At 61.9% G+C, this 110,963-nt stretch carries 100 protein-coding genes, 3 tRNA genes, 2 rRNA genes and 1 other RNA gene; 74 read left to right on the plus strand and 32 right to left on the minus strand.

What is annotated here, in order from left to right:
* The 5 genes from OJHNALOF_RS10840 to OJHNALOF_RS10860 form a co-directional block, all read left to right on the plus strand.
* Positions 1-539: ribosomal RNA gene (locus tag OJHNALOF_RS10840) — 23S ribosomal RNA — on the plus strand; the annotation flags it as partial.
* An 88-nt stretch (positions 540-627) separates the two neighbouring features.
* Positions 628-742: ribosomal RNA gene (gene rrf / locus OJHNALOF_RS10845) — 5S ribosomal RNA — on the plus strand.
* A gap of 488 nt (positions 743-1,230) precedes the next feature.
* Positions 1,231-2,667, plus strand: coding sequence for a nucleobase:cation symporter-2 family protein (locus OJHNALOF_RS10850; RefSeq protein WP_165662048.1), 1,437 nt, complete (start codon positions 1,231-1,233; stop codon positions 2,665-2,667).
* 123 nt (positions 2,668-2,790) lie between these two features.
* A complete protein-coding gene (locus tag OJHNALOF_RS10855) occupies positions 2,791-4,137 on the plus strand; it encodes an 8-oxoguanine deaminase (protein WP_165662049.1) in 1,347 nt (448 codons plus the stop codon).
* 117 nt (positions 4,138-4,254) lie between these two features.
* Positions 4,255-4,959 carry a phosphatase PAP2 family protein gene (locus OJHNALOF_RS10860; RefSeq protein WP_165662050.1) on the plus strand — a complete coding sequence of 235 codons (705 nt, stop codon included), beginning with the start codon at positions 4,255-4,257 and terminating at the stop codon, positions 4,957-4,959.
* A 30-nt stretch (positions 4,960-4,989) separates the two neighbouring features.
* Here OJHNALOF_RS10860 and OJHNALOF_RS10865 read toward each other — a convergent pair whose 3' ends face one another.
* Positions 4,990-6,165, minus strand: a complete 1,176-nt coding sequence (locus tag OJHNALOF_RS10865; protein ID WP_165662051.1) for a CinA family nicotinamide mononucleotide deamidase-related protein — start codon at positions 6,163-6,165, stop codon at positions 4,990-4,992.
* Between the two features lie 141 nt (positions 6,166-6,306).
* Here OJHNALOF_RS10865 and metA point away from each other — a divergent pair, with 141 nt between their 5' ends.
* Positions 6,307-7,260 carry a homoserine O-succinyltransferase gene (metA, locus tag OJHNALOF_RS10870; protein ID WP_094201473.1) on the plus strand — a complete coding sequence of 318 codons (954 nt, stop codon included), beginning with the start codon at positions 6,307-6,309 and terminating at the stop codon, positions 7,258-7,260.
* Between the two features lie 31 nt (positions 7,261-7,291).
* On the opposite strand, the gene OJHNALOF_RS10875 is transcribed toward metA, so the two are convergent.
* Positions 7,292-8,581, minus strand: a complete 1,290-nt coding sequence (locus OJHNALOF_RS10875) for a sodium:proton antiporter (RefSeq protein WP_165662052.1) — start codon at positions 8,579-8,581, stop codon at positions 7,292-7,294.
* A 244-nt stretch (positions 8,582-8,825) separates the two neighbouring features.
* Between OJHNALOF_RS10875 and metH the strand changes: the two genes are divergently transcribed.
* Both metH and OJHNALOF_RS10885 read left to right on the plus strand, forming a co-directional pair.
* Positions 8,826-12,506 (plus strand): methionine synthase, encoded by a 3,681-nt coding sequence (metH, locus tag OJHNALOF_RS10880; protein WP_165662053.1) that lies wholly within the window; start codon positions 8,826-8,828, stop codon positions 12,504-12,506.
* A gap of 228 nt (positions 12,507-12,734) precedes the next feature.
* Positions 12,735-13,952, plus strand: a complete 1,218-nt coding sequence (locus OJHNALOF_RS10885) for a D-alanyl-D-alanine carboxypeptidase (RefSeq protein ID WP_165662054.1) — start codon at positions 12,735-12,737, stop codon at positions 13,950-13,952.
* Between the two features lie 492 nt (positions 13,953-14,444).
* On the opposite strand, the gene OJHNALOF_RS10890 is transcribed toward OJHNALOF_RS10885, so the two are convergent.
* Positions 14,445-14,897, minus strand: coding sequence for a methylated-DNA--[protein]-cysteine S-methyltransferase (locus tag OJHNALOF_RS10890; protein WP_165662055.1), 453 nt, complete (start codon positions 14,895-14,897; stop codon positions 14,445-14,447).
* 123 nt (positions 14,898-15,020) lie between these two features.
* Positions 15,021-15,374, minus strand: coding sequence for a YqfO family protein (locus OJHNALOF_RS10895; RefSeq protein WP_240919714.1), 354 nt, complete (start codon positions 15,372-15,374; stop codon positions 15,021-15,023).
* Positions 15,375-15,451: 77 nt separating this feature from the next.
* Between OJHNALOF_RS10895 and OJHNALOF_RS10900 the strand changes: the two genes are divergently transcribed.
* From OJHNALOF_RS10900 to OJHNALOF_RS10925, 6 genes are read left to right on the plus strand one after another with little or no spacing between them, the layout of a single operon-like run.
* Positions 15,452-17,110: a chloride channel protein gene (locus tag OJHNALOF_RS10900; RefSeq protein ID WP_094201468.1), complete on the plus strand. Its 1,659-nt coding sequence runs from the start codon at positions 15,452-15,454 to the stop codon at positions 17,108-17,110.
* A complete protein-coding gene (locus OJHNALOF_RS10905) occupies positions 17,107-18,222 on the plus strand; it encodes an ABC transporter permease (RefSeq protein ID WP_165662056.1) in 1,116 nt (371 codons plus the stop codon). Before OJHNALOF_RS10900 ends, OJHNALOF_RS10905 begins: the two co-directional genes overlap by 4 nt.
* Entirely contained in the window at positions 18,219-18,998 is a 780-nt protein-coding gene (locus tag OJHNALOF_RS10910; protein ID WP_165662057.1) for an ATP-binding cassette domain-containing protein, read from the plus strand. Before OJHNALOF_RS10905 ends, OJHNALOF_RS10910 begins: the two co-directional genes overlap by 4 nt.
* 3 nt (positions 18,999-19,001) lie before the next feature.
* Entirely contained in the window at positions 19,002-19,916 is a 915-nt protein-coding gene (locus tag OJHNALOF_RS10915) for an MlaD family protein (RefSeq protein ID WP_165662058.1), read from the plus strand.
* Positions 19,913-20,518 carry an ABC-type transport auxiliary lipoprotein family protein gene (locus OJHNALOF_RS10920; RefSeq protein WP_094201464.1) on the plus strand — a complete coding sequence of 202 codons (606 nt, stop codon included), beginning with the start codon at positions 19,913-19,915 and terminating at the stop codon, positions 20,516-20,518. Before OJHNALOF_RS10915 ends, OJHNALOF_RS10920 begins: the two co-directional genes overlap by 4 nt.
* Positions 20,515-21,324, plus strand: a complete 810-nt coding sequence (locus OJHNALOF_RS10925) for a glutaminyl-peptide cyclotransferase (RefSeq protein ID WP_165662059.1) — start codon at positions 20,515-20,517, stop codon at positions 21,322-21,324. The genes OJHNALOF_RS10920 and OJHNALOF_RS10925 overlap by 4 nt, the downstream gene beginning before the upstream one ends.
* On the opposite strand, the gene OJHNALOF_RS10930 is transcribed toward OJHNALOF_RS10925, so the two are convergent.
* Both OJHNALOF_RS10930 and uvrA read right to left on the minus strand, forming a co-directional pair.
* Positions 21,264-22,991 carry a PglL family O-oligosaccharyltransferase gene (locus tag OJHNALOF_RS10930; protein WP_165662060.1) on the minus strand — a complete coding sequence of 576 codons (1,728 nt, stop codon included), beginning with the start codon at positions 22,989-22,991 and terminating at the stop codon, positions 21,264-21,266. The genes OJHNALOF_RS10925 and OJHNALOF_RS10930 overlap by 61 nt on opposite strands.
* Before the next feature lie 18 nt (positions 22,992-23,009).
* The gene (gene uvrA, locus OJHNALOF_RS10935; RefSeq protein WP_165662089.1) at positions 23,010-25,838 is read right to left on the minus strand and encodes an excinuclease ABC subunit UvrA; all 2,829 of its coding nucleotides are present in this window, start codon (positions 25,836-25,838) and stop codon (positions 23,010-23,012) included.
* Between the two features lie 149 nt (positions 25,839-25,987).
* Here uvrA and OJHNALOF_RS10940 point away from each other — a divergent pair, with 149 nt between their 5' ends.
* The 3 genes from OJHNALOF_RS10940 (at position 25,988) to OJHNALOF_RS10950 (ending at position 30,030) form a co-directional block, all read left to right on the plus strand.
* Complete coding sequence (locus OJHNALOF_RS10940) at positions 25,988-27,361, plus strand: MFS transporter (protein WP_165662061.1); 1,374 nt, start codon at positions 25,988-25,990, stop codon at positions 27,359-27,361.
* Between the two features lie 14 nt (positions 27,362-27,375).
* On the plus strand, positions 27,376-27,957 hold the full coding sequence (locus OJHNALOF_RS10945) for a single-stranded DNA-binding protein (protein WP_094201460.1): 582 nt from the start codon (positions 27,376-27,378) through the stop codon (positions 27,955-27,957).
* A gap of 162 nt (positions 27,958-28,119) precedes the next feature.
* Positions 28,120-30,030 carry an EAL domain-containing protein gene (locus OJHNALOF_RS10950; RefSeq protein ID WP_165662062.1) on the plus strand — a complete coding sequence of 637 codons (1,911 nt, stop codon included), beginning with the start codon at positions 28,120-28,122 and terminating at the stop codon, positions 30,028-30,030.
* Here OJHNALOF_RS10950 and OJHNALOF_RS10955 read toward each other — a convergent pair.
* On the minus strand, positions 29,994-30,929 hold the full coding sequence (locus OJHNALOF_RS10955) for a 1-aminocyclopropane-1-carboxylate deaminase/D-cysteine desulfhydrase (protein WP_240919715.1): 936 nt from the start codon (positions 30,927-30,929) through the stop codon (positions 29,994-29,996). The two genes, OJHNALOF_RS10950 and OJHNALOF_RS10955, sit on opposite strands and share 37 nt — an antisense overlap.
* A 176-nt stretch (positions 30,930-31,105) precedes the next feature.
* Here OJHNALOF_RS10955 and OJHNALOF_RS10960 point away from each other — a divergent pair, with 176 nt between their 5' ends.
* From OJHNALOF_RS10960 to tldD, 8 genes are all read left to right on the plus strand, one after another.
* Positions 31,106-32,149 (plus strand): rod shape-determining protein, encoded by a 1,044-nt coding sequence (locus tag OJHNALOF_RS10960; RefSeq protein ID WP_094201458.1) that lies wholly within the window; start codon positions 31,106-31,108, stop codon positions 32,147-32,149.
* A 34-nt stretch (positions 32,150-32,183) separates the two neighbouring features.
* A complete protein-coding gene (mreC, locus tag OJHNALOF_RS10965; protein WP_094201485.1) occupies positions 32,184-33,056 on the plus strand; it encodes a rod shape-determining protein MreC in 873 nt (290 codons plus the stop codon).
* Complete coding sequence (gene mreD / locus OJHNALOF_RS10970; RefSeq protein ID WP_165662063.1) at positions 33,053-33,541, plus strand: rod shape-determining protein MreD; 489 nt, start codon at positions 33,053-33,055, stop codon at positions 33,539-33,541. Before mreC ends, mreD begins: the two co-directional genes overlap by 4 nt.
* Positions 33,542-33,550: 9 nt before the next feature.
* Positions 33,551-34,126, plus strand: coding sequence for a nucleoside triphosphate pyrophosphatase (locus tag OJHNALOF_RS10975; protein WP_165662064.1), 576 nt, complete (start codon positions 33,551-33,553; stop codon positions 34,124-34,126).
* A gap of 71 nt (positions 34,127-34,197) precedes the next feature.
* Positions 34,198-35,667: a ribonuclease G gene (gene rng, locus OJHNALOF_RS10980; RefSeq protein WP_094201455.1), complete on the plus strand. Its 1,470-nt coding sequence runs from the start codon at positions 34,198-34,200 to the stop codon at positions 35,665-35,667.
* Entirely contained in the window at positions 35,667-39,410 is a 3,744-nt protein-coding gene (locus OJHNALOF_RS10985; protein WP_165662065.1) for a YhdP family protein, read from the plus strand. Before rng ends, OJHNALOF_RS10985 begins: the two co-directional genes overlap by 1 nt.
* A gap of 3 nt (positions 39,411-39,413) precedes the next feature.
* Complete coding sequence (locus OJHNALOF_RS10990) at positions 39,414-40,241, plus strand: carbon-nitrogen hydrolase family protein (RefSeq protein ID WP_165662066.1); 828 nt, start codon at positions 39,414-39,416, stop codon at positions 40,239-40,241.
* Complete coding sequence (tldD, locus tag OJHNALOF_RS10995; RefSeq protein ID WP_094201452.1) at positions 40,238-41,683, plus strand: metalloprotease TldD; 1,446 nt, start codon at positions 40,238-40,240, stop codon at positions 41,681-41,683. The genes OJHNALOF_RS10990 and tldD overlap by 4 nt, the downstream gene beginning before the upstream one ends.
* A 62-nt stretch (positions 41,684-41,745) precedes the next feature.
* Here the strand turns inward: tldD and yjgA are convergent, their stop codons facing one another.
* Positions 41,746-42,267, minus strand: coding sequence for a ribosome biogenesis factor YjgA (gene yjgA, locus OJHNALOF_RS11000; protein ID WP_094201451.1), 522 nt, complete (start codon positions 42,265-42,267; stop codon positions 41,746-41,748).
* Positions 42,268-42,370: 103 nt separating this feature from the next.
* Between yjgA and pmbA the strand changes: the two genes are divergently transcribed.
* Positions 42,371-43,711 carry a metalloprotease PmbA gene (gene pmbA / locus OJHNALOF_RS11005; RefSeq protein WP_165662067.1) on the plus strand — a complete coding sequence of 447 codons (1,341 nt, stop codon included), beginning with the start codon at positions 42,371-42,373 and terminating at the stop codon, positions 43,709-43,711.
* A gap of 83 nt (positions 43,712-43,794) precedes the next feature.
* On the opposite strand, the gene mgtE is transcribed toward pmbA, so the two are convergent.
* The 11 genes from mgtE to OJHNALOF_RS11060 are packed head-to-tail and all read right to left on the minus strand — an operon-like array spanning position 43,795 to position 51,843.
* On the minus strand, positions 43,795-45,156 hold the full coding sequence (gene mgtE, locus OJHNALOF_RS11010; RefSeq protein ID WP_165662068.1) for a magnesium transporter: 1,362 nt from the start codon (positions 45,154-45,156) through the stop codon (positions 43,795-43,797).
* A gap of 18 nt (positions 45,157-45,174) precedes the next feature.
* Positions 45,175-45,450, minus strand: a complete 276-nt coding sequence (locus OJHNALOF_RS11015) for an HPr family phosphocarrier protein (RefSeq protein ID WP_094201448.1) — start codon at positions 45,448-45,450, stop codon at positions 45,175-45,177.
* On the minus strand, positions 45,437-46,303 hold the full coding sequence (gene rapZ, locus OJHNALOF_RS11020) for an RNase adapter RapZ (protein WP_094201447.1): 867 nt from the start codon (positions 46,301-46,303) through the stop codon (positions 45,437-45,439). Before rapZ ends, OJHNALOF_RS11015 begins: the two co-directional genes overlap by 14 nt.
* A gap of 10 nt (positions 46,304-46,313) precedes the next feature.
* Positions 46,314-46,760, minus strand: coding sequence for a PTS IIA-like nitrogen regulatory protein PtsN (gene ptsN / locus OJHNALOF_RS11025; RefSeq protein ID WP_094201446.1), 447 nt, complete (start codon positions 46,758-46,760; stop codon positions 46,314-46,316).
* A 2-nt stretch (positions 46,761-46,762) separates the two neighbouring features.
* A complete protein-coding gene (gene hpf / locus OJHNALOF_RS11030; RefSeq protein WP_094201445.1) occupies positions 46,763-47,050 on the minus strand; it encodes a ribosome hibernation promoting factor in 288 nt (95 codons plus the stop codon).
* A gap of 24 nt (positions 47,051-47,074) precedes the next feature.
* Complete coding sequence (locus OJHNALOF_RS11035) at positions 47,075-48,511, minus strand: RNA polymerase factor sigma-54 (RefSeq protein ID WP_165662069.1); 1,437 nt, start codon at positions 48,509-48,511, stop codon at positions 47,075-47,077.
* 43 nt (positions 48,512-48,554) lie between these two features.
* The gene (gene lptB / locus OJHNALOF_RS11040) at positions 48,555-49,280 is read right to left on the minus strand and encodes an LPS export ABC transporter ATP-binding protein (RefSeq protein ID WP_094201443.1); all 726 of its coding nucleotides are present in this window, start codon (positions 49,278-49,280) and stop codon (positions 48,555-48,557) included.
* A 2-nt stretch (positions 49,281-49,282) separates the two neighbouring features.
* Positions 49,283-49,804 (minus strand): lipopolysaccharide transport periplasmic protein LptA, encoded by a 522-nt coding sequence (lptA, locus tag OJHNALOF_RS11045; protein ID WP_094201442.1) that lies wholly within the window; start codon positions 49,802-49,804, stop codon positions 49,283-49,285.
* Complete coding sequence (lptC, locus tag OJHNALOF_RS11050; protein ID WP_094201441.1) at positions 49,773-50,321, minus strand: LPS export ABC transporter periplasmic protein LptC; 549 nt, start codon at positions 50,319-50,321, stop codon at positions 49,773-49,775. Before lptC ends, lptA begins: the two co-directional genes overlap by 32 nt.
* Positions 50,318-50,872, minus strand: a complete 555-nt coding sequence (kdsC, locus tag OJHNALOF_RS11055; RefSeq protein ID WP_206063683.1) for a 3-deoxy-manno-octulosonate-8-phosphatase KdsC — start codon at positions 50,870-50,872, stop codon at positions 50,318-50,320. Before kdsC ends, lptC begins: the two co-directional genes overlap by 4 nt.
* Positions 50,869-51,843, minus strand: coding sequence for a KpsF/GutQ family sugar-phosphate isomerase (locus OJHNALOF_RS11060; protein WP_094201439.1), 975 nt, complete (start codon positions 51,841-51,843; stop codon positions 50,869-50,871). The genes kdsC and OJHNALOF_RS11060 overlap by 4 nt, the downstream gene beginning before the upstream one ends.
* A 178-nt stretch (positions 51,844-52,021) precedes the next feature.
* On the opposite strand from OJHNALOF_RS11060, the gene mlaF reads away from it, so the two are divergent.
* The 7 genes from mlaF to murA are packed head-to-tail and all read left to right on the plus strand — an operon-like array spanning position 52,022 to position 56,528.
* Positions 52,022-52,822, plus strand: a complete 801-nt coding sequence (mlaF, locus tag OJHNALOF_RS11065; RefSeq protein ID WP_094201438.1) for a phospholipid ABC transporter ATP-binding protein MlaF — start codon at positions 52,022-52,024, stop codon at positions 52,820-52,822.
* The gene (gene mlaE, locus OJHNALOF_RS11070; protein ID WP_094201437.1) at positions 52,812-53,591 is read left to right on the plus strand and encodes a lipid asymmetry maintenance ABC transporter permease subunit MlaE; all 780 of its coding nucleotides are present in this window, start codon (positions 52,812-52,814) and stop codon (positions 53,589-53,591) included. Before mlaF ends, mlaE begins: the two co-directional genes overlap by 11 nt.
* Before the next feature lie 6 nt (positions 53,592-53,597).
* Complete coding sequence (gene mlaD, locus OJHNALOF_RS11075) at positions 53,598-54,071, plus strand: outer membrane lipid asymmetry maintenance protein MlaD (RefSeq protein ID WP_094201436.1); 474 nt, start codon at positions 53,598-53,600, stop codon at positions 54,069-54,071.
* 22 nt (positions 54,072-54,093) lie between these two features.
* Positions 54,094-54,729, plus strand: a complete 636-nt coding sequence (gene mlaC, locus OJHNALOF_RS11080; RefSeq protein WP_370462319.1) for a phospholipid-binding protein MlaC — start codon at positions 54,094-54,096, stop codon at positions 54,727-54,729.
* Positions 54,726-55,010, plus strand: a complete 285-nt coding sequence (locus OJHNALOF_RS11085) for a lipid asymmetry maintenance protein MlaB (RefSeq protein WP_094201435.1) — start codon at positions 54,726-54,728, stop codon at positions 55,008-55,010. The genes mlaC and OJHNALOF_RS11085 overlap by 4 nt, the downstream gene beginning before the upstream one ends.
* A complete protein-coding gene (locus OJHNALOF_RS11090) occupies positions 54,997-55,257 on the plus strand; it encodes a BolA family protein (protein WP_094201434.1) in 261 nt (86 codons plus the stop codon). Before OJHNALOF_RS11085 ends, OJHNALOF_RS11090 begins: the two co-directional genes overlap by 14 nt.
* Positions 55,258-55,268: 11 nt before the next feature.
* Complete coding sequence (gene murA / locus OJHNALOF_RS11095; protein WP_094201433.1) at positions 55,269-56,528, plus strand: UDP-N-acetylglucosamine 1-carboxyvinyltransferase; 1,260 nt, start codon at positions 55,269-55,271, stop codon at positions 56,526-56,528.
* A gap of 121 nt (positions 56,529-56,649) precedes the next feature.
* On the opposite strand, the gene degS is transcribed toward murA, so the two are convergent.
* On the minus strand, positions 56,650-57,747 hold the full coding sequence (gene degS / locus OJHNALOF_RS11100; RefSeq protein WP_094201432.1) for an outer membrane-stress sensor serine endopeptidase DegS: 1,098 nt from the start codon (positions 57,745-57,747) through the stop codon (positions 56,650-56,652).
* A 94-nt stretch (positions 57,748-57,841) separates the two neighbouring features.
* Positions 57,842-59,194 (minus strand): Do family serine endopeptidase, encoded by a 1,353-nt coding sequence (locus OJHNALOF_RS11105; protein ID WP_094201431.1) that lies wholly within the window; start codon positions 59,192-59,194, stop codon positions 57,842-57,844.
* Positions 59,195-59,404: 210 nt separating this feature from the next.
* Here OJHNALOF_RS11105 and zapE point away from each other — a divergent pair, with 210 nt between their 5' ends.
* The 8 genes from zapE (at position 59,405) to OJHNALOF_RS11145 (ending at position 65,607) form a co-directional block, all read left to right on the plus strand.
* Positions 59,405-60,505 carry a cell division protein ZapE gene (gene zapE, locus OJHNALOF_RS11110; RefSeq protein WP_165662071.1) on the plus strand — a complete coding sequence of 367 codons (1,101 nt, stop codon included), beginning with the start codon at positions 59,405-59,407 and terminating at the stop codon, positions 60,503-60,505.
* A 254-nt stretch (positions 60,506-60,759) separates the two neighbouring features.
* Positions 60,760-61,188, plus strand: a complete 429-nt coding sequence (rplM, locus tag OJHNALOF_RS11115; protein WP_094201429.1) for a 50S ribosomal protein L13 — start codon at positions 60,760-60,762, stop codon at positions 61,186-61,188.
* A gap of 15 nt (positions 61,189-61,203) precedes the next feature.
* Positions 61,204-61,596 (plus strand): 30S ribosomal protein S9, encoded by a 393-nt coding sequence (gene rpsI / locus OJHNALOF_RS11120; protein WP_094201428.1) that lies wholly within the window; start codon positions 61,204-61,206, stop codon positions 61,594-61,596.
* Positions 61,597-61,892: 296 nt separating this feature from the next.
* On the plus strand, positions 61,893-62,483 hold the full coding sequence (gene petA, locus OJHNALOF_RS11125; RefSeq protein ID WP_094201427.1) for a ubiquinol-cytochrome c reductase iron-sulfur subunit: 591 nt from the start codon (positions 61,893-61,895) through the stop codon (positions 62,481-62,483).
* Positions 62,484-62,487: 4 nt separating this feature from the next.
* Positions 62,488-63,705, plus strand: a complete 1,218-nt coding sequence (locus tag OJHNALOF_RS11130) for a cytochrome bc complex cytochrome b subunit (RefSeq protein ID WP_094201426.1) — start codon at positions 62,488-62,490, stop codon at positions 63,703-63,705.
* The gene (locus tag OJHNALOF_RS11135) at positions 63,702-64,436 is read left to right on the plus strand and encodes a cytochrome c1 (protein WP_094201425.1); all 735 of its coding nucleotides are present in this window, start codon (positions 63,702-63,704) and stop codon (positions 64,434-64,436) included. The genes OJHNALOF_RS11130 and OJHNALOF_RS11135 overlap by 4 nt, the downstream gene beginning before the upstream one ends.
* A 95-nt stretch (positions 64,437-64,531) precedes the next feature.
* The gene (gene sspA / locus OJHNALOF_RS11140; protein ID WP_094201424.1) at positions 64,532-65,161 is read left to right on the plus strand and encodes a stringent starvation protein SspA; all 630 of its coding nucleotides are present in this window, start codon (positions 64,532-64,534) and stop codon (positions 65,159-65,161) included.
* 11 nt (positions 65,162-65,172) lie between these two features.
* Entirely contained in the window at positions 65,173-65,607 is a 435-nt protein-coding gene (locus OJHNALOF_RS11145) for a ClpXP protease specificity-enhancing factor (protein WP_206063684.1), read from the plus strand.
* Between the two features lie 47 nt (positions 65,608-65,654).
* Here OJHNALOF_RS11145 and dolP read toward each other — a convergent pair whose 3' ends face one another.
* Genes dolP through OJHNALOF_RS11165 form a run of 4 tightly spaced genes read right to left on the minus strand, consistent with a single transcriptional unit; the run spans position 65,655 to position 68,977 of the window.
* Positions 65,655-66,233 (minus strand): division/outer membrane stress-associated lipid-binding lipoprotein, encoded by a 579-nt coding sequence (dolP, locus tag OJHNALOF_RS11150; protein ID WP_165662072.1) that lies wholly within the window; start codon positions 66,231-66,233, stop codon positions 65,655-65,657.
* Positions 66,230-66,826 carry an SIS domain-containing protein gene (locus OJHNALOF_RS11155; RefSeq protein ID WP_165662073.1) on the minus strand — a complete coding sequence of 199 codons (597 nt, stop codon included), beginning with the start codon at positions 66,824-66,826 and terminating at the stop codon, positions 66,230-66,232. The genes dolP and OJHNALOF_RS11155 overlap by 4 nt, the downstream gene beginning before the upstream one ends.
* An 8-nt stretch (positions 66,827-66,834) precedes the next feature.
* The gene (locus OJHNALOF_RS11160; protein ID WP_094201421.1) at positions 66,835-67,203 is read right to left on the minus strand and encodes a YraN family protein; all 369 of its coding nucleotides are present in this window, start codon (positions 67,201-67,203) and stop codon (positions 66,835-66,837) included.
* Positions 67,172-68,977 carry a penicillin-binding protein activator gene (locus tag OJHNALOF_RS11165; protein ID WP_240919716.1) on the minus strand — a complete coding sequence of 602 codons (1,806 nt, stop codon included), beginning with the start codon at positions 68,975-68,977 and terminating at the stop codon, positions 67,172-67,174. The genes OJHNALOF_RS11160 and OJHNALOF_RS11165 overlap by 32 nt, the downstream gene beginning before the upstream one ends.
* A gap of 84 nt (positions 68,978-69,061) precedes the next feature.
* Here OJHNALOF_RS11165 and rsmI point away from each other — a divergent pair, with 84 nt between their 5' ends.
* The 26 genes from rsmI to osmB all read left to right on the plus strand — a co-directional run bounded on the left by rsmI (position 69,062) and on the right by osmB (position 98,222).
* A complete protein-coding gene (rsmI, locus tag OJHNALOF_RS11170) occupies positions 69,062-69,901 on the plus strand; it encodes a 16S rRNA (cytidine(1402)-2'-O)-methyltransferase (RefSeq protein ID WP_094201419.1) in 840 nt (279 codons plus the stop codon).
* 52 nt (positions 69,902-69,953) lie between these two features.
* Positions 69,954-70,337, plus strand: an RNA gene (gene rnpB / locus OJHNALOF_RS11175) — RNase P RNA component class A.
* 259 nt (positions 70,338-70,596) lie between these two features.
* Entirely contained in the window at positions 70,597-71,055 is a 459-nt protein-coding gene (mraZ, locus tag OJHNALOF_RS11180; protein WP_094201418.1) for a division/cell wall cluster transcriptional repressor MraZ, read from the plus strand.
* A gap of 2 nt (positions 71,056-71,057) precedes the next feature.
* Complete coding sequence (gene rsmH, locus OJHNALOF_RS11185) at positions 71,058-72,002, plus strand: 16S rRNA (cytosine(1402)-N(4))-methyltransferase RsmH (protein WP_165662074.1); 945 nt, start codon at positions 71,058-71,060, stop codon at positions 72,000-72,002.
* On the plus strand, positions 72,002-72,313 hold the full coding sequence (ftsL, locus tag OJHNALOF_RS11190; protein WP_094201416.1) for a cell division protein FtsL: 312 nt from the start codon (positions 72,002-72,004) through the stop codon (positions 72,311-72,313). Before rsmH ends, ftsL begins: the two co-directional genes overlap by 1 nt.
* The gene (locus OJHNALOF_RS11195; RefSeq protein ID WP_094201415.1) at positions 72,310-74,058 is read left to right on the plus strand and encodes a penicillin-binding transpeptidase domain-containing protein; all 1,749 of its coding nucleotides are present in this window, start codon (positions 72,310-72,312) and stop codon (positions 74,056-74,058) included. The genes ftsL and OJHNALOF_RS11195 overlap by 4 nt, the downstream gene beginning before the upstream one ends.
* Positions 74,042-75,514 carry a UDP-N-acetylmuramoyl-L-alanyl-D-glutamate--2,6-diaminopimelate ligase gene (gene murE / locus OJHNALOF_RS11200; protein WP_240919717.1) on the plus strand — a complete coding sequence of 491 codons (1,473 nt, stop codon included), beginning with the start codon at positions 74,042-74,044 and terminating at the stop codon, positions 75,512-75,514. The genes OJHNALOF_RS11195 and murE overlap by 17 nt, the downstream gene beginning before the upstream one ends.
* A complete protein-coding gene (murF, locus tag OJHNALOF_RS11205) occupies positions 75,511-76,851 on the plus strand; it encodes a UDP-N-acetylmuramoyl-tripeptide--D-alanyl-D-alanine ligase (protein ID WP_165662076.1) in 1,341 nt (446 codons plus the stop codon). Before murE ends, murF begins: the two co-directional genes overlap by 4 nt.
* Entirely contained in the window at positions 76,845-77,927 is a 1,083-nt protein-coding gene (gene mraY / locus OJHNALOF_RS11210) for a phospho-N-acetylmuramoyl-pentapeptide-transferase (protein ID WP_094201412.1), read from the plus strand. Before murF ends, mraY begins: the two co-directional genes overlap by 7 nt.
* Positions 77,928-77,931: 4 nt before the next feature.
* Complete coding sequence (murD, locus tag OJHNALOF_RS11215; RefSeq protein ID WP_165662077.1) at positions 77,932-79,230, plus strand: UDP-N-acetylmuramoyl-L-alanine--D-glutamate ligase; 1,299 nt, start codon at positions 77,932-77,934, stop codon at positions 79,228-79,230.
* A complete protein-coding gene (gene ftsW / locus OJHNALOF_RS11220) occupies positions 79,227-80,402 on the plus strand; it encodes a cell division protein FtsW (protein ID WP_094201410.1) in 1,176 nt (391 codons plus the stop codon). The genes murD and ftsW overlap by 4 nt, the downstream gene beginning before the upstream one ends.
* Positions 80,399-81,466: an undecaprenyldiphospho-muramoylpentapeptide beta-N-acetylglucosaminyltransferase gene (gene murG / locus OJHNALOF_RS11225; protein ID WP_165662078.1), complete on the plus strand. Its 1,068-nt coding sequence runs from the start codon at positions 80,399-80,401 to the stop codon at positions 81,464-81,466. The genes ftsW and murG overlap by 4 nt, the downstream gene beginning before the upstream one ends.
* 13 nt (positions 81,467-81,479) lie before the next feature.
* Positions 81,480-82,937 (plus strand): UDP-N-acetylmuramate--L-alanine ligase, encoded by a 1,458-nt coding sequence (gene murC, locus OJHNALOF_RS11230; protein ID WP_094201408.1) that lies wholly within the window; start codon positions 81,480-81,482, stop codon positions 82,935-82,937.
* Positions 82,934-83,854: a D-alanine--D-alanine ligase gene (locus OJHNALOF_RS11235; RefSeq protein ID WP_240919718.1), complete on the plus strand. Its 921-nt coding sequence runs from the start codon at positions 82,934-82,936 to the stop codon at positions 83,852-83,854. Before murC ends, OJHNALOF_RS11235 begins: the two co-directional genes overlap by 4 nt.
* Position 83,855: 1 nt before the next feature.
* Positions 83,856-84,626, plus strand: a complete 771-nt coding sequence (locus OJHNALOF_RS11240) for a cell division protein FtsQ/DivIB (RefSeq protein ID WP_094201406.1) — start codon at positions 83,856-83,858, stop codon at positions 84,624-84,626.
* Complete coding sequence (ftsA, locus tag OJHNALOF_RS11245; protein WP_094201405.1) at positions 84,586-85,842, plus strand: cell division protein FtsA; 1,257 nt, start codon at positions 84,586-84,588, stop codon at positions 85,840-85,842. The genes OJHNALOF_RS11240 and ftsA overlap by 41 nt, the downstream gene beginning before the upstream one ends.
* A 47-nt stretch (positions 85,843-85,889) precedes the next feature.
* On the plus strand, positions 85,890-87,026 hold the full coding sequence (ftsZ, locus tag OJHNALOF_RS11250; protein WP_094201404.1) for a cell division protein FtsZ: 1,137 nt from the start codon (positions 85,890-85,892) through the stop codon (positions 87,024-87,026).
* 107 nt (positions 87,027-87,133) lie between these two features.
* Positions 87,134-88,057, plus strand: coding sequence for a UDP-3-O-acyl-N-acetylglucosamine deacetylase (gene lpxC / locus OJHNALOF_RS11255; protein WP_094201403.1), 924 nt, complete (start codon positions 87,134-87,136; stop codon positions 88,055-88,057).
* 409 nt (positions 88,058-88,466) lie between these two features.
* Positions 88,467-91,199 (plus strand): preprotein translocase subunit SecA, encoded by a 2,733-nt coding sequence (secA, locus tag OJHNALOF_RS11260; protein WP_165662079.1) that lies wholly within the window; start codon positions 88,467-88,469, stop codon positions 91,197-91,199.
* Between the two features lie 231 nt (positions 91,200-91,430).
* Complete coding sequence (locus OJHNALOF_RS11265) at positions 91,431-92,126, plus strand: chemotaxis protein (protein WP_165662080.1); 696 nt, start codon at positions 91,431-91,433, stop codon at positions 92,124-92,126.
* Positions 92,127-92,274: 148 nt separating this feature from the next.
* Positions 92,275-93,933, plus strand: coding sequence for a methyl-accepting chemotaxis protein (locus OJHNALOF_RS11270; RefSeq protein WP_240919719.1), 1,659 nt, complete (start codon positions 92,275-92,277; stop codon positions 93,931-93,933).
* Between the two features lie 86 nt (positions 93,934-94,019).
* On the plus strand, positions 94,020-94,769 hold the full coding sequence (locus tag OJHNALOF_RS11275) for a 1-acylglycerol-3-phosphate O-acyltransferase (RefSeq protein WP_165662082.1): 750 nt from the start codon (positions 94,020-94,022) through the stop codon (positions 94,767-94,769).
* Positions 94,766-95,119 (plus strand): ribonuclease E inhibitor RraB, encoded by a 354-nt coding sequence (gene rraB, locus OJHNALOF_RS11280; RefSeq protein ID WP_094201396.1) that lies wholly within the window; start codon positions 94,766-94,768, stop codon positions 95,117-95,119. Before OJHNALOF_RS11275 ends, rraB begins: the two co-directional genes overlap by 4 nt.
* A 69-nt stretch (positions 95,120-95,188) precedes the next feature.
* The gene (locus OJHNALOF_RS11285) at positions 95,189-97,453 is read left to right on the plus strand and encodes a DUF6351 family protein (RefSeq protein WP_165662083.1); all 2,265 of its coding nucleotides are present in this window, start codon (positions 95,189-95,191) and stop codon (positions 97,451-97,453) included.
* Between the two features lie 29 nt (positions 97,454-97,482).
* Complete coding sequence (locus OJHNALOF_RS11290; RefSeq protein WP_094201394.1) at positions 97,483-97,884, plus strand: hypothetical protein; 402 nt, start codon at positions 97,483-97,485, stop codon at positions 97,882-97,884.
* Positions 97,885-97,994: 110 nt separating this feature from the next.
* Positions 97,995-98,222: an osmotically-inducible lipoprotein OsmB gene (gene osmB, locus OJHNALOF_RS11295; RefSeq protein ID WP_094201393.1), complete on the plus strand. Its 228-nt coding sequence runs from the start codon at positions 97,995-97,997 to the stop codon at positions 98,220-98,222.
* Between the two features lie 29 nt (positions 98,223-98,251).
* On the opposite strand, the gene OJHNALOF_RS11300 is transcribed toward osmB, so the two are convergent.
* Positions 98,252-98,731 (minus strand): CAP domain-containing protein, encoded by a 480-nt coding sequence (locus OJHNALOF_RS11300; RefSeq protein ID WP_240919720.1) that lies wholly within the window; start codon positions 98,729-98,731, stop codon positions 98,252-98,254.
* A 223-nt stretch (positions 98,732-98,954) separates the two neighbouring features.
* On the opposite strand from OJHNALOF_RS11300, the gene OJHNALOF_RS11305 reads away from it, so the two are divergent.
* Positions 98,955-100,253, plus strand: coding sequence for a PAS domain-containing methyl-accepting chemotaxis protein (locus OJHNALOF_RS11305; protein WP_094201392.1), 1,299 nt, complete (start codon positions 98,955-98,957; stop codon positions 100,251-100,253).
* Positions 100,254-100,328: 75 nt separating this feature from the next.
* On the opposite strand, the gene OJHNALOF_RS11310 is transcribed toward OJHNALOF_RS11305, so the two are convergent.
* Genes OJHNALOF_RS11310 through pepA form a run of 3 tightly spaced genes read right to left on the minus strand, consistent with a single transcriptional unit; the run spans position 100,329 to position 105,142 of the window.
* Positions 100,329-103,181: a valine--tRNA ligase gene (locus tag OJHNALOF_RS11310; RefSeq protein ID WP_165662084.1), complete on the minus strand. Its 2,853-nt coding sequence runs from the start codon at positions 103,179-103,181 to the stop codon at positions 100,329-100,331.
* 4 nt (positions 103,182-103,185) lie between these two features.
* Positions 103,186-103,629, minus strand: a complete 444-nt coding sequence (locus OJHNALOF_RS11315) for a DNA polymerase III subunit chi (protein WP_165662085.1) — start codon at positions 103,627-103,629, stop codon at positions 103,186-103,188.
* Position 103,630: 1 nt separating this feature from the next.
* A complete protein-coding gene (pepA, locus tag OJHNALOF_RS11320; protein ID WP_094201389.1) occupies positions 103,631-105,142 on the minus strand; it encodes a leucyl aminopeptidase in 1,512 nt (503 codons plus the stop codon).
* A gap of 160 nt (positions 105,143-105,302) precedes the next feature.
* Here pepA and lptF point away from each other — a divergent pair, with 160 nt between their 5' ends.
* Positions 105,303-106,412, plus strand: a complete 1,110-nt coding sequence (gene lptF, locus OJHNALOF_RS11325) for an LPS export ABC transporter permease LptF (protein WP_370462318.1) — start codon at positions 105,303-105,305, stop codon at positions 106,410-106,412.
* Positions 106,412-107,482 (plus strand): LPS export ABC transporter permease LptG, encoded by a 1,071-nt coding sequence (gene lptG / locus OJHNALOF_RS11330; protein ID WP_165662086.1) that lies wholly within the window; start codon positions 106,412-106,414, stop codon positions 107,480-107,482. The genes lptF and lptG overlap by 1 nt, the downstream gene beginning before the upstream one ends.
* 72 nt (positions 107,483-107,554) lie before the next feature.
* On the opposite strand, the gene OJHNALOF_RS11335 is transcribed toward lptG, so the two are convergent.
* A complete protein-coding gene (locus OJHNALOF_RS11335) occupies positions 107,555-108,046 on the minus strand; it encodes an RDD family protein (protein ID WP_094201387.1) in 492 nt (163 codons plus the stop codon).
* 175 nt (positions 108,047-108,221) lie between these two features.
* On the opposite strand from OJHNALOF_RS11335, the gene OJHNALOF_RS11340 reads away from it, so the two are divergent.
* The 4 genes from OJHNALOF_RS11340 to OJHNALOF_RS11355 all read left to right on the plus strand — a co-directional run bounded on the left by OJHNALOF_RS11340 (position 108,222) and on the right by OJHNALOF_RS11355 (position 110,624).
* Positions 108,222-108,306 (plus strand) — tRNA-Leu (locus tag OJHNALOF_RS11340).
* A 132-nt stretch (positions 108,307-108,438) separates the two neighbouring features.
* A complete protein-coding gene (locus OJHNALOF_RS11345; RefSeq protein ID WP_165662087.1) occupies positions 108,439-108,918 on the plus strand; it encodes a pyrimidine dimer DNA glycosylase/endonuclease V in 480 nt (159 codons plus the stop codon).
* 102 nt (positions 108,919-109,020) lie between these two features.
* Positions 109,021-110,361 (plus strand): 23S rRNA (uracil(1939)-C(5))-methyltransferase RlmD, encoded by a 1,341-nt coding sequence (rlmD, locus tag OJHNALOF_RS11350; RefSeq protein WP_165662088.1) that lies wholly within the window; start codon positions 109,021-109,023, stop codon positions 110,359-110,361.
* A 56-nt stretch (positions 110,362-110,417) separates the two neighbouring features.
* Complete coding sequence (locus OJHNALOF_RS11355; RefSeq protein ID WP_094201384.1) at positions 110,418-110,624, plus strand: hypothetical protein; 207 nt, start codon at positions 110,418-110,420, stop codon at positions 110,622-110,624.
* Positions 110,625-110,718: 94 nt separating this feature from the next.
* On the opposite strand, the gene OJHNALOF_RS11360 is transcribed toward OJHNALOF_RS11355, so the two are convergent.
* A tRNA-Leu gene (locus OJHNALOF_RS11360) sits at positions 110,719-110,804 on the minus strand.
* Between the two features lie 71 nt (positions 110,805-110,875).
* A tRNA-Leu gene (locus OJHNALOF_RS11365) sits at positions 110,876-110,961 on the minus strand.
* Between the last annotated feature and the right edge of the window lie 2 nt (positions 110,962-110,963).

Raw genomic sequence — 110,963 nt, forward strand, 5'->3', positions numbered from 1 at the left:
AGCAGGTGCGAAAGCAGGTCATAGTGATCCGGTGGTTCTGAATGGAAGGGCCATCGCTCAACGGATAAAAGGTACTCCGGGGATAACAGGCTGATACCGCCCAAGAGTTCATATCGACGGCGGTGTTTGGCACCTCGATGTCGGCTCATCACATCCTGGGGCTGAAGTCGGTCCCAAGGGTATGGCTGTTCGCCATTTAAAGTGGTACGCGAGCTGGGTTCAGAACGTCGTGAGACAGTTCGGTCCCTATCTGCCGTGGGCGTTGGATGATTGAGAGGGGCTGCTCCTAGTACGAGAGGACCGGAGTGGACGAACCTCTGGTGTTCGGGTTGTCACGCCAGTGGCACTGCCCGGTAGCTAAGTTCGGAATCGATAACCGCTGAAAGCATCTAAGCGGGAAGCGAGCCTCGAGATGAGTCATCCCTAGGTACTTGATGCCTCTAAAGGGCCGTCCGAGACCAGGACGTTGATAGGCAGGGTGTGGAAGCGCTGTGAGGCGTGCAGCTAACCTGTACTAATGACCCGTGCGGCTTAACCATACAACACCCAAGAAGTGTGAGAGACTTGCGGTCTCGAGACTACAAACAGCATTCATCATAAAGTTTTTTTCCGAATTAAGTTTTTATGCCTGGCGGCCATAGCGTTGTGGAACCACCTGACTCCATGCCGAACTCAGCAGTGAAACGCACCCGCGCCGATGATAGTGTGGCAGCTGCCATGTGAAAGTAGGTCACTGCCAGGCACCCAATACCGAAAAGCCCGATACGAAAGTGTCGGGCTTTTTTCGTTTTCTGAGCCTGCACTTTTCGTCCTGACAGCCGCCGCAGGCGCGGTTTTAACGCCGGGCTGGTGTTGCATCCGTCATTCAATCTCCATTTAGCTCTACACTGCCTTATAGCATGGTGCTAGCGAGGGAGGCTCACCGCAGCGCCAGCTGGATAGGTTGTGTACACTTTTTGCTGTTATCTGTTCTTTTTTGTGGGTCATCAGTATTTACGAATAAGGTAGATGTAGATCACATTGATTCCAATTTTGTGTACAAAGATTTCACAATGGTATAACACGCATGTTTTTTTTGCGGTATCATCTAACTGACTCCGCACTATGGCACCAGCCTTGAAGTGGAGCATGGAGGGTAGTGCCACCGTCTCGACAGGATGTTGGCCAATAATAAAATGGCGGCCCACTGTAAGGCCCGCTCATTGGCAACGATTAACAAAGGGATCTGTTATGACCCAGGATGCAAAAACCGCACAAGGCAAAAATCTTGATTTGCTGTATTCACTGCACGACAAGCCCGGCTTTTTGCCGTCCGTGTTTGCAGCCTTGCAGCATGTACTGGCAAGTCTGGTTGGTGTGATCACTCCCACCCTGATTGTGGGGGGAGCACTCGGACTGGGTGAGCACGTTCCTTATCTGATCAGCATGGCGTTGATGGTCTCCGGTGTGGGTACCTTTATTCAATGTCGGCGCGTCGGCCCCATTGGTGCCGGGATGCTGTGCCTGCAGGGCACCAGCTTTGCCTTCCTGACCGCCGTGCTTTCCGCCGGCTTTATCGTCAAAAGTCGCGGTGGTACGCCGGAAGATATTCTGGCTACCATCTTTGGCGTCAGCTTCTGCGCCGCCTTTATTGAAATCTTTTTGAGCCGTTTTGTGCACAAGCTGCAGAAGGTGATCACGCCTGTGGTAACCGGCACCATCATCATCCTTATCGGTATTCCGCTGATCAAGGTGGCCATGACTGACATCGGTGGCGGCTTTGGCGCGCTGAATACGGACAGTTTTGGTTCTCTCGACAACCTGCTGCTGGCCGGTATCGTGCTGGTGAGCGTGATTCTGCTGAACCGCTCCAGAAACCCCATGATTCGGCTGGCGGCCGTGGTAATCGGCCTGGCCCTGGGCATGCTGGCCGCCTTCTTGATGGGCCGCCTGGACTTCTCTCACATCGCCAGCCTGCCGCTGATCTCCATACCGGTGCCGTTCAAGTTCGGCTTCCAGTTTGACCTGGCCGCCTTTATTCCGCTGGCCATTCTGTTCTGCGTCAGCGCCATGGAAACCACGGGTGACCTGACCGCCAACTCTACCATTTCCCGCGAGCCGGTGAAGGGGCCGGTATACATCAACCGCATTCGTGGTGGCGTACTGGGGGATGGTGTCAACTCCATGATTGCCGCTGTGTTCAACAGCATGCCGTCTACCACTTTCAGTCAGAATAACGGCGTTATCGCCCTGACCGGTGTGGCCAGCCGTTTTGTGGGGATCTATATCGCCGCCATTCTGTTTATCATGGGCTTGTTCCCCATCATTGGCGGCGTGCTGCAGACCATGCCCAAGCCGGTGCTGGGCGGTGCGACCCTGATCATGTTCGGTACCGTGGCCGTGGCCGGTATTCGCGTGCTGTCCCAGGCTAACCTGGATCGCCGCAACATGATGATTATCGCCATTTCCGTGGGCATGGGTATCGGTGTTTCCGCCGTGCCAAACGTGCTGCAGGCCCTGCCGGACACCGTGGAGAACATTCTGAAGTCTCCGGTGGCCATGGGTGCCATTACCGCCATCCTGCTGAGTCTGATTCTGCCCGAAGGCCCTGCCGAGGAAGAGGAAGCCGAGGTGAAGTCCGACGAGCAGGCTGGTGAAGGTAAAAAAAAATTAGGTGAGGTTGGTTAACACTCACTATCGAATTGAGGCCTGATTTGTCTCAATCCCCTGGCGTACCTTCCCGGATTGTGCGTCAGGGGTTTCCACATCCGGGGGATGCCAACTTTCCAGCAATATGGAGTAGAAAGTCTGATGCAAAACCCCAACAACACACTCTGGATTAAATCTCCCCTTGCGACGCTCGATTCGGCCTGTGCCGGTGGCGTGGTGATCAGCGGCGACACCATTGTCGAGCTGGTGCCCGAGGGGAAAACACCGCAGCATGCCATTGATCAAATCTTTGATGCCGGCGAGCACGTGCTGCTGCCAGGCCTGATCAATGCCCATCACCATTTCTACCAGACCCTGACCCGTGCCCATCCGGTGGCGCTGAACAAGGAGCTGTTTTCCTGGCTAACTTCGCTCTACCCGGTATGGGCGAAGCTGCAGCCGGAAATGGTGGAAGCGTCCACTCAAATTGCCCTGGCCGAGCTGCTGCTGTCGGGCTGCACCACCGCCAATGATCATCACTACCTGTTTCCGCAAGGGCTGGAGCAGGCCATCGATATTCAGGTGGAGCAATCCCGCCGTCTCGGCGTGCGAGTGCACCTTACTCGGGGCTCCATGAGCCTGGGGCAGGATCAGGGTGGCTTGCCGCCCCAATCCACGGTGCAGACCGAGGACGCGATACTGGCCGACAGCGAACGCCTGATAAACCGCTACCATGAGCATGCCGACGGCGCCATGGTGCGAGTGGCACTGGCTCCCTGTTCTCCCTTTTCGGTCAGTAGTGAGCTGATGAAGGCCTCGGCCGAACTGGCCGAACGGCATGATGTGCAACTGCACACACACCTGGCCGAAACCCACGATGAAACCGAGTTCTGTGAGCGCATGTTCGGTATGCGTCCGGTGGACTACCTGGAGTCGGTGGGCTGGCTTAATAATCGTACCTGGCTGGCTCACGGCATTCATTTCAACGAGGAAGAAATCGCGCGGTTGGGCAAGGCCGGAGTAGGTATCTCTCACTGCCCGTCGTCGAACATGCTGCTGGCCTCGGGAATGTGTCCGACCCTGGATCTGGAAGCGGCCGGTTGCCCGGTGGGCCTTGGCGTTGATGGCTCGGCGTCCAATGACGGTTCCAACATGATACTGGAAGTGCGGCAAGCCTTGCTGCTGCAGCGGTTGCGTTATGGCGCCAGGCGCATTACCCACCAGAAGGTGATTGACTGGGCGACCCGTGGCTCGGCTGCCTGTTTGGGTCGCCATGACATTGGCGAGATTGCCGTGGGCAAACAGGCCGATCTGGCCCTGTTCCGGCTGAATGACATTCAGTTTGCCGGAGCCGGCGACCCGTTGGCGGCGCTGGTGTTGTGTGGTGCCCAGCGGGCCGACAGGGTGATGGTGGCTGGCCGCTGGCGAGTAACCGATGGCACCATTGAGGGCCTGGATATAGAGGCCCTCAAGGCACGGCAGCGTGAGCTGGCGGCGCAGTTGCGTTGAATGCGTCAGGGTAATAAAAGAGAGTGCTGCGGCACTCTTTTTTATTACCTTATGGTTTCAAAGGATTTTTTCGGTGCTTTCTGGTATAAAGTCAGTTTTTGCAAAATGGTTTTCGGAATGCGATGGGATCTTAAAGGTTGGCTTGGCCTGCAATTACTGGCGGGTCTGCTGCTGATCACCTGGTGGCAGGGATACTGGCAGGAACTGGATGAAAGTGTGTTTTGGTGGCTCAACGGCCGCCTAGTGACGCAGCCTGGCTTTGCCGAGTTGGTAGCCTTCGTCAATCAGCGCTGGATTGACGGTGCGGTGGCGCTGTTGATGGCGTTGTTCGTGTTTCGGCACGCTTGGCTGGCATCGGGCAGAGAGCGGGCGCGTATCTGCTGCTTGCTGTTGATCATGGCTGGTTGCTTCTCGCTGCAGGCGGCGGCGGGCAAGGCGCTGCCCATTGAACGGCCGAGTCCAACCAAGGTATTTGAGCAGGCGGAACGGATCAGTGAGTTGGTGCCCCATATCAAGGCCAAGGACGCTTCGGGAGACTCCTTTCCCAGTGATCACGGCATTGGCTTCGCCACCTTTTTGCTGTTTGCCCTCTATCGCTTTCCGCGTCGTTACCTTTACGCTGTGGTTCCCTTGGTGCTGGCCCTGGCCATGCCAAGGGTCATGTCCGGGGCCCACTGGCTCACCGACTTTCTCTGTGGCTCCATCCCCCTGGCGTTGATCACCGCCGCCTGGCTGTTCCACACGCCGCTGGCCCACTGGCTGACCGAAACCCTGGTGGCCCCGGCTGAGAAATTGCTGCGGCGCTGGCAACTTCAGGGGTAAACCACAAGGGCGGTCAGGCCGCCCTTGTGGTTACCGTGGCAGGCTAACCTGCTCGCTGCGAGGCAGAATGTCATAGTCGATGATCACCGGCAGCCCTTGCTGGTGGCGGCGCAGCATGTCAAAGGCGGCAAAGGCCAGCAGCCGGCGACGCATCAGCGGATCGCGAAAGTGCATTTTCAGGGTTTGTGCCTCGCAGCCCTGCTCGGTCAGCAGCGCCAGCGGAATGCCCTGAGGACCCTCGGCACCGATGGCCAGGGTAATGGTCCGACCCGAGCCTTTCAGCCACTGTGCCAGGTCATCGGCGCTATCGGGCAGCCCGGCCAGGTAATGTCCTTCAAATTCGGCAGTGAGGGTGTGCAGGGTGTCGGTCAGGCGGCCGCCGCTGGCGTCTTCAAATATCACCAGATCCCGGTTGTGCAGTTGTGCCGCCAGGGCATCGAATGTCAGCTCGTCACGGGCCACCAGGTGGCTGCCCACCTGCTCCAGCAACTGGGTCTCGGCCTGGGCGATGGCCTCGTGGTCATCGGTATCGATAATCAGCTTCAGCTCTATGGTGGGGGCATTGGCGCGATACCCAAGAGTAATCCCCTTCGGCCAGGGCAGGCTGTCGAGTCGGTCGCTCAGGCCCGACTCCGACAGCCCGAACAAAAAGTAGCGTTGTACCTGGCTGCGGCCCTGCTGACCCAGTCGGCTGCGCAATCGCGGCAGAATTTCCTCGTCCATCATTTTCTTCAGTTCGGACGGCACTCCGGGCGTAAAGAAAAACAACGCCCGGTTGTGTTGCACCGCAAAGCCGCAGGCGGTGCCGATGGGATTGTCCACCAGCTCGGCGCCCTCGGGCAGCATGGCCTGCTTGATATTGCTTTCCGGCATGATGCGGTTTCGGCTGTTGTATTTCTCCTGCATCACCTCAAGCCAGTGCTGGTTCAGGGCCAACGACACGCCGGCGGCCTCGGCCATGGCCTCGGCGCTGATGTCGTCCGAGGTCGGTCCCAGGCCGCCATTGACGATCACGATATCGGCGTGGTGGCTGCGCTGTTCGAACAGCTCCACCAGATCGGCCTTGTCATCGCCTACGGTAAAACGCCGGCGCACCTGCCAGCCTTGCTCTAGCAGCCGCTGTGACAGCCAGCCGGCATTGGTGTCGGTTATCAGGCCGGTGAGCACTTCGTCGCCGGTGCTGACCAGTTCAATCACGGGGTCCATATGCAAATCCTTGAAGAAAAACGCCCAAATTCTAACGTATCTTGCCGGCGCAACACAGCTAGCTGGTGACAAGCGGCGGCCCTTATTGTAGATTTCTAGATGTCTAGACTTTTCTACCGATGCAGTACATGGAGTAAGCACATGCCCATCAGAATTCCGGATCGCCTGCCGGCGGCCAATGTCCTGAGCCGAGAAAATATCTTCGTGATGACGGAGACGCGCGCGGTCAATCAGGATATACGACCGATGCGGGTGCTGCTGCTCAACCTGATGCCGAAGAAGATTGAAACCGAGAATCAGTTGCTGCGCATGCTGTCGAACTCGCCGCTGCAAATCGGAGTGGATCTGCTGCGCATCGACAACCGGCCATCAAAGAATACGCCGCAGTCACACCTGGAACATTTTTACTTCGATTTCGAGCAGATCAAGGATCAGTTCTACGACGGTTTGATCATTACCGGCGCGCCTCTGGGGCTGACCGACTTCTGCGATGTGGTGTACTGGGACAAGATTGAACAGGTCGTGGAGTGGTCCAAGAGCCATGTGACCTCTACCTTGTTCCTGTGCTGGGCGGCCCAGGCCGGCCTGAAAATTCTCTACGGCCTCGATAAACGCACTCGTCTGGAAAAGCTTTCCGGTGTATATGAACACCAGAACATGGGGCAGTTCGAGCCCCTGGTACGCGGCTTTGATGATGTGTTTCTGGCTCCCCATTCCCGCTATGCGGACTTTCCGCTGGATCTGATTCGTGAGAAAACCAACCTCAAGGTGCTGGCCGGCTCAGAACGGGTGGGCATGTACCTGGCGGTCAGTCCGGATCGCCGTCAGGTGTTCGTGACCGGCCACCCGGAATACGATCCGGATACCCTGCATCAGGAATACATGCGGGATCTGTCCGTGGGCATTGAGCCCAACATGCCGGTGAACTACTACCCGGAAAACAACCCGGACAATGCACCCCGGGCTACCTGGCGCAGCCACGGTCACCTGTTGTTTTCCAACTGGCTCAACTACCACGTTTATCAGCTGACCCCCTACGATCTGAAGACCCTGAGCGCCGCCGGCGATACCCTGACCAAAGACTGGGAAGACTGAACATCAAAAAGGGGCATCAGCCCCTTTATTGTTAATCGATGGGAAAGCCGGCTTTTTCGGCGGCCTTGGCCTTGTTGATCATCGGCGTGATGGTCATGCCCTGCACGATAATCGAGAACAGCACGATGGCGTAGGTCATCATCAGGATCAGATCCCTCAGCTCCACCTGCCCGTCACTGCCCAGCTTGATCCCCGCCGGAATTGACAGCGCCATGGCCAGTGACAGGCCGCCACGCAAGCCGCCCCAGGTCAGAATGCGTACCGAGTATCTGTTGTAGCTGCGCACCCGACGAAAGCCGATATAAGGTATTGCTACACTGGCAAAGCGGCCGGCCAGTACCAGGGGCACCGACAGCACCATCAGGATCCAGGCCTGCCAGTGAAAGTCCACCAGCAGCATGGCCAGGCCGATCAGCAGGAACAACAGGGCATTGAGGAACTCGTCCAGCAGGTGCCAGAAATGATCCAGGTATTTCTGGCTCTGCTCCGAAAAGCCGGTGTAGCGGGTCCAGTTGCCGACGATAATGCCCGCCACCACCATGGCCAGGGCACCAGAAACGCCGAGAATGTTGGCCATGGCAAAGCCGGCGGTGGGCACGCACAGGGTCATCAGCAGCTCCATGGAGCCGTCGTCGGTGGCGCTGATCATGATGTGGCTCATCAGCCCCAGCAGGGCACCAAAGATAATGCCGCCCACGGCTTCGTGGGTGAACAGGGTCATGACCGAGCCGACGCTTGCCTCGTTGCCGTTAAAGGCCACCGCAAAAATGGTGAGGAAGGCCACCAGGCCGATGCCGTCGTTGAACAACGACTCCCCCTCAACCTGAATGGCGATCTGCTCCGGCGCACCCAGCTTCTTGACGATGGCCAGCACTGCTATGGGGTCGGTGGGGGAAATCAGGGTGCCAAACAGCAGGCAGTAGATAAAGGGCAGGGGAATGGCCGCCATATAGGCCAGCAGCCAGAGGCCGCCGGCCACCACCAGGGTGGAGATCAGCACGCCCACGATCACCAGCACCGAAATTTCCCATTTCTGACTCTTCAGCGCCGGCAGGTTAATGCCCAGGCCGCCGGCAAACAACAAAAAGCCGAGAATGCCCTGTAGCAGAAAGGAGCCGAAATCGACGGTCTTGACCACCTCTACCGCATGTTGTTGCAGCTCTGGCCAGGTGGTCTTGCCGAGAATAAGCATTAAAATGGAGATGGCGAGGGCGCCGGAGGTAATGGCGATGGTGGTCTGGATTTTCATGATGTACTGATTGACGAAGGCAATGGTGATCGCCATGGCCGCCAAAAAGCACAGGGTGTAGTAAACGCTCATGTAAGGGCACTTCCGAAAGGTTATTTTATTATTTGCAAGCTGAAATGACCGAATGTGTTCCGGTCGTACATAGTTTGCCCTATTGGCCTCGGCATCACTAGTGGAAATGCGGTGAAAACGGTCATTTTCATGGGTTGCTTCACACCACAGGTTTCCGGACATGCAGATGGCCGGATTTCCGATTGCGCAAAGTGTGATAGCATGGATGCTGCATACAGGAATCAGGTTGTAACAGGAGTCAGCAGTGTCCCGATCCCCCGTGTTTTCTCAGCTCGAACAGGCCCTGGCCAAACGCATTTTGATCATCGACGGGGGCATGGGCACCATGATCCAGTCCTACCGGCTGGACGAGGCCGCCTACCGGGGCGAGCGCTTTGCCGACTGGGCCAGCGATCTCAAGGGCAACAACGATCTGCTGGTGCTCACCCAGCCCGAGATCATCGCGCAAATTCACAGCGATTATTTCGCCGCCGGCGCCGACATTGTCGAGACCAACACCTTTAACGCCACCACCATCGCCATGGCCGATTACGCCATGGAAAGCCTGGCGGCGGAGATCAACCTGGAGGCGGCGCGCCTGGCGCGCCGGGTGGCCGACGACTGGACCGCCAAAGAGCCGCACAAGCCGCGTTTTGTGGCCGGGGTGCTGGGCCCGACCAACCGCACTGCCTCGATTTCGCCGGACGTGAACGATCCCGGCTATCGCAACATCAGCTTTGATCAGCTGGTCGAGGCCTATACCCAGGCCACCGAGGCGCTGATCGACGGCGGCGCCGATCTGCTGATGATCGAAACCATCTTTGATACCCTCAACGCCAAGGCGGCGGTGTTTGCCATTGAAGGGGTGTTTGATGCACGCGGCGTGCGCCTGCCGGTGATGATTTCCGGCACCATCACCGACGCCTCAGGCCGTACCCTGACCGGCCAGACCACGGAAGCCTTTTACCACTCCCTGCGTCACGCCCAGCCCATTTCTTTTGGCCTGAACTGTGCCCTGGGGCCGGACGAGCTGCGCCAGTATGTGGCCGAGTTGTCGCGCATCAGCGAAACCTATGTGTCCGCCCACCCCAACGCCGGCCTGCCCAACGCCTTTGGCGAATACGATCTGGAAGCCGAGGAAATGGCCGGTCACATTCGCGAATGGGCCGAAAGCGGCTTCCTTAACCTGGTGGGCGGCTGCTGCGGCTCTACCCCGGAACACATTCGTGCCATGGCCGAGGCGGTGGAAGGCCTGGCCCCGCGTAAACTGCCCGAGCTGCCGGTGGCCTGCCGGCTGTCCGGTCTGGAGCCGGTGCTGATCACACCGGAAAGCATGTTCGTCAACGTGGGCGAACGCACCAACGTCACCGGTTCGGCCAAGTTCAAGCGGCTGATCAAGGAAGAGCAATACGACGAGGCGCTGGAAGTGGCGCTGCAACAGGTGGAAAACGGCGCCCAGATTATCGACATCAACATGGATGAGGGCATGCTCGACGCCGAGGCCTGCATGACCCGCTTCCTCAACCTGATTGCCGGTGAGCCCGATATCTCCCGGGTGCCCATCATGATCGACTCCTCCAAGTGGGAGGTGATCGAGGCCGGCCTCAAGTGCATTCAGGGCAAGGGTATCGTCAACTCCATCTCCCTGAAGGAAGGGGAAGACAAGTTTATCGAGCAGGCGAAACTGGTGCGTCGTTACGGTGCCGCCGTAATCGTGATGGCCTTTGACGAGGTGGGCCAGGCCGATACTCGGGAGCGCAAGTTCGAGATCTGTCAGCGCGCCTACCGAGTACTGGTCGACAAGGTTGGCTTTCCGCCGGAAGACATCATCTTTGACCCCAATATTTTCGCCGTGGCCACCGGCATCGATGAGCACAACAACTATGCCGTCGACTTTATCGAGGCGGTCAAGGACATCAAGGACAACCTGCCCCATGCCATGATCTCCGGCGGTGTATCCAACGTGTCGTTCTCGTTCAGGGGCAACGAGCCGGTGCGGGAAGCCATTCACGCCGTGTTCCTCTATCACGCCATTCGCAACGGCATGGACATGGGCATTGTCAACGCCGGCCAGCTCGCCATCTATGAAGATATCGATCCCGAGCTCAAGGCCAGCGTGGAAGCCGTGGTGCTCAACCAGAATGACGATGCCACCGAAACCCTGCTGGCGCTGGCCGAGCGCTACCGTGGCAGTGGCGGTACGGCCAACGACGCCCGGGATCTGGAATGGCGCAGCTGGCCGGTGAACAAGCGGCTGGAGCACGCCCTGGTCAAGGGCCTGACCGACTTTATCGAGGAAGATACCGAAGAGGCCCGCCAGCAGGCGGAGCGCCCGCTGGAGGTGATCGAAGGCCCGCTGATGGACGGCATGAACGTGGTCGGTGATCTGTTCGGCGAGGGTAAGATGTTTCTGCCCCAGGTGGTGAAATCGGCCCGAGTGATGAAACGGGCGGTGGCCTACCTCAACCCCTATATCGAGGCTACCAAGGCGGTGGGCCAGAGCAACGGCAAGATCGTGATGGCCACGGTCAAGGGCGACGTGCACGACATCGGCAAGAACATCGTCGGCGTGGTGTTGCAGTGCAACAACTTCGAGGTGGTGGATCTTGGCGTCATGGTACCCTGCGAGACCATTCTCAAGACCGCCCGGGAGACCAAGGCCGACATGATCGGCCTGTCGGGCCTGATCACGCCGTCACTGGATGAAATGGTGCACGTGGCCAAGGAAATGCAGCGCCAGGGCTTTACGATTCCGCTGCTGATCGGCGGCGCCACCACCTCCAAGGCCCATACCGCGGTCAAGATAGAGCAGAATTACGACGAGCCGGTGGTCTATGTATCCAACGCATCCCGGGCCGTGGGCGTGGTACAGAGCCTGCTCAGCGAAACCAACAAGCCGGCCTTTGTGGAGCGGCTCAACCACGAATACGAGGTGGTACGGGATCAGCATGCCCGCAAGAAACCCCGAACCAAACCGGTGACCCTGGCCGAGGCCAGGGCCAACCCGGTGGCCATCGACTGGGACGCCTACACCCCGCCGGTACCCGCCAAGCCGGGTATTCACGAGTTTCACGACGTGCCCATCTCGGTGCTGCGGGAATTCATCGACTGGACTCCCTTCTTTCTCACCTGGTCGCTGGCGGGCAAGTACCCGCGCATACTTGAAGACGAGGTGGTGGGCGAGGAAGCCAAGCGCCTGTTTGCCGACGCCAACGCCATGCTCGATATCCTGGAAGCCGAGGGCGAGCTGCGGTGTGCCGGGGTGATCGGCCTGTTCCCCGCCAACAGCGTGGGCGACGACGTGGAGATCTACACCGACGAGAGCCGCTCCACCGTACTGCACACCCTGCGCTTTTTGCGTCAGCAGACCGAGAAGAAGGACGGTTTCCCCAACTACTGCCTGGCCGACTATGTGGCGCCCAAGGGCAGCCAGCCCGACTATATCGGTGGCTTTGCGGTGACCGGCGGCATTGGCGAAGACGACATCGTCAAGCGCTACAAGGACGCCCAGGACGACTACAACGCCATTATGGCCAGTGCCGTGGCCGACCGTCTGGCGGAAGCCTTTGCCGAATACATGCACCTGTTGGTGCGCCGGGAATACTGGGGCTATGCGCCGGATGAGGACCTCGATAACGAGGCGCTCATTCGCGAAAAATATCAGGGCATTCGTCCGGCACCGGGCTACCCCGCCTGCCCCGAGCACACCGAAAAGGGCACCCTGTGGCAGTGGCTGGGCGTGGAAAAGCGCATCGGCATGAAGCTGACCGAGTCCTACGCCATGTGGCCGGGGGCGGCAGTATCGGGCTTTTACTTCTCCTATCCGGACACCCGCTACTTTGCGGTGGCGCGCATTCAGGAAGATCAGTTGCTGGATTATGCCGAACGCAAGGGCATGACCCGTGAAGAGGCCGAAAAATGGCTGGCTCCCAACCTGAGTGATTGAGTAAAAAAGGCGCCATCGGCGCCTTTTTCGATAAAAAGACGTGTTTTACGGCCAGCTTCCGGTATGGCGCATGTATGCTTAAAGGTATGGAAGGATCCATGCCGTTTGTTGCCAAACGCATCCGCTTGGTCGGCCGTCTGTCGTGACAGTGCAGCGGGGGGCTGGACAGGCATCACGCCTTGGCGTAGCTTCTTGCGGCTTTGTTCAATCTTCGGGAGGTGTTTCCCCATGTTTGCCCTGACCCGCAAGGGAAAAACCATCATAGTGCTGCTGGGGATACTGTTCTCCCTGATCGGGCCGGCCCAGGCCAACCCGCGTTATGCGGCCATCGTGATTGACGCGGAAAACGGCGCCGTGCTGCATGCGGCCAACGCCGATGCCAGCCGCTATCCGGCGTCCCTGACCAAGATGATGACCCTTTACCTGCTGTTTGAGGCCATGGAGCAGGGACGCATGAGCCTGAATACCGCCATGCCGGTGTCGGCCCACGCCGCCTCCATGCCCCAGACCAATATCTCCCTGCGAAAAGGCGATCAACTGCGGGTGCGGGACGCCATTCCGGCGCTGATCGTGCGCTCTGCCAACGACGTGGCGGTGGTGGTGGCCGAGGCCCTGGCCGGCAGTGAAAGCGGCTTCGCCCGGCGCATGACCGCCAAGGCCCGGGAGCTGAAGATGTACAACACCACCTTTCGCAATGCCTCCGGCCTGCCCGACAATCAGCAGATTTCCACCGCCCGGGATCTGGCCACCCTGTCATTGCGGCTGATGAAGGACTACCCGGCCTATTACCACTATTTTTCCACCTCTTCGTTTACCTACCAGGGACGCACCTATCGCAGCCATAATCGCATGGTGCAGAATTCCCCCGGGGTGGATGGCATGAAGACCGGTTATATTCGCGCGTCGGGCTTTAATGTAGCGACCTCGGCGCTGCGGGAGGACCGTCGTGTGGTGGCCGTGGTGATGGGGGGCAAGACCGCCCAGTCCCGGGATCAGCACATGGTCTCGTTGATCGATCGCAGCATTGGACGGGCCACGCAGGTTGCGCGGGTGTCCGCCGCGGGCGCCCCGGCCGCCGAACGGCTGGTGGTCAGCACCCGCACCGTGCGCCAGACCGTGCGCCAGGCCCTACAAACCCAGGCGCCGCAAACCCCGGCCCCGGCCCCGGCCGTAGTGGCAGTGCAGCCGGTATCGCTGACCGACAATTCCGGCTGGGCGGTGCAGATTGGCTCGTTTCGAGTGCCCGAGCAGGCCCGGGACAGGGCGTCTGATGCGGCGCGTCGGCTGGGGGATCTGGCCCAGGCTCAGGCGGCGGTGACCGAGGTGGAAATCAGCAACCGCAAGCTGTTTCGCGCCCGCCTGATCGGCCTGGAGGAGAACCAGGCCAAAAGCGCCTGCCAGCGCCTGTCTCGCCAAGGCATGGACTGCCTGGTGGTGCGCCTCTAGCCTGCCCGGATGGCAAAACGAAAAAAGGGGCAACATTGCTGTTGCCCCTTTTTCGGTCGTCCTGACGGCTCAGTTCCATGAACCCTGTGGCTCCCTGCCATGTCCCTGACTGCATTTCACTCCGTGAAATCTTCCCCTTCCCGATCCATCGGGGTGTCCTGGTCGCTCCTGACCGCGCATCGTCCTGATCCGCTTCACATCTTCAACCCTGAAGGTGTCCTTGGCCGCTTTCCTGCGGTGTCCTTTTGCCGTTCCTGGCGGGCCCGTCGTCCTGACTGGCCTTGCTGCGTCCTAGCGAGAGCAATAATAACCCGAGGGCGTTCTGGCTCAAGTCGGCGGTATTAGCTGTCCCGAGTATCAGAATGGGTTAAAATTTGTCAAGTGATTGATTTTGTTATGAAGTTAATGTTGTTGGGTGACAAAGGCGCGAGCACAACGACGTATTGTCTGCCCGCAGCTTGAGAGATCTCGCACAGAAGGACGGGGTTATTGTCAGGCATTGGCCTCAAGGGCCAGCAGCCAGCGTTTGCGTTCCAGACCGCCGGCATAGCCGGTCAGACGACCGTCGGCACCGATCACGCGGTGGCAGGGAATGATGATGGCGATGGGATTGCGGCCATTGGCGGCACCCACGGCCCGCACCGCCCTGGGATTGCCGATGGCGCCGGCAATGTCGCCATAACTGCGTCGCTCGCCCCAGGGAATATGCTGCAGGGCGTGCCATACCTGCTGCTGGAAGGGGGTTCCACTAGGCGCCAGGGGCAGGCTGAAGCGGTGCAGCCTGCCGGCGAAATAGGCGTTCAGCTGGTCGCAGGTTTCTTGCAGCAGGGGAGACGTCGGTGCCAGGGTCGTAGTGTCGCCGGTCATAAAGCTCAGACCGGTGATGACGTCGTCGGTGGCGTCGATACGCAGCGGGCCGCAGGGGCCGGGCAAAATGCAGTGCATTGAAAAAACCTCGACTCGAAATAGGGGAACAATTATTGGAGCCCCACAACGGAAAATAGTTGCGCCGTCCCGAAGCGTTTGGGACGCATCGCCCGTTTTCGTCGTCCAGCGCAGGGCGGCTGTTCAGAGTCCGGTCAGGGGCCAGACGTCGTAGGCCGGCTCTTCGTAGGGATGGGCCTTGCGCAGGGCATTCACGGCGTCGCGGATCAGGTGATCCTCGCACACCAGTTCGATGCGCAGCTCGTTTACCCGCTCCAGCTTGCCGGCCTCGCCGAGAAAGGGACTGGCTCCTGCCAGCGGACGAAATTGACCCTGGCCTGGAGTTTCAAAGCAGCACTGATCGTAGTCGCCGATTTTGCCGGCGCCGGTGGCAAACACCGCTCGCTTGACGGCTTCGGCATGGGTCTCGGGCACGAAAAACACCAGCTTGTACATGATGGCTTGTCCGTTCTGCTCAAAGTCTGTGAAATGTACCATAAATCCTTGCTGCAAAAGTGGTTTGTTCGCACACTGGGGGCAATAATGAAGCCTTCCGAAGCCAACGGAATTCACCCATGAGCCAACCCAACAAGGTGCTGCAACGCCTACTGTTACCCCGGGCCGGCAGCCTGTTGCCGCTGGTGCTGCTGGGCGTGCTGACCGGCGTGATTGCCAGCCTGGTGATGATGAGCTTTCTCGTCCTGCTCAATGGCGTGCTCGGCAGCCTGAACGGTGACAACCTCGAAGATTTTGAGTCTCTGGCCTGGTACTGGCAGCTGGGGTTGCCCCTGGCTGGCAGCCTGCTGCTGATCCTGCTCTACCGGCTGACGCCACCGGCGTCCTGGTCGGTGGGACTGGCTTATGTGCTTGAGCGGTTGCAGTTCGGCCAGGGCCGGATTCCGGCGGCCACCATCGGCTTTCAGTTTGTGGCGGCATTGATCGCCCTTGGCTCGGGGCACAGCGTGGGGCGGGAAGGGCCCACGGTACACCTGGGGGCGGGCATTGCCAGCCAAATTGGCCAGCTTAGCGGGCGGCCGCCCAGCCAGCTGCGGCTGTTGCTGGGGTGTGGTACTGCGGCGGCGATCTCGGCGGCCTTCAACACGCCGCTGGCAGGGGTGTTGTTCGCCATGGAGGTGGTGCTGATGGAATATAGCCTGCTCGGTTTCGCCCCCATTATCGCCGCCGCCATTACCGCTTCGGCCTTGACCGGCGCCCTGCTGGGGGAGCATGCGGTGCTGGCGCCGGTCAGCCTGTCGCTGGCGTCCTACCAGGACATTCCCGGCCTGTTGCTGACCGGGCTCTGGGTGGGCCTGCTGGCGGCGCTGTTTCAGCGGCTGGTGCTGGTGTTCGTGCGGTTACCGCTCAAGGCTCGAGCCCTTCGCCTGCTGCTGGCCGGGGCCGTTACCGGCGCGTTGGCGCTGGCCGCACCCCAGGTGCTGGGCTCCGGCTATGACACCATCAATGCCGCCCTCGGTAATCAGCTGCCCTGGCTGTTGCTGCTGGGCATACTCGGGGCCAAGCTGCTGGCGACGGCGGCGGCCATTGGCCTGGGTGTACCCGGCGGCCAGATTGCCCCTACCCTGATGCTGGGGGCGTGTGCCGGCGGGGTGGCCGGGGCATTGCTCCCCGGCACGTCCGATCCGGCCCTCTATGCCCTGCTGGGCATGGCGGCCATGATGAGTGCCGTGTTGCACGCGCCGCTGGCCGCCATTGCCACCGTACTGGAACTGTCCCTCAGCGCCGAGGCCATGCTGCCGGCCATGGTGGTGGTGCTGGGCGCTAACCTGTTGTGTCAACACGGTTTTCATCTGCCATCCCTGGTGATCACCCAGTTGCGGGTGCGAGGGCAGGAGCTGCAGACCCACCCCCTTCGTACCGCCCTGGCCCAGCGCTATCTGTCGGAGCTGGCTGACCTCAGCCTGGTAGAGTGGAACGGCGAGGGCCCTTTGCCCCGCACCGAGGCCCATGCCCTGGTGGTGCACCGGGATCAGCAGTATTACCTGCTTAAGCCGGCTCAGCTTGAACGAAATATCACCCCGGAAAGCCTTGAGTCTCTGCTGACGCCCGCCCGCCGGCTGCAGTTGCTGGAGCGGGACATGTCGTTACTGCAGGCGCTGCGCACCCTGTCGGGGGAGGACGGGGCCGGCTTTCTGGTGCCGGTGCGCCGGGGCCGGGGGCTGGTCACTCGAGGCCGGCTGGTACGCATGCTCACCGAAGAAGGAGGCCTGTATTGAACGAGGGTAACCCCGAGGGGGAGTGGAGCCTGCGTGAGGGACGGCTGAGCCTGAGTGGTGATTGGACCCTGGCGCATCACGCCTGCCTGCATGCTCGATTGGCGAGCCTGCCGGCGCAAGAGGTCAGGGCTCTGGACGGCAGTAAGCTGAATCGGCTCGATACCGCCGGTGCCGGCCTGCTGTGGCAGCGCTTGGGTAAGACGCTGGCATCGTTGACGCGGGACGCCACCGGCCTGAACGACGGGCAGCGGGCGCTGTTGCTGGCGGTGGCCGGGAGCATGAGCGAGCGAGAGCCGGCACCATTGGTCGAGGCGCACTGGAGCGATAGCCTGGCCCGGCTGGGCGAATATATGCATTCGGGCTGGCAGCAAGGGCGCCGGCTACTGGGTTTTGCCGGTCTGACCCTGAGCACCGGACTGGTATTGGTGTTTCGCCCGGGGCAATGGCGCCTCACGGCGCTGGTGGCACAAATGCAGCAGTGTGGCCTCAACGCCGTACCCATTGTGGCTCTGCTCACTTTTCTGGTGGGGGCCGTGGTGGCCTTTCTCGGCGCCACCGTGCTGGCCAGCTTCGGCGCCACCATCTATACGGTGGATCTGGTGGCCTACAGCTTTATGCGCGAGTTTGGGGTGCTGTTGACCGCCATTTTGCTGGCCGGTCGTACCGCCAGCGCTTTTACCGCCCAGTTGGGGGCGATGAAGGTCAACCAGGAGCTGGATGCCCTGCGCGCCCAGGGGCTGGATCCCATCGCCTTGCTGGTGTTGCCCAGGCTGCTGGCCCTGTTGCTGACTCTGCCGCTGCTGACCTTTATCGCCATCATCAGCGGCCTGTTCGGCGGTGCCCTGGTGGGCTTGTTGTCACTGGATATTTCCCTGGCGCACTACCTGGCCATCGTGCAGGAAGTGCCGGTGCGCCATTTGCTGGTAGGGCTGGGCAAGGCTCCGTTATTTGCGATGCTGATTGCCCTGATCGGCTGCCTGGAAGGATTCAAGGTTGCGGGCAGCGCCCAGTCGGTGGGCGAGCACACCACCTCCAGCGTGGTGCAGTCGATCTTTGTGGTGATCCTGCTGGATGCCATTGCCGCCCTGTTTCTGATGGAGATGGGCTGGTGAGCGGGGCCATTATTCAGGTGCGAGGGCTGCGCAACTGCTTTGGTGCCCAGGTGGTGCATGATCGCCTGGATCTGAATGTGATCGAGGGAGAGATTCTTGGACTGGTGGGTGGTTCCGGCAGCGGCAAGTCGGTGCTGTTGCACTCCATTATTGGCCTGCACCGGCCCGACGCCGGTGAGGTGCGCCTGTGGCAGCAGGATTTGCTGACCCTGCCAACGGCACAGCGTCGCGCACTTGAGCGGCGCATGGGAGTGCTGTTTCAGAACGGCGCCCTGTTTTCCTCGCTGACGGTGCTGGAGAATATCGCCCTGCCGCTGGTGGAGCATGCCGGCCTGAACCGGCGGCAAGCCGGTGCGCTGGCGGACATCAAGCTGGCTCTGGCCGGGCTGCCGGCACTGGCGGGGGCACGCTATCCCTCGAGCCTGTCCGGTGGCATGGTCAAGCGGGCGGCCCTGGCCCGGGCGCTGGCGCTGGATCCGCAGATCCTGTTTCTGGATGAGCCTACCGCCGGGCTGGATCCGGTATCGGCGGCGGCCTTTGATCGTTTGCTGCTGACCCTGCGTGATGCCCTGGGCCTGACCGTGGTGCTGGTTACGCACGATCTCGATACCCTGTACGCCTGCTGCGATCGGGTCGCGGTGCTGGGACAAAAGCGGGTACAGGCGGTGGGCACCCTTGCCGAGGTGGCAGCCACCGATGACGCCTGGATTCGGGATTATTTTCACGGCCCGCGGGGCCGAGCGGCCCGGCAGGCCGTGCACGGCAACGAGGAGTAGAACATGGAAACCCGAGCCCATCATGTGCTGATCGGCCTGTTTACCCTGCTGGCGGCGACCGCCGCCCTGGGCTTTGTACTCTGGCTGGCAAAGGTCGGTGACGACCGTGAGCTGCGCCGCTACGACATTGTATTCAGTGAGCCGGTGTCCGGGCTGTCGGTGGGCAGCGCGGTACAATACAGTGGTATTCGTGTGGGCGAGGTGGAAAGCCTGACCCTGAATCCGGACGATCCGCGCCAGGTGCGGGCGCGGGTGCGCATTGCCGCCGATGCTCCGGTCAAGGCTGACACTCGGGCCCGGCTGGCCCTGGCCAATATTACCGGGGCCGCCAATATCGCCCTCAGCCACGGCTCGCCCGACAGCCCCCTGCTGGCCAATGGCCGCAATGACATACCGGTTATTCGGGCCGAGCCGTCCCCCCTGAGCCGGTTGCGGGTCGGCAGCGAAGAACTGATGGTCAGCCTGACCACCCTGTTCGACAATGCCAATCGCCTGCTCACCCCACAGAACGCCGCCCATGTCGGTCGTATTCTGGCCAGCCTGGATTCGGCCAGCGCCTCCCTGGCGCAACAGCAGGATACCCTGGGAGAAGGGCTTGCTGCCTTTACCTCTGTGGCTGTTCGGCTCGACACCGTGCTGGCACGGCTCGATCGGCAGCTGGCTCGTCATGGCGAGCCCCTGCTGGCCGATTCCGCCGCGACGGCGGCCAGCCTGCGGCGACTGAGCGAGCGGCTGGGTCGGTTGCTCACACAGCAGCAGGGGCTGGAAGCGGGCGTGCGGAGCCTGGCTGAGCTGGAGCCGGCGCTGCGGGAGTTGCGGCGTACCCTGAGGGTGCTGGGAGATGTTGCCTTGCAGCTGGAGCAGGATCCCGCCACGACCCTGCTGGATCGTCACGAGATGGAGGAATTTGAACCGTGAGCAAATCTCTGGTGGTGCTGATCCTGTTGCTGGGGCTGGCGGGCTGCTCTGTGCTGCCTTCGGCCGAACCGGTCAGCCGGTACCGATTGCCGCCGGCCACCCTGACAGCGGCGGGGCAGGACGTGCTGTTCGATGGTCTGCGCCTGGCCCGTCCCCAGGCCACCGGTGTACTGAATGGCAACCGGCTACTGGTGCTGACCGAGCACCAGTCTTACCAGGCTTATGGCGGTGCCCGCTGGTCGGCCTCCCTGCCACAATTGTGGCAGGACTGGTTGCTGGATGCCCTGGGGCGGGACGGCCGCATTGGCGGCCTCAGCCGAGAAGACGAAGGCATTCACGGCGAGTGGGAACTGGCCGGCACCCTGCGGGCCTTTGAACTGGATCTGAGCGCAGGCCGGGCTGAGGTGGTGATTCGCTTCGATGCCCGGCTGCTGCGTGCCGCCGACAGACGCATTGTGGCCGCGCGGCGGTTCGAACAACGGGAAGCTCCTCATGGCCTGAGCGCGGATGCGGTCGTGATGGCTCATGGCCGTGCCGCCAGCCGGCTGGCGCAGGAGCTGGCGACCTGGTTGCTGGCCGCGGGCGAGGCAGGGGGGCCATGAGTCGGCACGGCTGGTGGTTGGGTATTCTACTCTGGCTGAGTCTGCCCGCGGTGGCGGTGGAACGGCTGACGGTGCGCGTGCTGGAAACCCTGCCCCACGATATCAACGCCTTTACTCAGGGGCTGGAGTGGCACGATGGCCGGCTGTTCGAGAGCACCGGCCTTTACGGCCAGTCCAGCCTGCGTTGGCTAGAGGGTGACAGCGGTGAGCCGGGACGGCGAATCATGCTCGCCGACAGCCTGTTTGGTGAGGGTCTGGCGCGGGTGGAGGACCGGCTGGTGCAGCTGACCTGGCGCGAAGGACTGGCGCTGGTGTGGCAGTTGCCGGAGCTGCGTCTGCTCAAGGCCTTTTCCTTCCAGGGGGAAGGCTGGGGCCTGTGCTTTGACGGCGACAGCCTGTGGATGAGTGACGGCAGCGCCACGCTGCAGCGGCGTGATCCGGCGGACTTTACCCTGCAACAACGGCTGAACGTTCGGCTGGGCGGGGTGCCTCAAGGGCGGCTCAATGATCTGGCCTGTGTCGGCCGGCACATTTACGCCAACGTCTGGAAACAGGCTCGCATACTGCGCATTCGCAAGGACAGCGGCGAGGTCGATGCCGTGATCGATGCCTCGGCCTTGCTGCCCCTCAGCCAGCGGGTCAGCCATCACGAGGCGGTGCTCAACGGCATTGCCCATGATCCGCTTAGCGGTGATTTTTACCTCACCGGCAAGTGGTGGCCGCGGCTGTTCCGGGTGCGTTTTGTTCAGGCGCCGGGGGCACCGGATGCCGGAAACAGTGCCACGCCTGCGCTCAGCGCCCGCTGAATGTTGTTTCGTTCAAATCGCGTTTCCCTCGGGTAGTAGCGCCGGGCCTGTTGCCGCAGCCGCTCGGCGTCCTCGAGACGCTCCAGGCGGTGCAGCGCCAGCACCATGTTGTGGTATACGCTGATGCGGGGCGTGCGGCGCACGAATTCCCGGCCCCAGTCCAGATACTCCCGCAGCGCCTCGTCGTTTTGCTGCGCCGTGGCGAGGGCAAGCCGCAGCGACATGGCGTTGAACTCCAGCCGGGTCAGCCAGGCCAGGGGGTTGAGGGCCGACTGCAGCAGCGCCGGCTCCTTGCCGCCGCCCCGTTCATACTGAGTAATGGCGCTGGCGGTCTGCAGCCCGGTGGCCATAAAGGGCACCACTAGCGCCGGGATCAGCAGGGCGGCGAAGCGGGCCGGCAGCCGGTGGCGGTAGGGCGTCTCGACTGGTGGCTGCAGCCGTTGATCGATCCAGTACAGCAGCACCAGCAGGGTGAGCCAGTGGGCCAGGGAATGGTAGAAGGGGTATTCGGTCTGGCTGTGCAGGGCCATGGGCCACACCAAAGCCGCCAGCGCCAGTGCCCGCCGCCAGGGGGCCCGGCACAGCAGCCGCACAAAGGCCAGCGCGATTCCAATGATGGCCAGTACCGGCAACAGACCCCCTTCCACCCCCCAGAACAGCAGTTCGTTATGAGGATGATCCAGGTTGGGCTCCATGGGGGGCAGGCCGGCAATCTGCTCCCGCTGCGCGGCGTAAAACTCCATGAATTGCCGTTCAAAGTCGCCGTAGCCCACCCCGGTCCAGGGATGCTGTCCGATCAATGCCAGGCTCTGCTGCCAGTAATATTTGCGCACGCCGGGATCGCCGTACACCTCGGCACCTCGTTGTACGCCCTCCACAAATGCCATGGATACCAGCGCCAGCGCCATGCCCAGCGCCATCAGCCCAAGCAATACCAAGGTATTACGCCGGCAGCGTTGCCAGCTCAGCGGCAGCAACAGCAGTACACCCGTGAGGCCGCCCAAGAGGCCCACCCGGGATTGCAGTACCACCAGCAGCAGCGGCGTGGTTATCAGCATGGCCCCCAGCCAAACACGACGAATGGCAGGCAGTGAGCGTCTGTCTTCCAGCCACAAAAACCAGGCCAGCATCAGCCCGGTGGCCATCAGGCTGGCCATGACGTTGGGTTGCTGAAAAATGCCGTAGGGCCGGTTGGCATTGGTGTTATAGCCAATGGGGTTGCCCGGCTCCAGCAGGTAGTACTGCACCAGCCCGAGCACTGCCTCCAGGCTGATCGCCGCCAGCAGTACATAAAGCAGGCGCCAGCGGCCCTGCTCATCAAAGCGGCACTGCAGCAGCGCAAACCAGAACAACAGGCCTCCCGCCAGCCCCGCCAGCCGCGGCAGCGCCCGGTCCGCCAGTTCGGCATTGGAATAGAGCAGGGGCACCAGCATCAGCATAAAGGCCAGCCAGCCCCACAGGTGCAATCGGCTCCAGACCACCAGCCGGTTGCGGGTCAGCTGCCACAGGCCGAGGCCGATCAATATCGAGACGAAGATCCAGCCCACCATGTTGAACGGCAGGTAGAGGCCGGCGCCGCCGGGGTTGTGCATAAAAAAGTGCATGCCGCCCAGGGCCCAGGCGGCAAAACACCAGAAGAACAGGTAAGGCAGTGATACTCGGGTCATCCTTGACTCCAAATGTGTCTAGTGCCCTTTCAGCATAGGTCGTAAAAAACGGGCGGTATGGGAGGCCTGGTGTTCGGCCACTGCTTCAGGGGTGCCGGTCACCAGGATTCGGCCGCCGCCACTGCCCCCTTCCGGTCCCAGATCCACGATCCAGTCGGCGGTTTTGATCACGTCCAGGTTGTGCTCGATGATCACCACGGTGTTGCCGTGATCCCGCAGCCGGTGCAATACTGTCAGCAGCAGCTGAATATCGTGAAAGTGCAGGCCTGTGGTGGGCTCATCGAGAATATACAGGGTCTGGCCGGTGTCCCGCTTGGACAGCTCCCGGGCCAGCTTGACCCGTTGGGCCTCGCCACCGGACAGTGTGGTGGCCGACTGGCCCAGGCGAATATAGGACAGACCCACGTCCATCAGCGTCTGCAGCTTGCGGGCAATGGCCGGCACCGGGGCGAAGAAGTCGCAGGCTTCCTCCACCGTCATCTCCAGCACCTCGTGAATGCTTTTGCCCTTGTATTTGATTTCCAGGGTTTCCCGGTTGTAGCGCTTGCCCTTGCACACGTCACAGGGCACATAGACGTCGGGCAGAAAGTGCATTTCCACCTTGATGACGCCGTCGCCCTGACAGGCCTCACAGCGGCCGCCCTTGACGTTAAAGGAGAAGCGGCCCGGTTTGTAACCCCGGGAGCGGGCCTCCTGCGTGCCGGAAAACAGCTCGCGAATGGGCGTAAAGATACCGGTGTAGGTGGCCGGGTTGGAGCGGGGCGTGCGGCCGATAGGGCTCTGATCGATGTCCACCACCTTGTCCAGCTTGTCCAGGCCGTGAATGGCGGAATAGGGCGCCGGCTGGCTCACCGTGGCCTTGTTCAATTCCCGGTGAGCGAGGGGAAACAGGGTGTCGTTGATCAGCGTGGACTTGCCCGAGCCGGATACGCCGGTGACGCAGGTCATCAGCCCCAGGGGCAACGCCAGATCCACTTGCTTCAGGTTGTTGCCACTGGCCCCTTCCAGTTTTAGCCAGTGCTCGCCCACCGGGGTGCGCCGGGCCGGCACCGCAATGGCTTCACGGCCGGACAGATAGGCACCGGTGAGGGATTCCGGATTGGCCATCACCTCGGCGGGGCTTCCCTGGGCCACAATCTGGCCGCCGTGCACACCGGCACCGGGGCCGATGTCGAGCACGTGATCGGCGGCGCGAATGGCGTCTTCGTCGTGCTCCACCACGATCACGGTGTTGCCCAGATCCCGCAGGTGGGTGAGGGTGGCCAGCAGCCGTTCGTTGTCGCGCTGATGCAGGCCGATGCTGGGCTCGTCCAGCACATACATGACTCCCACCAGGCCGGCGCCGATCTGGCTGGCCAGGCGAATGCGCTGGGCCTCGCCGCCGGACAGGGTGTCGGCGCTGCGGGACAGGGTCAGGTAGTTGAGCCCCACATTGACCAGGAAGCCCAGCCGCTCGGTGATCTCCTTGAGGATCTTGTCGGCGATTTGCGCCTTTTGGCCGCCGAGCTGCAGCCCGGTGAAAAAGGCATGGGCCTCGCCGATGGCCATGTCGGACACGCTGGGCAGGTTGTGCTCCGCCACAAACACGTGGCGGGCGGCTTCCTTCAGGCGAGTACCGCCGCAGCCGGGACAGGACTGGTTGCTCTGGTACTTGGCCAGCTCCTCGCGCACCGAGTTGGACTCGGTCTCCCGGTAGCGGCGCTCCATATTGTGAATAATGCCTTCAAAGGGGTGCTTGCGCACCAGCACGTCGCCCCTGTCGTTCATGTAGCGAAACTCGACGCTGGTGCGGCCCGAGCCGTACAGCACCGCCTTTTGCACCGGCTTTGACAGGCTTTCAAAGGGGGCTTCAAGGTCAAAGTCGTAGTGATCTGCCAGCGACTTGAGCATCTGATAGTAGTAATAGCTGCGTTTATCCCAGCCGCGAATGGCGCCGCCGGCCAGGCTCAGCTCCGGGTTGGACACCACCTTGTCTGGGTCGACGATCTGTTGCACGCCCAGGCCGTCGCACTGGTCACAGGCCCCCGCCGGGTTGTTGAAGGAAAAAATGCGCGGCTCCAGCTCGGCGATGGAGTGGCCGCACTCGGGGCAGGCGAAGTTGGCGGAAAACACCAGAGGGTCTTCCTGTTCGTCGTCCATGCTCACCACCGAGGCGATGCCGCCGGACAGCTCCAGCGCCGCCTCAAAGGACTCGGCCAGCCTGAGCTGCAGGTCATCCCGCACCTTGAATCGGTCCACCACCACCTCGATGGTGTGTTTTTTCTGCAGCTCTAGCGCCGGCGGATCCGACAGGTCGCACACCTCGCCGTCGATGCGGGCGCGAATAAAGCCCTGGGCCGCCAGGTTGTCCAGCAGCTTGCTGTGCTCCCCCTTGCGATTGCGCACTACGGGCGCCAGCAGCATCAGCCGCTTGCCTTCGGGCTGTTCCAGCACCTTGTCCACCATCTGACTGATGGTCTGGGCCGCCAGCGGCAGGCCGTGGATGGGGCAGCGGGGCTCGCCCACCCGGGCGAACAGCAGCCGCAGGTAGTCGTGAATTTCGGTAATGGTGCCCACGGTGGAGCGGGGATTGTGGGATGTGGACTTCTGCTCGATGGAGATGGCCGGCGACAGCCCCTCGATATGATCGACGTCGGGCTTTTCCATCAGCGAGAGGAACTGGCGGGCATAGGCGGAGAGCGACTCCACATAGCGACGCTGGCCCTCGGCGTAGAGGGTGTCAAAGGCCAGGGACGATTTGCCCGAGCCCGACAGCCCGGTGATCACGATGAGTTTGTCCCGGGGCAGTTCCAGGCTGATGTTCTTCAGGTTGTGCGTGCGTGCTCCGCGAACGTCGATTTTGTCCATCTGCAGCTTGACCAAGTTTTAAACCAGACCGGCTAGTATGGCACTGGATGAATAGCCAGCCAAGAGCGCATGCAGGGGGATTAATCTTGACCGTCGCTCCGTGCTAAACTGCCGCTCTTTTGTGAACAATGACGGCGGAACCATCTTTCATGAGCGATCAGCAAGGCTTCAGCCCGCGGGAGCGGCGGGCGTCCTTTACCCTGGCAGGCATCTTTGGCATGCGCATGCTGGGCCTGTTCATGATCATGCCGGTATTTGCCCTCTATGGTGAGAATCTTGTCGGTTTCTCACCGCTATGGGTGGGCATTGCCATCGGTGCCTATGGTTTGACCCAGGCGGTGCTGCAGATTCCCGCCGGCTGGCTGTCGGATCGTATCGGCCGCAAGCCGGTGATCTATGGTGGCCTGGCGCTGTTTGCCGCCGGCTCCGTGGTGGCGGCGTTGTCCGATTCCGTCTATGGCGTGGTTGCCGGACGGGTGCTGCAGGGCAGCGGCGCCATTGCCGGCGCCATACTGGCGCTGGCCGCCGACATCACCCGGGAAGAAAACCGCACCAAGGCCATGGCCATTATCGGGGTATGCATCGGCATGTCCTTTGCCGCCGCCATGGTGGCCGGCCCGTTGCTGGCGGCGCAGTTCGGACTGTCCGGGGTGTTCTGGACCACGGCAGTACTGGCGTTGGTGGGCATGATCATGGTGCGTTTCCTGCTGCCGGAGTCGGTCAGCAAGGGCCAGATTCGGGATGTGACCGCCGCCCCCGAGTTGTTCGGCCGGCTGCTGAAAGACAAGCAGCTGCTGCGCCTGGACGTTGGCATCATGCTGCTGCACATGACCCTGACCGCGGTGTTTGTGGCCTTTCCGCTGTCGCTGGCCAATGCCGGCCTGGTGCCCGAGCATCACTGGTGGCTGTATCTGCCGGCACTGATATTGTCGTTCGTGCTGATCATTCCCTTTCTGATCCTCGGCGCTCGGCGCAACATGAACAAGCTGCTGTTTCAGGCTTCCATTCTGGTGATGATGGTGGCGCTGGTGCTGATGGCCCTGGGCCAGGGCAAGCTGTGGCTGCTGGCGGTGGCCATGGTGCTGTATTTTACCGCGTTTAACTTTATGGAAGCTTCGCTGCCGGCGTTTTTGTCGATGCTGGCGCCGGCGGGTGGCAAGGGCACCGCCATGGGCATTTATTCCACCAGCCAGTTTTTCGGTGCCTTTCTCGGCGGTGTGCTGGGTGGTGCCCTGTTTCAGCAGCTGGGAGGGGCCGGGGTCTTTCTGTTGGTGGCGTTGACCATGGTGTTCTGGTTCTGGCTGTCGGCAGGCATGGCCAATGTCAGCCGAGTGCGGTCTCATATTCTGCCCATCGGTGTTAAGATAGAGTCAGAATCCGCCCGCAGTCAGCTGCTGCAGCGGTTGATGGCGCTACCGGGCGTGCACGAGGCGCTGATCATTCCCGACGAAGGCGCCGCCTACCTCAAGGTAGATGGCAATATTTTTGAACTGGATCAGGCCAAACGCCTGATCAACCTGTGAGTACGGAGCAAGTTATGGCCAATAGAGGCATCAACAAAGTCATCCTGGTCGGGCATCTGGGTCAGGATCCCGAAGTGCGCTATATGCCTAACGGCAACGCCGTCGCCAACATTACCCTGGCCACCAGCGAAACCTGGCGTGACAAGCAGAACGGTGAGCAGCGCGAGCGCACCGAGTGGCACCGAGTGGTGTTTTTCGGCAAGCTGGCCGAGATTGCCGGCGAGTACCTGCGCAAGGGCTCTCAGGTGTATGTGGAAGGCCGCCTGCAAACCCGCAAGTGGCAGGATCAGGGTGGCCAGGACCGTTACACCACCGAAGTGGTGGTGGACATGGGCGGCACCATGCAGATGCTGGGTGGTCGCCCTCAGGGCGGCGGTCAGGGCCAGGGCGGCTGGAGCCAGGGTCAGCAGGGTGGCGGCCAGCAACAGGGCAACTGGGGCCAGCAGCAAGGCGGCGGCCAGTATGGCCAGCAGGGTGGCCAGTCCCAGTACGGCGGCAACAAGCCGCAAGGCCAGCCGCAACCGGCAGCCAAGCCCCAGAGCCAGCCGGTATACAACGAGCCGCCGATGGACTTTGATGACGATATTCCGTTCTGAGGAATCATCGTTTCAGACAAGGCCCCGCTCGGCGGGGCCTTTTGCCGTTTGGGCGCTGGCCAAAAGTAAACAATACTGAACAATAGCGGGCAAGGGTTCGCCCGGCTCTAATATAAATATTAACAGGATGCGCCGGCACTGTGCCGGCGGCAGGGATAGCCCATGAAATTTACCAATCAGTTTATTACCACCATCACCCTCTGTGTGCTGGCGGCCGTACTGATGGTACTGGTTGGCGCCGGCATCAGTTTTTACCAGATGGGGCTGGCCTATCAGCAGCGTCAGGTGGACGCCGTGGTGCGCATGGTCGACGAGGCCTGGCAACCCGACAGCGCGGCCCAGCCGGCCATTGAACGATGGCTGCCGGCCCTGATGGATGTGAGCGATCTGATCGAGTTTTCGGTGCATGACGGCGAACAGCTGCGCTGGCGCTACCAGAGTGTGCAGGTACCGCCTGAGACCGAGGTGACTCAGGAATACAGCCGCCCCCTGGGCGGTGACGGGCTACAGGTGAGGCTGGTGCTGCAGCCGCCCTTTTACGATATTGACCACTCCCTGGCCGCGGTCTCCGGGCTGACCGGCGCCATCATGCTGGTGTTCGCCGGTCTGCTGCTGAGCCTGCGCTGGTTTCGTCGCCAGCTGCGTGGTGCCGAGCTGCTCGATCAGCGTGGCCGGCTTATCCTCGACGGCCGGCTCAGCATGTTGCAGCACCATCCGGGAGAGGAATGGCCCCAGGCCGCCAGCCGGGCGCTGGACCGGCTGATGGCCGAGCTGAAGGAGGCGCGTAAGGAGCGTAGCCGTTTCGACACCTTTATTCGCGCCAATGTGTTTGTGGATCGCAAGATCGGCATCGGCAACCGGGTGTTTTTTGACAATCGGCTGGAAGCGGCGCTCAACGACGCCGCCAGCCATTCCGGCGCCCTGTTGTTGGTGGAATTGCAGGATCTGGAGCACATCAACCATCGCCTGGGGTTTGAGCGGGGCGACGAGTTGCTGAGCTCGGCCTCGGTCTATCTGGGCCACCTGATTCGGCGCTACCCCGGCGCCCTGCAGGCCCGCTACACCGGCAACACCTTCGCCCTGTTGTTTCCCAATCTGGTGGAAAGCGAGGCGCTGGACGCCGCCCGCCAGGTGATGAAGCTGCTGCACCGCCTGCACTGGCCCGATGAAATCAGGGAGCCGGCGGTATTTATCGGCGGCGTCTGCTTTGCCTTTGGCGAACAGCTGGATCAGGTGCAGGAAGAAGCCGAGCTGGCCCTGCGCAGCGCCGCCCTGCAGGGCGGCGACGGTTACTTCATGTATTACAAGGGCCTGACCGAAGAGAGCAGCGGCAAGGGCACGGTGCGCTGGCGCACTCTGCTGAGCCGGCTGCTGGAGCAGGACGCCATTTTGCTCGATCGCCAGGGTATCTACCGGGAACGGGGGGGCGAGCCGGAAAGCCAGGAGCTGCTGGCCCGGATTCACGACGAGCGGGGGCGGGAACTGGCGGCGGGACATTTTCTGCCCATGGCGGAAAAATGTGGCCTGCTGCAGGATCTGGATCGCAGCATCTTGTTGCGTGGCCTGACCTTGCTGCAGGAGGGCGATCGCCGGGCCACCCTGGCGATCAACGTGTCGGTGGCCAGCCTGCTGAACCGGGGCTTTCATCGCTGGCTGGTGTTTGAATTGATCCAGCTGCCTCGGGCCTTGCTGGGTGAACTGGTGATCGAGCTGTCGGAAGCCGGGGTTAGCCGTCACTTTCTGGATCTGGCCAAGCCGCTACGGGCGCTCAAGGCGCTGGGCTGCCGGCTGGCGGTGGATCACGCCGGCCAGGACGTGGTCAGCACTCAGTACATCAAGGACTACGATCTGGACTACCTCAAGCTGCACCCCAGCCTGGTGCGGGATATACACCGAAAGCCCAATAACCAGATGGCGGTTCGCAGCCTGCTGGGCAACTGCATGGGCAACCGTACCCGTGTGATTGCCGTGGGAGTGGAGGCCGAAGCCGAATGGGAATGCCTGCGCCAGCTGGGGGTGCACGCCGGGCAGGGCTATTACTTCGCCTGCCCCGAGCGCTTTGCGCTGGTATAGCTTCTCGCCCCCTGCAGGCCGCCGGTATGAAGAAAGACAAGGCGGCTGTCGGAGGCGTAATGGCCGGCTTCGATGTCCCGGAACAGGCCGAGCATGGCCTTGCCGCTGTATACCGGCTCCAGGGGCAGGTTAAGGGTATGGCTCAGCTCGACGATGGCTCGCCGGTCGGCATCACGGCATTTGGCATAGCCGCCGCCGTGATGATCCAGCCGCAGTTGCCAGCCCGCATCGCCGGCCGCGGGCGGGTGCAGCCCGCACACGGTGTCGGCCAGCCAGTCCTGTCCCTTGAGCACCGCATAACCGGTGATGACGGTGCGCTCCGGGCGCGCCGAAAGCAGCCCCGCCAGGGTGCCACCGCTGGCCACCGGCAGCACCAGCCGATCGCAGGCAGGCAGTTCCCGCCACAGCTCCGCGACCCCGGGCAGGGCCAGGGCGCAGCTGCCCCCTTCGGGGATCAGGTAAAAGCCGGGATAACGGGCGGCCAGCTCGGCCAGAAAGCCTGAGTCGTGACGGCGGCGATAGCCTTGCCGGTCGACGAACTCCAGGGCCATGCCCCAGGCCCGAGCATCGGTCAGGGTGGGATTGGCTGCATATTCTGGCTCGCCCCGCACCACCCCCACTGTGGGTAATCCCAAAGCGTGGCCGGCGGCGGCCAGGGCGTGCAGGTGATTGGACCAGGCGCCGCCAAAGCTGAGCAGGCCGGTCGCCCGTTCCGACAGCGCCTGGCGCAGCACATATTTAAGTTTTCGCCACTTATTGCCGGATATGGAAACATGCAGACGGTCGTCCCGCTGCACGTGCAGTATCAGGCCGTGGCGGGTAAGCAGGGGGTGCTCGACCCGCTGTAGCCCGGCGTTTCCTCGAGCGTACAGTCGTTGCCAGTGATGCAGTGAAGGCAAGGCAAAACCAGTGAAAAATAAAGTCCGAAGCCCAAGTGTAAGGAACTTATTGATTTATTGAAACTCGTATCCATTCGTGTTCGGTTCTGCTCGCGGTTCCGCCTTGCCGGGGGCTGAATGCGTTGGTAAAGTTAGCCGAATTTTCCGGTTTCTCAATCCAGGATCCCCTTCAGCATATGTTCAAGAAGCTAAGAGGCATGTTTTCCAACGATCTTTCGATCGATCTGGGAACGGCCAATACCCTTATTTACGTCAAGGATCAGGGCATAGTTCTGAACGAGCCCTCGGTCGTGGCCATTCGCCAGGAAAGAACCGGCTCGGCCCAGAGCGTAGCCGCGGTCGGTCATGCCGCCAAACAGATGCTGGGGCGCACGCCCGGCAACATCGCCGCCATTCGCCCGATGAAGGACGGCGTGATCGCCGATTTCTACGTCACCGAAAAAATGCTGCAGCATTTCATCAAACAGGTGCACGACAACAACTTCTTTCGCCCCAGCCCCCGCGTGCTGGTGTGCGTGCCTTGCGGCTCTACCCAGGTGGAACGCCGGGCCATCAAGGAGTCGGCGCTGGGCGCCGGCGCCCGCGAGGTGTACCTGATCGATGAACCCATGGCCGCGGCCATCGGTGCCGGCCTGCCGGTGTCCGAAGCCACCGGCTCCATGGTGGTGGACATCGGTGGCGGTACCACCGAGGTGGCCATTATCTCCCTGAACGGCGTGGTCTATTCCCAGTCGGTACGGGTGGGGGGCGACCGGTTTGACGAGGCCATCATCAATTATGTGCGTCGCAACTACGGCTCGCTGATCGGCGAAGCCACCGCCGAGCGCATCAAGCACGTGGTCGGCTCCGCCTATCCGGGCGAAGAGGTACTGGAAATCGAAGTGCGCGGCCGCAACCTGGCCGAAGGGGTACCGCGCAGCTTTACCCTCAACTCCAACGAGATCCTGGAAGCCCTGCAAGAGCCGTTGTCGGGCATTGTCAGCGCCGTCATGGTGGCGCTGGAGCAGTCTCCCCCCGAGCTGGCCTCAGACATCTCCGAGCGGGGCATGGTGCTCACCGGCGGTGGCGCCCTGCTGCGCGATCTGGATCGCCTGCTGATGGAAGAAACCGGCATTCCCGTGGTGGTGGCCGATGATCCCATGACCTGTGTGGCCCGTGGCGGCGGCAAGGCTCTGGAGATGATCGACATGCACGGCGGCGACCTCTTCCACTACGACTGATGAACCGGGCCGGGTGACCGGCTCGCTCTTTTTCATGAAGCCCATATTTGGCCGTGGCCCCTCTTTGCCCATTCGCCTGACCCTGGCGGTACTGGCGTGCCTGATGCTGATTATCGCAGACAGCCGCTACCAGTCCTTTGCCGGCATCAAGGTCTATCTCAATTCCCTGGTGAGCCCGCTGCAGTACATGGCCAACAGCCCGCGGTTGTTGCTGGACTCCGCTTCTACCCAGCTGATGTCGCGCCAGGCCCTGCTGAACCAGGCCGAGCGCATGGAGCGGGAGCTGTTTCTGCTGCGTGACGATTTGTTGCGGCTGCGCCATCTGGAGCAGGAGAACCAACGCTTGCGCGAGCTGCTGGGATCACCGGTACAGCGCGACGCCCGCCGCATGGTGGCCGAGATCATGGCGGTGGACACGGATCCGTTTTCCCATCAGGTGGTGATCGACAAGGGCAGCCTGCAGGGGGTGTTTGAAGGCCAGCCGGTGCTCAACGAGCAGGGCGTGGTCGGCCAGATCATCTCGGTGGGCAAGACCACCAGCCGGGTACTGCTGATCACCGATACCAGCCACGGCATTCCGGTGCGGGTGGCGCGTAACGACATTCGCGCCATCGCCAGCGGCAGTGGCCGGCTGGATCGGCTGGTGCTCGACAATATCACCCGCAATACCGACATTCAGCAGGGTGACGTGCTGCTCAGCTCGGGCCTGGCGGGGCGCTTTCCCGAGGGCTATCCGGTGGGGCGGGTGACCCATGTGGGCCATGAGGAAGGCCAGGCCTTTGCCGATATTCGCATAACCCCCTTTGCCGCCCTGGATAGAGTGCGTTACCTGCTGCTGCTATGGCCCGAGCCGCGGGTCGCCGAGCCTGAGCCGGCGGTGGCCGAACCCGGAGAACCCACGCCATGAGTGCCTTTCCATTGCGCAGTCGCCTGGGCATCATGGCCAGCCTGGCACTGGCGCTGATCCTGTCGATTCTGCCGCTGCCGGACATGATAGCGCCCTTTCGCCCCGACTGGCTGCTGGTCACCCTGCTGTACTGGACCATTGCCCTGCCGCACCGGGCCAACGTGGGCACCGCCTTTGTGGCCGGCCTGCTGCTGGATCTGCTGCTGGGCTCGGTGCTGGGGGTGCGCGCCCTGGCGCTGGTGATTCCGGTGTATCTGGCCGCTTCCCAGTTTCAGCGCATGCGCAACTACTCGGTGTGGCAGCAGGCCTTTGTGGTCGGCGGCCTGGCCATGCTTAACAAGCTGCTGATCTTCTGGACCGGCTACCTCAACAGCGCCATTCAGGTGGACTATCACTACTTTTGGTCCATCGTCAGCAGCATGGTGTTCTGGCCCTGGATCTTCCTGTTGCTGCGCAAGTGCCGGCGTCAGTTTGCCCTGACCTGAGGAGTCGTCATGACCATCGCCCTTTACCTGGCTTCCGCCTCGCCCCGTCGCCGCGAGCTGCTGGCGCAGCTGGGGGTACGCTTTGAACTGGTGCGTCCCGAGGTGGAAGAGCGCCAGCGGCCGGACGAAGACGCCGCCGGCTATGTGCAGCGGCTGGCCCGGGACAAGGCCCTGGCCGGTGCCGCGCTGGCGCCCGAGCCGCTGCCGGTGCTGGGCGGTGACACCATAGTGGTGGTGGACGGCGAGGTGCTGGAAAAGCCCCAGGACGAGGCCCACGGCAAGGCCATGCTGCGCCGGCTGTCGGGCCGCAGTCATCGAGTGATGACCGCCATGGCGCTGGCGCGGGGCGAACACTGCCGGAGTGTGCTGGTGACCACGGAAGTGACCTTCCGCGCCCTGAGCGAGGCCGACATCGACCGCTACTGGCACACCGGCGAGCCCGTTGACAAGGCCGGCGGTTACGGCATTCAGGGACTGGGTGGACGTTTTGTGTCGCGTATTCACGGCAGCTATAGCGCCGTGGTGGGCCTGCCACTGGTGGAAACCGAAGCCCTGTTGCGTGATGCCGGCATCGTAACCGCTTGATTCCGGCTCTTGAAAGCCGCCATTCTGTGATAGTTTAAGGCCATATCACCCCCCTCACTGGCGGAGCCCACATGTCTGCAGAACTGATTATCAATATGACCCCGGCTGAGACCCGGGTGGCACTGGTGGAAAACGGTATCCTGCAGGAAGTGCATATCGAACGTCAGGCCCGGCGTGGCATCGTCGGCAATATCTACAAGGGCAAGGTCAGCCGAGTGCTGCCCGGCATGCAGGCGGCCTTTGTGGACATCGGCGGAGAGCGCGCCGCCTTTCTGCATGCCTCCGACATCGTGCCCCATACCGAGTGCGTCGACACCCGTGAGCAGGCCCATTTTCAGGCCGGCAATATCGCTGAACTGGTGCGTCAGGGCCAAGATATCATGGTGCAGGTGGTCAAGGATCCCCTCGGCACCAAAGGAGCTCGCCTCACCACCGACATTACCCTGCCGTCCCGCTATCTGGTATTCATGCCCGGCAGCGCCTACGTGGGCGTGTCCCAGCGCATCGACTCCGAACAGGAGCGGGAGCGGCTCAAGGCCCTGGCCGCCGAGCATGTGGACGAACAGGGTGGCTTTATCATTCGCACCGCCGCCGAGGGCATCGGAGAGCAGGAGCTGGCCCAGGATGCCGCCTTTCTCAAGCGGCTGTGGCGCAAGATTCAGGAGCGCCGGGGCAAGTACCCGTCCTGCTCCATGCTCTACGAGGATCTGCGGCTGGCGTTTCGCATCGTGCGCGACTTTGTCGGGGCCGAGCTGGATCGTATTCGGGTCGATTCTCGGGAAACCTGCGACGCCCTGCGCACCTTTGTGGATGAGTTCGTGCCCGAGCTGTCCGGGCGCATCGAGTACTACCACGGCGAGTCGCCGATCTTTGATCTGTATGACGTCGAAAACGAGATCCAGCGCGCCCTGGATCGCAAGGTGGAGCTCAAGTCGGGGGGCTATCTGATCATCGATCAGACCGAGGCCATGACCACCATCGATATCAATACCGGCGCCTTTGTCGGGCACCGCAACCTCGAAGAAACCATCTTCAACACCAATATCGAGGCCACCCAGGCCATTGCCCGTCAGCTGCGGCTGCGCAACCTGGGGGGCATTATCATCATCGACTTTATCGACATGTACGATGAGGACCACCGGCGCCGCGTGCTGCACAGTCTGGAGCTGGCCCTGTCCAAAGACAGGGCCAAGACCAACGTCAACGGCTTTTCCCAGCTGGGACTGGTGGAGATGACCCGCAAGCGAACTCGGGAGAGCCTGGAGCATGTGCTCTGCGATGCCTGTCCCGAGTGCAATGGTCGAGCCCGGGTGAAAACCGTGGAAACTGTCAGCTACGAAATCCTGCGAGAGATCCTGCGGGTCAACAAGGCCTACGACGCCGACAAGTTCGTGGTCTATGCCTCCACCGCCGTGGCCGCGGCCCTGCAGGAAGACGAGTCGCACATGCTGGCCGAACTGGAGGTGTTTATCGGCAAGCAGGTCAGGGTCAACAGCGAGCCCCTGTATAACCAGGAGCAGTTTGACGTGGTGATGATGTAGTGCTGAAACGCAGCCTGAGCTGGGCCTGGTTTGGCCTGGCCGGAGCCGCCGTGATGCTGGCCCTGTTGGTCAGCCTGCTGCGCTTCGGCTCGCCCTGGCTGGCGGCCCTGCAACAACAGTGGCTGGACCGGTTGCTGAGCGAACACCAGCTGGCCCTGAACATCGGCGGCCTGGGGCTGGGCTGGCAGGACTTCGGTCCCGTGCTGGTGCTGGAAGACGTGCGCCTGCAGCGGCCGCAACAGCCGGATCTGATCCTGCGCCGGGCCTCGGTGGACATGCAACTGTGGCAAAGTTTGCGCCAGTGGCGGCCGGTGCTCAACGAGCTCACCCTGGACGGCCTGCGGTTGACCCTGGGACTGAGCGGCGAAGGCGAGGCGCCGCGTACCGATATCACCGCACTGCGCACCCTGGCACTGCAGGGCGTGGAGCGGCTGAGTCTGGTGGATGCCCAGCTGGTGCTGGCCAGTCCGGGCAAACCTCTGCTGGAGCTGAATATTCCTGCCCTGCGCTGGCACAACGGCGCCGAGCTGCATCAGGGCGAGGGCCGATTGAGCTTTGGTCCCGGCGCCGGCCAGCAGTTTGTGTTTCAAGGGCGGCTGGAAGGGCCCATCGACCGCCTGAGCGGCGGTATTTATCTGCAGGCCGACCGGGTGGATGCCAGTCCGGTGTTGGCCCGGGTGCGCCCCGAGGACGATAGCGTCTCGGCCGAGCTTTCCTTTGAGGCCTGGCTGGAATGGCGGCAGGGCGAGCTGCAGGCGGCGCTGCTGACCCTGGGGCAGAACCGGGCCGGCTGGGGAGAGGGCCACGAGGTGGTGGTCAAGGGGGGTCGTCTGCAATGGCAACCTACCGCCGTCGGCTGGCAGCTGGCCAGCAGCGATATCGACATCAGCGTGGACGGCGAGGCCTGGGAGCGCTGGCGGGTTCAGCTCGACCGCGACCGGGAGCGGCTCAGCGGTTACCTGGATCGGCTCAGCTTTACCGATCTGGCGTTGCTGGCCCAGTGGGGCGAATACTACTGGCCCGCCGCCGCGCGTCAGCTGGCGGGCATTGCCCCCAAGGGCCGGCTGTCGGGGCTGCGTTTTGCCGCCAATGCCGACGGCAGCGACTGGCAGCTGGACGGGGAACTCCGCCAGGTCAGCACGCAGGCCTTTGGCTGGGTGCCACAAACGCAGGGACTGAATGGCCGCTTTACCCTGGCGGCGGAGCACGGCCGGCTGATCCTGAACCAGCCCGAGGCCGCCGACTGGCACTGGGACAAGGCTTTTCGCGGCCCCTGGCCGATGCGTGCGCTGACCGCCGAGCTGCAGTGGCAAAAACGCGGCCGCGACTGGTGGCTGTGGAGTGACCGGCTGCGGGTGGCCGGCGACGACCTGGATCTTGAAGCCTGGGTCAGCCTGCAGTTGCCGCCGGCAGGGGCGCCCCTGCTCAGCGCCTCGGCCCGAGTGGATCTGCACCGGGCCGGTCGGGCAGGGGCTTATCTGCCCGAGCCGGTAATGGGCCCTCGGCTGGTGGACTACCTGCAGGGCGCCATTCGCGGCGGCCATGCCGAACACGCCGAAGTGCTCTGGTACGGTCGCCTCAATCGTTTTCCCTATCGCGACGGGTCGGGCATTTTTCAGGCCCGGGTGCCCCTGCGCGACGCCGAATTCCGTTTTGATCCCCACTGGCAGCCGCTGACCGCCCTGGATCTCGATCTGCTGTTTGAAAACGACGGCCTGTACATGACCGGCCCCAGCGGGCGCCTTGGTCAGGCCCGGGCCGAAAACATCGATGCCCGCATCGTGCCCCTGAACCGCAGCGCCCGCCTCGCGCTGAACGCCGGCATTGAGGGGGACGGCGAGGCGGTGTCCGGCTACCTGCAACAGTCTCCCTTGGCCGGCTCGGTGGGTGCCACCCTGCAGCAGGTGCGGGTGTCGGGCCCGCTGACGGGCCGGCTGGCCCTCGACATTCCCCTGAGCGGCGGCCCGGTGGGGGTAAAGGGCGAGGTGACTTTCAGTGACAATGAGGTCTTGATCACGCCCCTGTCCATGCCCCTGACCGGAGTGCACGGCACCCTCAATTTTGACGAGAAAGAAACCGGGCTGAAGCAGTTGCAAGGCCGCTGGCTGGGCCAGCCGCTGACGGTGGATTATCAGGGCCGGATCACCGAGGCCGGCTATCATGCCGATATCGGTCTGGCCGGCCGCTTGCAGGGCGATGCCCTGGGCCGGGCACACCCCTGGCTGGCGGGGTTGCAGGGCGAGGCCGGCTGGCAGGGCCGAGTGCAGCTGAACATGACCGAAGGGCGGGTGAATTACACCGCCGAGCTGGACTCGAGCCTGGCAGGGCTGGCAAGCCGGCTGCCGCCGCCCCTGGGCAAGGATGCCGGACCGGCTCGGCCGTTGCGGCTGTCGCTGTCCGGCGACACGGCCCAGGCCCGGGCGCGGCTTGCCATGGCGCCGGATATCGATGCCGAGCTGCGACTCGGCTTTGCCGCCGACGGTGTGCACGTCAGCCGACTCTGGCTCGATGCCGGCGGCGCAAAGGCCAGGCTTCCCCGAGCGCCGGTGGATGTGGCGGCACACCTGGCCGAGCTCAGACTGGACGACTGGCTGGCGCGGCTCGGCGGGGCGCCGTCGAACGAGGCAGGAGCGATAGCGTTGCACTGGCCGGAGCGCTACCGGGCGGACTTGCGTGCCGACAGCGGTGAGCTGTGGCGCCAGCCACTCAGCGATCTGCGGCTGACTTTCAGCCCGGGAGAAGCCGGCCGCCACCGGCTGGCGGTGGCGGCGCAGCAGGCGCAGGGAGAGCTGGCCTGGGGCAATGATGAACCGATCACCGCCCGTTTTGACCGGCTGTGGCTGTCGCCAAGGCCCGGCGGTGAAGGCATCGGTATGAGCCGGTTGTCTCCGGCCCGAGTGCCGGCCCTGGTGTTTCGCTGTGATGACTGCCGCTGGCGCGAGCTGGCCCTGGGTAAGGCCGGGTTCCAGTTGTCACCGCTGCACGCGGAAAACGGCGTGCAGCTCGACGATCTCTGGCTCGACGGCCCCTTGCTGCAGGGCCGGGCGCAAGGGCGTTGGCTGCAGCACGACAGCGGCGACCTTACCCGGCTGCAGTGGCGAGGAGGGGCGCAATCCCTGCAGGCGCTTTGGCAGGCTCTGGATGAACCCTCGCCATTCCGTGACACCCAGGCGCTGCTGGAAGGCGAGCTGAGCTGGCCCGGGCTGCCCTGGCAGCCGGTGACCTCCCGCCTGGATGGCACCGTCAGCGTGGAAACCGGCGCCGGCGTGCTCACCGGGGTGAGCGACAAGGGCGCCGGCCTGCTGTCGGTGCTGAGCATGGACTCGATACTACGGCGGCTGCGGCTGGATTTTCGCGACGTGTTTGAAGGCGGCTTTTACTTTGACAGTATTCGTGCCACCGGCACCTTTGAGCAGGGCCTGTTGCGCAACGACGACTTTCTGCTGAAAGGGGCCGCCGGCGACATGGCCGGGCAAGGACGGGTGGACCTGGCCGCCGAGCGGCTCGATTACCGTTTTGAATTCACGCCCAACCTGACCGGCAACCTGCCGGTGCTGGCGGCCTTTGCGGTGACGCCGGTGACCGGCCTTTATGTGCTGGCCCTGTCCAAGGTACTGGGGCCTGTGGTAGATGTATTCACGCGTATTCGTTATCGCGTGAGTGGCCCCCTGGCCAGCCCGACGGTCAGTGAACTGGGCCGGGAGCGGGAGCAAATCCGCCTGCCTCAAAACGACAAGGAGTAATAAATGGAACTGGTAGCCCTGCAACTGAACGCGGGTGCCGACTGGCATGGCAACCGGGAACGGATTGAGGCCCTGCTGGCGCGGCTGCCCGACGCCCGCCCGTTGCTGGTGCAACTGCCGGAAAACGCCGTGGTGTTTGGCGGGCGCGAGGCGGTGCTGAGTGTGGCCGAGCCGCTTGGTCAGGGGCCGGTGCAGGAATGCCTGGCGCACTGGGCCAAGCGTTTTGGCATCTGGCTGGTGGTGGGCTCGATGCCGACCCGCATTGAGGGCAGCGACAGGCTGCACACCAGTTGCCTGGTTTATGATGAGCAGGGTCAGCAGGTAGCCCATTATCACAAGCTGCACCTGTTCGATGTGGATGTGGCCGACGGCCATGGCCGTTACCGGGAGTCGGACAGCTACCAGCCGGGGAGCGAGTTGGGCGTGGTCGACAGTCCCTTTGGTCGCCTGGGGCTGTCGATCTGTTATGATCTACGTTTTCCCGAGTTGTATCGTGCCCTGCGCGAGCGGGGTGCCGACATTCTGATGGTGCCGGCGGCCTTTACTCGAGTGACCGGCCAGGCGCACTGGCTGCCGCTGTTGCAGGCCAGAGCCATTGAAAATCAGTGTTATGTGCTGGCCGCCGGTCAGTGGGGGGAGCATGCGGGAGGTCGCCAGACCTGGGGACATTCGGTGATTCTGGATCCCTGGGGTGAGGTGTGTGCCTGCCTGCCCGAAGGCGAAGGCCTGATTCGGGCCCCCCTTGATCGCCAGCGCCTTGAGAGCGTGCGCCGCCAGATGCCAGTGGCCCAACATGCCCGCCTGCGGGCGGTGTGGAGAGACAAAGAATGAGTATTGAACAGATCAACCAAAGCCTGCTGGTGCCCAACGAGCTGGACATGGCTCTGCTGGACGCCCAGCTGGCGCGGCTCAGCCGCCACCAGATCGACTTTGCCGATCTGTACTTTCAGAACAGCGTGCACGAGTCCTGGGTGCTGGAAGACGGCATCGTCAAGGACGGCAGCTACAACATTGAGCAGGGCGTGGGGGTGCGCGCCGTAAGCGGCGAAAAGACCGGCTTTGCCTATTCCGATGAGCTGACCGCCGCCGCCCTGGATCAGGCGGTAAGCGCCGCCCGGGGCATTGCCGCCCACGGCGGTGACGGTCGCTTCAAGGTGGGCAAGGAGCAGCCGGTGATCGCCCGCTACATGGGGGTTAATCCGCTCGACAGCCTGCCCCGGGAGCAAAAAATTGCCCTGCTGCAGCAGATGGATGCCTTTGCCCGCAGCCTGGATCCGGCGGTAACCCAGGTGATCGCTTCCATCTCCGGTGTTTATGAAGAAGTGCTGGTGCTGGCCACCGACGGTACCCTGGCCACGGACTTGCGCCCCCTGGTGCGCTTGAATTGCTCGGTGCTGGCGGAGCGTAATGGCCGGCGCGAGCGTGGCAGCAGCGGCGGCGGTGGCCGTTTTGGCTACGACTACTTCCTTGAAGAGGTCGACGGCCAACCCAGGGCCATGGGCTATGCTCGGGAAGCGGTGCGTCAGGCCCTGGTAAACTTGGAGGCGGTGGACGCCCCCGCTGGTACCATGCCGGTGGTGTTGGGGGCCGGCTGGCCTGGCGTGCTGTTGCATGAGGCGGTGGGTCATGGCCTGGAAGGGGACTTTAACCGCAAGGGCTCTTCTGCCTATGCCGGCCGCATCGGTGAAAAGGTGGCCTCATCCCTGTGCACCATAGTGGACGACGGCACCCTGGCCGATCGTCGTGGCTCCTTGACCATAGACGACGAGGGTACCCCCAGCGGCTACAACGTGCTGATCGAAAACGGCGTGCTCAAGGGGTATATGCAGGACAAGCTCAACGCCCGGCTGATGGGCATGGCGCCCACCGGCAACGGCCGGCGCGAGTCTTACGCTCACCTGCCGATGCCGCGCATGACCAATACCTATATGCTGGCTGGCGAGACGCCGCCGGAAGAGATCATTCGCAGCGTGAAGAAGGGCATTTACGCTCCCAACTTCGGCGGAGGTCAGGTGGACATTACCTCGGGCCGGTTTGTATTTTCGGCCTCCGAAGCCTACCTCATTGAGGACGGCAAGCTGACCGCGCCGATCAAGGGGGCGACCCTGATCGGCAACGGCCCCGAGGCCATGAGTCAGGTGTCCATGGTGGGCAATGATCTAAGCCTGGACGCTGGTGTCGGCGTGTGCGGCAAGGACGGCCAGAGCGTGCCCGTGGGCGTGGGCCAGCCCACCCTCAAGCTGGATCGTATGACGGTCGGCGGCACCCAGTAAGCAGCCTGTTCCTGAAAACTACAACGCCGGCATGATGCCGGCGTTTTTTATGGTGGGTCGTATTACTGATCCAGGTGTTGCTTCAGATACTGAAACAGCTCCCGGTAGGCCTTGGGCGGCAGGCCGGCGGCCTGCTCCTTGCGACCGGTGCGGGCCAGCTGGCGCAGCTTCTGTCGGTCCAGTCCGCGGTATTCGGCCATCAGGGCATCCACGCCCTTGTCGCCCTCGCGGATCAGGCGGTCCCGCCATTGCTCCAGCTTGTGAAAATGGGCGTTAACCACGGCGTTCTTCTGATCAAAGGCGTTGAGCGCCTCGCGAATGGCGGTGACGTCCCGGCTGCGCATCAGCTTGCCGATAAACTGCAGGTGACGACGCAGGGCCTCGCGCTTGTTGGAAAGCTTGTGCGCCAGCTCGATGGCATCCTTCAGCTCTTCGTCCAGGGGCACCTTGGCCAGATCGCTGGCCTTGAGCCTGACCAGGTCCAGGCCCAGTTGCTGCAGGGCGTGGCTTTCCCGCTTCATTTCGCTTTTACTGACCCACTCGATATCGTCGTCGTGGTCTGAGTGGTCGTCGTGATGGCGCATGGTATGTCTCTTGCAAATCGGTGATGGTGAATATATTACCAGCTTCTCCCAAGGGGCGCAGGGGTCTGTTATGCTAACGGCAAACGGAACCAGCGAATTCACTATGACTCCCGAAGAGATTCAAATCGAACAGCGCCAGCTTGAGCTGGCGGTAGAGCAGGCGCTGGAAAGCGCCAAGCGCCTGGGTGCCGAGGCGGCGGAGGTGTCCATCAGCAAGCAGACCGGGCTGTCGGTGAACACCCGCAATGCCGAACTGGAGAACATCGAGTTCAACAAGGACGGTGCCCTCGGCATCGCCGTGTACAGAGACGGCCGCAAGGGCTCGGCATCCACCTCGGATCTGCGCCCCGACGCCATTGCCCGCACCGTGGCGGCGGCGCTGGATATTTCCCGCTATACCACCGCCGATCCTCATGCCGGCCTGGCCGATGCCGACCAGCTGGCCTGGAATGCGCCCACCCTTGAGCTGTGCTTTCCCCGTGCCATGGAGCCCGCCGACGGCATCGAGCTGGCGCTGCGTTGTGAGCGCGCGGCGCTGGGCCGTGACAAACGCATCAAGCAGTCCGACGGCGCCAGTTTCTCCGCCAATGTCGGTATTCGCGTTTACGGCAACAGCCACGGTTTTGTCAAAGGCTTTGCCGGCTCCCGCTATGGCATGAGCTGTGTGCTCATCGGCGAGCAGGACGGCGACATGCAGCGGGAATACGGCTACACCTCGGCCCGCAGCTTTGACGATCTGTGGGACCCGGAGCGGGTCGCCGACGAGGCGGTCAGCCGCACGCTTGGGCGCCTTGGTGGCCGCAAGATCGGCACCACCCAGGCGCCGGTATTGTTTCATCCGGATGTGGCGGCGGGCCTGTTCGGCCACCTGGTGATGGGCATTAGCGGTGGCAACCTGTATCGCAAATCTTCCTTTCTGCTCGATGCTTGCGGCGAGCAACTGTTTCCCGATTGGCTCACCATTCATGAGCAGCCCCACCTCAACAAGGGCCTGGCCAGCGCCCCCTTTGACAATGAAGGGGTACGCACCTGCGAGCGCAACATCATCGAAAACGGCGTACTGCAGACCTATCTGCTCACCAGCTACTCGGCGCGCAAGCTGGGCCTGCCGGTGACCGGCCATGCCGGCGGCATTCACAACTGGACGGTGTCAAACAGCGGCCAGAGCCATGATGAGCTGCTGAAGCAAATGGGCACCGGGCTGCTGGTGACCGAGATGATGGGACAGGGGGTAAACATCGTCACCGGTGACTATTCCCGCGGCGCCGCCGGCTTCTGGGTGGAGAACGGCGAAATCGCCTATCCGGTGGAGGAAATCACCATCGCCGGCAATCTGAAGACCATGTTTGCCGGTATTCAGGCCATCGGTACCGACGTGGAAACCCGCTCCAGCCTGCACACCGGCTCTGTGCTGATCGACAATATGAAAATCGCAGGGCAATAACCCAGAGCTGAAAGCTCGAAGCTGTAAGAAGGGCCGCGTATGCGGCCCTTGGTGTTTTTGGGTCTGGCTTTCGGCTTCCAGCTCTAGTGCAGCAGGATCAGCGTGGCCAGCCCCAGGAAGGACAACAGGCCGACGGTGTCGGTGATGGTGGTCAGGGCCATGGAGCCGGCCAGGGCCGGATCGATATTGAAGCGTTTCATGATAAGCGGAATGCTGGCGCCGGCCAGGCCCGCCACCGACAGGTTGATAAACATGGCGGCGGCGATCACCAGGCCGATCTCCCAGCTGCCTTTCCATAGCGCCACTACCACGGATATCGCCACCGCCCACAGCATGCCGTTAAGCAGACCCACCAACGCCTCCTTGGTCAGTAGCCAGCGGGCGTTGCTGTCGCCGATATGGCCCACCGCCATGCCTCGAATCACCAGCGCCAGGGTCTGGTTGCCGGCAATGCCGCCCATGGACGGCACTATGGTCATCAGAATGGCCAGGGTGGCCAGCTGGGACAGGGTTTCCTCAAACATGTTGGATACGCTGGCGGCCACCAGCGCCGAGCCGAGGTTGATGGTCAGCCAGAAGGAGCGGCGGCGCGCGCTGGTGAGCACGGGGGCAAAGGTGTCCTCGTCGTCGTCCATCTTGGCCATACCCATCATGGAGTGCTCGCCTTCTTCTCGAATGATGTCGACCACGTCGTCGATGGTGATGCGCCCGAGCAGCAGGTTGTTTTCATCCACCACCGGCGCCGACAGCCAGTCATGGCGCTCAAACAGGTTGGCCACCTCGGTGTCGGTCATGGTCAGGGGAATGGCTTCCACCGAGGTGTCCATGGCCTCGGCCACCGTGGTGGTGGGAGACTGTACCACCAGGCTGGCGAGGGAAATGTCTCCCAGCAGACGGTTGTGCGGATCCACCACATAGAGGGTGTCGGTGCCTTCCGGCAGCTCGCTGTGCAGGCGCAGGTAGCGCAGCACCACGTCTATGGTGACATCGGGGCGCAGGCTGATGAATTCGGTGTTCATCAGCGAGCCGGCGGTGTCTTCCGGATAGGACAGCGCCAGCTCGGCACGCTGGCGATCCTGCTCGTCCATTTCGGTGAGCACCTGGTTGAACAGCTGCTCGGGCAGATCCCGCAGTACATAGGCCAGATCGTCCGACTCCATATCCTCCAGGGCGATGGCCAGCTTTTCCGGCTCCATCAGCCGAATGATGCCGTCGCGCACCTCTTCCGACAGCTCTTCCAGGATCTCGCCGTAATCGTCCGGATCGATCAGCTGCCAGAGCACCTTTCGGCTGGGAGCGGGTGAAGATTCCAGCAACCAGGCCACGTCCCCCGGGCGCATCTGCTGCAGCATGCGGCGCACGTGCACAAACATGCCGCTGTTGAGGGCCTGGGTGACCGCCTCGAGGTGGTCCGTGGTGCCGGTTTGATCGGTGGGCTCGGTCATGGGGGCGGATCCGTCGGGTTATTCCGACTCGTTAAAACGATCCGCCACCAGCCGGGCCACGGCATTCATGGCGGCTTCCGCTTCCGGGCCCTCGGCCACCACGCGAATGGCGTGTCCCTGGGCCGTTTCCAGCATCAGCAGGCCCATGACGCTGTTGGCGGGGGCCTCTTTCTGCTGGTTGCACACGGTGACTTCGGCGTCGAATTGCTGGGTCAGCTGCACCAGCTGAATGGCGGCCCGGGCGTGCAGCCCTAGCTTGTTGACGATTTGCAGGTCGCGTTCAATTTTCGGCATTGCGCTTTTCCAGAGTACGGTGACGTAGCTGCACGCTTTTGCCCATCTGGCCAAAGACCCGGGCCAGCTGTTCGGCGATGAAGACCGAACGGTGCTGACCGCCGGTGCAGCCGATGGCCACGGTGACATAGCTGCGGTTATTGCGTTCCAGGTGAGGCATCCAGGTGATCAGCAGGTTTTCCAGCTGCCACAGGTATTTCATCACCTCGGGCTGGCTGCTCAGGTAATCGGCCACCGGCTGATCCTGGCCGGTAAAGGGGCGCAGTTCGGCAATCCAGTGGGGGTTGGGCAGAAAACGGGCGTCAAACACGAAGTCGGCGTCCTTGGAAACGCCGTATTTGTAGCCAAAGGACTCGAACACCCAGTTCAATTCCTTTTCTTTCTTGCCGAGGATGCGTTCGCGAATGATTTCGCTGAGATCGTGAATGCTTAAGGACGAGGTATCGATGCGCAGGTCCGCGTCCGACGACAGTGGCGCCAGCAGATGAGTTTCTTCGCGAATGGCCTCGTCCAGGGTCAGGCTGTGGCGGGACAGCGGATGCAGCCGGCGAGTGTCCCCAAAACGGCGGATCAGCACTGAATTGTCGGCGTCGATAAAGATGCTGGAAGGCTGAACGTCATCCATGGCTCGCACCTCGGCCAGAAAGGCTTCCAGCTGCTCGGCACTGTCGGGCAGGTTGCGTACGTCTATGCTTACCGCCACCGCTCCGGGTTTGTCCCGGCGCAGCCGCACCAGCTCAGGCAGCAGCGCCACCGGCAGGTTGTCGACGCAGTAATGGCCGAGATCTTCAAGTACCCGTAAGGCCACGGTTTTGCCCGAACCGGAACGGCCACTGACGATCACCAGCTGCATCTTGCTATCCTCAGGCTGAAATCATGATTTGATAGAGTTCCTCATCGCTGCCGGCCTGACGTAATTGCCGGCACACCTGCTTGTTACTCAGTTTCTCGGCGATCAGCGACAGGGTCTTGAGGTGTTGCTTGCATTCCTGCTCCGGTACCAGCAGGGCAAACACCAGGCCCACCGGCTGGTTGTCGATGGCGTCGAATTCCACCGGCTCGGCAAAGGTAAGCAGTACGGCAGTCGCCTTGTTGTCATCACTGATCCGGCCGTGAGGAATGGCGATGCCATTGCCGATGCCGGTACTGCCCATTTTCTCTCGGGCCAGCAGACAGTCAAAAAGCGGCTGGCTGCCGATATTGAGATGTTCGGCAGCCAGCTCGCTGATAATTTCCAGAGCACGTTTTTTGCTCGTGCAGGGGACTGCACTGCGGGTGCAGCCCCTGCTGAGTATGTCGGCGACTTCCATGGTTATTTTTGCTTGAGTTTTTCTTTGTGTTTGATGATTTGACGATCCAGCTTGTCGATGAGGCTGTCGATGGCCGCATACATGTTTTCATGCTGGGAGTTGGCAAACAGCTCGCCGCCGGTGACGTTCAGCTTGGCTTCGGCGATTTGCTGCATTTTTTCCACATTAAGGATGACGTGCGCATTGGTGATGTGATCGAAATGGCGTTCCAGCCGGGTAAACTTGCTGTTCACATAATCACGCAGGGCATCGGTGATCTCGACATGGTGTCCGGTCAGATTTATTTGCATAACGTCTTCCTTCTGTCGTTGCCTTTAAACCAGGCGTTTGCGCTGATTGGAAGGGGGAATGGCCAGTGATTCCCTGTACTTGGCGATGGTTCGCCTGGCCACCTTGATCCCCTGGTCGGCCAGCAGCTGGGCAATTTTGCTGTCGCTCAGCGGCTTGGCCGGGTTTTCGGCCCCGACCAGCTTCTTGATCAGGGCGCGAATTGCCGTGGACGAACACTCACCCCCGTCGTCGGTGCCCACATGACTGGAGAAGAAATACTTGAGTTCAAACACGCCACGGGGGCTGTGCATGAACTTCTGTGTGGTCACCCGGGAGATGGTGGATTCGTGCATCTCCACCGCTTCCGCCACATGGTTCAGCACCATGGGCTTCATGGCCTCTTCTCCATATTCAAAGAATGCCTGTTGTTGTTCAACAATACAATTGGCAACCTTGAGCAGGGTCTCATTTCGGCTTTCAAGGCTCTTGAGAAACCACTTGGCGTCCTGCAGGTGATTGCGAATAAACTGGCCGTCCTCGCTGTTGCGGGGCTTGCTGGCCAGGGCCGCGTAGGTCTGGTTGAGCCGTATCTTGGGCATGGCCTCGGGGTTGAGTTCCACCACCCAGACCCCGCTGCGCTTGGTGACCACCACATCGGGAATGACGTATTCGGAGTTACCCTGAATAATGCTGCTGCCGGGGCGGGGCTCCAGTTGCTGAATCAGCGCCAGCACTTCCCTGAGCTCGTCTTCCTTGAGCTTGGTCTTGCGCTGCAGGCTGCGGTAGTCACGGTTGCCGAGCAGGTCCATGTGCTGGGCCAGCAAGGCGCGGGCTTCACTCAGCCAGGGTGTGTCGGGCGGATACTGCTCTAGCTGAATGCACAGGCATTCCTGCACGCTGCGGGCGGCCACGCCGATGGGATCGAAGTGCTGAATACGCTTGAGCACTGCTTCCACTTCGTCGGCTTCGATACCGAGCTCCTGGGCCGATACCGCTTCCAGCAGATCGTCGATACCGGCGGTGAGGTAGCCGGCGTCGTCGACGGCATCGATTATGGCCATGGCGATGGCCTGATCGGTGTCACTGAAAGGGGTCAGATTCATCTGCCAGATCAGGTAGTCCTGCAGGCTCTCGGTGGTTTCACCCTGGTAAACGCTGTCTTCCAGCCCTTCCGGCAGGCCGGCGCCGCCGCTGACCGGAGAGGCGGTGTAAACCTCCTCCCAGCTGGTGTCCATGGGCAAGTCTTCGGACAGCTGGTTGCGCTCCATGGCGGTGTCGGCGGCCATCTGCTCTTCGTTGCGGTTGTCGGCCACCTTGACGCTGTCGGCTTCCTCCTGCTCCAGCAGGGGGTTGCTGTCCAGCGCCTGCTGAATTTCCTGCTGCAGCTCCATGCTGGACAGCTGCAACAGGCGAATGGCCTGCTGCAGCTGGGGCGTCATGGTCAGCTGCTGGCCCAGACGTAACTGAAGAGTCGGCTTCATGTATGCAAACGTCCTTCCATATCAACCGCGGGTTGCGGTGCCTTCAGAGGCTGAATTGTTCGCCGAGATAAACCTTTTTGACCTGCTCGTTGGCGAGGATTTCCGTCGGTGTGCCGGCGGCGATGCGGTGCCCATGACTGACAATATAGGCCTTTTCGCACACGTCCAGGGTCTCGCGTACATTGTGATCGGTGATCAGTACGCCCAGTCCTCTGTCCCTGAGGTGCAGAATGATTTTCTTGATGTCTATCACCGAAATGGGATCCACGCCGGCAAAGGGTTCGTCGAGCAGAATAAAGCGCGGATCCGCCGCCAGCGCCCGGGCGATCTCAACCCGCCGCCGTTCGCCGCCGGACAGACTCATTCCCAGGCTGTCGCGAATATGGGTAATGTTGAATTCTTCCAGCAGCTGTTCCATTTTCTCGCTGCGGCCGTCGGCATTCAGATCCTTGCGGGTCTGCAGCACCGCCATCAGGTTGTCGGCAACGCTCAGGCGGCGAAAAATCGAGGCCTCCTGGGGCAGGTAGCCAATGCCGGAGCGGGCGCGCACGTGCATGGGCTCGTGACTGATATCCTGGCCGTCGATGGTGATGCTGCCGGCGTCCCGCTGGACCAGGCCTACAATCATGTAAAAGGAGGTGGTCTTGCCGGCACCGTTGGGGCCGAGCAGACCCACGATCTGACCGGTGTTCACGGTCAGGCTGACGTCGGCCACCACTTTGCGGCCCTTGTAGCTTTTCTGCAGGCCGCGCGCTTTCAGTATCGCCATGCTCAGTTCTTGTCCTGCTCGTCGAAATTCTGCACCTGCTCGGGCAGGAAGATGGTGGTGACCCTGTCCTTGCCGCCCTGGCTTTCGGCCTCCATCTGCTCCTTGTCGATAAAGTAGCGAATACGGTAGCCGGTGACGATGTTGTCATCCTGCTTGAGCTTGGCGTCCCGAATCAGGGTGATGGTGCGGGCGCGCATGTCGTAGTGAATTTCCCGCGCCTCGGCATGCACCGGCTTGCCGTTGTTGAGGATCTGCTCGTAGGTGGCCGGACTGCCCTTGGCGGTCATCGACTGCAGGCCCTGTTCATTGCGGATCACCACCAGCTGGTCGGCGCGCACGTCTATGCTGCCCTGCTTGACCACTACCTTGTCGATAAAGGTGACCTTGTCATCGGCCAGCTCTACCAGTTGACGGCCCGCGTCTATGGTCACCGGCTGGCGAAAGTCGCTGTCCCTGGCCTGGGCCTGACCCAGGCCGAGCAGGCCGCCAAGACTAAGGATTGAAATAAGTTGCCCGGGTTTCATTCAGTAATTCCACCGTTTGTTGATCAAGCTCGCCCAGCACACCCAGCCCCTCGGCCTGGTATTGCGGACTTTGCAGCCGCACCTGCCGGTTGGAGCGCAGCTGGTTATTGATAAAGTCCAGTTCCAGATATTCGGTGGTCAGGGTTTCCACCAGGGCATCCGGTTGCAGCCCATTGCCCACGACATTGCCGGTCAGCACGGCATTGTCGCCGGTATTGATGGTGCCGTCATCACCGCGGAGCCGCCACTGGGGCTGGCCATCGGGGGAATAGAGCAAGATAACAGGTTTTTTCATCAGGGTCATGGACAGGGGCTCGTAGTACTCGGCGTACTCCGCCTGCATGCCCCGGTAGGGCAGCCCCAGCCGGTTGTACTGCACGCTGGCCAGGTTGGTGGCGACGAAATCGGGCTGGTAATCCTGCGGGTTTACCGGCGCTTCGGTATCGTTGCGAAACCACTGCCAGCTGGCCAGCGCAATGATGAACAGGGCGCCAAACAGCCAGGTCTGGCGGCTCATACGCTCATGCCCTCGGCCTGCTCCAGCCGGCCGCGGGCCGCCAGCAGCAGATCGCACAGTTCGCGCACCGCACCCCGGCCACCGGCAGTGCGGGTCGTGTAATCGGCCCGCTGCAGCACCAGCGGGTGGGCATCGGCCACCGCTACCCCCAGGCCGCAGTCCTGCATCACCGGCAGATCCACCACGTCGTCGCCGATATAGGCCACCTGTTGTGGCGTGAGCCCGAGGCGCTCAAGCAGCTCGCCGTAACTGTGCATCTTGTCACTCTGGCCCTGATAGACATGGCGCACGCTCAGTGAAGCCATGCGTTCACTGACGATGCGTGAGCTGCGCCCGGTGATCACCGCCACTTCGATGCCGGCATTGAGCAATGCCTTGATGCCAAAGCCGTCCCGCGTGGAAAAGCCCTTGTATTCCTCGCCGTCGTTACCGATATAGATCATGCCATCGGACAAGACGCCGTCCACGTCACAAATCAGCAGGCGAATGTCTTTCAGCCGGCGCCAGACGTCCTTGGTCACGGCGCCATAGAGGGTTTGTACCGTCATCAGATCACTCCCGCGCGTAGTAAATCGTGCATGTTAAAGGCCCCGATCGGGCGCTGGTCATCATCCAGCACCAGCAGGCCGCTGATTTTTTTCTCTTCCATCAGTTTGACCGCTTCCGCCGCCAGCATGCCGGCGGGCACAGTGGTGCAGCTGCGGGTCATGACCTGCGCGATGCGAGTGTTGTGCACGTCAACCTTGTGGTCCAGGGTGCGGCGCAGGTCTCCGTCAGTATAGATGCCGGCCAGCCGGCCTTCGCCATCGACCACGGCGGTAAAGCCCATGCCGCTGCGGCCGATCTCCAGCAGCGCCTCGATGATCAGGGTGTCGAGGCCCACTCGGGGCACCCGCTCGTCCTTGTGCATGATATCGGCCACTCGCAGCAGCAGCCGCTTGCCCAGGGCGCCGCCCGGGTGGCTGAGGGCGAAGTCGTCGGCGGTAAAGCCGCGGGCCTCCAGCAGCGCCACCGCCAGGGCGTCACCCATGGCCAGGGTGGCGGTGGTGCTGGCGGTGGGGGCCAGTCCCAGCGGGCAGGCTTCCTGCTCGACCCGAGTGCACAGGTGCACATCCGCTTCCCGGGCCATGGTGGACTCGGGCTTGCCGGTCATGCACACCAGCTTCATGCCCCGGCGCTTGAGCACCGGCAGCAGGGCGATGATTTCCTCGCTTTCACCGGAGTTGGACAGGGCCAGCACCAGGTCCCGGCTGTCGATCATGCCCAGGTCGCCGTGACTGGCTTCGCCCGGATGCACAAAAAACGCCGGGGTGCCGGTGCTGGCCAGGGTGGCGGCAATCTTGTGGGCGATATGGCCGGACTTGCCCATGCCGGTCACGATGACCTTGCCCTGGCAGTGAAACATCAGCCGGCAGGCATGGTTGAAGGATTCATCCAGATATTGATAAAGGCCGTCGATGGCCGCCTTTTCAATATCGAGAACGCGTTGGGCGGTGCTACGATAATCAAATTCTGCTGACATGGGGTTCTCCGCTTCAGGGGCGGCGCCATTATAGAAAAGCCCGCGCCGAGAAGCGACCGGCATGATGCCTGCAGGGGCAGGATTTGGGTGGACAGGGGGTGGCGCAAATTCACCGTCATGCGGTTGCCGATATTCGGCCGAACCCATACAATCCTTTCTTTTTTACGGGGAAGCGAGTGTGAGCCAGAGCCTTGTCGAGATACGGGATCTTTGCTTCAGCCACGGTGATCGTCCTCTCTATGAGGGCATCAACCTGGAAATTCCGCGTGGAAAGATCACCGCCATCATGGGCCCCAGCGGTATCGGCAAGACCACCTTGCTGCGGCTGATCGGCGGTCAGATCAAGCCCGACAGCGGCGAAGTGCTGTTCGACGGCGAGTCGATTCCGTCCCTGGGCCGCAACCGGCTGTATCAGCTGCGCCGGCGCATGGGCATGCTGTTTCAGAGCGGCGCCCTGTTTACCGGCCTGTCGGTGTTTGACAATGTCGCCTTTCCATTGCGAGAGCACAGCGGCCTGCCGGAAGCCATGATCCATACCCTGGTGATGATGAAGCTGGAAGCGGTGGGGCTGCGTGGCGCCGCTCATCTGCTGCCGTCCGAGCTGTCTGGCGGCATGGCCCGGCGCGCGGCGCTGGCACGCAGCATCGCCCTGGATCCGGAGCTCATCATGTATGACGAGCCCTTTGCCGGCCAGGACCCCATCAGCATGGGGGTGCTGGTCAAGCTGATTTCCGAACTCAACCGGGCCCAGCAACTCACCTCTATTGTGGTGACCCACGACGTCGACGAGGTGATGACCATCGCCGATTACGCCTACATCATCGCCAACAAGAAGGTGATAGCGGCGGGCACGCCCGAGGAGCTGAAACGGCACGAGGATCCCCAGGTGGTGCAGTTTCTGCGCGGCAATGCCGACGGCCCGGTGCCGTTTCATTATCCTGCCCCCGATTACAGGGAGTCACTGACCTATGTTGATTGAGGTGATTGGCCGGCTGGGCCGGCAGGGTGTTTCCGGCCTGACCGCCCTGGGCCGGGCCGGGCTGATGCTGACCCACGCTTTGCTGGGGCGGCCCGAGCCGAAAAAGCATTTTCCGCTGCTGGTGCAGCAGTTGCATGTGGTCGGTGTGCAGTCGGTGCTGATCATTCTGGTGTCGGGGCTGTTTATCGGCATGGTGCTGGCGCTGCAGGGCTACAACGTGCTGGTGGACTTCGGTGCCGAAGGCAGCCTGGGTCCCCTGGTATCGCTGTCGCTGCTGCGGGAGCTGGGCCCGGTGGTGACCGCGCTGTTGTTTGCCGGCAGGGCCGGTTCGGCGCTGACCGCCGAGCTGGGCCTGATGAAGGCAACCGAGCAGCTCTCCAGCCTGGAAATGATGGGGGTGGATCCGCTGCGCCGGGTGGTGGCCCCCCGGTTCTGGGCCGGCTTTATCAGCATGCCGCTGCTGGCGTTTCTGTTCAGCATGGTCGGCATCTGGGGCGCCAAGCTGGTAGGGGTAGACTGGTTGGGCGTGGACGAGGGCGGCTTCTGGTCCGCCATGCAGGCGGCGGTCGACTGGCAACAGGACATCATGCAGGGCTTTGTAAAGAGTCTGGTGTTCGCCCTGGTGGTGACCTGGATTGCCCTGTTTAACGGAGTGGATGCCAGGCCCACGGCGGCCGGCATCAGTCAGGCGACCACCCGTACCGTGGTTCATTCATCTCTGGCGGTGCTGGGGCTCGATTTCGTGCTCACCGCCATCATGTTCGGGTAAGCGATAATGAAATACAGCAAACTGGAATTCAGCGTCGGCTGCTTTATGCTGGCCGGCATCGGCGCCCTGCTGCTGCTGGCGTTTAAGGTGGCGGGGGTGAGTGTCAACGGTCAGGGGGAGACCTATACCCTGTATGCCCGCTTTGACAATATCGGCGGCCTCAAGGTGCGCTCTCCCATCAAGGTGGGAGGCGTGGTGGTAGGGCGGGTGGCCGACATCAGCCTGGATGCCAAGTCCCAGGTGCCCGTGGTGACCCTGGCGGTGAACCGGGAGGCGGGGGAGTTTGCCGAGAGCAGCACCGCCGCCATTCTCACCTCCGGCCTGCTCGGCGAACAATACCTGGGCATTACTCCGGGCTTTGCCGACGAGGACATGGGCATCGGCATGCTGGCGGACGGCGACACCATCGCCGATACGCAATCCGCCCTGGTGTTGGAAGAGTTAATCGGCAAGTTTATTTATTCCATCGGTAAAGACTGAACCGGCATATTCCCGAGGAGGAATCATGAAAAAACAACTGATGTCCTGGCTGCTGGTGCTGGCCGGCCTGTTTGCGCTGCCGGCCATGGCCGCCACCGACCCCTATGTGCTGGTGGATCAGGTGGCCCAGCGCACCTTTGACCGGCTTGAGCAGGAACAGGGCGAAATCTCGTCCAACCCCGAGCACCTGCGCACCATAGTGCGGGAAGAAATGCTGCCGGCGGTGGATGTGCGCTATTCCGCCTATCGGGTGATCGGCAGCCAGCTCAAGCAGACCACCGCCGAGCAGCGTGAGCGGTTTGTTTCCGCCTTCAGCGACTACCTGGTGGTGACCTATGCCGATGCCCTGGCCGCCTACAAGGAGCAGACCGTGAACATCGGCAAGGGCCAGGCCGGCGCCGATGACAAGCAGGCCACGGTGCCGGTGACGGTGCTGGAACCGAACAAGCCCGAAATTCGCCTGGAGTTCAAGCTGCGCAAAAACAGCAATACCGGCGAGTGGAAGGTATTTGACATGATTGCCGAAGGCATCAGCCTGCTCTCTGCCAAGCAGTCGGAGCTGAGCGGCCTGATCCGTCAGAAGGGCATCGATGCGGTAAGCAGCCAGCTGCATGAGCTGACCAGCAAGCCGGTGACCCCGCTGGAAACCGGGCAATGAAACTGACTCGAGCCCTGACCCGCGAGCAGCTGCCCGCCTGGTGGGCCGAACGAAACACGCTGTTTGCCGAGTGTTCAGCCGATCTGAGCGCCGTTGAGCGCATCGACTCGGTGGGGCTGGCGCTGCTGGTGCAGTGGAGCCAGCACTTGGCCGGCCGCGATAAGCGGCTGGCGCTGATCGCGCCGCCCGACAGTTTTTATCCCCTTGCCGATTTATACGGGGTTGCCTCGCTGTTCGAGCTGCCCAAAAACGATTCCCGGAGCCAACATGGATCTGAATAACGAAGTAGAACGCCGCCTGCGCGATGCGCTGGAGCTGGACGAGCTGTATGTAAAAAGCGAAGGTGACCACTTTCAGGTGATCGCCGTGTCCGGCATCTTTGCCGACATGAGCCGGGTCAAGCGTCAGCAGGCGATCAACGGCCCGCTGATGGATCTGATCGCCCAGAACGCCATTCACGCCTTGAGCGTCAAGACCTTTACTCCCGAGCAGTGGGCCCGGGAACGCAAATTTATCATGCCGTCCTGACAGGAGCACGAATGGACAAGTTCAAAATTCAGGGCCCTTGCCGGCTTGCCGGTGAGGTGACCATCTCCGGTGCCAAAAACGCCGCCCTGCCCATATTGTTCGGCACCCTGTTGTGTGACGAGGCGATACACCTTTCCAATGTGCCCCGGTTGAAGGACGTGGATACCACCCTGCAACTGCTGGCGACCATGGGCGTGGACGTCAAGGTCAATGGTGACGTCACCGTGCTCGCCGGCGCCGTTAACAGCCACATTGCCCCCTATGAGCTGGTACGCACCATGCGTGCCTCCATTCTGGCCCTGGGGCCGCTGGTGGCCCGTTTCGGCAAGGCCGACGTGTCCCTGCCCGGCGGCTGCGCCATCGGCGCCCGCCCGGTCAACCTGCATATTCACGGCCTGGAGCAAATGGGCGCGAAGATTCGCGTTGAAGACGGCTACATCAAGGCCCGGGTCGACGGCCGCCTGAAGGGCGCCCACATTTTGATGGACATGGTCAGTGTGACCGGTACCGAAAACCTGCTGATGGCGGCGGTGCTGGCGGAAGGCCGCACCATTATCGAAAACGCCGCCCGGGAGCCGGAAGTGGTGGATCTGGCCAACTTCCTCAACGGCCTGGGTGCCAACATTCAGGGCATTGGTCAGGACACCCTGATCATCGACGGCGTCGACGCCCTGCACGGTGGCAGTTACAGCGTGCAGCCGGATCGCATCGAAACCGGTACCTTCCTGGTGGGAGCGGCGGTCACCGGCGGTGACATCACCTGCCGCAACACCGATCCGCATCTGTTGGAAGCGGTACTGGTCAAGCTGCGGGAAGCGGGCGCCCTGGTGGAAACCGGTGCAGACTGGATTCGCCTCGACATGACCGGTCGTACCCTGAAGCCGGTGGACATCAAGACCGCCCCCTATCCGGCCTTTCCCACCGACATGCAGGCCCAGTTCACCGTGCTCAATGCGGTGGCCAAGGGCGTGGGCCAGGTGACCGAGACCATCTTTGAAAACCGCTTTATGCACGTGCCCGAGCTCAACCGCATGGGCGCCCATATCGAGCTCAATGGCAACATGGCCATTTGCGGCGACACCGAGCAGCTCACCGGCGCCACCGTGATGGCCACGGATCTGCGCGCTTCTGCCAGCTTGGTGCTGGCCGGTTTCGTGGCGGAAGGCACCACCATAGTGGATCGCATCTACCACATCGACCGCGGCTACGAGGTCATCGAAGCCAAGCTTTCCGCCCTGGGCGGCAATATCGAGCGGATTAAGGGCAACTGAGGCTTTAGGCCATAAGCTGAAAGCTATCGGCTGTTCCAGTGAGACGGCGGGCAAAATGAAAAGGGAAGACATGGATGTGTCTTCCCTTTTTTTATTCGCAAGGCTAGGTTTCTTGCCGCCTTCAGCGCAGGCGCTGAAAGCGGCGATCCTCTTCGATCAGCACCGGCAGGGTAAGGGTTTTTCCATCCCGCAGCAGGGTCACGCGAATCTCGGTGCCGGGCCGGGTTTCCGCCACCATGTCCATGGCGTGGCGCGTATTGCCGATGGGTTTGCCGTCGATGGCCAGCAGCACATCGCCGCTTTCTATGCCGGCCTTGGCGGCCGGGGCGCTCGGGCTGACGTTGTCGACATAAATGCCGGTTCTATCGTTGAGGTTGAGCAGCCGGGCCATGACCGGGGGAATGTCGGCGCCGCCGATGCCCAGATAGCCGCGAATGACCCGGCCGTTGGCGATCAGGGCCTCCATAATGCGTCGGGCCAGTCCGTAGGGAATGGCAAAGCTGATGCCGTAGCTTTCCTGGTGGGCCACGCTCTGAAACGACGCGGTGTTGATGCCCACCATTTCGCCATAGACGTTGACCAGGGCTCCACCGGAGTTGCCGGCGTTAACGGCGGCGTCGGTCTGCAGCAGATCCTGGCGGCCGTTGCTGTCCGGGCCCATGCTCGACAGGCCGGTGCGGCCGGTGGCGCTGATAATGCCCTGAGTGATGGTCTGGCCGACATTATAGGGATTGCCGATGGCCAGGACGATATCGCCCACCTGTGTATTGAGTTGTTCACTTTGGGGAATCACCGGCAGTCGCTCGGCGGCAATTTTCAGCACCGCCAGATCCGTGGGCACATCAAAGCCGATGACCTCTCCGGCCAGAATGCGGCCGTCCTGCAATGCCACTATGACCTGATCGGCCTCGGCGATAACATGGTAATTGGTGAGCACGTGGCCCGCCGCCGACATAATGACCCCGGAGCCCAAGCCGGTGGCACTCAGCTCCGGGCTGGCGCTGCCCTGCTGAAAGCTGCGAGTGTAAATATTGACCACGGCGGGACCGGCGCGGCTGGCGGCATAGGCAAAGCTGGCCACACCCACCTGGGGCGTGCGCCACCAGTGTTCCAGCGACTGGGTGCGCAGCTGAGGGAACAGCAACAGCAGCAGGGCGGCCATCAGTACCCCGTAGAGGGTGGCCTGAAACAGGTATTTGAGCAGGGTGGCTGGCCGCATGTCGTCAAGTGATGGCTGCAAGGTGCGCCAAGCATAACATAAGCGGCCGGGGATGGGAGTCTGCCGGCGGCAGACTCCCTTTGGTGTCAGGGGGTTATCTCAGCACCAGGTAGATGGAGGAGTTGCCGCGCTGAATGTTGAGCGCCAGCACTTCCGGCTTGGCTTCAATAATCTGGCGCAGTTCACCCAGCTCCTTCACCCGCTTGCGGTTGACGCCGATAATGACGTCACCTTCCTCCAGCCCGGACAGGGCGGCGGGGGAGCGGGGCGCCACCTCGGTCACCCGGACACCGCGCACGCCGCCATCGTTGTTGGCCAGAGACGCGCCCTCCAGGGCCTGATGCAGGGTGTTGGCCGCCACCTGCTGCTCGCTGGCGTGGTCCAGGGTGACCTTGACGGTTTTTTCCCGGCCATCCCGAAACAGTCCCAGCTCCACGGTACGGTCGGCGCCCATGGTGGCGACCTTGGCACGTAATTCGCCAAAGGAGCGAATGGGCTTGCCGTCCAGGCTGATGATGATGTCCCCGGCCTTGAGTCCGGCCTCGGCGGCGGCGGAGTCTTCCAGCACCTGGCTGACAAAGGCGCCATGCTGGCTGCGATAGCCAAAGGTGCGCGCCAGTTCGGAGGTGAGCTCGCCGCCCATGACGCCCAGCACGCCCCGGCGTACTTCGCCGTATTCCAGGATCTGATCCGCCAGGTTTTTCACCATGTTGGCGGGAATGGCAAAGCCAATGCCGATGTTGCCGCCGCCTGGGCCGAGAATGGCGGTGTTGATGCCCACCAGGTTGCCTTCCAGATCGAGCAGGGCGCCACCGGAGTTGCCGGAGTTGATGGCGGCGTCGGTCTGAATGAAGTTTTCCAGGTTCTCTACGTTCAGGCCGGTGCGCCCCAGTGCACTGATTACGCCTGTGGTCACGGTCTGGCCCAGGCCAAAGGGGTTGCCGATGGCAATGGCGAAATCCCCCACGCGCAGCTTGTCGGAGTCGGCAAAACCGATTTCCACCAGGTTGTCGGCGTCCACCTTGAGCAGGGCGATGTCGGATTCCTTGTCGGAGCCGATCAATTCGGCCTCGTATTCCTGGCCGTCGATCAGGGTGATCAGGATCTTGTCGGCGTCCTCGATGACGTGGTTGTTGGTGATCACATGGCCCTTGTCGGCGTCGATGATGACTCCGGAGCCTAGGGCCTGAAAGGGCCGTTCACGCACCTGCTCGCCGGGCATGTTGGGACCAAAGAAAAAGCGGAACGGCTCGGGCAGCACCTGGCGGCTGACCTTGCTGCCGGATACCGAGATATTGACCACGCCCGGGCTGACCTTTTCCACCACGGGGGCCAGGCTGTTGATCTCGCTGCCGGCGCCAAAGGGCAGGGCGGCCTGGGCGGCGGGCAGGGTGGCCAGGCCAAGGCTCAGGGCCAGGGCGGAAAGCAGGGGGAGTCGACCTTTCATGCATATGCTCCTCAGTGTAAAACGACAAATGCCGCAAATTGCTTGTTCAGACTGATCGCCGTGAGCGGAGTTCCGTACTGGCGTGTCAAACGGCGCTGTTTTCATTAATTGTGCTTTTTGTGTGGAAGATCAAGCCGCTGCCGCCCACACCTTGCCCGGATCCGGCCCCGGCCATACACTGGTGGCCTTCGCGTTCACTCAGAAACTGTCATGACCCCCAGCAGCAAATACCAGGCGGATCTGACCCGCCCCGACTTTGTGCACGACCCGGCCCAGGCCGAGGCGGTGTCCCATTTGCAGCGTCTTTACGATGAACTTACGGCCCCGCCGGCGGTCACGCCCCGTCCCAGCCTGTGGCAACGGCTCACCGGCCGCGCCGAGGCGCCGGCGGCAACCATTCGCGGCCTTTATTTCTGGGGCGGCGTGGGCCGGGGCAAAACCTACCTGGTGGATACGTTTTACGACTGCCTGCCCTTTGAACGCAAGCTCAGGGTGCATTTTCATCGTTTTATGGTGCGGGTGCACGACGAGCTGCAAAGCCTGAAGGGCCAGGCCGACCCGCTCAAAATAGTGGCCGAGCGACTGGCACGGGATGCCCGCGTAATCTGTTTTGACGAGTTTTTCGTGTCCGATATTACCGACGCCATGATCCTCGGCACCCTGTTTGAATACCTGTTCGGTCATGGCGTGATCCTGGTGGCCACCTCCAATATTCCTCCCGACCAGCTGTACCGCAACGGCCTGCAGCGCGCCCGTTTTCTGCCCGCCATTGCCCTGATCAAGGCCAACTGTGACATCGTGAATGTGGACTCGGGCACCGATTACCGGTTGCGCACCCTGCAGCAGGCGGAGATTTACCATCATCCCCTCGATGCCCAGGCCAGTGCCAACCTGGAACAGTATTTTGCCCGCCTGTGCAACGAGCCCGGTCGCTGGGGTGCCGACATCGAGGTCAACCACCGTCGATTGAGTACCATCGCCGAGGGTGACGGCGTGCTGTATATCGGTTTTGATGCATTGTGCCAAACGGCCCGCTCCCAGCTTGACTACATTGAGCTGGCCCGCTGCTACCACACGGTATTGCTGGCGGAAGTGCAGCCCATGGACGGCAATACCGACGATGCCGCCCGCCGTTTTATCGCCATGGTGGACGAGTTCTACGAGCGCCACGTTAAACTGATCATCTCGGCGGCGGTGCCCATGACCGACCTGTATGGGGAAGGACGGCTCAATTTCGAGTTTCGGCGCTGCCTCTCGCGGCTGACCGAAATGCAGTCCCATGAATATCTTGCCAGAGAGCACCTTCCTTAGTCACAATATGCGCCCTCCGATCCGAGGCATGGTCGTGAGGAAAGGGCGGGCGAGCCGGCCGGTTTCAACGGGCATTGAAATTAGCAGGTGATTTTTAAGGCAACTTTACCTATAATCGCCCGGCCCACGTTACACAGCCGCCGATAAGGTGGCATCACAGTAAGCAGACAGCTACTCGAAGGGGTAGGGGGTCTGGTCGTGTTTTGCGCATGTGCGCAAGTGTAGGATTCATTTTCAGTAATTTGGGTTCATCCATGAAAACTTTTGTTGCTAAGCCAGAAACCGTCAAGCGTGACTGGTATGTTGTTGATGCAGAGGGCAAAACTCTGGGTCGTCTGGCCACCGAGATCGCCCGCCGCCTGCGCGGTAAGCACAAGCCGGAATTCACTCCTCACGTTGACTGCGGTGACTACATCATCGTTATCAATGCCGAGAAGGTACAGGTTACCGGTAAGAAAGCGTCTGACAAGATTTACTACTCTCACTCCGGCTTCCCGGGTGGCATCAAGTCCATCAGCTTCGAAAAGCTGATCGACCGCAAGCCCGAGATGGTAATCGAGTCTGCCGTACGCGGCATGCTGCCCCGCGGCCCCCTGGGTCGTGCCATGTACCGCAAGATGAAAGTCTATGCGGGCAGCCAGCACAACCATGCTGCGCAACAACCTCAAGTACTTGACATCTAAGGCGGGATTAGGCAAATGGCAGAAACTCAATACTACGGTACCGGCCGTCGCAAAAGCTCCACTGCGCGCGTATTCGTAAAGGCGGGCAGCGGTAACATCGTTATCAACCAGCGTTCACTGGATCAGTACTTCGGTCGTGAAACCGCCCGCATGGTGGTACGTCAGCCGCTGGAACTGACCGAGCTGAGCGAAAAGCTGGACCTGTACATCACCGTATCCGGTGGTGGCATCTCCGGTCAGGCCGGCGCCATCCGTCACGGTATCACCCGTGCACTGATGCAGTATGACGAGACCCTGCGCGGTTCCCTGCGCAAGGCCGGCTTCGTGACTCGTGACGCCCGTCGCGTTGAGCGTAAGAAAGTTGGTCTGCACAAGGCGCGTAAGCGTCCCCAGTTCTCCAAGCGTTAATTGGGACAGCAGTCTTGTATTTAAAAGCCCGGGTTTCCCGGGCTTTTTTATTATGAAAAGCCGCCGTTCACGGATTAATGACTTGTTGGTTATTTGTTGATTTGGAACAAATTCTGCCGCCATATATGCGAGCTGCGGCACTTCGGGTGTCCTTGTAAAAGACACCGCTTTTCATTAGAATTTCCGGGTTTTTTTGTGGCAATTGAAACCATGATATCCGCCGCGATTGTCACACCGCAGTATCAATGCATGGAACGAAAAATAAATGCGCGGAGACCAAATGGGAGAGTTTTTGGATGAGCAATGCGCCAGTTGATACCGGTCGCCGCAGGTTTCTGACCTGGTCAACCGCTGTTGTGGGCGGGGCCGGAGCCGCTTTCGCCGCTGTGCCCTTTATCGCATCGTGGAACCCGAGCGCCAAGGCCAAGGCCGCCGGTGCTCCGGTAGAAGTCGACATCAGTAAAATGGAACCCGGTCAGTTGATTCGGGTGGAATGGCGTGGCAAACCGGTATGGGTTGTGCGCCGCAGTCAGGAAATTCTGGATGGCCTGCCCAAGCATGACAACCAGTTGCGGGATCCTGCCTCTGAGCAACCGCAACAGCCCGGTTATGCCCAGAACAGCTACCGCTCCATCAAGCCCGAGGTGTTTGTGGCCGTGGGCCTGTGTACCCACCTGGGTTGCTCGCCCACCTATCTGCCCGATAGCTTCGGTGAGCAGGTACAGGGTGTGAGCTCCGGCTTTTTCTGCCCCTGTCACGGCTCCAAGTTCGATATGGCCGGCCGCGTGTTCCAGGGGGTTCCCGCTCCGCTGAACCTGGTCATTCCCCCTTATTACTATGTCAACGACGCCACCATACTGGTGGGTGAAGACAAGGAAGGAGCCTAACACCATGCTGGGTAAACTCGTAAGCTGGATCGACGAGCGCATTCCGATGACGGCGACCTACAACAAGCATGTAGGTCAGTATCCCGCGCCCAAGAACTTTAACTTCTGGTACTTCTTTGGCTCCCTGGCCATGCTGGTACTGGTGAACCAGATCCTGACCGGTATCTGGCTGACCATGAACTACAACCCGTCCGGTGAAGGCGCCTTTGCCTCCATCGAATACATCATGCGGGACGTGGAATACGGCTGGCTGCTGCGCTACATGCACAGTACCGGTGCCTCCGCCTTCTTCGTGGTGGTTTATCTGCACATGTTCCGTGGCCTGATCTACGGCTCCTACCAGAAGCCCCGTGAACTGCTGTGGCTGTTCGGCATGCTGATCTTCCTGGTGCTGATGGCGGAAGCCTTTATGGGCTACCTGCTGCCCTGGGGCCAGATGTCGTTCTGGGGTGCCCAGGTGATTATCTCGCTGTTCGGGGCCATTCCGGTGATCGGCGATGATCTGACCTTGTGGATTCGGGGTGACTACGTTATCTCCGGCGCCACCCTGACCCGCTTCTTCGCGCTGCACGTGATCGCCCTGCCGTTGGTGCTGGTGATCCTGGTGTTCCTGCACATCGTCGCCCTGCACGAAGTGGGTTCCAACAACCCCGACGGTATCGACATCAAGAAAAACAAGGACGAGAACGGCTGGCCGAAAGACGCCATTCCCTTCCACCCCTACTACACCGTGAAAGACATCGTGGGTGTGGCCGGATTCCTGTTCTTCTTTGCCTTTGTGATCTTCTTTATGCCCGAAGGCGGCGGCTACTTCCTGGAAGCGCCGAACTTTGAAGCGGCCAACGGCCTGAAGACGCCCGAGCACATTGCGCCGGTATGGTACTTCACTCCGTTCTACGCCATTCTGCGGGCGGTACCCGACAAGCTGATGGGCGTTATTCTGATGGGCCTGTCCATTGCCGTGCTGTTCGTGTTGCCCTGGCTGGATCGCTGCAAGGTGCGTTCCTTCCGCTACCGCAGCAAGCTGCACCTGCTGAACATCATTCAGTTTGTGATCTGCTTTATCATTCTGGGTATTCTGGGCGCGCTGCCGTCCACGCCGGTACTGACGCTGCTGGCCCAGGTGACTTCCTTCGGCTATTTCGCCTTCTTCGTGCTGTTGTTTTTCTACAGCAAAAACGAAAAAACCAAGCCGCTGCCAGAGAGGGTAACGTTCAAATGAAAAGGATAGTTGTTGCATTGTTTGCGCTGTTGCCGGCCCTGACCTTTGCCGCTGGCAGCAACGTTCACCTCGACGAGGCGGACTACGACCTGGCCGACAAGGCCTCGCTGCAAAACGGCGCCAAGTTGTTCATGAACTACTGTTCCGGTTGTCACAGCACTCAGTATCAGCGGTATAACCGTGTGGCCGAGGATCTGGGCATTCCGGAAGACGTGATGCAGGCCAACCTGAACTTCACCGGTGTGGCCATCGGTGATCTGATGGAAAATGCCATTCCTGAAGCCGACGCCGCCAACTGGTTTGGCGCCGCGCCGCCGGATCTGACCCTGGTGGCCCGGGTACGTGGCGCCGACTGGCTGTACACCTACCTGCGGTCCTTTTACAAGGACGACAGCCGTCCGTTTGGCGTGAACAACCTGGTGTTCCCTTCCGTGGGCATGCCCCACGTACTGGAGCCGCTGCAGGGCACCGCTACCCTGAAGACCGAAACCCGTACCGTGGACGGTCAGCAGGTAGTGACCCCGGTGGGCATCGAGACCGAGGGCAACGGCGAGCTGACCACCGCCGAGTATGATCAGGCCGTGCTCGACATCGTCAACTTCCTGGTGTACTCCGGTGAGCCGGTTAAGCTGGAGCGTCAGCGCCTCGGCTACTGGGTGCTGGGCTTCCTGGCCATCTTCTTCGTCATCGCCTATATGCTGAAGAAGGAATACTGGCGTGACGTGCACTGATTGAGACATTAGACATCGTCTAAGCTGAACAGGGAGCGGCAATGGAGCTGACAGGCTACCGTTGCCGTTCCCATTTATGATTTGCGGAGGATTCAATGGCAGTTGCGGCCAACAAACGTTCCATCATGACGCTGTTTTCGGGCGCCGATGACATCTACAGCCACCAGGTGCGCATTGTGCTGGCAGAAAAGGGCGTCAGTGTGGAGATCAGTCAGGTTGAGCCTGACAACCTCCCCGAGGATATGCTGGAGCTGAACCCCTACGGCACCGTGCCGACCCTGGTCGATCGGGAGCTGGCGCTTTACGAGTCGCGCATCATCATGGAATACCTGGACGAGCGTTTTCCCCATCCGCCGCTGATGCCGGTCTATCCGGTGGCCCGGGGCAACAGCCGACTGATGATGCACCGCATCGATCGGGACTGGTATTCACTGGTGGAGCGCATTCAGCGCGGCGACAAGGCCGACGACGCCCGTAAGGAGCTGCGTGAGGCGCTGCTGTCCATTGCCCCGGTGTTTGCCGAGTATCCTTTCTTCATGAGCGAAGAGTTCAGCCTGGTCGACTGCTATATGGCACCCCTGCTGTGGCGGCTGCCGTCCCTGGGCATTGAGCTGTCCGGCCGTGGTGCCAAGGATCTCAAGACCTACATGATGCGGCTGTTTGAGCGCGACTCCTTTCAGGCCTCACTGACCGAAGCCGAACGCGATATCGGTGGCAAGGTGTGAATATGGAGCAGATGACCCCCAGCCGTCCTTATGTGCTGCGGGCCTTTTACGACTGGCTGCTGGACAACGAGCTGACACCGCATCTGCTGGTGAATGCCGAAGTGCCTCATACCGAGGTGCCGCGGCAATATGTGAATGACGGCCAGATCGTATTGAATATTTCGCCCAGCGCCGTGGTGGGCCTGCACATGGACAACGAAGCGGTCAGCTTCAATGCCCGCTTTGGCGGCCAGCCGTTGCAGGTTTACATTCCCATGGCGGCAGTGGTGGCCATTCAGGCCCGTGAAAACGGTGCCGGTACCTTCTTTCCGCCGGAGCCCGCCTACGAGGCCTGGCTGGAAGCCGCCAGCGACGAGGTGCCCGAGCCGGAGGCGGCCACGCCGCCGGAGATGGACGGCACTCAGCCGCCGCGCAAGGGCAGGCCCAACCTCAAGGTCATCAAGTAATAAAAAACGCAGCCAAATGGCTGCGTTTTTTATTACCGTGCCCTGGCTCAGGGAGCGGCTTGCACGAATTCAAACATGGTCATCACCTGGCGCACGCCGGCAATGCTGCGGGTCATCTGCACGGCGATGTCCCCTTCCTTCTGGGTGACCAGGCCGATCAGGAACACCTCACCGTTTTCGCTCACCACCTTGAGCTTGGAGCCGTCGATGTTTTTCTCCGCCAGCAGGGTGCTTTTGACCTTGGAGGTCAGCCAGGTGTCCTTGCTCTGTTGGGTCAGGGAGAGGGGCTGGCCGATGCGTACCTCGTTGAACACCTCGGTCACCCCGGGCACGCCCCGGACTATCTCCTCGGCCCGGGCCCGGTAGGCCTCGGTGGGAGCCTGGCCGATCAACAGCGTCTTGCCATTGGTGGTGATCACGGCAAAGCGGCTTTCGTTCCACATCGGCTTTTCCTCGCCCAGCCGGTGCAGGGCGCGCATTTCAATGGTCTGATCGCTGAGCTGGGTGCCCAGGGTGCGCCTGTCGGTGATCACGTTGGCGCCGGTGGCGCCGCCGGCGGCCACCAGGCCGGCACAGCCCTGCAGCAGGGCGAGAGAGGTCAGCAGCACGGCCGCTGTCTTGTTCATGGTCTGTCCTCCTGGCTGGGAAACAGGGTGCGGTCAATCAGATCGCACAGGCAATGCAGGGTGAGCAGGTTCACCTCGTGAATACGTGGCGCACGCAGTGCCGGCACGCGAATTTCCACGTCGTTGGGGCCGAGCAGGCCGGCCAGCTCGCCGCCGTCGCCGCCACTCAGGGTCACTATGGTCATGTCCCGGCTCAGCGCCGCTTCGGCGGCCTTGATCAGATTTCGGCTGTGGCCGCTGGTGGAGATCACCACCAGCACATCGCCGGCCTGGCCCAGGGCCCGTATCTGACGGGCGTAGGCGTCGTCAAAATGGTGATCCACGGCAATGGCGCTGATGCTGCTGGTGTCCAGGGTCAGGCACATGGCCGGCAGCGCCGGGCGCTCGGTTTCGTAACGGTTGATCAGTTCGCTGACGAACAACTGGGCCAGGGCATTGGAGCCGCCGTTACCGCATACCAGCAGCTTGTTGCCGTTGAGCAGGCACATCACCATCATCTGGGCGGCGGCCAGAATGTCGTCGGGCAAGGCCTCGGCGGCGGCGATCTTGGTCTGAATGCTTTCGGTAAAGCTGGCTTTGATTTCTTCCTGCATGAGGCTCCTCAAAAGGCGTTGGGTATCCAGTTGATCTGGTCGCCGTCGCAGGCGACCAGATCGAAACGACAGGGCTGGTGTGCTTCGTTCAGCCCCTTCATGTGCAGATAGCTGAGCGCGGCGCGGCGCAGCCGTTGTTGCTTGGCGCCGGTCACCGACACCGCGGCGCCGCCAAATTGCCGGCTTTGGCGGTAGCGGACCTCCACAAACACCAGGGTGTCCCCCTGGCGCATGATGAGATCGATTTCGCCCAGTTTGCACTGGTAGTTACGGGCCACCGGCTGCAGCCCCTGAGTGCGCAGGTAGTCTTCGGCCCGGCGCTCATGGAAGGCGCCATGGGCACGCTTATTGTTGCCCGGGGGGAATCCAGTCGCCATTGCTGTATTCCATCCATTGCAGCCGGCGCTGCACCACGCCCTCGGGAGAGATCGTCAGGGCACCGGTCAGTGCCGGCACCGCCGGGCTTCCCTGGCGCAGGGCCGGCAGTTGCGGCACTAGGGTAAGGGCGTCATAGCCGAGGGCGAACAGCCGCAGCCAGGCGGTGCTGGCGTTGGGCCACAGGCTCAGGACTTCCTCCTTCAGCTGGGGGGCGCCGTCAAACAGCCAGGGCATGTCAGCCAGCCGCAGCCCGGCCAGTTCGCCCATGGGGGCCTCGCCCGGGGGCAGGTAGCTGCGGGATATCACATAGGTGGGCAGGCGGGCGGCCCGACTGTCCCGCACAAAGTCGAAGTAGGGCAGAATAAACCGGGTTTCGGCGGCGTTGGTCACCATGAACACCGCGTCTATCGGCCTGGCTTCGGGCACCAGGCCGGGCTCACCGTTGACCGGCAACACCTGGCCGGCCGTCGCCGGGCGGCGGCTCAGGGCCCGGCGAACGTCACCCTCTATGCCGGCCTGATTGCTGAAGTAACCGAGAATGGCGGCGCGACCGCTCAGGGCCTGCCACTGGCGATCGAACTCCGCCGCCACTCGGCGACCCAGTTCGTTGGCCGGGGCGAACACCAGGGGCTGCCGGTGGCCGTTGTCCCACATCTGCCGGGCGGCATCGGCGGCCTCGGCGTCGGGAGACAGGGAGAAATAGTAAAGGTGGGCCAGGCCGGGCTGGTAGGCGGGCTGGTTCAGTGCCAGTACCGGCATGGCCGGATCCTGACGCAGCAATGCGTCCACATTGTCTTTCAGCAGCGGACCGATGATGAAGTCGGCGCCTGATGCCAGCACCTGCCGGTGCAGGGCGGCCATGTCATTGCCGGCGCTGTCAAAGAAGCTGAGCCGGGAAGACTGGCCCTGATGGGCTGCCAGCACGCCGTTGCGCACCGCCTCGCCCTGCTCCGCCAGCCGCCCGGACAGGGGCAGCAGCACGGCGATGTGGCTTGGGCGGTAGTCCGCCGCCGGGGCCGTGGTCAGGGTGCCGGGCAGGTAATGACGGGCGGGGTGCTCGGGATAGCTGCTGCTCCATGAGGCCAGCTGCCAGTCGCGCTGGGCCGCGGGCAGATCGGCGGCGTTCAGAATGCTCATCAGCCGGAACCAGCCATTGGCGTCGGCGGACTGATCGTCCCCTTGGGCGCGGCGCAGCTCGGGCGGCGACAGGGTGGCCAGCAATCGGTGAATACGTTCCCGGTTGCCATCCTGCTCGGTGGCGGCCAGGCCGGCATGACGGGCGATCAGTGCCGAGGCCGCCGCCACCGTCTGCTGCAGATCCTCGTGGGCATTGGCCTTGAGCAGCCAATAGTAGTTTTGCCCGCTGGTGGTCAGCCGAGTCCGGTCGAGCCCCTGCAGCAGTTGCAGGGTACGTCCGGGATCCTGGCCCACCAGGGCGTCGGCGGCCTGCAGCATGGACACCACGGGCCGTTGCGACAAGGTGGCGACCTGGTCCAGCTCGGCCATCAGGGCATTAGCCTGATCACGCTGGCCCTGCTGCAACCAGGCGCGTACCGCCAGCACACGCCAGGCGAAGGCGTCGGCTCCGGTGGCTACACCGGCCTGGGCCGAGTACTGTTCGGCAGGGCGGTCCAGCGGGCTGAACAGATCCGGTGCCGGCTCCGGGGTTACCCCGGTTTGCAGCAGGCCGGAGCCGCAGGCGGCCAGAACGGATGAAAGCACCAGGGTGCACAGCAGTCGTGTTACACTGGCCCATTGTGTTTGAGTTGCCAATCCCTTATTTCCCATGCTGAGTCATTCTGGTCCTAAGTGTAATCGGGCCGGGACGGTGAAACAATTGCTTGCACAGGAGTCGCCATGAGCCAGACCGCCGCCCTTTATATCGTGCCCACCCCCATTGGTAATCTGAGTGATATCAGCCAGCGCGCCCTGGACACCCTGCGCCAGGTGGATGTGATCGCCTGCGAAGACACCCGGCACACCGGCAAGCTGCTGTCCCACTATCAGATAGGCACGCCCACCTGGGCGCTGCACGATCACAATGAACAGCACAAGGCCGAGCAGCTGGTGGGCCGGTTGCAGGAGGGCAAGAGCATCGCCCTGGTGTCGGATGCGGGCACGCCGCTGATCAGTGACCCGGGCTATCACCTGGTCAATCGCTGCCGTGAGGCGGGGGTGGCGGTGGTGGCGCTGCCCGGACCCTGTGCCGCGGTCACCGCCCTGTCGGCGGCCGGCCTACCCACGGATCGCTTTGTGTTCGAAGGCTTTTTACCGGCCAAGGACAAGGCGCGCCACGACAAGCTGGAAAGCCTCAAGGATGAACCCAGAACCATGGTGTTTTACGAGTCTCCCCGCCGGCTGCTCGATACCGCGGCGGCGCTGGTGGCGGTGATGGGCCCGGAACGCCGAGTGGTGGTGGCTCGGGAGCTGACCAAGACCTTTGAAACTATTCAGGGCCTGCCGGCGGGCGAAATGCTGGACTGGCTGAAGGAAGACGCCAACCGCTGCCGGGGCGAGATCGTGCTGATGGTGGCCGGGCACAAGGCCGAGGCCGATGCCCTGCCGGTGCCGGCGTTGAAGACCCTGGCTCTGCTCAGTGCCGATCTGGGCTTGAAAAAGGCGGCGGCGCTGACCGCCGAGATTCACGGCCTGAAAAAGAATGCCCTGTACAAATACGGCCTGGAAGCCGGGCTCTGAGCCGGCAGAATAGCGCTGGCGCCGCTGGCCGGGCTGAGGTACACTGCGCAGCCGAGCTGGCCGGACAATCGCTGCCTCGTCGTTGTGTCTTCGGGCAGACGGGCGAGGGGGAGGAAAGTCCGGGCTCCACAGGGCAGGGTGCCAGGTAACGCCTGGGGGGCGTGAGCCCACGACCAGTGCAGCAGAGAGCAAACCGCCGATGGCCTTCGGGCACAGGTAAGGGTGAAAGGGTGCGGTAAGAGCGCACCGCGCGGCTGGCAACAGTCCGTGGCACGGTAAACTCCACCCGGAGCAAGACCAAATAGGCCTCCTACAGGCGCGGCCCGCGCTGGAGGCGGGTAGGTTGCTGGAGCCGGCGAGCGATCGCCGGCCTAGAGGAATGATTGTCAATCGGGCTTGCCCGATACAGAACCCGGCTTACAGGCCAGCTCAACCTAATTTCATGAACGCAGCCATTCGGCTGCGTTTCTCTTTTTTTGGCGCTGTTTTTTGTGTCGGTCATCTTATTTTCATCCCTGTTTATTTAAAAAAATCTCCATATAAAACAGCCACCTGTTTTTTTATTTCCGACTCATCGGAATCCTTTGTCGTGAGCGACTATTTCCTTGCTTGAAATGCCGGTATTGCCTCCTTACACTTGGTGTGGTGGGAAAAAGTGGATTTTTGTGGAACAAAGGAATCAACAGGGACTCTGAATGCTGCGTGGTGCGCACGCCATCAGCCTGGACAGTAAAGGGCGGCTGGCAATACCAACCCGATATCGAGGGCCGTTGCATGATGAATGCGACGGCCTGCTGGTATGTACCATCGATATCAGCCACCCCTGCCTGCTGCTGTATCCCCTCACCGAATGGGAGCTGGTAGAGAAAAAGCTGCGCAGCCTGTCGAGCACCCAGCCCCAGGAACGGCGCCTGCAGCGCCTGCTGCTGGGACATGCGGCCGAATGCGAGCTGGATGGCAATGGCCGCATGCTGGTGCCGGGGCCGCTCAGGCAGCACGCGGCACTGGAAAAAAAAATCATGCTGGTGGGGCAGCTCAACCGTTTTGAAATCTGGAGTGAGCACCGCTGGCAACAACAAATAAATGACGATTTGCTGGCCCTTCCCGAGGAAGGCTGGGAATCCTCAGAACGATTGCGGGACTTTTCGCTATAACAATGAGTGAACAACAGGCACACATCACCGTTCTGCTTGAAGAAGCAGTGACCGGTCTTAATATTCGCCCCGACGGCATCTATGTGGACGGCACCTTTGGCCGCGGCGGCCACTCGCGCCATATTTTGTCAAAGCTGGGGCCAAATGGTCGTTTGCTGGCCATTGACCGGGATCCGGCGGCCATTGCCGAGGCCGCGCAAATTACCGACCCGCGTTTTCAGATTCTGCACGGCCCCTTTTCGCGTCTGGCAGAGATGATGGAAACCGAGGGCCTCACCGGCACGGTTGACGGTGTGCTGCTCGATCTCGGGGTGTCGTCGCCCCAGCTGGATGACGCCGAGCGCGGCTTCAGCTTTCAGAAGGACGGTCCCCTCGACATGCGCATGGATCCCACCAGCGGACAGAGTGCCGCCGACTGGCTTAACTATGCCGACATGGACGACATCGCCTGGGTGCTGAAGACCTTTGGCGAGGAGCGTCATGCCCGCAAGATTGCCCGGGCCATAGTGCACGACCGCCAAACCACGCCCTGGACCCGCACCCGTCAGCTGGCGGAAATGATCGCCCGGGTCAACCCGAGCAAGGAAAAGAACAAACACGCCGCGACCCGCAGTTTTCAGGCCATTCGCATCTACATCAACAGCGAGCTGGACGAAATCGAGCAGGCGCTGAACGGTGCCCTTCGTGTGCTGACCCCGGGCGGCAGGCTGTCGGTAATCAGCTTCCACTCCCTGGAAGATCGCCTGGTCAAACACTTCATTCGCAAGCATGAAAAAGGACCCGAGGTGCCGCCTGGACTGCCCCTGACCGAGGCGCAGCTGGCCGGTGGCCGTTCGCTCAAGAGCGTAGGCAAGGCGCAAAAGCCGTCGGCCGAGGAAGTGAATGCCAACCCCAGGGCCCGCAGCTCGGTATTGCGGGTAGCCGAACGGCTGGAGACCGCTGAGTAATGGAAAGCCGCATCAACCTGGCCCGGGAAGTCGGGCGGGATCTGTGGCGATACAAATGGCTGCTGCTGTTGGCGGTGGCCACCGTGGTGTCGGCCATGACGGTGATCGTGGTGACCCATGGCACTCGGCAGCTGACCAGTGAATACAACGAGCTGATGGCCGAGCAGGACAAGCTCGACATCGAGTGGCGCAACCTGCTGCTGGAGCAGAATACCCTGATGGAGCACAGCCGTGTCGAGGCCCTGGCCCGGGACAAGCTGGGCATGTACCGTCCGAATCCGGGCAAGGAAAAACTGGTGATGGAACCATGAGCAGGCGTAACCGGCAAAAAAAAGAGCCACTGCTGGCACTGGGGCGCTTTCACTTTACCTGCGCCGTTATTCTGCTGGCTTTTTTCGCCCTCTTTGCCCGGGCCGCCTGGATCCAGGTGATCTCGCCGGATCGGCTGCGGTTGGAGGGGGATCTGCGCTCCCTGCGATCCGCCGCGGTCAGCAACACCTCCCGAGGCATGGTCATGGATCGCAACGGCGAAGAGCTGGCGGTGTCGGTGCCGGTGCAGGCGGTGTGGGCCGATCCCAAACAGATCCACGCCGAGCGCAGCCTGGATCGGGAGCAGGCCTGGCAGGCCCTGGCCGAGGTGCTGGGAGTGCCCCATGACCGGCTGTTGGCCAGGGTGGAAAACCCCAAACGCCGTTTTGTTTACCTGCAACGCCAGGTAACCCCGGCGGTGGCCGAATACATTCGCAAGCTGCGCCTGCCGGGCGTTCACCTGCGTCCGGAAGAGCGCCGTTTTTACCCCACCGGCGAGATCAACGCCCACTTGGTGGGCATGACCAATATCGACGGCAACGGCATCGAGGGCATAGAGCGGGCCTTTAATGACTGGCTCACCGCCCAGCCCGGCGAGCGCAAGGTGCGCAAGGATCGCATGGGCCGAGTGATCGAGGATCTGGGGGTGGTGTCGGAAGCGCGCCAGGCCAACAACATCGAACTGACCATAGATCAGCGCATTCAGGCCCTGGCCTACCGTTCGCTCAAGCGCGCCTTTGAATTTCACCGGGCCACCTCGGCCTCGCTGGTGATGCTGGACGTCAAGACCGGCGAGGTGCTGGCCATGGTCAACGCGCCGTCGTTCAACCCCAATAACCGCAGTCAGTATCAGGGTTTTCGTGCCCGCAACCGGGCGGTGACCGATACCTACGAGCCCGGCTCCACCCTTAAGCCGATGATAGTGGTCAGTGCCCTGGAAAACGGTGTGGTCAAGGCCAACAGCATGATCGACACCAGCCCGGGCTGGATGCGGCTGGGCGGCAAGCGGGTGGCCGATACTCGCAACCTGGGCAACATCAGTGTGGAAACTGTGCTGCAGCGCTCATCCAACATGGGCATGGTGCGCATGGCCATGGAGGAAACCCCGGAGCAATTGCTCGATACCCTGTACCGCTTTGGCCTGGGCATTGACTCGGGCATGGGCCTGGTGGGCGAAAGCACCGGCATGGTGCCCCAGCGCCGGCGCTGGTCCGATATTGAGCAGGCCACGCTGTCGTTTGGCTATGGGGTAACGGTTACTCCGCTGCAACTGGCCCAGGCCTATGCCATTCTGGCCAACGGCGGCGTGCGCCATCCGCTGACCATTATCAAGCGCAGCCAGCCGCCGGCAGGCGAGCAGGCGGTGCCCCGGCAGCATGCCGAGGCCGTAATGCACATGCTGGAAAGCGTGGTGGGTCCGGGCGGCACCGCCCGCAATGCCGCCATCGCCGGTTACCGGGTGGGCGGCAAGACCGGCACCTCGCGCAAGGCCATTGCCGGAGGTTACGGCAGCGATTACGTGGGTCTGTTTGCCGGCGTGGCGCCGCTCAGCGATCCGCGCCTGGCCCTGGTGGTGGTGATCAACGAACCCCAGGGCGATCAGTATTACGGTGGTCAGGTGGCGGCCCCGGTGTTTGCCGAGGTGATGAGTGGCGCCCTGCAGCTGCTCAACATTCGCCCCGATGCCGCCACCGAAGAACAATTCCAGCTGGCAGGACAGGAGGCAGCACTTGTCCCTCACACTTAGAGAGCTGGCGGTGTCCCTGGGTCATTCGGCCCCGGCCATCGCCATTGAAAAGATCACCCTCGACAGCCGCCGGGTCAGTCCCGGCAGCCTGTTTATTGCCGTTAAAGGTCATCACATCGATGGTCGTCAGTTTATCGACAGCGCCCTGCAGCAGGGCGCGGCGGCGGTGATTCACCAGGTCGACAGCGCCGAGCAGGCCGGCCTGAACCCGCAGGATCATCGCCTGCTGGGAGTGCACCGACTGCCGGAGCAGCTGTCCCGGCTGGCCGGCGCCTTTTACGGCGAGCCTTCACAGCAACTGCAACTGGTCGGGGTCACCGGCACCAATGGCAAGAGCACCGTCTCCCAGCTGATTGCCCACTGGAGCCAGCTGCTGGGCACTACCACCGGGGTGATGGGCACCCTTGGAAACGGCCTGTGCGGCCAGCTGCAGGCGGCGGTCAATACCACCGGCTCGGCGCTGGAAGTGCAGCACACTCTGGCCGGGCTGCTTGACGCCGGTGCTGCGCGCGTGGCGATGGAAGTGTCGTCCCACGGCCTGCATCAGCACCGGGTGGCCGCGCTCGATTTTGACGTGGCGGTGTTTACCAACCTGAGCCGGGATCACCTGGATTATCACGGCACCATGGCGGAATACGGCGAAGCCAAACGAGGCCTTTTTGAGCTGTGCCGGCGCAGCCGGGTGATCAACGCCGATGACGTGCTGGGCCGGCGCTGGCTGGGCCGCTATTCCGACGCCGTGGCCTACAGCCTGCACGGCCGCCTGGCGGATTTCCCCGGGCGTCAGCTGGTGGCGGAAACGGTACATTTTTATGGCGACGGGGTGAAAGTGACCATTAACTCCGACTGGGGGAATGGTGTATTATCCGCCCCCCTGATCGGCCGTTTCAACGTGGCCAACCTGCTGGCGGCCATGGGGGCACTATTGGAGCTGGGTGAGTCTTTCGAGCGCCTGCTGGAAACGGCGCCAAGACTGACCGGTGTGGCCGGGCGCATGGAGCCCTTTACCGCCCCGGGCAAACCGCTGGTGGTGGTGGATTATGCCCACACGCCGGATGCCCTGGAGCAGGTACTGCAGGCGCTGCGTCAGCATTGCCGGGGTCGGCTGTGGTGCCTGACCGGATGCGGCGGTGATCGGGACAAGGGCAAGCGGCCGCTGATGGCGGCGGCGGCCGAAAGCGCCGCCGATGTGGTGATCCTGACCGATGACAATCCGCGCACCGAGTCGCCCGAGGCCATTATCGCCGATATGCGGGCCGGTCTGAGCTCGCCGGATGAGGCCATCGTCATTCATGCCCGCGCCGACGCCATCGCCCATGCCCTGGAGGCGGCGGACGAGCGGGACATCATATTGGTAGCAGGCAAGGGCCATGAGGATTATCAGATAGTGGGCACCCAAACCATACATTACAGCGACCGGGAAACCGTGGCCGCGCTGCTGGGAGAGGTTCAGTGATCGCCGTTTCCCTGAGCCGGCTGGCCGATGCTTCTGGCGGCGAGCTGCGCGGCACCAACCGCGACATTCTGGCGGTGTCTACCGACAGCCGCCAGCCCATGCATGAGGGCTGCCTGTTTGTGGCGCTGTCCGGCGATCGCTTTGATGCCCACGACTTTGCCGAACAGGCGGTGAAACAGGGCGCTGCTGCCCTGCTGGTTGAGCGCTGGCTGGAGCTGGATTTACCCCAGATCCGCGTGGCCGATACGCGGCTGGCGCTGGGCGTGCTGGGCGGCCTGGTGCGTGAACAAAGCCATGCTCGCGTGCTGGCCATCACCGGCAGCTGTGGCAAGACCACGGTGAAGGAAATGGCCGCCAGCATACTGCGCCAGAAAGGCGAGGTGCTGGCCACCAGGGGCAACCTCAACAATGAAATCGGCGTGCCCCTGACCCTGTGCGAGCTGACCGATGCCATCGACTATGCGGTGATCGAGCTCGGCGCCAATCACATCGGCGAAATTGCCTGGACCAGCTCGCTGGCAAAGCCCCATGTGGCATTGATCAACAACGTGGAAGCCTCGCACCTGGAAGGGTTCGGCTCGCTGGAAGGCATTGCCCAGGCCAAGGGAGAAATCTACGGCGGCCTGGAGCCCGGTGGGGTGGCTATCGCCAATGGCGACAGCCCCTTCTGCAGCCTGTGGAAACAACAGGTGGAGCTGACGTATTTCGGCGAGCGCCGTGAATACCAGGCCCGCCAGGTGACCCTGGATGCCGCCGGCTGTGCCCGTTTTCGGCTGCTGACGCCTCAGGGCGAGGTGGACGTGCAGTTGCCGGTGCCCGGCAGGCACAACGTGGCCAATGCGCTGGCCGCCGCCGCCGGTACCGAACAGCTGGGCGCCAGCCTGGAGGACATTGCGACCGGACTTGCCGCCTTTGATCAGGCCAAGGGCCGGTTGCAGGTATGGACGCGACCCGGTCTGACGGTACTGGATGATACCTATAACGCCAGCGTCGCGTCGGTACTGGCGGGGCTCGATACCCTGGCCAGCCTGCCGGGTTACCGTATTTTCGTGTTTGGTGACATGGCCGAGCTCGGGGATTACAGCCGCGACATGCATGTCAGGGTGGGCGAGCATGCCCGCAAGCTTGGCATTGACGCCGTGCTGACCGCGGGTGAAGACAGCCGGCACACGGCCACGGCGGCTCAGGGCCGTCATTTCGACAACAAGCAACAACTGTGGCCAGCGCTGAAGGCAGAACTGGCGGCACACAACAAGGTGGTAGTTTTGGTCAAGGGTGCACGCAGTGCCCGGATGGAAGACATGGTCCGGGCCATTTGGGAGGGCGAGCTATGCTAGTCTGGCTGGCGGAATGGCTGACCCCCCACTTCGGGTTTTTCAACGTATTTTCCTATCTCACCTTCAGGGCCATCGTCTCCATCCTGACCGGCCTGCTGGTATCGCTGTGGATAGGCCCCCGGCTCATTCGCCGGCTGCAGAAACTGCAGATTGGCCAGGTGGTGCGCAACGACGGTCCCGAGTCCCACTTCAGCAAGGCCGGCACCCCCACCATGGGCGGCCTGATGATCCTTATCGCCATCTTCGTGTCGGTGCTGCTGTGGGCCCGGCTGTCGAATCCCTATGTGTGGGTGGTGCTGTTTGTGTTGGGCGCCTTTGGTGCCATCGGCTTTGTCGATGACTACCGCAAGGTGGTGCGCAAGAACACCGATGGCCTGATTGCGCGCTGGAAATATTTCTGGCAGTCGGCGGCGGCGCTGGCGGCGGCGGGCTTTGTCTACTGGATTGCCCAGGAGCCGGCCCAGACCCAGCTGGTGGTGCCCTTTTTCAAGGATGTCATGCCCCAGCTCGGGCTGTTCTTCGTGGTGCTCAGCTACTTCGTGATCGTGGGCTCCAGCAATGCGGTCAACCTCACCGACGGCCTCGACGGCCTGGCCATCATGCCCACCGTCATGGTGGCGGCGGGCTTTGCCCTGGTGGCCTGGGCCACCGGCAACGTCAATTTCGCCGAGTACCTGCACATTCCCTACGTAGCCAATGCCGGCGAGCTGACCGTGGTATGTACCGCCATCGTCGGTGCCGGCCTCGGCTTTTTGTGGTTCAACACCTTTCCCGCCCAGGTGTTTATGGGCGATGTGGGCTCCCTGGCGCTGGGCGCTACCCTGGGGGTGATTGCTGTGCTGGTGCGCCAGGAATTTCTGCTGGTGATCATGGGCGGCATCTTCGTGATCGAGACCCTGTCGGTGATCCTGCAGGTGGGATCCTACAAGCTGCGGGGCCAGCGTATTTTCCGCATGGCGCCCATTCATCATCATTACGAGCTGAAAGGCTGGCCCGAGCCCAGAGTGATCGTTCGCTTCTGGATCATCACCCTGATGCTGGTGCTGACCGGCCTGGCCACCCTGAAGCTGAGATAACGCCATGATCCCTGCGCGCACTGTGATTATCGGACTGGGACAGACGGGACTTTCCTGTGTGCGTTACTGCGCGCGCCTCGGGGTGAGTCCCGTGGTGATGGACACTCGTGCCCAGCCGCCGGGTGCCGAGCAACTGCCCGCCGGGCTGGAGTGCCACTTCGGAGGCCTCGACGCCGAGGTGCTGCTCAGTGCCGAACTGATCATTGCCAGCCCCGGTGTTCCCCTGGCCACCCCCGAGTTGCGTCGCGCCGCCGAGGCCGGGGTGGAAATCATCGGTGATGTCGAGTTGTTCCTGCGGGCATGCCGTGCCCCGGTGATCGCCATTACCGGCTCCAACGGCAAGAGCACGGTCACCACCCTGGTGGGCGAGATGGCTGCCGAGGCCGGTCTGGCGGTGGGCGTGGGGGGCAATATCGGTACGCCGGCGCTGGAACTGCTGAACCGGCCGCTGGAGCTGGCGGTGCTGGAGCTGTCCAGTTTTCAGCTGGAAACCACCCCCGGCCTGGCGGCGCGCGCCGCCACCGTGCTCAATATCAGCGAGGATCACCTGGATCGCTACGACTCCCTGGCCCATTACCGGGACACCAAGCTCGGCATCTACCGAGGGGCCGGGCTTTGTGTGTATAACCGGGAAGACGGTGAGACCACGCCGCCGGCGGGTCGTCGGGCGGTGAGTTTTGGCCTCGACGCACGGGATTATGGCCGCATCGACCATCAGGGCGAACGCTGGCTCAGCGTGCACGGCGAGCCGGTGCTGGCGGTGCCGGAGCTGCGCATCGTGGGCGCCCATAACCAGCTTAATGCGCTCGCCGCCATGGCCCTGGCGGACGAAGCCGGCATTGCCCAAGCCGCCCAGCTGGCGGTGCTGCGCCGCTTTGGCGGCCTGGCCCACCGCAGTCAGTTTATCGCCGAGAAAGGCGGAGTGCGCTGGATCAACGACTCCAAGGCCACCAATGTGGGCGCCACCCTGGCCGCCATCGATGGCATCGCCGATGGCATGAGCGGTCGGCTGTGGTTGATCGCCGGCGGCCAGGGCAAGGGCCAGGATTTTGGCCCGCTGGTGCCGCTGCTGCACTCGTGCATCGCCGGCATGGCCTGCCTGGGTCAGGATCAGGCGCAATTGCTGCGTCTTGCCGACAATACGCACGCCGTGGCCGACATGGCCGAGGCGGTGGCCTGGTGTGCGGAGCAGGCGCAGGCCGGAGACTGGGTGTTGCTGGCGCCGGCCTGTGCCAGCCTGGACATGTATTCCAGCTACACGGCCCGGGGCGATCATTTCGCGGCCCTGGTGGAGGCGTTATGACGCTATTGCCTTCACCCCGTCTGGACTGGCTGCTGCGACCCTCCCAGGGCCATATTTATGACCGTCAGCTGGTCATCCTGTCCCTGGCGCTGATGGCGATCGGCTTGGTCATGGTGTCGTCCGCCTCCATCGCCGAGGGCATCGCGGTGGGCAGCGATCCCTTTTATTTCGTCAAGCGTCACGGCAGCTTTCTGCTGATCTGCCTGTTTCTGAGCACCCTGGTGCTGCAGGTGCCCATGGCCCGCTGGCAGCAATTCAACGCCGGTTTTCTGGTGCTGGCGCTGATCATGTTGATGCTGGTACTGGTGGCCGGACGCGAAATCAACGGCAGTAAGCGCTGGCTGGCGCTGGGACTGTTCAACGTGCAGCCGGCGGAAATCGCCAAGCTGGCGCTGTTCACCTTTCTTGCCGGCTTTTTGGTGCGCAAGCAGGACGAGGTACGCGGCCACTGGAAGGGATTTCTCAAGCCACTGGCGGTGATGGGCATCATGTCATTGCTGTTGCTCAAGCAGCCGGATCTGGGATCCGTGGTGGTGCTCTTTGTCACCACCCTCGGCATGCTGTTTATCGCCGGCGCCCGCATGGGTCAGTTTATCAGCCTGGTGACCCTGGGCGTGGCACTGGTGGCGGGGCTGATCGCCATGGCGCCCTACCGCATGAAGCGGGTGACTTCCTTTCTCAATCCCTGGGACGATCCCTTTGGCAGCGGTTACCAGCTGACCCAGTCGCTGATGGCCTTTGGCCGGGGCGGCTGGTTTGGTGAAGGCCTGGGCAACTCCATTCAGAAACTGGAATACCTGCCCGAGGCCCATACCGACTTCGTATTCGCCATTCTCGGTGAAGAGTTGGGCTTTACCGGGGTGCTGCTGGTATTGCTGCTGCAGTGCTGGCTGGCGTTCAAGGCCCTGCGCATCGGCCAGAAGGTGCTGCTGGGCGGCCGCCAGTACGAAGGCTATCTGGCCATGGGCATCGGCATCTGGTTCAGCTTTCAGACAGTGGTGAATGTGGGCGCGGCCTCGGGCCTGTTGCCTACCAAGGGCCTGACCCTGCCGCTGGTCAGCTACGGCGGCTCCAGCCTGCTGGTGATGAGCACGGCGGTGGCCATTCTGGTGCGTATTGATTTTGAATGGCGGCGGGATCACATGCAGGCCAGACAGCGGGAGGTGTTATGAGCAACAGCAAGACCCTGCTGGTCATGGCCGGCGGTACCGGCGGCCACGTCTTTCCCGGGCTGGCGGTGGCCGACCTGCTGCGGGACGAAGGCTGGACCATTCACTGGCTGGGCACCGCCGAGCGCATGGAGGCCCGGCTGGTGCCGGAGCACGGCTATCCGCTGCACACCATCGACATCGCCGGGGTGCGCGGCAATGGCGTGAAACGGTTGCTGGCGGCGCCCTTTAAAATAGCCAACGCCGTGCGCCAGGCGCGCAGCGTGCTGAAACAAACCCGGCCGGACGTGGTGCTGGGCATGGGCGGTTTTGCCGCCGGCCCGGGGGGCGTGGCGGCCAGGCTGGCGGGCATTCCGCTGGTGCTGCACGAGCAAAATGCCGCCGCCGGCATGACCAACAAGTTGCTGGCGCGCATCGCCAGCCGTGTGCTGATGGCCTTTCCCGGCGCCTTTGAGCAGGGCGAGGTGGTGGGCAACCCGGTGCGTCCGGACGTGGTGGCGCTGCCGGCACCGGCCGAACGCATCGGCACCGGGGTTCAGCCGCTGCGGTTGCTGGTGGTGGGCGGCAGCCTGGGCGCGAAGGTACTCAACGACACCCTGCCCGAGGCCCTGGCGCAAGTGAGTGCCCCGGTGCAAGTGCGCCACCAGTGTGGCAAGGGCAACGGCGAGGCAGTGCGCGCCGCCTATGCGGCGCACGGGATCAAGGCCGAGGTGAGTGATTTTATTTCCGACATGGCCGCCGCCTATGGAGAGGCCGATCTGGTGGTGTGCCGGGCGGGGGCGCTGACGGTGTCGGAAGTGGCCGCGGCGGGACTGGGCGCCATTTTCGTGCCACTGCCCCACGCGGTGGACGACCACCAGACCAAAAACGCGCAGGCGCTGGTGAGCGAAGGCGCGGCCCTGCTGATGCCACAACAAGCCCTGACCCCGGCGGCACTGGCGCAGCAACTGGAACAACTGGCCGGCAACCGGGAGCGGCTGCGGGACATGGCCGGCAGGGCCCGGCAACTGGCAATTACCGATGCGGCGGCGCGGGTGGCGGACTGCCTGCGCGGCCTGGCGACATAAACGAGAGACTGGCATGACCAAGGTTGAACTGGCAAAACTGAGAAGCATGATTCCGGAGATGAGACGGGTCAGACGCATTCATTTTATCGGCATTGGCGGTGCCGGTATGGGCGGTATTGCCGAAGTGCTCGCCAATGAAGGCTATGCCATTACCGGCTCCGACATCGCCTACAACCCGGTCACCGACCGGCTGCAGGCCATGGGCGCCACCATTTTCCTGGGCCATGACGCCCAGCAGGTGGCCGGGGCCAGCGTGGTGGTGGTGTCCACCGCCATTCAGGCCGACAACCCCGAGCTGCTGGCGGCACGGGATCTGCGCATTCCGGTGGTGCGCCGAGCCGAGATGCTGGCGGAGCTGATGCGTTTTCGCCACGGCGTGGCGGTGGCCGGTACTCACGGCAAGACCACCACCACCAGTCTGGTGGCCAGCATCTACGGTGAGGCCGAGCTGGATCCCACCTTTGTTATCGGTGGCCTGCTCAATAGCGCCGGCTGCAACGCCCGCCTGGGCTCCAGTCGTTACCTGATCGCCGAGGCGGACGAAAGCGATGCGTCCTTCCTGCACCTGCAGCCCATGGTGTCGATCGTCACCAATATCGAAGCGGATCACATGGACACCTATGGCGGCGACTTCAGCAAGCTGGAAGGTACCTTCGTCGACTTTCTGCACAATCTGCCCTTCTATGGCCTGGCGGTGCTGTGTATCGACGACAGCGTGGTGCGGGGACTGTTGCCGCGCATCGGCCGCCAGTTCGTCACCTATGGCTTCAATCCCGAGGCCGATTACCGGGTGGAAGACTTTCAACAGAGCGCCGATCACAGCACCTTTCGCGTGTGCCGCCCCGACGGCAGCTGCCTGGACGTTCAGCTCAACCTGCCGGGCCGGCACAATGCCCAAAACGCGGCGGCAGCCATCGCCGTGGCCTGTGAAGACGGCATCGAAGACGGGGCCATTCTGGCGGCGCTGAAAAAATTCGAGGGGGTGGGCCGGCGCTTTCAACAGTATGGCGAGTTCGACACCGGTCGTGGCCGGGTCAAGCTGGTGGACGACTACGGCCATCACCCGAGTGAAGTGCGCGCCACCCAGAATGCGGTGCGGGCCGGCTGGCCCGAGCGCCGGCTGGTGACCATCTACCAGCCTCACCGTTATACCCGCACAAGGGACCTGTATGAGGATTTTGTCGACGTTCTGTCAAAAAGCGATGTGCTGATCCTGCTGGAAGTGTACAGTGCTGGCGAATCACCCATTCCCGGCGCCGACAGCCGGGCGTTGTGCCGTAGCATTCGCAGTCGGGGTCAGGAGCCTATCTATGTGGCCACTCCCGACGAGGTGCCGGCCGTGCTGGCGGAGCTGATGCAGGAAGGTGACATTGTACTGACCCAGGGGGCCGGCAACGTGGGCGCCTTGGCGCGCAAACTGGGCGGCCTGAAACTCTCGGCCGAGGCGATGAAGCTGCAAGGGGAGCAATGATGGAACAATTCGGCAAGGTTGCTGTGCTCTTTGGCGGACGCTCCGCCGAGCGGGAAGTGTCACTGCGCTCCGGTGCCGCCGTGCTCGCCGGCCTGCAGCGGGCTGGGGTCGATGCCCATGGCGTTGACACCAAAGACTATCCGCTGGCACGGCTGAAGGAAGAGGGCTTTGACCGAGCCTTTATTGTGGTGCATGGCCGAGGCGGTGAAGACGGCACCCTGCAGGGCGCCCTGGAACATCTGGGCATTCCCTATACCGGCTCCCGAGTGCTGGGCGCGGCCCTGGCCATGGACAAGATTCGCACCAAGCAGGTGTGGCGGGCCATGGGGCTGCCCACCGCCGACTTTGACATCGTGCGCCGCAAGGACTTTCAGCCCGCCATGGCCGATGCGCTGATGGCGCGTTTTGGCGGGCCCGTGTTCGTCAAGCCGTCTCACGAAGGTTCCAGCATCGGCATGGCCCGGGCGGAAAGCGCCGCCGAGCTGCGCGCGGCCATTGATGCCGCCTTTGAGTTTGACGACGAAGTGCTGCTGGAGCGCTTTATCGACGGCGACGAATATACCGTCAGCATTCTGGGAGAGCGCGCGCTGCCGGCCATTCGCCTGCGCACGCCCCATACCTTTTACGATTATTCGGCCAAGTACCAGTCCGGCGACACCGAGTATCTCTGCCCCTGTGGCCTGAGCGAGCCGGAAGAGCAGGCGCTGGGCGAGCTGTGCCTTCAGGCCTTTGACGCCGTGGCCGCCAGCGGCTGGGGCCGGGTGGATCTGATGCGGGGTCGCAGCGGCCAGTGGTGGCTGCTGGAGGTCAATACGGTGCCGGGCATGACCGAGACCAGCCTGGTGCCCAAGGCGGCTCGAGTGGCCGGACTCGATTTTGATCAGCTGGTGGTGCGCGTGCTGGGAATGGCGGACTGAAATGAGCGAGGTCGTGGCCACCCGTACCCGGCTGGGTTTTTTGTCCGGCCTGGTGTTTTTTCTGCTGGTACTGGGCACCTTGCTGTGGGGCCTGTGGCAGCTGGTGATGTGGGCGACGGCGGCCAATCAGGTGCCGGTGAACAGCCTGATTATTCAGGGCGAGCACCGTTTCGTGAGCCGTGATGACATGCGCGAATCGGTGCTGGCGCTGCCCGAGGTGGGCAACTTTTTTGCCCTGGAGGTGGATCGGGTGCAGCAGCAGCTGCAGGCACTGCCCTGGGTATACAGCGCCTCGGTACGCAAGCAGTGGCCCGACACCCTGCGTGTCTACATAGTGGAGCAGCCGGTGGCGGCGTTCTGGAACGAGCAGGATCTGGTCAACCGCCACGGCGAGGTGTTTCACGCCGATAGGGGCGAGCTAGAGCTGGTGAGCCTGTCGGGACCGGATGAAGAAGCGCCCAGGGTGCTGGAAGAATATCAGCGCCTGCGCATGTTGTTGGGTGAGCAGGGGTACCGTATCAGCCGCGTTCACCTGACGCCGCGCTTTTCCTGGGAGCTGACCCTGAGTGACGGGGTGCGGCTGATACTGGGGCGGGACGATATTGAAGCCCGTCTGCAACGATTTGTGAATGTCTATCCGGGCATTGCTGGACGCGAGCGAGTGGCCTATCTCGACCTGCGTTACGATACCGGGTTGGCAGTGGGATGGAAGCAGGACGAAGAGACAGAGAATGACCAAGAGCGCGGAACGAAATCTGATCGTCGGGCTTGATATCGGCACGGCCAAGGTCACTGCCTTGGTGGGCGAAGTGCTGCCGGACGGTGATCTCAATATCATCGGCCTCGGCAGCCATGCGGCAAAAGGCATGGACAAGGGCGGCGTGAACGATCTTGAGTCGGTGGTCAAGTCCCTGAAACGGGCGGTGGATGAGGCCGAAATGATGGCCGACTGCCAGATCACCTCCGTTTACCTGGGCTTGTCGGGCAAGCACATCGAATGCCGCAACGAAACCGGCATGGTGCCCATTTCCGACGAGGAAGTGACCCAGGAAGACATGGACAATGTCATCCACACCGCCAAGTCGGTGCGGTTGTCCGACGAGCACCGGGTGCTGCACGTGATTCCCCAGGAGTACTCCATCGATTTTCAGGAGGGGATTCGCAATCCCATTGGCTTGTCCGGTGTGCGCATGCACGCCAAGGTGCACCTGATTACCTGTCACAACGATATGGCGCGCAATATTGAGAAGTGCGTGGAACGCCTTGGCCTGCGGGTGGATCAACTGATTTTCAGCGCCCTAGCGTCCAGCTATGCGGTGCTGACCGAGGACGAGAAGGAGCTGGGCGTGTGTGTGGTCGACATCGGCGGCGGCACCATGGACATGGCGGTGTTCACCGGCGGCGCCCTGCGCCACACCAAGGTGATTCCCTATGCCGGCAGCACGGTGACCAGTGACATCGCCTACGCCTTTGGCACGCCGCCGCTGGATGCGGAAGCCATCAAGGTACGTCACGGCTGCGCCTTCAGTCGCCTGGTGAGCAAGGAAGACAGCATAGAGGTGCCAAGCGTGGGCGGGCGACCGGCCCGTAGCCTGCAGCGCCAGACCCTGGCCGAGGTGATCGAGCCCCGCTACAGCGAGCTGCTCGGCATGATCAACCAGGAGCTGGCCAAGGTGCAGGGCGAGCTGAAAAAGGCCGGGGTCAAGCATCAGCTGGCCGCCGGCCTGGTGCTGACCGGCGGCGCCGCCCAGATCGAAGGACTGGTGGAATGCGCCGAGCAGATTTTTCAGTGCCAGGTACGGGTGGGCCAGCCCGGCGGTATCAAGGGATTATCGGATTATGTTGAGACACCGGTGTACTCCACCGCCGTGGGGCTGCTGCAATACGGCAAGGAGCACCAGTCGATGCCTCAGCAGGAATACAGCGGCAAGTCCAGCGTCACCGGCCTGTTCCGGCGGGTGGGCAACTGGCTGCGTGGCGAATTTTAAGTCCGGCACAAGCACGCCGGAACCAAAGCGGAGAGAGGGTGAATCCTATGTTTGAACTGATGAATGATCACGAGCAGGAAGCCGTCATTAAAGTGGTCGGTGTAGGCGGCGGCGGCGGTAACGCCGTGGAGCACATGGTGCGTGAAAACCTGGAAGGCGTGGAATTCCTGGCGATCAACACCGATGCCCAGGCATTGCGCAACGCCAGCGCCCATCACACCCTGCAGGTCGGCAGCGCCATTACGAAGGGCCTGGGCGCGGGAGCCAATCCGGAAGTGGGGCGCGATGCGGCACTGGAAGACAAGGATGCCATTCGCGATCTGCTCGACGGCGCCGACATGGTGTTTATCGCCGCCGGCATGGGTGGTGGTACCGGCACCGGTGCCGCCCCCGTGGTGGCCGAAGTGGCCAAGGAGCTGGGCATTCTGACCGTGGCGGTGGTGACCAAGCCATTCGCCTTTGAAGGCAAGAAGCGCATGAACTACGCCCAGCAGGGCATCAACGAGCTGGCCAAGCACGTCGACTCGCTGATCACCATTCCCAACGACAAGCTGCTCAAGGTGCTGGGCCGGGGCATTTCCCTGCTGGACGCCTTCAAGGCCGCCAACAACGTGCTGCTGGGCGCGGTACAGGGCATTGCCGAACTGATCACCCGCCCGGGTCTGATCAACGTCGACTTCGCCGATGTTCGCACCGTGATGCGGGAAATGGGTACCGCCATGATGGGTACCGGCCACGCCACCGGTGAAGACCGGGCCGAGGAAGCCGCCGAGAAGGCCATCTCCAGCCCGCTGCTGGAAGACGTGGATCTGGCCGGTGCCCGTGGCATTCTGGTCAACATCACCGCCGGTCTCGACATGAGCATCGAGGAGTTCGAAACCGTGGGCAACGCGGTCAAGGCCTTTGCCTCCGAGAACGCCACCGTGGTGGTGGGTACCGTACTGGATCCGGAAATCACCGACGAGCTGCGGGTAACCGTGGTGGCCACCGGTATCGGTGCCGAGCGCAAGCCCGACATCACCCTGGTGAAATCCGGCAACAGCCAGGAAAGCAGTCCGCGCCGCCCCGATCTGGGCCACGAGGAGCAGTCCGGCAAGCTGGCGGTGAACGCCGACAATACTCAGGTCAAGACCGATCTGGACTACCTGGATATTCCGGCCTTCCTGCGCAAGCAGGCCGACTGAGCCTGGTTGAAAAAGCGCCTCATTGGCGCCGGCGGGCAAAGCTGTGTTAGGATGTATGGCCATTTTAATATGGTTCGAATCGTGCTATCTGACTGACGGACAATTCCATGATTAGACAACGAACTCTGAAAAATACCGTGCAGGCCACCGGAATCGGCCTGCATTCCGGTCACAAGGTGCAGATGCGCTTTGTACCCGCGCCGGCCAACACAGGTATTGTGTTTCGTCGTACCGATCTGGAGCCGCAGGTTGAGATTCGGGCCGACGCCGATCTGGTGAAGGACACCATGCTGTGCACCGCGCTGGTCAACGACGCCGGTGTGCGGGTGTCCACCATTGAGCACCTGTCTGCCGCCCTGGCGGGTCTCGGCATCGACAACCTCTATATCGAGGTGGATGCGCCCGAGGTGCCGGTGATGGACGGCAGTTCCCATCCTTTTATTTACCTGCTGCAGTCCGGCGGCATTCACGAACTGAACGCGCTCAAGCGGTTTATTCGTATCAAGCAGCCGGTGCGGGTAGAGGACGGCGACAAGTGGGCCGAACTGCGTCCCTTCAACAAGGGCTTTCGCATGGATCTGACCATCGACTTCAAACACCCGGTGTTTGAAGGCCAGAGCCAGCACCTGGTGCTGGATTTCTCCGGCGCTTCCTTTGTGAAGGAACTGAGCCGGGCCAGAACCTTTGGCTTTATGCGTGACATCGAGTACCTGCATTCCCAGAACCTGGCCCTGGGCGGCAGCCTGGAAAACGCCGTGGTACTGGATGACTACAAGGTGCTCAACGACGACGGCCTGCGTTACCCCAACGAGTTTGTGAAGCACAAGATGCTGGACGCCATCGGCGACCTGTACATGTGCAACCACAGCATTCTGGGCGAGTTCCGGGCCTACAAGACCGGTCACGCCCTGAACAACAACCTGTTGCGGGCGCTGCTGGCCCAGACCGAAGCCTGGGAAATGGTCACTTTTGGCGACGAGCGCGCCGAATCGCCCATTCGTTACTACGACACCGCTTTTCAGCCTGCCTGATAAACCAGGCTTGCACGCCGGCATCTCTCCGCGCCGGTGTGCACCTTGCTCACGGGCCCGGTAACGGGCCCGTGTTGTTTTTGTGTCAGGCACGTCGGTTTTCTCCGCACCCAAAGCCTGATTGTGTCGCTTTTGGCACCCACACCCTTGAATCCCGGCACTTTCAACACCATATCAACTCCGTTTCGAGCATGCTTCGGTGAACCCGGATTCGAAAGCGCGGGCCCGAAGAGCCATGCGTTCACGGCGACCAGCCCTTTTACCTGACGCCTTGTCGGGTTACATTGACATACTCAACCGCCCAAAGTCCGGGGCCGGCAGGAAGGCGTCATGTGCTTTCCGCCCATGTTATCGTTATGGCCTCGCCGGCGCGCGGGGCGTCTTTTTTCAACATCACTATTGGCCAAGCATGATTACCAGACTTTTCACTCGCATCATTGGCAGCCGCAACGACCGAACCCTCAAGCGACTGCGCAAGGTAGTAAACGAAATCAACGCCATGGAGCCGAAGTTCGAGGCCCTGTCGGACGCCGAGCTGCAGGGCAAAACGGTGGAATTCCGTGCCCGCCTGGAGCAGGGCGAAAGCCTGGAGCAGATTTTGCCCGAGGCCTTTGCGGTGGTGCGCGAGGCGTCCAAGCGAGTGTTTGGCATGCGCCACTTTGACGTGCAGATGATCGGTGGCATGGTGCTCAACAACAACCAGATTGCCGAAATGAAGACCGGTGAGGGCAAGACCCTGACCGGTACCCTGCCGGTGTACCTGAACGCCCTCAGCGGCCGGGGCGTGCACGTGGTGACGGTGAACGACTACCTGGCCCGGCGGGACGCCGAAGGCAACCGGCCGCTGTTTGAATTCCTGGGCCTGACCGTGGGCTGCAACCTGCCCGGCATGAGCCATCAGGAAAAACAGGCCGCCTACGCCTGCGACATTACCTACGGCACCAACAACGAATTCGGTTTCGACTACCTGCGCGACAACATGGCGTTTTCGCCCCAGCAGCGGGTGCAGCGACCGCTCAACTACGCCCTGGTGGACGAGGTGGACTCGGTGCTGATCGACGAAGCCCGTACCCCGCTGATCATCTCGGGGCCGGCAGAAGACAGCTCCGAGCTGTATATGCGCATCAACACCCTGATCCCCAAGCTGGTGAAGCAGGACAAGGAAGATACCGAGGAATACACCGGCGACGGCCACTACACCGTAGACGAAAAGAACAAACAGGCGCTGCTGACCGAAAACGGCCAGATCTTCGTGGAAGACGAGCTCAAGCGCATGGGCCTGCTGCAGGAGGACGACTCGCTGTTCTCCGCCGGCAATATTACCCTGCTGGCCCACGTCAACGCCGGTCTGCGGGCCCACACCCTGTTTGAGCGTAACGTCGACTACATCGTGCAGAACGACGAGGTGGTGATCGTCGATGAGCACACCGGCCGCACCATGGCGGGTCGACGCTGGTCCGAAGGCCTGCACCAGGCGGTGGAAGCCAAGGAAGGGGTGAAGATTCAGAACGAAAACCAGACCCTGGCCTCGATCACCTTTCAGAACTACTTCCGTCTTTACGACAAGCTGGCGGGCATGACCGGCACCGCCGATACCGAAGCCTTTGAATTTCAGCATATCTACGGCCTCGACACCGTGGTGATCCCCACCAACAAGCCGATGATCCGTAAGGACATGGGTGATCTGGTATACCTGACCGCCGCCGAGAAATACCAGGCCATCGTCGCCGACATCAAGGACTGCGTGGAGCGGGGCCAGCCGGTGCTGGTGGGTACGGTTTCCATCGAAAACTCCGAGCTGATTTCCACCATTCTCGACAAGCAGGGCATTCGGCACCAGGTGCTCAACGCCAAGTTCCACCAGAAGGAAGCGGAGATCATCGCCCAGGCCGGCCGTGCCGGCACCGTGACCATCGCCACCAACATGGCCGGCCGCGGAACCGACATCGTGCTCGGCGGCAGCTGGCAGGCCGAGATTGAAGCCCTGGGTGATGGGGCTACCGATGCTCAGGTTGCCGCTATCAAGGCAGACTGGCAGCAGCGCCACGAGGCGGTACTGGCCGCCGGTGGCCTGCATATTATCGGCACCGAACGCCACGAGTCCCGTCGCATCGACAACCAGTTGCGCGGTCGGGCCGGTCGTCAGGGCGATGCCGGCTCCAGCCGCTTCTACCTGTCAATGGAAGATGCCCTGATGCGCATCTTTGCCTCGGATCGGGTGACCGGCATGATGAAGAAGCTGGGCATGGAAGAAGGCGAGGCCATCGAGCACCCCTGGGTGACCCGGGCCATTGAAAACGCCCAGCGCAAGGTGGAAACCCGCAACTTCGACATTCGTAAAAACCTGCTTGAATTTGATGACGTCGCCAACGATCAGCGCAAGGTGGTGTATGAGCAGCGTAACGAGCTGCTCGACTCCGGTGACATTCGCGACACCATCGCGGTGATTCGGGAAGACGTGCTGACCGACGTGGTCAACGAATACATTCCGCCCCAGTCGCTGGAGGAAATGTGGGACGTGCCCGGCCTGGAGCAGCGCCTGCAGAGCGACTTTGCCCTGGAGCTGCCCATCGGTGAGTGGCTCCAGCAGGACGACAAGCTGCACGACGAGCAGATCCTGGAGCGGGTGCTGGCCGCTGCGACCCAGGCCTACGAAGAAAAAGAAGCCGTGGTCGGCGCAGAAGTGCTGCGCCAGTTTGAAACCTCGGTGATGCTGCAAACCCTCGACAACCTGTGGAAGGAGCACCTGGCGGCCATGGATCACCTGCGTCAGGGTATTCACCTGCGTGGTTATGCCCAGAAGAACCCCAAACAGGAGTACAAGCGCGAGTCCTATGAACTGTTCACCCAGATGCTGGAAAACCTCAAGCGTGAGGTGGTGAGCATTCTCAGCCGAGTGCGGGTGCAGTCTCAGGAAGAAGTGGAAGAGGTCGAGGCCAAGCGCCGTGAGGCAGCCGAGCGTCAGCCCCAGAGCTACAGCCACGCCGAGGCGGAGAATCCGCTGGCCGGTGAGCAGCAGGCCGCCACCGCCGAAGGCGAGGCCACGCCCTTTGTACGAGAAGGCCAGAAGGTGGGGCGCAACGACCCTTGCCCCTGTGGTTCGGGCAAGAAATACAAGCAGTGTCACGGCAAGCTCAGCTGAGCCGAACACCAACATGATGCAGGGCCGCCCTTTGGGCGGCCCTTTCATTTTGTACTGCCTTTGGGTGGTTGCTGTGAACGATATGACTGCCAAATGTGAACGGTGCGGGCTTTTCTTGCATATTGTCCTGCCGGCCCTCCCTTCGGTTCCCCTGCTGCGGTTCTTGGCCCATAATTTTCCTCCTCGTGCGCGGGGAACAATAACAACAACACGGGACAAGAAGAGGGCGAAATGAAACATGACGTCATAGGGCGGCTGGCCGCAGTGATGCTGCCGGCGCTGACGCTGATCGGTGCCGCGGCGCTGTGGCTGCTGCTACAGTCTCAGCAGCAGTTGGTGCTGGCGCAGCAAACGCGGTTTGACTACTTCGAATCGGCCAACCAGATTCGGCTGCTGTCGGGCCAGCTCAGTGCCCGCATTCGCAATTATGTCACCACGGGTTCGGAGCGGGATCTGTCACTCTATTACCATGTGCTGGCCGTGACCGAAGGGCGTCATGCCCGTCTCAATGGCAAGACCCTGTCCAATGAGCAAATGCTGCAGAACATGGAGCTGACCCGAGAAGAGCTGAGCTTGCTGGAACGGGCGCGGCAGGCCACCCTGACCCTGGCCCGGCTGGAAGAGGAGGCGGTTCGGCTGATGGCGTCGGGGCGCGAGCACCAGGCACGGCAAAAGGTGTTCAATCCCGATTACGATCGCTACAGCGAGATCATGAGCGATTCGGTCAACCAGTTTATCACCCTGCTTTTGGAACGGCTGGAGCGCAATATTCAGCGGGAGCAACGGCACAACCGGCTGACCATGGCGGTGCTGGCGGGGTTGCTGCTGTTGATGATGGCGGCCAGCCTGTGGCTGGGCTGGCGCCTGCGTGACCGGGGGGAGACACGGCGACGACTGTCTCTGGCCGGCTATCGCGGCCGGGATTGAGAGGGATGTCGCAACCGAAGACAGAGATTAAATGGTTTCATGTGAGCCTTTTTGTTTTCAATTCCGCTTCATTTAAAGCAAAATTCCGCCGTCTTGAATAAATGGGTGCGGCATGATTGCGAGAGGGGATGAAAGAATGAAGGGCAAAATGACCCTGAAGAGCGTGATTCGTCAGATCATAGGGGTGGCCCTGGGGTTTGCACTGATACTGGCCGGCGCACTCTTTTTTTTGTTACAGGCGCAGAGCGAGCTGGGCTCGGCACAGGAAAAGCGTTACGACTATTTTAACTCGGCCAATCAGATGCGCATGATGTCAACCGAGCTGACCGGGCGCATTCGCAATTATGTTTCCACGGGCGCGGAGCAGGAGCTGAGTGCCTATCAACGGGTGATGGACATCACCGAAGGGCGTGCGGCCCGTATCGATGGCCGGCTCCTGTCCAACAAGGATATGATCGGTGGCCTGGCGCTGACCCGAGAAGAACTGGGCACGCTGGAGCAAGGCCGTCAGGGCACCGTCACCATGGCCCGACTGGAAACCCAGGCCATGGAGCTGATGGCGGCAGGTCGACAGCAGGAAGCCGCGCAGGTCGTGTTTGGTCCCACCTATGAGCAGGCGCGCAGCCAGATGCAGGAGTCGGTCAACACGTTCACCAAGTTGCTGCTGGAGCGGCTGGAGCGTGAAGTCAGGCATGCCGAGGCACAAAAACAGAACATGGTGATCGTCATGGTCATCATGTCGGTGCTGCTGGTGCTGCTCAGTCTGCTGCTGGGCTGGGTGCTGCGGCGGACCGTGTTGCAGCCGCTGGGGGCCGAGCCGGCCGAAATGGAACGGATCGCCAGCGCCATTGCCGCCGGTGATCTCGGGGTGCAATTTATGCCCAACGCCAGTGGCGTCTATTCCCGGTTGCAGCACATGAGCGACAAGCTGCGTGAGTTGATCGGCCAGATCAACATGTCCAGTTCGGGGCTGGCCTCGGCCGCCGAGGAGACCTCGGCGGTGTCGCTGCAGACCAGCACCAACCTGGAACGTCAGCAGCAGGATACCGAGCAGGTGGCCACCGCCATCAATCAGATGTCCGCCACGGTGCAGGAAGTCTCGCAAAATACCACCCAGGCCGCCGAGTCGGCGAAGTCGGCGTTTGAAGCCGCCGAACAGGGACGGCGAGTGGTACTGCAGACGGTGGAGCACATTCAAACCCTGTCGGAAAATGTCGGCAACACCAGCCTGGTGGTGCAGTCACTGGCCGACAGCAGCACGCAAATCAGCACCGTCGTCGAGGTGATTCAGGAAATTGCCGATAGAACCAATCTGCTGGCACTCAACGCCGCCATTGAGGCGGCCCGGGCCGGTGAGCAGGGCCGAGGCTTTGCGGTGGTGGCGGCCGAGGTGCGCAACCTGGCCGAACAGACCCAGCAGTCTTCCCAGGAAATTGTGGCCACCGTGGCCCGGCTGCAGGGCGACGCGGAAAAAGCCAGGATGGCCATGGACAGCGGCCGTCAACGGGCCGAGAACACCGTAAGCCGTGCCCGTGAGGCGGAGCAGGCTCTGGAGCTCATCAGCTCCGCCGTGCAGATTATTCACGATATGAACACGCAAATTGCCAGTGCGGTGGAAGAGCAGGCCTCGGTCACCGAAAACATCAGCCGCAACGTCACCAGCATTCACGGCATGGGCGTCGAAAACGCCGCCGGCGCCGATCAGACCGCCAGCGCCAGCCGAGAGCTGGCAACCCTGGCGGAACAACTGCAACTGGCGGTGAGCGGCTTCAGGCTGGAACAGGGAGGCGGCCCCCGACTCAGATAGGGGCCCGCCGGCGGCTGAGTCCGCCGGCCTTGTTCCCTTGAGGGGCGGTCAGTATACTGCCGTGTCTCAAATTGCGAGGAAAGTTCATGTTAAAGCTGTTGCGGATACTGTTGCTGGGCCTGGCCATGGTCGTTGTGTTTGTGCTCGGTACCCTGGTGTGCCTGGTGCGCCCCCGCCACCCGAACAACGTGCATCTGCTCGGTCGCCTGTTTCATCTGGCCTGCCCGATTATCGGGCTCAAGGTGCGCATTCGCGGGCGTGAAAATGTGAAGGGGCTTGAGTCCGCCATCTATATCGCCAATCACCAGACCAACTGGGATATCATTACCCATCCGGGGGTGGTCATGCCCCGTACCGTGGCCATCGGCAAGAACAGCCTGTTCTGGATTCCCCTGTTTGGCCAGCTGTTCTGGCTCAGTGGCAACCTGCTGATCAACCGTGAAAACAAGGCCAAGGCCGCCAGCACCATCGGCAAGGTAGTGGACAAGGTGCGCCACAACCGGCTGTCGATCTGGATGTTTCCGGAAGGCACCCGCAGCAAGGGCAAGGGGCTGCTGCCGTTCAAGACCGGCGCCTTTCACATTGCCCTGCAGGCCCAGGTGCCGCTGGTGCCCATTGCCTGCTCCAGCTATTTTGGCCAGGTGGATCTCAACCGCTGGGACAACGGCGAGGTGCTGATCGACATCATGCCGCCGGTGGATGTCAGCGCCTGGGAGCCCGCCCAGATGCGGGATCTGCTCAAGCATTGCCGCAAGCAGATTGCCGAGCGTATCATTGAGCTGGACCGGCAGGCCCGCCGCCCCGAAACACTGACTCAACCCGGAGCCGAATCATGAGCCAAGCCAACGACTGGCGTGCGGAAACCCGCGAGATCATCGAATCCCTGCTGAGCGACGGCAGCAATCCCGACGCCGAATACATCATAGAGCACCATTTTTCCGGCCAGAATTTTGCCAAACTGGAAAAGGCGGCAGTGGACTGCTTCAAGGCCGGCTACGAAGTGACCGACGCCGAGGAGCTGACCCTGGAGCGGGGGCAGACCCTACTGTGCTTTGACGCCGTGGCCGACAGCGCCCTGGACGAGGAGCAGATCATGCAGCAGGTGGCCGAGCTGCTGCCCATCGCCGAGAAATACGGCATTGATTACGATGGCTGGGGCACCTACTTCGAGGAAGCCGAAGAATAACAACGGCGGGCGGGGGCTGACGGGCTCGGCTAAGCTTGATCCATATATGCATGGATCAAGGAGAGTACCATGTTCCGTAGTCGCCCCCCCCTGTTGTTATTCCTGCCTGTTCTGATTTTCCTTTCCGGCTGCAGCGAGCTTCAGGCCCGTCTGGGCCGGCACCTGTTGCCGGATCCGCCCGAGGTGGTCGTTGAAGCGCTGCCCCCGGGCTATGATCCCGCTCACCCGCGGCCGCCTTATGCCGGCCCCCATGCCTCACTGGTGCAGCTCGATCTTGCCGCCTTTGACTTTCCGGTGCAGCCCGGTGAAACCGGCCCCATCGATACTTCCCTCGGCCCGCTGCAATATCCGTTTTCCTGCAATACCGAAGAATCGGGCCTGGGCCAGCCGCTGGTAGATAATCAGGAGGGCATCGGCACGCCGGTGTACGCCGAGGAAAACGGCGTCAAGAACAAGCAAAAGCTGCTGGGCCACAGCAAAGACTGTTTGCTTAATACCCGTCTCGACTACTACTACCGGGTTAAGGACAAGAATGATTTCCGGTTATTGCCCGAAGGTGATTACCCGGAGAACATGGACTGGATAGAGCACAATGGCGAGCGCATTCCCTTTGTGCTCAGGGTAGAGCAGGGCACCATCAACCGCTTTGTGTATGTGCTCGCCATGCTGGCGGACCCCAGCGCGCCGGTGACCGACACCCACAGCCCCTACTGGAACAACAAGCTTATTTTCCACTTCAAGGGCGGGGTCGGCATCGGCAAGCGCCAGGGCAAGATGAGCCTGGGTCGGGTGGGCAGCCGGCTGATCACCCAGCTGGCCCAGGGTTATGCCATGGCCGGCTCCAGTGGCAACGTCACCAGTAACCACTACAACATGTGGCTGGCGGCCAATACCGCCGAAATGGTCAAGGCGCAGTTTGTGGCCCGTTATGGCCGGCCCGATTACACCGTGGGCATTGGCGGCTCCGGTGGCGCCGTGCAGCAATACCTGTTTGCCCAGAACAAGCCCGGCCTGCTCGACGCCCTCATTCCCCAGTACAGCTACCCGGACATGATCACCCAGAGCATCTGGGCGCTGGACTGCGAACTGTTTGAGTATTACTTCGACGTAACCGCCCGGGAGAACAAGCGCTGGCGGGTGCAGGAAAACCGTGGCCTGGTGATGGGCGTGGCGGCCAGCAGCGAGGTGGAACACGAGTTCAAGAAGTATTACCGCTGGGCGCGCATGGCCGGGCTGGGACTGCGCCTGCCCGGGCTGCCACCGGGGGCGACCGAGTGCTCCAAAAGTTGGCGCGGGCTGGCGCCGTTGACCAACAACCCTCATTACTCCCATCGGACCCATTACTATGCGCCGGCGGTGGTGGCCAGGGAGCGCTTCAGCCACTGGCACGATCTGGGCCATGTATACGGGGTGGATGAAAACGGCTATGCCAACCGAACCCACGACAACACCGGGGTGCAGTATGGCCTGGAGGCCCTGAAACAGGGGGACATCTCGTTTGCCGAATTCTTTCACCTCAATGCCAATATCGGCAGCTGGAAACCGCCGGTGCAGATGGTTCAGGAAAGGCTGTGGGTGCTGACCGGCGACGACAGCCTGTCCGGGGTGTCCATCTGGAGCGATCACAACATGCAGAAAACCCCCGGCAGCCCGGTGCCGCTGTGGGTGTTTGAGCGCAACCGGGCCGATCTGGTGAAAACCGCTCCGCGCAGCCGGGGCAATCACGACGCCATTGCCGCCGCCTACCGCTCCGGCCACGTGTTCCTGGGCAATATCAACATTCCGGTGATCGATCTGCGCCATTACCTGGATCCCGAGCTCGACATGCATCACTCCTACGCCAGCCAGTCGGTGTGGCTGCGCATGAAGGCGGCCAGGGGCAATGTCGACAACATGGTGATATGGCAAAGCGGCAAACCCTACAACCCCAGCGATCGGGCCTTTGAGGTGCTGGATGAATGGCTTACCAGCGGCCAGCGCCCCGCCAGTGCCCAGGATGCCTGCTGGACCGACACCGGTGAGCTGATCGCCGCGGGCGATGGCGTATGGAATGGCCCCTGGCGCGGTGATGCCGACATGGGCGCCTGTCTGCAGCGTTACCCGGCCTATCGTTCGCCCCGCAACGTGGCCGGTGCCCCGCTCACCGGCGAGGTGTTCCAGTGTGCCCTGATCCCGGTTAGCGCCGCCGTGGAGCGGGGTTTGTATGGCGGTCTCGACATGCGCCCGCACCTGACCATGTTGCAGACGGTCTTTCCCGACGGGGTCTGTGACTTCACCCAGGGCGATCAGGGACGCCCCGGCAATGAAGAGATGGGACTCAAGGCCATGCTATAGTGGCGCAAATCGTTGCCGGGAGCGCCGCCATGTATCCACCGCCGGATCCCCACATGCAGTTGTGGGACGAGTACAAGTACCGCCACGACCACATCTGGCAAAAGCTGTTTCGCATTACCGTGGCCGTGGTGTTGCTGGGCGCCGTGCCTTACCTCAAGCCCGAAATCACCCAGGTGCTCAAGGGCTGGATACTGATAGCGCCATTGCTCGGCACCGTGCTGAGCCTGATCAGCCTGGCGCTGATGCACTTTGAGCTGACGCTGTTTGCCAAGATCGCCCAGGCTCACCGGGCCCACCAGGAGGAGCTGGGCCTGGTACGGCACAGCCGGCATAACTATTTTCGTTATCTGGTGATGACCTATGTCGGTTTTCTGCTGCTGGTCAGCATGGCCAACGTGGTTGTGGTGCGGTTGTTGTGGCTGGCCCTCTGACTGCTGCGACAACCTTCAGCATACGGCCGGAGTGTCACCATGAAAGGGGAGCGTTCAGCGCTTACACTGAAAGTGAGGACAGTGACCCTAACCTACAGAGGTAAAGCACCATGATGATCGATGGCAAAATGAAGGCGGCCACACTGGCGACCGTGCTGTTGCTGGGGCTGGCGGGCTGCAGCAATATGTCCCAGCGGGATCGCAATACCGCCATTGGCGCCGGTGCCGGCGCCGTGGGCGGCTCGGTACTGACCGGCGGCAGCACCATGGGAACCCTGGGCGGGGCCGTGGTGGGCGGAGTGATCGGTAACCAAGTGGATACCGACGACGATGATTAATCCGAAGTAAAGGGGCCAGTCGGCCCCATTTACCAGGCGCTTTCCCCCAGGTAGTTGCCTGGCGGATAGTAATTGCATACCAGTATCATCATGTTGTTGCAGGTGGCGGTGGCACAACCCAGCTCTCGAGTATCGGGCCAGACCATCTGGGTGTAGTGGCCCACCAGCGGCACCAGCTCGCGGCTCAGGGGCTGTCCGGAATAATGGCGCTGTTCATCCTTCCAGCTTTGCACCCCGTCCAGCTCATCGTAAAACCCCAGCGTGCCCATAAACAGGTTTTCGCCAAAGCCCGAACCCCGGCTGTGCTCAATATCGCAGCGCCGGCTCAGCACTTGTGCCCAACCCGTTGCCTGTTGTTCGGCCCGGGCCGACCATGCCAGCGAACCAGCACCCACCTCGGCCCGGGCTCTGTTGTGGGCGTCCAGCAGGGCCTGTTTCATGTTGTTGGGCAGCCCCGGCATACTGACGGTCAACAGTAGCCAACACCAGCCATACTTCAGATAACCCATGGTACTTACTCCCGTCTCAAGTTATCAGGGTAAGTGCCAGCGGAATAAAGTGCCAGCGGAATAAAGTTCCAGCGGCCGAGGACGTGCGTCAAATGAAACGTTATGGAGGATGGGCTATCGGGTTTTGTTCTATCCTGTAAACTCGGAAACAAAAGGATTGATATGAGTCTGCAAGATGCCACCTTTCGATATATCGATATATTGGTCTCGGGGGAAAGTGCCCATGTTCAGCAATGGAAAGCTAAAGCAGGAACTGCTGCAGTACAAAGAGCAAAATCAGCATTTTAGCGCTTTACTGCGGGCCATTCGGGCTCATGTGGCCGTCATTGAGTTCACGCCAGATGGCGAGGTGCTTAATGTCAATGAGGATTTTTTGAAGGTTGTGGGCTATACCCTGGAGCAGGTGAAAGGCAAACATCATCAGATGTTCTGTGAACCTGGGCTGGTCGCATCACCGGAATATCAGACGTTCTGGCAGCGCCTGCGGGCAGGAGAACACCAGCAGGGCACGTTCCCGCGGATAACCCATGATGGCCGTAAAATCTGGCTTCAGGCAACCTACTTTCCGGTACAGGATGAAACGGGGCGGGTGCTGAAAATTCTGAAGATCGCCAGTGACATTACCGAAAAGCAGCATCAGTTGATTCGGCAGCAGGCGGTACTGACGGCGCTGGACAGATCCATGGCGGTGATCGAGTTCAAGGTGGATGGCACCGTCCTCAGCGCCAACGACAACTTTCTGTCGTTGATGGGCTATCATCTCGAGCAGGTGGTGGGTCAGCATCATCGTCTGTTTTGCGATGAGGACTTCTACCGGGATCACCCTCATTTCTGGCAGGAGCTGGCGGCCTGTGAGCACAAGTCGGGTCGCTTTAAGCGGGTCAACGCCAGCGGTGAGGAGATCTGGCTGGAGGCCACCTACAACCCCATTCTGGATGAGCAGGGGCGGGTCGAACGGGTGGTCAAGTTCGCCAGCGACATCACTCGGCGAGTACTGCAGTCCCGCCGCAATCAACAGGCTTCGGAGCAGGCCTGCGAGATTGCGGTGAAGACCTCCAACATAGTGGAGCAGGGCAGTAATACCCTGCAGACCTCGGTGCACCTCTCCACCCGCGTGTCCCAGGATCTGGAGCAGGCCATGGGGATCATCAGCCGGCTCAATGAACAGGCGCGCAATATCGAGGACATAGTGGCCACTATCAGCAGCGTGGCGGATCAGACCAACCTGTTGGCGTTGAATGCGGCCATAGAGGCGGCCCGGGCCGGCGAGCAGGGGCGGGGCTTTGCGGTGGTGGCCGACGAGGTACGCCAGTTGGCGGGCCGCACCAGCCGGGCCACGGCGGAAATCGCCCAGGTGGTGCAACAAAACCGGGAGCTGACCGCCCAGGTGTCCGAGGCCATCCTGGAGGTCAGTGGGGTGGCAGAGCAGGGCAAGCAGCAGGCCCAGGAGGTGGAAAGCTTTATGCATGAGATCCACCAGGGCGCGTTGGCGGTGCAACAGACGGTGGCGGTGTTGTCCTGATCCCGGGCGGAAAAACCTCATAAAAAAAGCCCCGGCCACGGCCGGGGCTTTTACATTAGGGCATGGTTGCCATGATCACAGGCTGGCGATCTGTTCCTGCTGCTGTTGCAGCTTGGCCAGGGTGGCCTGGTAGTCGGCCAGTTTTTCCTGCTCCTTGGCCACCACGTCGGCGGGGGCCTTGGCCACAAAGCCCTGGTTGTTGAGCTTGCCTTCCAGACGCTTGATCTCGCCCTGTACCTTGCCCAGCTCCTTTTGCAGGCGCGCCAGCTCGGCGTCCTTGTCGATCAGGCCGGCCATGGGCAGCAGCAGCTCGGTGTCGCCGATCAACTGCTTGGTGGACACCGGCGCTTCCTCGTCGGCGGCCAGCAGGGTGATGGACTCCAGCTTGGCCATGGCCTTGAGGAAGGCATCGTTGTCGGTGGCACGGCGGGCGTCATCCCCGGCGGGGCGCAGCAGCACGCTCAGGGACTGGCCCGGGGGAATGTTCATCTCGGCGCGCAGGTTGCGAATGGACACGATAAAACGCTTCACCCACTCCAGATCGGCCATGGCCTGCTCGTCCTGCTCGGCGGCATTCACCTCCGGGTAGGCGGCCAGCATGATGCTGTCGCCACCGCGACCGGCCAGGGGGGCCACCCGCTGCCAGATTTCCTCGGTGATGTAGGGCATGATCGGATGGGCCAGACGCAGCAGGGTTTCCAGCACCTCGATCAGGGTCTTGCGGGTGGCGCGCTGCTCGGCCTCTGAGCCGTGCCACAGCACCGGCTTGGTGAGCTCCAGATACCAGTCGCAGAACTGGTTCCAGATAAACTCGTACAGGGCGCTGGCGGCACGGTCAAAGCGGTAGCCGTCGAGGGCGCTGCGCACGTCGGCGATGGTGGCCTGCAGCTGGGCGCGAATCCAGCGATCCGCCAGGGAGTATTGCAGTTCGCCGCCGTTCTGGCCGCAGTCCTGCTCTTCGGTGTTCATCAGCACGTAGCGTGACGCGTTCCACAGCTTGTTGCAGAAGTTGCGGTAACCGTCCAGGCGCTTCATGTCCCAGTTGATGTCGCGGCCGGTGGACGCCATGGCGCACAGGGTAAAGCGCAGGGCGTCGGTGCCGTGGGCCTCGATGCCGTCGGCAAATTCCTTGCGGGTACGCTTTTCAATCTTGGCGGCCAGCTGGGGCTGCATCATGTTACCGGTGCGCTTGGTGACGAGGGACTCCAGGTCGATGCCGTCGATCATGTCGAGGGGATCGAGCACGTTGCCCTTGGACTTGGACATCTTGTCGCCGTTCTCGTCGCGAATCAGGCCGGTGACGTAAACGGTCTTGAACGGCACCTGGGGCTTGCCGTTTTCGTCCTTGATGAAGTGCATGGTCATCATGATCATGCGCGCCACCCAGAAGAAGATGATGTCAAAGCCGGTGACCAGCACGCTGGACGGATGGAAGGTGGCCAGCTCCGGGGTCTTGTCCGGCCAGCCCAGGGTAGAAAAGGTCCACAGCGCCGAGCTGAACCAGGTGTCGAGCACGTCGTCGTCCTGGCTCAGCACCACACCATCACCCAGGTTGTGGGTGGCGCGCACTTCGGCCTCGTCCCGGCCCACATAGACCTTGCCGGACTCGTCGTACCAGGCGGGAATACGGTGTCCCCACCACAGCTGGCGGGAGATGCACCAGTCCTGAATATCGCGCATCCAGGAGAAATACATGTTTTCGTACTGCTTAGGTACGAACTGAATGTCACCGTTCTCTACCGCCTCGGTGGCTACCTTGGCCAGGGGCGCGGCCCGCACGTACCACTGGTCGGTGAGCATGGGCTCGATCACCACGCCGCCACGGTCACCGTAGGGCACGGTGAGATCGTGATCCTTGATGCTGTCGAGCAGCCCAAGGGTTTCCAGCTCGGCCACCACGGCGGTGCGGGCTTCAAAGCGGTCCAGACCCTGATAGGCGGCGGGTAGCTCGGGGCTGTAGACGTCGCTCGGCTCGCCGGTGGTGGTAAACACCTCGGCTTCGTTGCGAATGGCGGCGTCAAAGGTGAGCACGTTGATCATCGGCAACTGATGACGCTTGCCCACCTCATAGTCGTTGAAGTCGTGGGCCGGGGTGATCTTCACGCAGCCGGTGCCCTTTTCCATGTCGGCGTGATCGTCGCCCACGATGGGAATGCGGCGGTTGACGATGGGCAGGATAATGTCCTTGCCGATCAGATCCTGGTAGCGGGGATCTTCCGGATTCACCGCCACCGCGGTGTCGCCCAGCATGGTTTCCGGGCGGGTGGTGGCCACCACCAGGTAGTCCTTGCCATCGGCGGTCTTGACGCCGTCGGCGAGGGGATAGCGGAAGTGCCACATGTGGCCCTTCTTGTCCTTGTTTTCTACTTCCAGATCGGAGATGGCGGTGTGCAGCTTGGGATCCCAGTTCACCAGGCGCTTGCCACGGTAGATGAGGTCGTCTTCATACAGACGCACGAATACTTCCTTGACCGCGTTGGACAGGCCGTCATCCATGGTAAAGCGCTCACGGTCCCAGTCCACCGAGGCGCCCAGGCGACGCAGCTGCTGGGTGATGGTGCCGCCGGATTCCTTTTTCCAGTCCCAGATCTTGTCGATAAAGGCGTCACGGCCATAGTCGTGGCGGGTCTTGCCTTCCTCGGCGGCAATCTTGCGCTCCACCACCATCTGGGTGGCGATGCCGGCGTGGTCGGTGCCCACCTGCCACAGGGTGTTTTTGCCCTGCATGCGCTGGTAACGGATCAGGGTGTCCATGATGGAGTCCTGAAAGGCGTGCCCCATGTGCAGGCTGCCGGTGACGTTGGGGGGCGGAATCATGATGCTGTAGGCATCTTTGCTGGTGTCGCCGTGGGGCTTGAAGTAGCCCTTGTTTTCCCATTGCTGGTACAGGGCCTGCTCGATGGCGTTGGGATTAAAAGTCTTTTCCATGGTGTTATACATCTTGAGTTGGAAGTGGTACCGGCTTGGTGGTCAGCTCAAAGCCGGCCTGACGGTAGGCCTTGAAGCGCTCCCGAGCCTGCTGTTTTCCGGGGTCGGAGGCCGGCACAAAGTCGTGCAGCTGACCAAAGCGGCGGGCAAAGGCGGGGGCCTCGGGCGCCAGGTTGATCAGCACGGCACGGCCGCCCTGGGGCGGTTGCCAGCCAATCACCACGGGTGCGCCCTGGCGCGGGCCTTCGCCCTGCAGGTTGTGAGCCACAAAGCTGTCGGCTTCCTGTTGCCACAGGCGCTCGTCAATGGCTTCGGCCTGGGCCTGATCGGTGGTGTGAATAAACACTCCCAGGCCCTGGCGGTAGCAGTCGGTAGCCAACTGGCACACCCACTGCTCCAGCAGGCCGGCGGCGTCGTTAGGCAACAGGTGAAAACAGCCGGTGCTCATTTTATTCTTCGACGTTCAGGGCGCCGGCGCGGTTCAGCAGAAACTGGGTCAGCAGAGGCACCGGACGGCCAGTGGCGCCCTTTTGCTTTCCGCTTTGCCAGGCGGTGCCGGCTACATCCAGGTGGGCCCAGTTGTATTTCTTGGTGAACCGGCTCAGGAAGCAGGCGGCGGTAATGGTGCCCGCCGGCCGGCCGCCGATGTTGGCCATGTCGGCAAAGGGGCTTTCCAGCTGCTCCTGGTATTCATCGCTCATGGGCAGGCGCCAGGCCCTGTCACCGGCTTGATCGGAGGCATTGAGCAGCTCGTGGGCCAGGGGGTTGTGGTTGGCCAGCAGTCCTGAGGTATGGTGCCCAAGAGCGATGATGCAGGCCCCGGTGAGGGTGGCCACGTCGATCACCGCTTCCGGCTCAAAACGTTCCACAAAGGTGAGGGCGTCGCACAGCACCAGCCGGCCTTCGGCGTCGGTGTTGAGCACTTCCACGGTCTGGCCGGACATGGTGGTGAGAATGTCGCCGGGGCGATAGGCGTTGCCGTCGGGCATGTTTTCACAGCCGGCCAGTATCGCCACCACGTTCACCGGTAGCTGCAGTTCGGCCAGGGCGTGCATGGTGCCCAGCACCGAGGCGGCGCCGCCCATGTCGTATTTCATTTCGTCCATGCCTTCGGCCGGCTTGAGTGAAATGCCGCCGGCGTCAAAGGTAAGCCCCTTGCCCACCAGGGCGATGGGGCGGGCGCTGGGGTCAGGGTGCCCCTTGTATTCGATCACCGACATCATGGCTTCGTTATGGGAGCCCCGGGCCACCGCCAGGTAGGCATTCATGCCCAGTTCGGCCATTTCTTCCTCACCGATCACCCGGGTGCTGATATTGTCCCAGGCGTCGGCCAGCTGGCGCGCCTGAGAGGCCAGGTAAGCCGGGTTGCACACATTGGGCGGCATGTTGGCCACGTCGCGGCATACGCGCACGCCCCTGGCCACGGCCTGGCCGTGGGCAATGGCACGTTCGCCTATGGTCAGCTCTCGTCGCGTGGGCACGTTGAACACCAGCTTGCGCAGCGGGCGGCGTGGTTCGGCTTTGTTGGTCTTGAACTGATCAAAGCTGTACAGGCTGGCGAGAGTGGTTTCCACCGCCTGGCGCACCTTCCAGTAGGTGTCGCGGCCTTTGACGTGCAGCTCGGTCAGAAAGCACACCGCTTCCATGGAGCCGGTCTCGTTCAGGGTGCTGATGGTCTTGCGAATGATCTGCTTATACTGGCGTTCGTCGAGCTCACGCTCCTTGCCGCATCCCACCAGCAGCACCCGTTCGCCCAGTACGCCGGGTACCTGATGCAGCAGCAGGGTCTGGCCGGCCTTGCCTTCCAGATCGCCGCGGCGCAGCAGCGAGCTGAGGTAGCCGTCGCTGACCTTGTCGAGCTGCTCGGCCACCGGCGACAGCCGGCGCGGTTCAAATACGCCCACTACTATGCAGGCACTGCGCTGTTTCTCGGGACTACCGCTTTTTACACTGAACTCCATGGATTCTCCTGAGCCTGAAGACAATGGGCGCCGAATGAACGATAATGACGGGCATCGCTGAAGGCGCCGGATTTCGCACAGTTAATATGCGAAAATCGTGATTTTACGCTTATTGTTAAGCGTTTCCATTAAAAAAGACAAGTTTACACTGGGATTAACGGTGATTGCATTCCGCTATTTGTTTCGGGAAACCCTGAAGACTCAGCTGGCCGTGCTGTTTGTGCTCTTGCTCATCTTTATCAGCCAGAATTTTATCGACGTGTTGGGCAAGGCTGCCAGCGGTGAGATTCCCGGCGCGCTGGTGGGCAGGCTGCTGCTGCTTAACCTGCCGGAGATGGCCACCCTGATGCTGCCGGTCAGCCTGTTTATCGGCATTCTGTTCGCCCATGGCCGGCTTTACGCCGAAAGCGAGATGACGGTGATGAAGGCGGTGGGCATGGGCCCTCGCAGCATCATGCGCGCTACCCTGGTACTGGCCCTGCTGTGGACGGCGGTGGCGCTGTTCAATTCGCTCTGGCTCAACCCCTGGGCCAAGACTCAGGTCTATCAGCTGCGGGAAGAGGTCAAGGCCGATCCGGGTTTTGCGGTGTTGCGCGAGGCCCGCTTCATGAGCCTGGATGGCGGCCGTATCGTGGGATATGTGGAAGAGCTGGAAGAAGGTGAGGAAGGCAACCGGCTTAACCGGCTGTTTGTGGTGCAGCAGGGTCAGGCCCAGCGCGCCCCGGCCATAGTGGTGGCCGACGGCGGCCGCCTGCACGAGCGGGATGACGGCCAGTGGCTGACCCTGGAACAGGGCTATCGCTATAGCGGTACCCCTGGCAACCGGGAGTTCGACGTGGCCGAGTTTGATGAATACAGCGCCTATATTCGGCCTTCCGAGGTGGAAGCGGTGCAAAGCCGGATTGAGGCCCAGCCCAGCCTTGCCTTGCTGGGCATGGAAGAGTTGCCTCAGCGCGCCGAGCTGCAATGGCGGCTGGCGCTGCCGCTATCGATGCTGGTACTGACCCTGGTGGTGGTGCCGCTGGCGGTGGTTAATCCCCGCCAAGGGCGCTATGCCAAGCTGCTGCCGGCCATTCTGCTGTATCTGGCTTACTTTCTGCTGCAAAGTGCGTCTCGTTCGGCGATGGAGGGGGGCAGTCTGCCGCCGACGCCCGGCCTGTATACGGTACCGCTGGCGTTTCTGCTGCTGGTGGCGGTTCCCCTTAATCTGGCGGAAACCGCCTGGTGGAACCGCACGCGGGAAAAACTCACACGGAGCAAGGCTGCCTGATGTTCAATATTCTCGATCGTTACATTGGCCGCACCGTGTTGATGGCCATGCTGTTGTGTGAGTTTTTGCTAGTGGGCCTGTCGGCCATTATTCGTTACGTGGAGCAGTTACGCAGCGTGGGTGAGGGCAGTTATACCCTGCTTTCCGCCTTCTACTATGTGCTGTTGTCCATGCCCAAGGAAATTGTGCTGTTCTTTCCCATCGCCGCCCTGCTGGGCGGGCTGATCGGCTTGGGCCAGCTGGCCAGTTCCAGCGAACTGGTGGTGATGCAGGCGGCGGGCAATTCCCGTTTCAACATCGTCACCAGTGCCCTGAAAACCGCGGTACCTATGATGCTGGTGATCATGCTTATCGGTGAATACCTGGCCCCGGCCACCAAGCTGGCGGCGGACGACCTGCGTACCCAGGCACGCTCCGACGGCCAGGTGGTGTTGTCGGTGAACGGTGTCTGGGCCCGGGACAGCGAGGCCTATATCAATATTGGCCAGGCCCGGCGCGATGGTACCCTGAGCAACATTACCCTGTATTATTTCGACGATGACCTGCGCCTGCAGCGCATTACCCAGGCCGCCACCGCCGACTATCAAAACGGTGAATGGACCCTGCTTAACCTGACCGACACCATCTTCAACCACGGTGAGTCGGTCCTCACCGAGCAGCAGGCCAGCCGGCGCTGGCAAACTACCCTGACCCCCGACAAGCTGGGCGTGGTGGCGATAGAGCCCGACGAGCTGTCGATGCGAGGGTTGTGGGAATATCAGGACTACCTGGAAGACAACGGTCAGGACGGCAGCCTCTATGAGCTGGCATTCTGGCGCAAGGCGTTGCAGCCGGTGATGGTGGTGGCCATGATGTTGCTGGCCTCTTCCTTTGTGTTCGGCGCCCTGCGCAGCGTGACCATGGGGGCCAGGCTGCTGATGGGCATTCTGTTCGGCTTTGGCTTTTATGTGGCCAACGAGGTGTTTGGCCCCATCAGCCTGGTCTATGAAGTGCCGCCGGCGCTGGGCGCACTGGGCCCCAGCCTGCTGTTTATCGGTGTGGCGCTGTTTCTGCTTAACCGCCGGGCTTAAAAGTGAGGGGGGAGGAGGCAGGGGAGAGGCGTGTTTTTGCTCCTCACTCCTTACCCTTCACCCCTCACAACATCAGCGGCTCAGCAGTTCCTTGTTCTGCTCCTTGGTGAGCACCACCGTCTCACAGTGGGCGAGCTTGTCCTGCAGTGCCAGTTTACTACCCGGATTCAGCCACACCCAGAAATTGCCCAGACCCAGCAGCGCCGTGACGGCGCGTACCAGACACTGGCCCAGGCGCAACCGTGAGCCGTCGGTATTCTGCACCCTGAGGCGCCATGCACGCATGCCCAGGGTCTGGCCGCTGGTGCGCCAGAACCAGCAGTAAAAGCCCAGCACCACTCCCAGCAAAATCAGCTGATAGCCGCGGCTGGCGCTCAGCAGGGCGGCGGTATCTTCGTGCTCACCCAGGCCAATCCAGCCCAGGTGCAGCGCCAGGGCGGTAAGCCCGAAACAGATAAACCCCGCCACCATCAACAGCGCCACCACTACCAGAAAATCGTACAGCCAGGCACCCAGGCGACGCATCACCCCCGCCCGGGGCAAACCCGCATAAGAAGAAGCCACCAGTCATGTTCCTTTGATGAATCAAGGTGGGCATTCTAGCAAAAGCGGCGGCGTGGAAAAGCCAAAGCGTGGCGCACAAATAATGCTCACTCGACACCGGCCGGTGCACAATCCGGTTGCGGGGCGAAGGGGGACGGGTATAATGCAACCGCTCACTCATGGTGAGTCTACCGGTGGCAGTGTGATGGAATTGGTAGACATGAGTGATTCAAAATCACTTGCCTTCGGGCGTGCCGGTTCGAGTCCGGCCACTGCTACCAACAAATAACCCGATATCATCGGGTTTTTTTGTGCCCGTTTTTCCGCTTTTGCTGACCACCTCGCGCTATCAAGCGTTGCACCACCGGCCCTTCGCTCTCACAATGGTTTTGTGTTCAAGCGGGACCATACTTGTGAATATTTTCATCCTGGACAATGACATAGAGCGCTGCGCTCGGTATCACTGCGATCAGCATGTGGTCAAGATGATACTGGAGAGCGTGCAAATCCTGTGCACGGCCCTCAACAAGAAAGGCTTTGAGACTCCCTATAAGTCCACCCATGTGAAGCACCCCAGCGTGCTCTGGGTTGAAGCATCGTACGACAATTTTCAGTGGCTGAGCCAGCTCACTCTTGCGCTGAATGCCGAATACCGCTATCGCTACCGCAAAGAGCAGGATCACAAGTCGATGCCGGTGCTGGCGCAAATACAGCAATTGAAATATCCGGCCATTGGCCTGACCGAATTTGCCCAGGCCATGCCGGATCAGTACAAGGTGCCCAATGATGCGGTACAGGCCTACCGCAACTTCTATCTGGGCGAAAAGATGAAATTTGCCCGCTGGACCCGGCGGGACATTCCCCACTGGGTGCAGATGGCCAAGCCAGAGTGAATCGGTATTGGTAACCGGCGGGCTGTTGCACGAGCGGCGGCTCGGGTAAAATTGCCCGCTGTCCGGCGTCGGCCGGTTTTCGTAGTTACCAGAGTGCATACCATGTTCAAGACCGGCCAGTTGCTTACCCTTTCCGTTCACAGCCTTACCGACAAGGGGGATGGCATTGCAACCCATGACGGCAGACCCGTTTACGTGGCCGGTGCCCTGCCCGGCGACGAGGTGGAGGCAAGGGTCACCCTGGCCAAACCCCGTTACGCCCAGGCCGAGATCAGGCGAGTACTGACCCCGGCGCCGGGGCGGCGCGCCGACTTTTGCCCGCACACCGAGTGCGGAGGCTGCCAGCTCAGGGTGATGGACTACGCCACTCAGCGCGAGCTCAAGCGGGAGCTGCTGCTCGGTGCGCTGCAGGAGCAGGGGCTGAACTGCCCGGTGGGGGAGACCCTGGGCATGAGCGAGCCCTTTCATTACCGCAACAAGGCGCAATATGCGGTGCAGCCCGGTCCGACCATCGGCTTTTACGCCAAGCACAGTCACCGGCTGGTGGAAGTGGATCAGTGCCGGGTGCAGGCACCGGTAACCGCCGAGATTACCGCCCTGGTGCATCAGTGGATGCGGGATCTGGCGGTGCCGGCCTTTAATGAAGCCCATCACAGTGGCTGTGTGCGTTATGTGATGGTGCGGGACGGCGTGCACAGCGGTGAGCTGATGGTGGTGCTGGTGGTGGCGGAAGAGCCGGCATCGAAGGCGCTGACGACGCTGGTTGAGCAGCTTGCTCAGGTTCCGCACATGGCCAGCATTCAGCTGTGCCTGAACGACGCCGCCGGCAACCGCATACTGAGCGAGCAGGTGCGCACCCTGTGGGGCAAAGAGACCATCAGCGATCGTCTCGGCGAGTTGGATTTCGATATTTCGGCGTTGTCGTTTTACCAGATCAATCCGCGCCAGACCGAAACCCTGTACCGGGAAGCGGTGCGGCTGGCGGCGCTGTCCGGCAGCGAAACCGTATTTGATCTCTACAGCGGCATCGGCACCATCAGCCTGTTTCTGGCGCCCCATGCCGCACATGTGCACGGCATCGAGATCGTGCCCGAGGCGGTGGCCGATGCCGAGCGCAATGCCGCGCGCAATGGCATCGATAATGTCAGCTTTCACTGCGGGGCCGCCGAGCAGCTGGTGCCGGCGCTTTATGCACAGGGAACCGGCGCCGATGTGGTGGTGGTGGATCCGCCGCGCAAGGGCTGTGATCAGCAGTTACTCAACACCCTGGCGCAAATGCGTCCGGCGCGGCTGGTGTATGTGTCGTGCAATCCCAAAAGCCTGGCCCGGGATGGGGCCTGGCTGAGGGAACATGGTTTTACCCTGGCCGAGGCCACTCCGGTGGACATGTTCCCCCATACCATGCATGTGGAAACCGTGGCCCTGTTCACATTGTCCAAATAACCCCTTGCTAGTAACGCAACTGATAACTATTATCACCTGAAATAAAGGAGGTGGTCATGGTGGTGTTACTGGTTTTGGGGTGGTTAACCATGGTGTGGTGGGTGCCGGCGTCGTCACTCACCCTGTGGCTGAGTGCGGGCTTTGCGTTGTTTGCGCTGGTGCTGGCCATGCCGTCGGTGAGCAGGCACTGGTACTGGCTGCCGGTGGGTGGTCTGGCCGGGCTGGGAATGACCCTGGGAATGATGCTGAGCGATTACGCCTGAACGACTAACAGCAAGGGTGCGAGAAACAGAGCGATGTTTCAGAAGATAATAAAATCAGGGGAGATATAAGAAATAATTACTGAAGCAACAATCGTGGTGCGAAGGGGGGGACTTGAACCCCCACGTCCATAGGACACTAACACCTGAAGCTAGCGCGTCTACCAATTCCGCCACCCTCGCATACCTGATTGTTCGGCTGTTTTACATGGGCCACCATGCTGATATTTGAGACGTTCGCAAGCCGTTAAGCTTGGTGCGAAGGGGGGGACTTGAACCCCCACGTCCATAGGACACTAACACCTGAAGCTAGCGCGTCTACCAATTCCGCCACCCTCGCAT

Source organism: Oceanimonas sp. MB9, assembly GCF_011319775.1.
GTDB lineage: Bacteria > Pseudomonadota > Gammaproteobacteria > Enterobacterales > Aeromonadaceae > Oceanimonas > Oceanimonas doudoroffii.

Coding starts and splice junctions, on each gene's coding strand:
- OJHNALOF_RS10850 (WP_165662048.1), top strand. CDS start 1,231: ATGACCCAGGATGCAAAAACCGCACAAGGCAAAAATCTTGATTTGCTG.
- OJHNALOF_RS10855 (WP_165662049.1), top strand. CDS start 2,791: ATGCAAAACCCCAACAACACACTCTGGATTAAATCTCCCCTTGCGACG.
- OJHNALOF_RS10860 (WP_165662050.1), top strand. CDS start 4,255: ATGCGATGGGATCTTAAAGGTTGGCTTGGCCTGCAATTACTGGCGGGT.
- OJHNALOF_RS10865 (WP_165662051.1), bottom strand. CDS start 6,165: ATGGACCCCGTGATTGAACTGGTCAGCACCGGCGACGAAGTGCTCACC.
- metA (WP_094201473.1), top strand. CDS start 6,307: ATGCCCATCAGAATTCCGGATCGCCTGCCGGCGGCCAATGTCCTGAGC.
- OJHNALOF_RS10875 (WP_165662052.1), bottom strand. CDS start 8,581: ATGAGCGTTTACTACACCCTGTGCTTTTTGGCGGCCATGGCGATCACC.
- OJHNALOF_RS10885 (WP_165662054.1), top strand. CDS start 12,735: ATGTTTGCCCTGACCCGCAAGGGAAAAACCATCATAGTGCTGCTGGGG.
- OJHNALOF_RS10890 (WP_165662055.1), bottom strand. CDS start 14,897: ATGCACTGCATTTTGCCCGGCCCCTGCGGCCCGCTGCGTATCGACGCC.
- OJHNALOF_RS10895 (WP_240919714.1), bottom strand. CDS start 15,374: ATGGTACATTTCACAGACTTTGAGCAGAACGGACAAGCCATCATGTAC.
- OJHNALOF_RS10900 (WP_094201468.1), top strand. CDS start 15,452: ATGAGCCAACCCAACAAGGTGCTGCAACGCCTACTGTTACCCCGGGCC.
- OJHNALOF_RS10915 (WP_165662058.1), top strand. CDS start 19,002: ATGGAAACCCGAGCCCATCATGTGCTGATCGGCCTGTTTACCCTGCTG.
- OJHNALOF_RS10925 (WP_165662059.1), top strand. CDS start 20,515: ATGAGTCGGCACGGCTGGTGGTTGGGTATTCTACTCTGGCTGAGTCTG.
- OJHNALOF_RS10930 (WP_165662060.1), bottom strand. CDS start 22,991: ATGACCCGAGTATCACTGCCTTACCTGTTCTTCTGGTGTTTTGCCGCC.
- uvrA (WP_165662089.1), bottom strand. CDS start 25,838: ATGGACAAAATCGACGTTCGCGGAGCACGCACGCACAACCTGAAGAAC.
- OJHNALOF_RS10940 (WP_165662061.1), top strand. CDS start 25,988: ATGAGCGATCAGCAAGGCTTCAGCCCGCGGGAGCGGCGGGCGTCCTTT.
- OJHNALOF_RS10945 (WP_094201460.1), top strand. CDS start 27,376: ATGGCCAATAGAGGCATCAACAAAGTCATCCTGGTCGGGCATCTGGGT.
- OJHNALOF_RS10950 (WP_165662062.1), top strand. CDS start 28,120: ATGAAATTTACCAATCAGTTTATTACCACCATCACCCTCTGTGTGCTG.
- OJHNALOF_RS10960 (WP_094201458.1), top strand. CDS start 31,106: ATGTTCAAGAAGCTAAGAGGCATGTTTTCCAACGATCTTTCGATCGAT.
- mreC (WP_094201485.1), top strand. CDS start 32,184: ATGAAGCCCATATTTGGCCGTGGCCCCTCTTTGCCCATTCGCCTGACC.
- mreD (WP_165662063.1), top strand. CDS start 33,053: ATGAGTGCCTTTCCATTGCGCAGTCGCCTGGGCATCATGGCCAGCCTG.
- OJHNALOF_RS10975 (WP_165662064.1), top strand. CDS start 33,551: ATGACCATCGCCCTTTACCTGGCTTCCGCCTCGCCCCGTCGCCGCGAG.
- rng (WP_094201455.1), top strand. CDS start 34,198: ATGTCTGCAGAACTGATTATCAATATGACCCCGGCTGAGACCCGGGTG.
- OJHNALOF_RS10990 (WP_165662066.1), top strand. CDS start 39,414: ATGGAACTGGTAGCCCTGCAACTGAACGCGGGTGCCGACTGGCATGGC.
- tldD (WP_094201452.1), top strand. CDS start 40,238: ATGAGTATTGAACAGATCAACCAAAGCCTGCTGGTGCCCAACGAGCTG.
- yjgA (WP_094201451.1), bottom strand. CDS start 42,267: ATGCGCCATCACGACGACCACTCAGACCACGACGACGATATCGAGTGG.
- pmbA (WP_165662067.1), top strand. CDS start 42,371: ATGACTCCCGAAGAGATTCAAATCGAACAGCGCCAGCTTGAGCTGGCG.
- mgtE (WP_165662068.1), bottom strand. CDS start 45,156: ATGACCGAGCCCACCGATCAAACCGGCACCACGGACCACCTCGAGGCG.
- OJHNALOF_RS11015 (WP_094201448.1), bottom strand. CDS start 45,450: ATGCCGAAAATTGAACGCGACCTGCAAATCGTCAACAAGCTAGGGCTG.
- rapZ (WP_094201447.1), bottom strand. CDS start 46,303: ATGCAGCTGGTGATCGTCAGTGGCCGTTCCGGTTCGGGCAAAACCGTG.
- ptsN (WP_094201446.1), bottom strand. CDS start 46,760: ATGGAAGTCGCCGACATACTCAGCAGGGGCTGCACCCGCAGTGCAGTC.
- hpf (WP_094201445.1), bottom strand. CDS start 47,050: ATGCAAATAAATCTGACCGGACACCATGTCGAGATCACCGATGCCCTG.
- OJHNALOF_RS11035 (WP_165662069.1), bottom strand. CDS start 48,511: ATGAAGCCGACTCTTCAGTTACGTCTGGGCCAGCAGCTGACCATGACG.
- lptB (WP_094201443.1), bottom strand. CDS start 49,280: ATGGCGATACTGAAAGCGCGCGGCCTGCAGAAAAGCTACAAGGGCCGC.
- lptA (WP_094201442.1), bottom strand. CDS start 49,804: ATGAAACCCGGGCAACTTATTTCAATCCTTAGTCTTGGCGGCCTGCTC.
- lptC (WP_094201441.1), bottom strand. CDS start 50,321: ATGAGCCGCCAGACCTGGCTGTTTGGCGCCCTGTTCATCATTGCGCTG.
- OJHNALOF_RS11060 (WP_094201439.1), bottom strand. CDS start 51,843: ATGTCAGCAGAATTTGATTATCGTAGCACCGCCCAACGCGTTCTCGAT.
- mlaE (WP_094201437.1), top strand. CDS start 52,812: ATGTTGATTGAGGTGATTGGCCGGCTGGGCCGGCAGGGTGTTTCCGGC.
- mlaD (WP_094201436.1), top strand. CDS start 53,598: ATGAAATACAGCAAACTGGAATTCAGCGTCGGCTGCTTTATGCTGGCC.
- OJHNALOF_RS11085 (WP_094201435.1), top strand. CDS start 54,726: ATGAAACTGACTCGAGCCCTGACCCGCGAGCAGCTGCCCGCCTGGTGG.
- OJHNALOF_RS11090 (WP_094201434.1), top strand. CDS start 54,997: ATGGATCTGAATAACGAAGTAGAACGCCGCCTGCGCGATGCGCTGGAG.
- murA (WP_094201433.1), top strand. CDS start 55,269: ATGGACAAGTTCAAAATTCAGGGCCCTTGCCGGCTTGCCGGTGAGGTG.
- degS (WP_094201432.1), bottom strand. CDS start 57,747: ATGCGGCCAGCCACCCTGCTCAAATACCTGTTTCAGGCCACCCTCTAC.
- OJHNALOF_RS11105 (WP_094201431.1), bottom strand. CDS start 59,194: ATGAAAGGTCGACTCCCCCTGCTTTCCGCCCTGGCCCTGAGCCTTGGC.
- zapE (WP_165662071.1), top strand. CDS start 59,405: ATGACCCCCAGCAGCAAATACCAGGCGGATCTGACCCGCCCCGACTTT.
- rplM (WP_094201429.1), top strand. CDS start 60,760: ATGAAAACTTTTGTTGCTAAGCCAGAAACCGTCAAGCGTGACTGGTAT.
- rpsI (WP_094201428.1), top strand. CDS start 61,204: ATGGCAGAAACTCAATACTACGGTACCGGCCGTCGCAAAAGCTCCACT.
- petA (WP_094201427.1), top strand. CDS start 61,893: ATGAGCAATGCGCCAGTTGATACCGGTCGCCGCAGGTTTCTGACCTGG.
- OJHNALOF_RS11130 (WP_094201426.1), top strand. CDS start 62,488: ATGCTGGGTAAACTCGTAAGCTGGATCGACGAGCGCATTCCGATGACG.
- OJHNALOF_RS11135 (WP_094201425.1), top strand. CDS start 63,702: ATGAAAAGGATAGTTGTTGCATTGTTTGCGCTGTTGCCGGCCCTGACC.
- sspA (WP_094201424.1), top strand. CDS start 64,532: ATGGCAGTTGCGGCCAACAAACGTTCCATCATGACGCTGTTTTCGGGC.
- OJHNALOF_RS11145 (WP_206063684.1), top strand. CDS start 65,173: ATGACCCCCAGCCGTCCTTATGTGCTGCGGGCCTTTTACGACTGGCTG.
- dolP (WP_165662072.1), bottom strand. CDS start 66,233: ATGAACAAGACAGCGGCCGTGCTGCTGACCTCTCTCGCCCTGCTGCAG.
- OJHNALOF_RS11155 (WP_165662073.1), bottom strand. CDS start 66,826: ATGCAGGAAGAAATCAAAGCCAGCTTTACCGAAAGCATTCAGACCAAG.
- OJHNALOF_RS11160 (WP_094201421.1), bottom strand. CDS start 67,203: ATGGCGACTGGATTCCCCCCGGGCAACAATAAGCGTGCCCATGGCGCC.
- rsmI (WP_094201419.1), top strand. CDS start 69,062: ATGAGCCAGACCGCCGCCCTTTATATCGTGCCCACCCCCATTGGTAAT.
- mraZ (WP_094201418.1), top strand. CDS start 70,597: ATGCTGCGTGGTGCGCACGCCATCAGCCTGGACAGTAAAGGGCGGCTG.
- rsmH (WP_165662074.1), top strand. CDS start 71,058: ATGAGTGAACAACAGGCACACATCACCGTTCTGCTTGAAGAAGCAGTG.
- ftsL (WP_094201416.1), top strand. CDS start 72,002: ATGGAAAGCCGCATCAACCTGGCCCGGGAAGTCGGGCGGGATCTGTGG.
- OJHNALOF_RS11195 (WP_094201415.1), top strand. CDS start 72,310: ATGAGCAGGCGTAACCGGCAAAAAAAAGAGCCACTGCTGGCACTGGGG.
- mraY (WP_094201412.1), top strand. CDS start 76,845: ATGCTAGTCTGGCTGGCGGAATGGCTGACCCCCCACTTCGGGTTTTTC.
- murD (WP_165662077.1), top strand. CDS start 77,932: ATGATCCCTGCGCGCACTGTGATTATCGGACTGGGACAGACGGGACTT.
- ftsW (WP_094201410.1), top strand. CDS start 79,227: ATGACGCTATTGCCTTCACCCCGTCTGGACTGGCTGCTGCGACCCTCC.
- murG (WP_165662078.1), top strand. CDS start 80,399: ATGAGCAACAGCAAGACCCTGCTGGTCATGGCCGGCGGTACCGGCGGC.
- murC (WP_094201408.1), top strand. CDS start 81,480: ATGACCAAGGTTGAACTGGCAAAACTGAGAAGCATGATTCCGGAGATG.
- OJHNALOF_RS11235 (WP_240919718.1), top strand. CDS start 82,934: ATGATGGAACAATTCGGCAAGGTTGCTGTGCTCTTTGGCGGACGCTCC.
- OJHNALOF_RS11240 (WP_094201406.1), top strand. CDS start 83,856: ATGAGCGAGGTCGTGGCCACCCGTACCCGGCTGGGTTTTTTGTCCGGC.
- ftsA (WP_094201405.1), top strand. CDS start 84,586: ATGACCAAGAGCGCGGAACGAAATCTGATCGTCGGGCTTGATATCGGC.
- ftsZ (WP_094201404.1), top strand. CDS start 85,890: ATGTTTGAACTGATGAATGATCACGAGCAGGAAGCCGTCATTAAAGTG.
- lpxC (WP_094201403.1), top strand. CDS start 87,134: ATGATTAGACAACGAACTCTGAAAAATACCGTGCAGGCCACCGGAATC.
- secA (WP_165662079.1), top strand. CDS start 88,467: ATGATTACCAGACTTTTCACTCGCATCATTGGCAGCCGCAACGACCGA.
- OJHNALOF_RS11265 (WP_165662080.1), top strand. CDS start 91,431: ATGAAACATGACGTCATAGGGCGGCTGGCCGCAGTGATGCTGCCGGCG.
- OJHNALOF_RS11270 (WP_240919719.1), top strand. CDS start 92,275: ATGACCCTGAAGAGCGTGATTCGTCAGATCATAGGGGTGGCCCTGGGG.
- OJHNALOF_RS11275 (WP_165662082.1), top strand. CDS start 94,020: ATGTTAAAGCTGTTGCGGATACTGTTGCTGGGCCTGGCCATGGTCGTT.
- rraB (WP_094201396.1), top strand. CDS start 94,766: ATGAGCCAAGCCAACGACTGGCGTGCGGAAACCCGCGAGATCATCGAA.
- OJHNALOF_RS11285 (WP_165662083.1), top strand. CDS start 95,189: ATGTTCCGTAGTCGCCCCCCCCTGTTGTTATTCCTGCCTGTTCTGATT.
- OJHNALOF_RS11290 (WP_094201394.1), top strand. CDS start 97,483: ATGTATCCACCGCCGGATCCCCACATGCAGTTGTGGGACGAGTACAAG.
- osmB (WP_094201393.1), top strand. CDS start 97,995: ATGATGATCGATGGCAAAATGAAGGCGGCCACACTGGCGACCGTGCTG.
- OJHNALOF_RS11300 (WP_240919720.1), bottom strand. CDS start 98,731: ATGGGTTATCTGAAGTATGGCTGGTGTTGGCTACTGTTGACCGTCAGT.
- OJHNALOF_RS11305 (WP_094201392.1), top strand. CDS start 98,955: ATGTTCAGCAATGGAAAGCTAAAGCAGGAACTGCTGCAGTACAAAGAG.
- OJHNALOF_RS11310 (WP_165662084.1), bottom strand. CDS start 103,181: ATGGAAAAGACTTTTAATCCCAACGCCATCGAGCAGGCCCTGTACCAG.
- OJHNALOF_RS11315 (WP_165662085.1), bottom strand. CDS start 103,629: ATGAGCACCGGCTGTTTTCACCTGTTGCCTAACGACGCCGCCGGCCTG.
- pepA (WP_094201389.1), bottom strand. CDS start 105,142: ATGGAGTTCAGTGTAAAAAGCGGTAGTCCCGAGAAACAGCGCAGTGCC.
- lptG (WP_165662086.1), top strand. CDS start 106,412: ATGTTCAATATTCTCGATCGTTACATTGGCCGCACCGTGTTGATGGCC.
- rlmD (WP_165662088.1), top strand. CDS start 109,021: ATGTTCAAGACCGGCCAGTTGCTTACCCTTTCCGTTCACAGCCTTACC.
- OJHNALOF_RS11355 (WP_094201384.1), top strand. CDS start 110,418: ATGGTGGTGTTACTGGTTTTGGGGTGGTTAACCATGGTGTGGTGGGTG.